The organism is Corynebacterium sp. LaCa_70 (genome assembly GCF_058182015.1).
Genome location: NZ_CP190914.1, coordinates 1,843,215 through 1,958,557, shown reverse-complemented (window position 1 = coordinate 1,958,557; position 115,343 = coordinate 1,843,215). Strand labels below are relative to the sequence as shown.

The 115,343-nt window shown below is 56.4% G+C and carries 106 protein-coding genes and 3 pseudogenes (1 of these 109 only partly in view); 63 read left to right on the top strand and 46 right to left on the bottom strand.

All coding sequences use genetic code 11. The features are described 5' to 3' along the window. The 3 genes in view from ACP8MI_RS08905 to ACP8MI_RS08895 are tightly spaced (at most 55 nt apart) and all read right to left on the bottom strand, a layout consistent with a single transcriptional unit that may run on beyond the window. On the bottom strand, positions 1–716 hold the 5' portion of the coding sequence (locus ACP8MI_RS08905) for a metal ABC transporter permease (RefSeq protein WP_049148440.1). The gene continues 157 nt to the left of window position 1, outside the view; 716 of the gene's 873 nt are visible here — the first part of the coding sequence; the start codon lies at positions 714–716; its stop codon lies beyond the left edge, outside the window. Then, positions 713–1,504, bottom strand: coding sequence for a metal ABC transporter ATP-binding protein (locus ACP8MI_RS08900; RefSeq protein WP_239212285.1), 792 nt, complete (start codon positions 1,502–1,504; stop codon positions 713–715). Before ACP8MI_RS08900 ends, ACP8MI_RS08905 begins: the two co-directional genes overlap by 4 nt. A gap of 55 nt (positions 1,505–1,559) precedes the next feature. Beyond that, positions 1,560–2,528 carry a metal ABC transporter substrate-binding protein gene (locus ACP8MI_RS08895; RefSeq protein ID WP_284589931.1) on the bottom strand — a complete coding sequence of 323 codons (969 nt, stop codon included), beginning with the start codon at positions 2,526–2,528 and terminating at the stop codon, positions 1,560–1,562. 181 nt (positions 2,529–2,709) lie between these two features. Between ACP8MI_RS08895 and ACP8MI_RS08890 the strand changes: the two genes are divergently transcribed. The 3 genes from ACP8MI_RS08890 to eccB are packed head-to-tail and all read left to right on the top strand — an operon-like array spanning position 2,710 to position 5,909. After that, positions 2,710–3,468 carry a metal-dependent transcriptional regulator gene (locus ACP8MI_RS08890; protein WP_239212287.1) on the top strand — a complete coding sequence of 253 codons (759 nt, stop codon included), beginning with the start codon at positions 2,710–2,712 and terminating at the stop codon, positions 3,466–3,468. 12 nt (positions 3,469–3,480) lie between these two features. Next, positions 3,481–4,392, top strand: coding sequence for a tRNA pseudouridine(38-40) synthase TruA (truA, locus tag ACP8MI_RS08885; protein WP_284589932.1), 912 nt, complete (start codon positions 3,481–3,483; stop codon positions 4,390–4,392). A 47-nt stretch (positions 4,393–4,439) separates the two neighbouring features. After that, entirely contained in the window at positions 4,440–5,909 is a 1,470-nt protein-coding gene (eccB, locus tag ACP8MI_RS08880; protein WP_284589933.1) for a type VII secretion protein EccB, read from the top strand. 31 nt (positions 5,910–5,940) lie between these two features. Here eccB and ACP8MI_RS08875 read toward each other — a convergent pair whose 3' ends face one another. Together ACP8MI_RS08875 and eccD are read right to left on the bottom strand one after the other, a co-directional pair. Next, positions 5,941–7,503, bottom strand: coding sequence for a S8 family serine peptidase (locus tag ACP8MI_RS08875; protein ID WP_284589934.1), 1,563 nt, complete (start codon positions 7,501–7,503; stop codon positions 5,941–5,943). Further along, positions 7,503–8,897: a type VII secretion integral membrane protein EccD gene (gene eccD, locus ACP8MI_RS08870; RefSeq protein ID WP_284589935.1), complete on the bottom strand. Its 1,395-nt coding sequence runs from the start codon at positions 8,895–8,897 to the stop codon at positions 7,503–7,505. The genes ACP8MI_RS08875 and eccD overlap by 1 nt, the downstream gene beginning before the upstream one ends. A gap of 151 nt (positions 8,898–9,048) precedes the next feature. Here eccD and eccCa point away from each other — a divergent pair, with 151 nt between their 5' ends. The 7 genes from eccCa to ACP8MI_RS08835 all read left to right on the top strand — a co-directional run bounded on the left by eccCa (position 9,049) and on the right by ACP8MI_RS08835 (position 17,115). Then, positions 9,049–13,104, top strand: a complete 4,056-nt coding sequence (gene eccCa, locus ACP8MI_RS08865) for a type VII secretion protein EccCa (protein ID WP_284812947.1) — start codon at positions 9,049–9,051, stop codon at positions 13,102–13,104. Next, positions 13,101–14,303, top strand: a complete 1,203-nt coding sequence (locus tag ACP8MI_RS08860) for a type VII secretion-associated protein (RefSeq protein ID WP_049168268.1) — start codon at positions 13,101–13,103, stop codon at positions 14,301–14,303. Before eccCa ends, ACP8MI_RS08860 begins: the two co-directional genes overlap by 4 nt. Positions 14,304–14,448: 145 nt before the next feature. Further along, positions 14,449–14,766 carry a WXG100 family type VII secretion target gene (locus tag ACP8MI_RS08855; protein ID WP_284589987.1) on the top strand — a complete coding sequence of 106 codons (318 nt, stop codon included), beginning with the start codon at positions 14,449–14,451 and terminating at the stop codon, positions 14,764–14,766. A 134-nt stretch (positions 14,767–14,900) separates the two neighbouring features. Further along, positions 14,901–15,188, top strand: coding sequence for a WXG100 family type VII secretion target (locus tag ACP8MI_RS08850; protein ID WP_284589988.1), 288 nt, complete (start codon positions 14,901–14,903; stop codon positions 15,186–15,188). A 293-nt stretch (positions 15,189–15,481) separates the two neighbouring features. Continuing rightward, positions 15,482–15,925: a 50S ribosomal protein L13 gene (gene rplM / locus ACP8MI_RS08845; RefSeq protein ID WP_018121608.1), complete on the top strand. Its 444-nt coding sequence runs from the start codon at positions 15,482–15,484 to the stop codon at positions 15,923–15,925. Next, positions 15,925–16,464 (top strand): 30S ribosomal protein S9, encoded by a 540-nt coding sequence (rpsI, locus tag ACP8MI_RS08840; protein WP_018121607.1) that lies wholly within the window; start codon positions 15,925–15,927, stop codon positions 16,462–16,464. The genes rplM and rpsI overlap by 1 nt, the downstream gene beginning before the upstream one ends. A 270-nt stretch (positions 16,465–16,734) precedes the next feature. Next, positions 16,735–17,115 (top strand): hypothetical protein, encoded by a 381-nt coding sequence (locus ACP8MI_RS08835; protein WP_018121606.1) that lies wholly within the window; start codon positions 16,735–16,737, stop codon positions 17,113–17,115. Between the two features lie 68 nt (positions 17,116–17,183). Here the strand turns inward: ACP8MI_RS08835 and ACP8MI_RS08830 are convergent. From ACP8MI_RS08830 to ACP8MI_RS08805, 6 genes and pseudogenes are all read right to left on the bottom strand, one after another. Continuing rightward, a pseudogene (locus ACP8MI_RS08830) lies at positions 17,184–17,495 on the bottom strand (integrase core domain-containing protein); the annotation flags it as partial. Positions 17,496–17,502: 7 nt separating this feature from the next. After that, on the bottom strand, positions 17,503–18,906 hold the full coding sequence (locus ACP8MI_RS08825; protein WP_490290745.1) for an IS30 family transposase: 1,404 nt from the start codon (positions 18,904–18,906) through the stop codon (positions 17,503–17,505). Positions 18,907–18,946: 40 nt separating this feature from the next. After that, positions 18,947–19,159, bottom strand: coding sequence for a hypothetical protein (locus ACP8MI_RS08820; RefSeq protein ID WP_488892900.1), 213 nt, complete (start codon positions 19,157–19,159; stop codon positions 18,947–18,949). Continuing rightward, positions 19,141–19,605, bottom strand: coding sequence for an IS3 family transposase (locus ACP8MI_RS08815; RefSeq protein WP_425654294.1), 465 nt, complete (start codon positions 19,603–19,605; stop codon positions 19,141–19,143). Before ACP8MI_RS08815 ends, ACP8MI_RS08820 begins: the two co-directional genes overlap by 19 nt. Beyond that, positions 19,586–19,944 (bottom strand): annotated as a pseudogene (locus ACP8MI_RS08810) (transposase). Before ACP8MI_RS08810 ends, ACP8MI_RS08815 begins: the two are co-directional and overlap by 20 nt. A gap of 301 nt (positions 19,945–20,245) precedes the next feature. Next, the gene (locus ACP8MI_RS08805) at positions 20,246–21,625 is read right to left on the bottom strand and encodes an MFS transporter (RefSeq protein ID WP_249606036.1); all 1,380 of its coding nucleotides are present in this window, start codon (positions 21,623–21,625) and stop codon (positions 20,246–20,248) included. Between the two features lie 111 nt (positions 21,626–21,736). Between ACP8MI_RS08805 and glmM the strand changes: the two genes are divergently transcribed. From glmM to ACP8MI_RS08785, 4 genes are all read left to right on the top strand, one after another. Next, a complete protein-coding gene (gene glmM / locus ACP8MI_RS08800; protein WP_049150089.1) occupies positions 21,737–23,080 on the top strand; it encodes a phosphoglucosamine mutase in 1,344 nt (447 codons plus the stop codon). 203 nt (positions 23,081–23,283) lie between these two features. After that, positions 23,284–23,595, top strand: a complete 312-nt coding sequence (locus ACP8MI_RS08795) for a hypothetical protein (RefSeq protein WP_249606035.1) — start codon at positions 23,284–23,286, stop codon at positions 23,593–23,595. Beyond that, the gene (locus ACP8MI_RS08790) at positions 23,595–25,286 is read left to right on the top strand and encodes a hypothetical protein (protein WP_284589564.1); all 1,692 of its coding nucleotides are present in this window, start codon (positions 23,595–23,597) and stop codon (positions 25,284–25,286) included. Before ACP8MI_RS08795 ends, ACP8MI_RS08790 begins: the two co-directional genes overlap by 1 nt. Continuing rightward, complete coding sequence (locus ACP8MI_RS08785; RefSeq protein WP_018121483.1) at positions 25,286–25,588, top strand: hypothetical protein; 303 nt, start codon at positions 25,286–25,288, stop codon at positions 25,586–25,588. Before ACP8MI_RS08790 ends, ACP8MI_RS08785 begins: the two co-directional genes overlap by 1 nt. A 47-nt stretch (positions 25,589–25,635) precedes the next feature. On the opposite strand, the gene ACP8MI_RS08780 is transcribed toward ACP8MI_RS08785, so the two are convergent. Then, entirely contained in the window at positions 25,636–26,475 is an 840-nt protein-coding gene (locus ACP8MI_RS08780) for a dienelactone hydrolase family protein (protein WP_039734291.1), read from the bottom strand. Positions 26,476–26,575: 100 nt separating this feature from the next. Between ACP8MI_RS08780 and glmS the strand changes: the two genes are divergently transcribed. The 11 genes from glmS to ACP8MI_RS08725 all read left to right on the top strand — a co-directional run bounded on the left by glmS (position 26,576) and on the right by ACP8MI_RS08725 (position 37,325). After that, positions 26,576–28,447, top strand: a complete 1,872-nt coding sequence (gene glmS, locus ACP8MI_RS08775) for a glutamine--fructose-6-phosphate transaminase (isomerizing) (RefSeq protein WP_026168070.1) — start codon at positions 26,576–26,578, stop codon at positions 28,445–28,447. A gap of 93 nt (positions 28,448–28,540) precedes the next feature. Then, positions 28,541–29,653, top strand: a complete 1,113-nt coding sequence (gene alr, locus ACP8MI_RS08770; RefSeq protein ID WP_239211512.1) for an alanine racemase — start codon at positions 28,541–28,543, stop codon at positions 29,651–29,653. Next, the gene (gene tsaE, locus ACP8MI_RS08765; protein WP_239211513.1) at positions 29,650–30,174 is read left to right on the top strand and encodes a tRNA (adenosine(37)-N6)-threonylcarbamoyltransferase complex ATPase subunit type 1 TsaE; all 525 of its coding nucleotides are present in this window, start codon (positions 29,650–29,652) and stop codon (positions 30,172–30,174) included. Before alr ends, tsaE begins: the two co-directional genes overlap by 4 nt. Positions 30,175–30,327: 153 nt before the next feature. Continuing rightward, positions 30,328–30,798 (top strand): hypothetical protein, encoded by a 471-nt coding sequence (locus ACP8MI_RS08760; RefSeq protein WP_239211515.1) that lies wholly within the window; start codon positions 30,328–30,330, stop codon positions 30,796–30,798. A gap of 2 nt (positions 30,799–30,800) precedes the next feature. Next, the gene (gene tsaB, locus ACP8MI_RS08755; RefSeq protein WP_239211517.1) at positions 30,801–31,577 is read left to right on the top strand and encodes a tRNA (adenosine(37)-N6)-threonylcarbamoyltransferase complex dimerization subunit type 1 TsaB; all 777 of its coding nucleotides are present in this window, start codon (positions 30,801–30,803) and stop codon (positions 31,575–31,577) included. Positions 31,578–31,612: 35 nt separating this feature from the next. Then, positions 31,613–32,104, top strand: coding sequence for a ribosomal protein S18-alanine N-acetyltransferase (gene rimI, locus ACP8MI_RS08750; protein ID WP_026168073.1), 492 nt, complete (start codon positions 31,613–31,615; stop codon positions 32,102–32,104). A 9-nt stretch (positions 32,105–32,113) separates the two neighbouring features. Then, positions 32,114–33,235: a tRNA (adenosine(37)-N6)-threonylcarbamoyltransferase complex transferase subunit TsaD gene (tsaD, locus tag ACP8MI_RS08745; protein WP_284589565.1), complete on the top strand. Its 1,122-nt coding sequence runs from the start codon at positions 32,114–32,116 to the stop codon at positions 33,233–33,235. A 188-nt stretch (positions 33,236–33,423) separates the two neighbouring features. Next, a complete protein-coding gene (gene groES, locus ACP8MI_RS08740; protein WP_126844147.1) occupies positions 33,424–33,723 on the top strand; it encodes a co-chaperone GroES in 300 nt (99 codons plus the stop codon). 16 nt (positions 33,724–33,739) lie between these two features. Then, a complete protein-coding gene (groL, locus tag ACP8MI_RS08735) occupies positions 33,740–35,362 on the top strand; it encodes a chaperonin GroEL (protein ID WP_018121493.1) in 1,623 nt (540 codons plus the stop codon). Between the two features lie 374 nt (positions 35,363–35,736). Then, positions 35,737–36,315, top strand: coding sequence for a sigma-70 family RNA polymerase sigma factor (locus ACP8MI_RS08730; protein ID WP_018121494.1), 579 nt, complete (start codon positions 35,737–35,739; stop codon positions 36,313–36,315). Between the two features lie 2 nt (positions 36,316–36,317). Next, entirely contained in the window at positions 36,318–37,325 is a 1,008-nt protein-coding gene (locus ACP8MI_RS08725; protein ID WP_126844041.1) for a hypothetical protein, read from the top strand. Between the two features lie 115 nt (positions 37,326–37,440). Here the strand turns inward: ACP8MI_RS08725 and ACP8MI_RS08720 are convergent, their stop codons facing one another. Continuing rightward, positions 37,441–37,851: a DUF5319 domain-containing protein gene (locus ACP8MI_RS08720; protein WP_018121497.1), complete on the bottom strand. Its 411-nt coding sequence runs from the start codon at positions 37,849–37,851 to the stop codon at positions 37,441–37,443. Between the two features lie 158 nt (positions 37,852–38,009). Between ACP8MI_RS08720 and guaB the strand changes: the two genes are divergently transcribed. After that, positions 38,010–39,527: an IMP dehydrogenase gene (gene guaB / locus ACP8MI_RS08715; protein WP_018121498.1), complete on the top strand. Its 1,518-nt coding sequence runs from the start codon at positions 38,010–38,012 to the stop codon at positions 39,525–39,527. Positions 39,528–39,581: 54 nt separating this feature from the next. Continuing rightward, positions 39,582–40,742 carry a GuaB3 family IMP dehydrogenase-related protein gene (locus ACP8MI_RS08710; RefSeq protein ID WP_147579228.1) on the top strand — a complete coding sequence of 387 codons (1,161 nt, stop codon included), beginning with the start codon at positions 39,582–39,584 and terminating at the stop codon, positions 40,740–40,742. A 38-nt stretch (positions 40,743–40,780) separates the two neighbouring features. Here ACP8MI_RS08710 and ACP8MI_RS08705 read toward each other — a convergent pair whose 3' ends face one another. Together ACP8MI_RS08705 and ACP8MI_RS08700 are read right to left on the bottom strand one after the other, a co-directional pair. Beyond that, positions 40,781–41,338 carry an EamA family transporter gene (locus tag ACP8MI_RS08705; RefSeq protein ID WP_490290660.1) on the bottom strand — a complete coding sequence of 186 codons (558 nt, stop codon included), beginning with the start codon at positions 41,336–41,338 and terminating at the stop codon, positions 40,781–40,783. After that, a complete protein-coding gene (locus tag ACP8MI_RS08700) occupies positions 41,220–41,696 on the bottom strand; it encodes an EamA family transporter (protein WP_425654307.1) in 477 nt (158 codons plus the stop codon). The genes ACP8MI_RS08705 and ACP8MI_RS08700 overlap by 119 nt, the downstream gene beginning before the upstream one ends. 151 nt (positions 41,697–41,847) lie before the next feature. Here ACP8MI_RS08700 and guaA point away from each other — a divergent pair, with 151 nt between their 5' ends. From guaA to ACP8MI_RS08685, 3 genes are all read left to right on the top strand, one after another. Beyond that, the gene (gene guaA, locus ACP8MI_RS08695) at positions 41,848–43,422 is read left to right on the top strand and encodes a glutamine-hydrolyzing GMP synthase (protein WP_018121501.1); all 1,575 of its coding nucleotides are present in this window, start codon (positions 41,848–41,850) and stop codon (positions 43,420–43,422) included. Between the two features lie 682 nt (positions 43,423–44,104). Continuing rightward, positions 44,105–44,932 carry a hypothetical protein gene (locus tag ACP8MI_RS08690; protein WP_249606028.1) on the top strand — a complete coding sequence of 276 codons (828 nt, stop codon included), beginning with the start codon at positions 44,105–44,107 and terminating at the stop codon, positions 44,930–44,932. After that, positions 44,933–46,621, top strand: coding sequence for a Y-family DNA polymerase (locus tag ACP8MI_RS08685; RefSeq protein WP_284589567.1), 1,689 nt, complete (start codon positions 44,933–44,935; stop codon positions 46,619–46,621). Positions 46,622–46,633: 12 nt separating this feature from the next. On the opposite strand, the gene ACP8MI_RS08680 is transcribed toward ACP8MI_RS08685, so the two are convergent. Next, the gene (locus tag ACP8MI_RS08680; protein WP_284589568.1) at positions 46,634–47,464 is read right to left on the bottom strand and encodes an AMIN-like domain-containing (lipo)protein; all 831 of its coding nucleotides are present in this window, start codon (positions 47,462–47,464) and stop codon (positions 46,634–46,636) included. Between the two features lie 296 nt (positions 47,465–47,760). Here ACP8MI_RS08680 and ACP8MI_RS08675 point away from each other — a divergent pair, with 296 nt between their 5' ends. After that, positions 47,761–48,651, top strand: a complete 891-nt coding sequence (locus ACP8MI_RS08675) for a sucrase ferredoxin (protein ID WP_018121506.1) — start codon at positions 47,761–47,763, stop codon at positions 48,649–48,651. A 47-nt stretch (positions 48,652–48,698) separates the two neighbouring features. Here ACP8MI_RS08675 and ACP8MI_RS08670 read toward each other — a convergent pair whose 3' ends face one another. Together ACP8MI_RS08670 and ACP8MI_RS08665 are read right to left on the bottom strand one after the other, a co-directional pair. After that, entirely contained in the window at positions 48,699–49,745 is a 1,047-nt protein-coding gene (locus ACP8MI_RS08670; RefSeq protein WP_018121507.1) for an ArsO family NAD(P)H-dependent flavin-containing monooxygenase, read from the bottom strand. A gap of 60 nt (positions 49,746–49,805) precedes the next feature. Next, positions 49,806–50,153: an ArsR/SmtB family transcription factor gene (locus tag ACP8MI_RS08665; protein WP_081604988.1), complete on the bottom strand. Its 348-nt coding sequence runs from the start codon at positions 50,151–50,153 to the stop codon at positions 49,806–49,808. A 103-nt stretch (positions 50,154–50,256) separates the two neighbouring features. On the opposite strand from ACP8MI_RS08665, the gene arsB reads away from it, so the two are divergent. Beyond that, on the top strand, positions 50,257–51,354 hold the full coding sequence (gene arsB / locus ACP8MI_RS08660; protein WP_284589569.1) for an ACR3 family arsenite efflux transporter: 1,098 nt from the start codon (positions 50,257–50,259) through the stop codon (positions 51,352–51,354). 150 nt (positions 51,355–51,504) lie between these two features. On the opposite strand, the gene ACP8MI_RS08655 is transcribed toward arsB, so the two are convergent. From ACP8MI_RS08655 to ACP8MI_RS08645, 3 genes are all read right to left on the bottom strand, one after another. Beyond that, positions 51,505–52,179, bottom strand: a complete 675-nt coding sequence (locus ACP8MI_RS08655) for a methionine ABC transporter permease (RefSeq protein WP_284589570.1) — start codon at positions 52,177–52,179, stop codon at positions 51,505–51,507. Continuing rightward, positions 52,176–53,252, bottom strand: coding sequence for a methionine ABC transporter ATP-binding protein (locus tag ACP8MI_RS08650; RefSeq protein WP_144737115.1), 1,077 nt, complete (start codon positions 53,250–53,252; stop codon positions 52,176–52,178). The genes ACP8MI_RS08655 and ACP8MI_RS08650 overlap by 4 nt, the downstream gene beginning before the upstream one ends. A 174-nt stretch (positions 53,253–53,426) precedes the next feature. After that, a complete protein-coding gene (locus tag ACP8MI_RS08645; protein ID WP_018121511.1) occupies positions 53,427–54,314 on the bottom strand; it encodes a MetQ/NlpA family ABC transporter substrate-binding protein in 888 nt (295 codons plus the stop codon). A gap of 227 nt (positions 54,315–54,541) precedes the next feature. Between ACP8MI_RS08645 and ACP8MI_RS08640 the strand changes: the two genes are divergently transcribed. Next, entirely contained in the window at positions 54,542–57,712 is a 3,171-nt protein-coding gene (locus ACP8MI_RS08640) for an error-prone DNA polymerase (RefSeq protein ID WP_284589571.1), read from the top strand. A 4-nt stretch (positions 57,713–57,716) separates the two neighbouring features. On the opposite strand, the gene ACP8MI_RS08635 is transcribed toward ACP8MI_RS08640, so the two are convergent. The 6 genes from ACP8MI_RS08635 to ACP8MI_RS08610 all read right to left on the bottom strand — a co-directional run bounded on the left by ACP8MI_RS08635 (position 57,717) and on the right by ACP8MI_RS08610 (position 63,730). Continuing rightward, positions 57,717–58,754, bottom strand: coding sequence for an ABC transporter substrate-binding protein (locus ACP8MI_RS08635; protein WP_249606024.1), 1,038 nt, complete (start codon positions 58,752–58,754; stop codon positions 57,717–57,719). A 44-nt stretch (positions 58,755–58,798) separates the two neighbouring features. Continuing rightward, positions 58,799–60,235: an aldehyde dehydrogenase gene (aldA, locus tag ACP8MI_RS08630; RefSeq protein WP_049169240.1), complete on the bottom strand. Its 1,437-nt coding sequence runs from the start codon at positions 60,233–60,235 to the stop codon at positions 58,799–58,801. A gap of 47 nt (positions 60,236–60,282) precedes the next feature. Then, positions 60,283–61,167 carry a dihydrodipicolinate synthase family protein gene (locus ACP8MI_RS08625; RefSeq protein ID WP_049168240.1) on the bottom strand — a complete coding sequence of 295 codons (885 nt, stop codon included), beginning with the start codon at positions 61,165–61,167 and terminating at the stop codon, positions 60,283–60,285. Between the two features lie 16 nt (positions 61,168–61,183). Further along, positions 61,184–61,996, bottom strand: coding sequence for an amidohydrolase family protein (locus ACP8MI_RS08620; protein WP_049168238.1), 813 nt, complete (start codon positions 61,994–61,996; stop codon positions 61,184–61,186). Positions 61,997–62,065: 69 nt separating this feature from the next. Further along, positions 62,066–62,851, bottom strand: a complete 786-nt coding sequence (locus ACP8MI_RS08615; RefSeq protein WP_249606023.1) for an SDR family oxidoreductase — start codon at positions 62,849–62,851, stop codon at positions 62,066–62,068. A gap of 105 nt (positions 62,852–62,956) precedes the next feature. Next, positions 62,957–63,730 (bottom strand): IclR family transcriptional regulator, encoded by a 774-nt coding sequence (locus tag ACP8MI_RS08610; protein WP_284812957.1) that lies wholly within the window; start codon positions 63,728–63,730, stop codon positions 62,957–62,959. 291 nt (positions 63,731–64,021) lie between these two features. Between ACP8MI_RS08610 and ACP8MI_RS08605 the strand changes: the two genes are divergently transcribed. The 5 genes from ACP8MI_RS08605 to ACP8MI_RS08585 are packed head-to-tail and all read left to right on the top strand — an operon-like array spanning position 64,022 to position 69,031. Further along, entirely contained in the window at positions 64,022–65,311 is a 1,290-nt protein-coding gene (locus ACP8MI_RS08605; protein ID WP_490290659.1) for an enolase C-terminal domain-like protein, read from the top strand. 46 nt (positions 65,312–65,357) lie between these two features. After that, positions 65,358–66,500: a DctP family TRAP transporter solute-binding subunit gene (locus ACP8MI_RS08600; RefSeq protein WP_284589574.1), complete on the top strand. Its 1,143-nt coding sequence runs from the start codon at positions 65,358–65,360 to the stop codon at positions 66,498–66,500. A gap of 5 nt (positions 66,501–66,505) precedes the next feature. Continuing rightward, a complete protein-coding gene (locus tag ACP8MI_RS08595; RefSeq protein WP_284589575.1) occupies positions 66,506–67,006 on the top strand; it encodes a TRAP transporter small permease in 501 nt (166 codons plus the stop codon). Further along, positions 67,003–68,283 carry a TRAP transporter large permease gene (locus ACP8MI_RS08590; RefSeq protein WP_284589576.1) on the top strand — a complete coding sequence of 427 codons (1,281 nt, stop codon included), beginning with the start codon at positions 67,003–67,005 and terminating at the stop codon, positions 68,281–68,283. The genes ACP8MI_RS08595 and ACP8MI_RS08590 overlap by 4 nt, the downstream gene beginning before the upstream one ends. A 55-nt stretch (positions 68,284–68,338) precedes the next feature. Beyond that, on the top strand, positions 68,339–69,031 hold the full coding sequence (locus ACP8MI_RS08585) for an SOS response-associated peptidase family protein (protein WP_284589577.1): 693 nt from the start codon (positions 68,339–68,341) through the stop codon (positions 69,029–69,031). Between the two features lie 19 nt (positions 69,032–69,050). Here the strand turns inward: ACP8MI_RS08585 and ACP8MI_RS08580 are convergent, their stop codons facing one another. After that, positions 69,051–70,304, bottom strand: coding sequence for a M20 family metallo-hydrolase (locus ACP8MI_RS08580; protein WP_284589578.1), 1,254 nt, complete (start codon positions 70,302–70,304; stop codon positions 69,051–69,053). A 147-nt stretch (positions 70,305–70,451) separates the two neighbouring features. Between ACP8MI_RS08580 and ACP8MI_RS08575 the strand changes: the two genes are divergently transcribed. Both ACP8MI_RS08575 and ACP8MI_RS08570 read left to right on the top strand, forming a co-directional pair. Then, complete coding sequence (locus ACP8MI_RS08575) at positions 70,452–71,609, top strand: helix-turn-helix domain-containing protein (protein ID WP_284589579.1); 1,158 nt, start codon at positions 70,452–70,454, stop codon at positions 71,607–71,609. Between the two features lie 108 nt (positions 71,610–71,717). After that, positions 71,718–73,079, top strand: coding sequence for an MFS transporter (locus ACP8MI_RS08570; RefSeq protein WP_049168225.1), 1,362 nt, complete (start codon positions 71,718–71,720; stop codon positions 73,077–73,079). On the opposite strand, the gene hisC is transcribed toward ACP8MI_RS08570, so the two are convergent. The 3 genes from hisC to ACP8MI_RS08555 all read right to left on the bottom strand — a co-directional run bounded on the left by hisC (position 73,076) and on the right by ACP8MI_RS08555 (position 77,366). Further along, positions 73,076–74,116: a histidinol-phosphate transaminase gene (gene hisC, locus ACP8MI_RS08565; protein ID WP_284589580.1), complete on the bottom strand. Its 1,041-nt coding sequence runs from the start codon at positions 74,114–74,116 to the stop codon at positions 73,076–73,078. The genes ACP8MI_RS08570 and hisC overlap by 4 nt on opposite strands. Before the next feature lie 98 nt (positions 74,117–74,214). Next, positions 74,215–75,534 carry an amino acid permease gene (locus ACP8MI_RS08560; RefSeq protein ID WP_284572730.1) on the bottom strand — a complete coding sequence of 440 codons (1,320 nt, stop codon included), beginning with the start codon at positions 75,532–75,534 and terminating at the stop codon, positions 74,215–74,217. A gap of 80 nt (positions 75,535–75,614) precedes the next feature. Next, on the bottom strand, positions 75,615–77,366 hold the full coding sequence (locus tag ACP8MI_RS08555; RefSeq protein ID WP_284589581.1) for a thiamine pyrophosphate-dependent enzyme: 1,752 nt from the start codon (positions 77,364–77,366) through the stop codon (positions 75,615–75,617). 116 nt (positions 77,367–77,482) lie between these two features. Between ACP8MI_RS08555 and ACP8MI_RS08550 the strand changes: the two genes are divergently transcribed. The 7 genes from ACP8MI_RS08550 to ACP8MI_RS08520 all read left to right on the top strand — a co-directional run bounded on the left by ACP8MI_RS08550 (position 77,483) and on the right by ACP8MI_RS08520 (position 84,501). Beyond that, positions 77,483–78,697, top strand: coding sequence for a glycerophosphodiester phosphodiesterase family protein (locus tag ACP8MI_RS08550; protein WP_284589582.1), 1,215 nt, complete (start codon positions 77,483–77,485; stop codon positions 78,695–78,697). Positions 78,698–78,784: 87 nt separating this feature from the next. Next, positions 78,785–79,846: a trimeric intracellular cation channel family protein gene (locus ACP8MI_RS08545; protein ID WP_284589583.1), complete on the top strand. Its 1,062-nt coding sequence runs from the start codon at positions 78,785–78,787 to the stop codon at positions 79,844–79,846. A gap of 39 nt (positions 79,847–79,885) precedes the next feature. Next, complete coding sequence (locus tag ACP8MI_RS08540; RefSeq protein ID WP_249606018.1) at positions 79,886–81,511, top strand: AMP-binding protein; 1,626 nt, start codon at positions 79,886–79,888, stop codon at positions 81,509–81,511. Positions 81,512–81,536: 25 nt separating this feature from the next. Further along, positions 81,537–83,180 (top strand): amidohydrolase, encoded by a 1,644-nt coding sequence (locus ACP8MI_RS08535; RefSeq protein ID WP_249606017.1) that lies wholly within the window; start codon positions 81,537–81,539, stop codon positions 83,178–83,180. Positions 83,181–83,308: 128 nt separating this feature from the next. Continuing rightward, complete coding sequence (locus tag ACP8MI_RS08530; protein WP_249606016.1) at positions 83,309–83,734, top strand: hypothetical protein; 426 nt, start codon at positions 83,309–83,311, stop codon at positions 83,732–83,734. A 6-nt stretch (positions 83,735–83,740) separates the two neighbouring features. Continuing rightward, positions 83,741–84,103, top strand: coding sequence for a hypothetical protein (locus ACP8MI_RS08525; RefSeq protein ID WP_249606015.1), 363 nt, complete (start codon positions 83,741–83,743; stop codon positions 84,101–84,103). Further along, entirely contained in the window at positions 84,100–84,501 is a 402-nt protein-coding gene (locus ACP8MI_RS08520; RefSeq protein ID WP_249606014.1) for a hypothetical protein, read from the top strand. Before ACP8MI_RS08525 ends, ACP8MI_RS08520 begins: the two co-directional genes overlap by 4 nt. Positions 84,502–84,658: 157 nt before the next feature. Here ACP8MI_RS08520 and gabT read toward each other — a convergent pair whose 3' ends face one another. Then, positions 84,659–85,984 (bottom strand): 4-aminobutyrate--2-oxoglutarate transaminase, encoded by a 1,326-nt coding sequence (gabT, locus tag ACP8MI_RS08515; RefSeq protein ID WP_284589649.1) that lies wholly within the window; start codon positions 85,982–85,984, stop codon positions 84,659–84,661. Between the two features lie 131 nt (positions 85,985–86,115). On the opposite strand from gabT, the gene ACP8MI_RS08510 reads away from it, so the two are divergent. Then, entirely contained in the window at positions 86,116–87,651 is a 1,536-nt protein-coding gene (locus ACP8MI_RS08510) for a PucR family transcriptional regulator ligand-binding domain-containing protein (protein ID WP_284589584.1), read from the top strand. A gap of 117 nt (positions 87,652–87,768) precedes the next feature. Here the strand turns inward: ACP8MI_RS08510 and ACP8MI_RS08505 are convergent, their stop codons facing one another. From ACP8MI_RS08505 to ACP8MI_RS08470, 8 genes are all read right to left on the bottom strand, one after another. Further along, positions 87,769–89,361, bottom strand: coding sequence for an HAD-IA family hydrolase (locus ACP8MI_RS08505; RefSeq protein WP_284589585.1), 1,593 nt, complete (start codon positions 89,359–89,361; stop codon positions 87,769–87,771). 1 nt (position 89,362) lies between these two features. Beyond that, a complete protein-coding gene (locus tag ACP8MI_RS08500) occupies positions 89,363–90,433 on the bottom strand; it encodes an ABC transporter ATP-binding protein (protein WP_018121390.1) in 1,071 nt (356 codons plus the stop codon). After that, on the bottom strand, positions 90,420–91,406 hold the full coding sequence (locus ACP8MI_RS08495) for an ABC transporter permease (protein ID WP_201810304.1): 987 nt from the start codon (positions 91,404–91,406) through the stop codon (positions 90,420–90,422). The genes ACP8MI_RS08500 and ACP8MI_RS08495 overlap by 14 nt, the downstream gene beginning before the upstream one ends. Continuing rightward, positions 91,394–92,302 carry an ABC transporter permease gene (locus tag ACP8MI_RS08490; protein ID WP_018121392.1) on the bottom strand — a complete coding sequence of 303 codons (909 nt, stop codon included), beginning with the start codon at positions 92,300–92,302 and terminating at the stop codon, positions 91,394–91,396. Before ACP8MI_RS08490 ends, ACP8MI_RS08495 begins: the two co-directional genes overlap by 13 nt. Before the next feature lie 3 nt (positions 92,303–92,305). After that, entirely contained in the window at positions 92,306–93,457 is a 1,152-nt protein-coding gene (locus tag ACP8MI_RS08485) for an extracellular solute-binding protein (protein ID WP_018121393.1), read from the bottom strand. A gap of 157 nt (positions 93,458–93,614) precedes the next feature. Further along, complete coding sequence (locus ACP8MI_RS08480) at positions 93,615–94,376, bottom strand: GntR family transcriptional regulator (protein ID WP_018121394.1); 762 nt, start codon at positions 94,374–94,376, stop codon at positions 93,615–93,617. A gap of 141 nt (positions 94,377–94,517) precedes the next feature. Then, positions 94,518–95,915: an APC family permease gene (locus ACP8MI_RS08475; RefSeq protein WP_284589586.1), complete on the bottom strand. Its 1,398-nt coding sequence runs from the start codon at positions 95,913–95,915 to the stop codon at positions 94,518–94,520. Beyond that, entirely contained in the window at positions 95,888–96,148 is a 261-nt protein-coding gene (locus tag ACP8MI_RS08470) for a hypothetical protein (protein WP_126844074.1), read from the bottom strand. Before ACP8MI_RS08470 ends, ACP8MI_RS08475 begins: the two co-directional genes overlap by 28 nt. Positions 96,149–96,552: 404 nt before the next feature. On the opposite strand from ACP8MI_RS08470, the gene ACP8MI_RS08465 reads away from it, so the two are divergent. Then, complete coding sequence (locus ACP8MI_RS08465; RefSeq protein WP_249606010.1) at positions 96,553–96,780, top strand: Abi family protein; 228 nt, start codon at positions 96,553–96,555, stop codon at positions 96,778–96,780. 11 nt (positions 96,781–96,791) lie between these two features. On the opposite strand, the gene ACP8MI_RS08460 is transcribed toward ACP8MI_RS08465, so the two are convergent. After that, positions 96,792–97,097 carry a hypothetical protein gene (locus ACP8MI_RS08460; protein WP_337891872.1) on the bottom strand — a complete coding sequence of 102 codons (306 nt, stop codon included), beginning with the start codon at positions 97,095–97,097 and terminating at the stop codon, positions 96,792–96,794. Between the two features lie 911 nt (positions 97,098–98,008). After that, a complete protein-coding gene (locus tag ACP8MI_RS08455; protein ID WP_039734263.1) occupies positions 98,009–98,269 on the bottom strand; it encodes a hypothetical protein in 261 nt (86 codons plus the stop codon). A gap of 215 nt (positions 98,270–98,484) precedes the next feature. Between ACP8MI_RS08455 and ACP8MI_RS08450 the strand changes: the two genes are divergently transcribed. From ACP8MI_RS08450 to ACP8MI_RS08440, 3 genes and pseudogenes are all read left to right on the top strand, one after another. Then, positions 98,485–101,019, top strand: a complete 2,535-nt coding sequence (locus tag ACP8MI_RS08450; protein ID WP_337891871.1) for a nitric-oxide reductase large subunit — start codon at positions 98,485–98,487, stop codon at positions 101,017–101,019. Positions 101,020–101,022: 3 nt separating this feature from the next. Beyond that, a complete protein-coding gene (locus ACP8MI_RS08445; RefSeq protein ID WP_018121401.1) occupies positions 101,023–101,796 on the top strand; it encodes a hypothetical protein in 774 nt (257 codons plus the stop codon). 45 nt (positions 101,797–101,841) lie between these two features. After that, positions 101,842–102,570 (top strand): annotated as a pseudogene (locus ACP8MI_RS08440) (SPFH domain-containing protein); the annotation flags it as partial. A gap of 404 nt (positions 102,571–102,974) precedes the next feature. Here ACP8MI_RS08440 and ACP8MI_RS08435 read toward each other — a convergent pair. Continuing rightward, entirely contained in the window at positions 102,975–103,433 is a 459-nt protein-coding gene (locus ACP8MI_RS08435) for an excalibur calcium-binding domain-containing protein (protein WP_239658412.1), read from the bottom strand. A 152-nt stretch (positions 103,434–103,585) separates the two neighbouring features. Between ACP8MI_RS08435 and ACP8MI_RS08430 the strand changes: the two genes are divergently transcribed. From ACP8MI_RS08430 to ACP8MI_RS08395, 8 genes are all read left to right on the top strand, one after another. Continuing rightward, on the top strand, positions 103,586–104,194 hold the full coding sequence (locus ACP8MI_RS08430) for a neocarzinostatin apoprotein domain-containing protein (protein ID WP_039734271.1): 609 nt from the start codon (positions 103,586–103,588) through the stop codon (positions 104,192–104,194). A 160-nt stretch (positions 104,195–104,354) separates the two neighbouring features. Then, a complete protein-coding gene (locus ACP8MI_RS08425; protein ID WP_284589589.1) occupies positions 104,355–105,362 on the top strand; it encodes an ABC transporter substrate-binding protein in 1,008 nt (335 codons plus the stop codon). Beyond that, entirely contained in the window at positions 105,311–106,372 is a 1,062-nt protein-coding gene (locus ACP8MI_RS08420; RefSeq protein WP_284595059.1) for a FecCD family ABC transporter permease, read from the top strand. The genes ACP8MI_RS08425 and ACP8MI_RS08420 overlap by 52 nt, the downstream gene beginning before the upstream one ends. A 7-nt stretch (positions 106,373–106,379) precedes the next feature. Further along, positions 106,380–107,441 carry a FecCD family ABC transporter permease gene (locus ACP8MI_RS08415; RefSeq protein ID WP_236588446.1) on the top strand — a complete coding sequence of 354 codons (1,062 nt, stop codon included), beginning with the start codon at positions 106,380–106,382 and terminating at the stop codon, positions 107,439–107,441. Further along, positions 107,438–108,229, top strand: coding sequence for an ABC transporter ATP-binding protein (locus ACP8MI_RS08410; protein WP_053084966.1), 792 nt, complete (start codon positions 107,438–107,440; stop codon positions 108,227–108,229). The genes ACP8MI_RS08415 and ACP8MI_RS08410 overlap by 4 nt, the downstream gene beginning before the upstream one ends. A gap of 45 nt (positions 108,230–108,274) precedes the next feature. Continuing rightward, positions 108,275–108,457, top strand: a complete 183-nt coding sequence (locus ACP8MI_RS08405; protein WP_239211561.1) for a hypothetical protein — start codon at positions 108,275–108,277, stop codon at positions 108,455–108,457. 65 nt (positions 108,458–108,522) lie between these two features. Continuing rightward, on the top strand, positions 108,523–108,972 hold the full coding sequence (locus ACP8MI_RS08400) for a PH domain-containing protein (RefSeq protein WP_049150194.1): 450 nt from the start codon (positions 108,523–108,525) through the stop codon (positions 108,970–108,972). Further along, a complete protein-coding gene (locus ACP8MI_RS08395) occupies positions 108,969–110,528 on the top strand; it encodes a PH domain-containing protein (RefSeq protein WP_284589591.1) in 1,560 nt (519 codons plus the stop codon). Before ACP8MI_RS08400 ends, ACP8MI_RS08395 begins: the two co-directional genes overlap by 4 nt. Here ACP8MI_RS08395 and ACP8MI_RS08390 read toward each other — a convergent pair. Continuing rightward, a complete protein-coding gene (locus tag ACP8MI_RS08390; protein WP_018121411.1) occupies positions 110,525–110,995 on the bottom strand; it encodes a tRNA (cytidine(34)-2'-O)-methyltransferase in 471 nt (156 codons plus the stop codon). The genes ACP8MI_RS08395 and ACP8MI_RS08390 overlap by 4 nt on opposite strands. Before the next feature lie 23 nt (positions 110,996–111,018). On the opposite strand from ACP8MI_RS08390, the gene ACP8MI_RS08385 reads away from it, so the two are divergent. From ACP8MI_RS08385 to ACP8MI_RS08375, 3 genes are read left to right on the top strand one after another with little or no spacing between them, the layout of a single operon-like run. Further along, positions 111,019–111,870 (top strand): bifunctional methylenetetrahydrofolate dehydrogenase/methenyltetrahydrofolate cyclohydrolase, encoded by an 852-nt coding sequence (locus tag ACP8MI_RS08385; protein ID WP_337891772.1) that lies wholly within the window; start codon positions 111,019–111,021, stop codon positions 111,868–111,870. Continuing rightward, the gene (locus ACP8MI_RS08380) at positions 111,860–112,276 is read left to right on the top strand and encodes a DUF3017 domain-containing protein (protein WP_311199486.1); all 417 of its coding nucleotides are present in this window, start codon (positions 111,860–111,862) and stop codon (positions 112,274–112,276) included. The genes ACP8MI_RS08385 and ACP8MI_RS08380 overlap by 11 nt, the downstream gene beginning before the upstream one ends. A gap of 51 nt (positions 112,277–112,327) precedes the next feature. Further along, the gene (locus ACP8MI_RS08375; RefSeq protein WP_049150198.1) at positions 112,328–113,710 is read left to right on the top strand and encodes a GntP family permease; all 1,383 of its coding nucleotides are present in this window, start codon (positions 112,328–112,330) and stop codon (positions 113,708–113,710) included. Here ACP8MI_RS08375 and ACP8MI_RS08370 read toward each other — a convergent pair. Then, positions 113,697–114,218, bottom strand: a complete 522-nt coding sequence (locus tag ACP8MI_RS08370) for a gluconokinase (protein WP_082148363.1) — start codon at positions 114,216–114,218, stop codon at positions 113,697–113,699. The genes ACP8MI_RS08375 and ACP8MI_RS08370 overlap by 14 nt on opposite strands. 10 nt (positions 114,219–114,228) lie before the next feature. Further along, positions 114,229–115,338, bottom strand: coding sequence for an SWIM zinc finger family protein (locus ACP8MI_RS08365; RefSeq protein WP_049150199.1), 1,110 nt, complete (start codon positions 115,336–115,338; stop codon positions 114,229–114,231). Positions 115,339–115,343 lie beyond the last annotated feature (5 nt).

Below are 115,343 nucleotides of genomic sequence, written 5' to 3'. Positions count from 1 at the left end.
GCAAGGACCGTGACGACGCCGAGCTGATTCGACCATTGCCGCGCGGCCACGCAGGGGGCGATGACGAACGAGACCATCAAGATCACGCCGACGACTTTGATGCCGTTGACGACCACTAATGCGAAAGCGGTCATGGCGACGACGTGTAGCAGGCGGGTGCGTACTCCGGAGGTTGCGGCGAAGGTGGGGTCGAAAAGCCAGCATTTCAGCATGGGGAACCACCAGATGAGTCCGCTGAGAATAACCAGGCTGAGTACGACGGAAATCCGTAAATCTGCGATGGTTACCGAGCTAGCATTACCCAACAGATAGTCCTGAATTCCGCCTTTGCCGGGTAGCGGCTGTTTGGTGATGATGAACAACCCCAGCATGCCTAAGGCAAAAGACACGCTAAGTGAGATGGCCATGCCGGTATCGACGGACAACGGCGTGTGATGAAATAACCAGTGGGACAGCCCGACGGCTAGCAACGCGGTCAGTAACGCACCGGTCGCTAAAAACAGCGGGTTGCGCGTCGGCAAGTTAAGGTACGCGGCGATAAGAAACGCGAAGGTGATTCCCGGCAAACTGGCGTGGGAAATCACATCGGAAATCAGTGCTTGCTTGCGGAAATACACCACGGGGGACAGTGCACCGGCTGCAACGCCGATGACCATGGTGCCGAGCACCGCCATGAGATACGTGTGGGTGGTCAGCAATTCCCATGGCGTGATCATGACACCGACCTGCGATCCCGCGTGAGGTTCGCGGAGAAGTTACCCGGCAAATTATAGGCGTCGCTGATGGCGGTATCGGTGAGAGTTTTGTGCGTTGGTCCGTTCGCGGATACCTTGCCGTTGGCGAGCAACGTCACGTGGTCGCAGTATTCGGCGACTTCCGCCAGGTTGTGATGGACCATGATGATGGTGGTCCCAGCCTGGTGTAGCTCGCGGAGGATGTCGACGATTGTTTCTTGGCTAAAGGCGTCGATGCCCTGGAAGGGCTCATCGAGGACCAGCAGCTCCGGGCTGTTGACGAGCGTGCGCGCTAATAGTGCGCGTTGCCTCTGCCCACCGGAGAGCGCGCCAATCGCAGCGCCGGAATATTTCTGCAAGCCGACGGCGGCAACGGCCTTTCGCGCGGCTTTTTTATCTGCCGAATTTGGCCACGGCCACCACGAGCGTTTGCTGGCAGTACGCCCCATCAAGGCGACGTCCAGGACAGTGGCTGGAAAATCCCAGTCCACCTGCTGGCTTTGTGGCATATAGCCGAGATCCGTCCGGATGGCGCGCAGCGGCTTGCCAAAAAACTCCACCTGTGCCTGCCCCCGGGTCGCTTTGGGTAATAAACCCAGGCAGGCCTGCAGCAACGTGGACTTGCCGCTCCCGTTTGCGCCGACGATGCCGGCGAAACTACCGCGCGGGATTTTGACGTCCAGCTCATCCAAGATGACGCCGGTGCCGTAATTGACTGTCAGGTCACGTACTGACAATGCAGTGGTGGTAGTGGGGGCGGGTGCAAGCATGGCGGTCTCCTGGAGGGTGGTCGAAACCTTGATTAACTTGGTTATTGGGGCCGGTTTACTTCAGTGCGGCAGCGATGGCTTCGAAGTTGTGGCGGAATGCGCCAAGGTAGGTATCAACTGGGGCTTCGGCTCCGAGGCTGTCGGCGAACAGTTCCTCATCAGAGATTTCGACATCCCAGCCGCGCGCGGCGATGGCTTCGCTCAGTGCATTGATGGCCTGTGGGTTGACCTGGTTGTCGTGGAAGATCGTCGGAACCTTGGCTTCTGCAATCTTTTCGGCCAACTCATCGAGTTCGCTGGCGGATTTTTCGGCCTCGGTGGAGACGAAGTCGGTGGCTTCGACGTCGAGGTCGTAGGTATCGCCGAGGTAGTTGAAAGCATCGTGACCGGTGACCAACAGGCGGGAAGACAAATCGCCGAGAGCTTCTTTGGCCTCTTTATCTAGGGCTGCGATCTCGTCGGTGTATTTGTCCGCGGCTTCGTGGTAGGCCTCGCTGCCGTCTGGGTCAATCTCGGAAATGTGATCGGCTACGATGTCGACGACTTCCTGCCACAGTTCTGGCGAGTTCCAAATGTGTGGGTCGTATTCTGGTTCGCCTTCTTCCTCTGCTTCTGGCCACGGCAGCAGCTTGGATTCGTCGAGCTGATCACCAACGGCAACTTGCTTATCGCCGAGGGCTTCTAGCTGCTTATCCATCTGGGCTTCGAGGTGCAGGCCATTCCACAGCACGACATCGGAGTTTTGCATGGTGTCGATGTCTTGCGTGGTGGGCTGGTAGGTGTGTGGGTCGCCGCCAGGGCCAACCAGGGTGATCACTTCTGCGTCAGGGGCGATCTGCTGCGCGGCGTCGGCAAGATAGCCGGTGGTGGCGAAGATGGTGAGTTTGTCGTCCCCGCCGTTGCCTGCGCCATTCGCACTTCCCGCGGCATCGGAACCGGCGTCGTTGCTGCAGGCGGCCAGGGTGATCAGGCTGATCAAGGCGGTGCCGACGGTAGCGGTGGTGCGCATGGATTTACGAGTCATAGGGTGCCTTTCTAGATGTTTCTAGGATATTGGGAGTCTATTTTCTATGAAACCGTGCCGAAAAGTTCAGCAACATGGATATTAAGAATCCTAGACAGTGGAACTCGATTCTTCAACTATATTGTTACTCTCACCTGCCCCGATGGTGACACCGCGTACAACTGCCAGCTAACATAAACCCATGCATATTGGTGAGCTGCCGCAACGAACCCAGGAATATCTGAAATTGCTGTGGGGGATCTCCGAACGCGCTGGTGAGTCCGGCGGTCAGGCGTCGGTAAGCCTGTCGGAGTTGTCTCGTCGTGCGCAGCAGAAAAACTCCACGACCTCCGAGGCCATCAAGCGCTTGCAGTCTCGTGGTTTGGTTGAGCATGAACCGTATTCTGGGGTGCGGCTCACCGAATTGGGCGCGCGGCTGGCAGTCACCATGATCCGTCGCCACCGTTTGATCGAAACCTTCCTGGTGGAAACGCTCGGCTACACGTGGGATGAGATTCATGCCGACGCCGATTTGTTGGAGCACGCAGCCACGGACCGCTTCATCGACCGCATTGATGAGCTTTTGAACTTTCCGACCCGCGACCCGCACGGTGATCCGATCCCCTCCGCCGACGGGCGTGTGGAAGATCTCGGTGTCATGAGCCTAGCCGAGTGCACTCCGGGCCTGCCGGTAATCATTGAACAAGTCAACGACGAAGACCCTGAATTGCTGCGCTATCTGGCTGCACATGGCATCGCGCCGGGTTCTAAGGTGTGTGTTACCAGTCCGTCGGTGGCGGGGTTGGTGCACGTGCAGGTGCTCACCCCGATAGTTGAAGAACCGATTGGCGACCCGGTGGCTTTGGCCATCAAGGCAGCCGCTGATGTCAAAATTAGTGTGGCCGATGATTCGCTTGCCGACGACCACGGCGCCGGTGACAACCCGGTGACAACCCGATGACGATGAGTACCGATGACCACTAGTTCTGCACAGTCCCGCGAAGAGGCCCGCGAGCTGGCCCACGAAGAAACCCGCGAACTGACCCGCCTGCGCATTGACCTGGCCTATGACGGCACGGACTTTCACGGTTGGGCCCGGCAAAAACCCCAGGATGGCGAAGAACTGCGCACCGTGCAAGGCGTTATTGAAGATGCCTTGTCCTTGGTCCTGCGTGCTCCGCTGCAGCTGACGGTGGCTGGGCGCACGGACGCGGGGGTGCATTCGGCGGGACAAGTATGTCACGTCGACGTGCCGGTGGATTCGCTGCAGCAGCGCTCGATTGATGGCCAGCCGCACAAGCTGGTGCGACGTCTGTCGCGATTGTTACCGGATGATATTCGCATTAATGCGGTGGAATGCGCGCCCGCGGGTTTCGATGCCCGGTTTTCCGCGTTGCGCCGTCACTATGAATACCGTGTGAGCGCGCACCCGGGTGGGGTGCTGCCGACGCGGGCGCGGGATACCGCGTTGTGGGGTGCGCCGGTTGACCTCGCTGCCATGCAGGATGCCGCCGACGCGTTGGTGGGGTTTCATGATTTTGCTGCTTTTTGTAAGGCGAAGCCGAATGCCACCACGGTGCGTGATCTGCAGGTGTTTCAGTGGGAAGATGTTTCTACTGCTACCGAGCCTGCGACGTATCTCGCGCGCGTGGTTGCTGATGCGTTTTGCTGGTCGATGGTGCGCAGCCTCGTCGGCACGTGTTTGCAGGTTGGGGCGGGCAAGCGTGATGTGGATTTCACCGCGGCGTTGTTGGGGCAGGATTCGCGTAGTTCGAAAATCCAGGTAGCGCCCGCGAATGGGTTGAGTTTGGTGCGGGTTGATTATCCTGCCGACGACGAGCTGGCGGCGCGTGCCGTCGAGACTAGGCAGCGGCGTGAACTGTGATGTAGCATACTAGCGTCTGTCAGATTTTCGGGGAGGGGATCTTTCTAGTGAGCTTTGGCGACGGGGAGAACCAGCAGCAGCCAGATCGTGGCGGGGCCCGTAGTTCGGGATCGGGGCCGAACACCATGCTGCCGACGACGAAAGCGCAAGTCAGTGGGCATAAGTTTTTGCGTCGCCGGGTGGAACATGGGGTGGTTACTGGCGATATCCGGATGATTCATGATCCGTTGGCGACACGTCGGCGTGCGTTGATTTTTGGCACTGTCGCCACGGTGCTCATCGGTGCTGGCGCTGGCGTGTTGGCATGGTTGTCGCCGGAACCGGACCCGGGCGATGCTGTGATTGTGCGCAGTGAGCACGGGCAGCTCTACACGCTGCTGGATGGGCGCTATCATCCGACGACGAATCTGGCTTCAGCCCGATTGCTGGCTGGCAGCCCCGAGGACCCGGTGGCGATCGGGGCGGACAACCTTGCGCAGCGCCCGCACGGCATCCCGGTGGGCATTGTGGATGCACCAAATAATTTGCCTACTGCTGATGATCTTGCCGACGCCGCAGCTAGCGGCGATACTGGTGCCTCTGCTCCCAGCCCGTGGGCAGGGTGTGTAGATTTCGCTACCGGCGCGTTGAGCGTGGTCGCTGATAACCCGGAAGAAGCATTCTTGCTGGATGCCGTCGACGACGATGCCGCCGCACTCGTCGAACACGAAGGTGCACAGTGGCTGGTCAGCGCCGATGGTCGCGTAGAAATCCCGGATGGTGCAGATGAGTTTTCGCGTGCCGTGCGGCGTGGTCTGGGACTGGGCCAAGACTCTGCGGTGTGGCAGGCGCCGTCGGAATTGCTCGCGAATTGGACAGCAAAGCCAGCTTTTTCTGTGCCACCGGCCGAAGAGCTTCCAGAGGTCTTAGAGGTAAAAGCCCCAGCCCCGGATGGCGATCAGTGGTGGGCGTTGCTTGGGGCTGGTGACACCCCACAGGAAGCCCACGGAATCATGCCGTTAAGCCAGCTAGAAGCGCAGATCTTGCAGGATATGGGTGCACAATCGCGCCGCACGGAGTCTGCTGAGGTGCACCGTTACCCGGATGCGCAACCAGCGGCTGTGAACTGGAATTTGCCTGAATTCAGCCCGGATTTGCTTGACGACGCTCACGGCCAAGTATGTGCTGGCGGCAAGGGAGAATTAGTGGTGCTGAATCATGACGCAGAGCCTGCTCCCGATGCCGAAGCCTCGGATCCGGTCCAGGTCAGCACAGTAGAAATTTCTGGTGCTGCGGCCGCGGATTATTTTGTTTCTACGCGAACCTTCAGCCATGGTGTTGCCAGCGAGCACGGCTATCACGTGTTGACGCCTTCGGGTCGGGTACATGATGTCGATGGTGCAGAAGCTATGCAGGCTGTGGGTGCACCGGTGGTGCAGGATGAGCTGCTCGTGGAAGAAGTTTCCTGGGACCTGTTGCGTCTTTTGCCAAACGGCCCGGGTCTGGACGAGCGCTCCGCGCGGCAAGCTCGGGAATAGCCTGGCCGTATTTAAACCCCTTACGCAGTGACTACGTCTGCTCGTTTCTCCGCATGCGTGCCGAAATCCCGAAGGCCAGCACGGTGACAATAAGCGCGCCGATGAGTACCACAACGGCCAGTGCCACCAGGCTTCGAGCAGTGACCAGGGTTTCATTACCCGGTGGACCGGCCATTACCATGCGCGGCTGAGCGACAGCAGCCTGGTCATGCTCGGAGGGCGCACCAGTGTTGCGAGCACCGTCAGCAGCGTCAGCACCGTCGCTACCGTCACCAGCAGGTGCTGCCAGACCCAGACCCGGGGCGGGGTGAGTGAGCACGCGCACCGGGTCGATAAAACCATGCTGTGGGTAGCTAGCAGCAGCCAAAAGCTCTCGGATTTCTGCTGCACTGGCATGCGGATAGCGTTCCCGCAACAAAGCCACGGTTCCGGTCACCACCGGGGCCGCGAAACTCGTGCCACGCAGCCCGGATGGCTGCCCATTACGAATGATCCCGGCCGCCCAGGCCTGCGAATTTGGTGATAGTCCAACGGAAACTTGGCCCGGCGCGGACAGCGCCACGTCGTTCGGTCCGCCGGCGTCGTGCGCGGCATCGCCGGCATCCTCGCTACCCCTGCTACCTGCGCCAGTCGGGTGACCAGGCTGCGGCATGGAATATTCGGCGTGCTCGTGTGGGGTGGCGAGTGCACCGACGGTAATGACGGTTTCGTTGTTTCCTGGGAATACGACTGAGCCGCGTTCGCACCCCTGCCCGGCATTGCCGGCGGCAGCGACGACGGGAACTTGCTGGTGTTCGGCGCGGGCGAGCGCGTCGTCAAGGGCTTGTGTGCGTAGATGCTCTGCGTGTTCCGGTGGCATGCAGGAAACCACCGAGGCGTTGATGACCTGCGCGTCATGGTCAAGCGCGGTATGGATGGCCTGGGCAAAACTGCTGAGAGTTCCGGTGAGCTCTGCTTCCTCGGCATCGGGTGCGTGCTGTTGGCCTGGTGTGTTGTTCGGCTGGCGGGAGCTGTAGTGCGCCGAGGATTGCCGGATGGACAGGATCTGTGAGTTCGGTGCGACGCCTGATTGATCGGCGCCGATGATGCCTGCGACGATGGTGCCGTGCCCGTCGCAGTCGAGCAGCGGGTTGTTCTCAGCTGGCGAGACCAAATCCGCGACCGGTTCTACGTGCAACTGTTCGTGGTCGAATACTCCGGTGTCGATGACTGCCACGCGTACCCCGGCTCCGGTGGCGAATTGGTGGGCGGCGCGGTAATCCGTGCCGACGGTGAGCGGTTGTTGGTGGGGTGCGGTCTCGGATCCTGGCTGTTCGGCGTGGCCGTGATGGCCCGGCGCAGAACCAGGGGAGCCGCCAAAAGCATCCTGCCAGGGTCCCGAAAATTCAGCCTCGGCTCCCGGACCCGCCCGGTTTGGTGCCGGAGCCACAATCGGGTCAACGCAGTCAACGGTGCGGCGGACCTCAACGTCGTCACGAGTCTGTGCCTGCGCGGTCGCGGAACCCGTGCTGCCTCCAACCGGGGAGAACACAATGCCATGCAGCCCGAGCACACCCGCGGTGCTGGCCGCTAGAACCTGTTGTATTTTCTGCATTAACCCAACCCCCGAATCATGGCGAATACTCCGATGACCTGCAGAGCCAGTGGTAAGCATGCGGCAACGGCAAGCGATTCTAACCGTTCCAGCCACACCATTGTGGTCGGTTCCAGGTTTCGTACTTTTGGCGCCCACACCGGGCTTGCCGACGCCGCCACCATGACCACCAGCGCCACGCCGATCGCGCCGGGCTGGTCTAGTCCGGCCCAAATGCTGCTACCAGTGGCAATAACCGCGGCTGCGACTACCAGCAGCAATGCCCACACCGCTGCACCGTGGTGGTGGCGGGCGGCATGTAAACAGACCGCACCAGCTACTGCGAGGCACAGCATCTGTGCAAAAATTTCGCCTTCCGTGCCCACTGCCAGCAGTGCGGGAACCACCGTGGCCGCATTGCCGCTGACGATTCCTGCGTGCACATCGTGGGTGCGCTGGGCTATTGCGAGGGATTTTTCTTCGGCCGACCGCGTCCGCGCACCAGCATGGTCGGTGGTGGATAACTCCTGCCCGGCGGTGGGCAAGCGCGGAATAGGAATGCCGGACAATTTCGTCGCGAGCATCGGCGCGAGTGCTAAACCGAGAACCCCGCACGCGATGAGTGCGCCTGCAAAAGCGCTGGTAATGCTTGCCGACGGCAACGACAGCGCAGCACTAGCCAGCACGAGCAATACCGCCGCGGTTGTGAGCGCGGCGACCACGCGCATGGATAAAGCGCGGTAAACGATCATGAGCACCAGCAATAATGCTGCCACCGCCACGCCGGATAATAACGCCCATGCGGTATCGGCAGCGGAAAGTTCTGCTAACAGATCCGCTGGTGCTCCGGCAGGCTGTAGCCCCCAGGCAACGAGAAAACCACCGGCCAGTCCGGCGGAGATGATCGAAGCGAGTGCCACCGCAGCACTGTCACCACCGACAGCCTTGTGCCGCATGCGCTGCTGCCACGGCACGATAACCACCCCGATAAACGCAGCCACCGCAAACGCCAGCCACCACCACGCCAACCCGGCGGTCAGAAGTGCTGCCCCGGCTTGCGCAGCAAGTACCACCGCCGACAGCTGCTGACCAGCGCGATTGCCGTGAGCGGTGGCAGCCAGCGATTCCGCAGAATCCCGCACCACCGGCGAGCGCAATTCCGCACGTGGATGCACCAGGATGGTGTCGCCGTCGGCAAGCCCAATTTCTCCCACCGGCGAGCCCATATCCAATGGTTGGCCCACCACGGTAGACGCCTGCCACGGCTTGGAAATTCGCGGTGCCTGGCACAGCTGGGTGCAGCGCGGCAATAACTCCAGAATCGACGCGTGCCGCGGGATTGCGACATCGACCTCGCGGGAAAATTCCCCGACAACAAAACACAAAGACACACGCAAACACTGCGTGATAGACATGAGATTCCCTCCCGAAAATTCCCCTCCCGAATGCGGGTACGCAGTCGTTGGGGACGTACCCGCGACCTACAGCACCCCCATGCCGCAATTGTGACCTACAATGTGGCCTGTGTCTAATGCTCGGGGGAAAGACATAATTCGGGGAGGGGTTATGAATTCTGCGCGTTTAAGCGCCACAGAAGCGAGCAATACCGCCGCTATTAACCAAGCAGCCAGCGATAACGCTGCCGCGGCTGCCGATATGCGGACGCTGAGCACAGGCCCGCAGGAGTTTACGGTGGAGCCAATCACGCAGGCGCAACGCGATCCTTTGCCGCCACTACCGCAGGGCAGCCTGAATATCGACGCGGTTCCGGCCGCACAAAAACCACAAGCAGTGCCGATGTTGCGCATCCTGCTGCCGGTGGTGATGATCGCGGTGTTGGTGTTGCTGGTCGGCGTGATGTTTTTCGGTGGTGGTTCGGTCAGTGGGGTGGGCATGTCGCCGATGCTGCTGATCTTTCCGCTGATGATGGTGATGTCGATGGCGATGCTATTCATGCCGCAGGGCCAGCAGGCCGACGCCGATGACACCCGCCGGACCTACCTGCGCCACTTGGATGTCATCCGGGATAAAGCAGAACGCAACGCCGATAAGCAGCGTGCACACCAGTTGGCCCGCCATCCGCACCCGGAAGATGTGCATGCACGGCTGAGCACCCGACGATTGTGGGAGCGCAGTGGCGATGACGACGATGTGCTGCAGGTGCGACTGGGGCTCGGCGAGGCGGAGCTGTGCACCCCGGTAGAAGTCAGCGAATCGGGTGCGCCGGAAGATCTGGACCCGGTCTGTGCGGTGAGTGTGCGTCGTACGGTTGACCAGGTCTCGCAGGTTGCGGAGCTGCCCATTGTCGTCCAGTTGCAGGCTTTTGGCTGCATCGGGTTATCGGGTATTCGGGCGCGCGCACTGGCTCGTGCGTTGCTGGCGCAGCTGGTTGTCCATCATGGCCCGGATACCGTCGGCATCAGTGTGGTGGGCAGCGGCGATTCACATAATTGGGAGTGGCTGAAGTGGCTGCCGCACACTCGCAGGCCGGAGGATGCGCAGTATCGGATTTTGCTGGTCGACGACGTACCCACCACCGGTACCGAGGAGTTTTTGGTCGACGACGAGTGGACCACCATCATCGATATCAACTCGCGGAGCACCACTGCGCTGGGCATTCGTGCCGAAATGGAAGGCCTAGTGCTGTTTGCCGACGACGAGCTGGCGGTACAAACTGAAGCTGGCTTGGAAAAACTTGGGTTAGCCGATGGGCTTGCCGACGGCCAGTTGCGCGCATTAGCCAAGGCGCTGGCGAAATATTCTCGGCCGTATGCTACCGGCGGTACGGGCGAGGCCACGCGCAATGAGATGGGTTCGCTGCTCGGGATCGACGATCTGCGGCAGTTAGATCATTCCACGATGTGGCCAGAACGCGAACGCGACGATCGCCGCCTGACCGTGCCGATCGGCCTCGGGCCGGACAAAACCCCGGTGCAGCTGGATTTGAAAGAATCCGCGCACGGCGGCATGGGCCCGCACGGTTTATGCATCGGCGCTACCGGCTCCGGAAAATCCGAGTTGTTGCGCACATTGGTCACGGCGTTGGCTGCCACCCACAGCCCGGAAGAACTCAACTTTGTGTTGGTTGATTTCAAAGGTGGCGCGACTTTCTTGGGGTTGGACTCTTTGCCGCATACCTCTGCCGTGATCACCAACTTGGAAGACGAAGCCGTGCTGGTGGACCGCATGTTTGACGCCCTGTCCGGTGAGATGAACCGGCGCCAGGAGGTGCTGCGTAAGGCTGGCAATTTCGCCAACGTCGGCGAGTATAACCAGGCGCGCCGGGGTGGCCGGGACGATCTGGAGCCTTTGCCTGCTCTGGTGATCATCGTCGATGAGTTCTCTGAGTTGTTGGGGCAGTTCCCAGATTTCGCGGACCTGTTCGTGGCCATTGGTCGCCTGGGGCGTTCGTTGCACGTGCATTTGTTGTTGGCTTCGCAGCGGTTGGAAGAAGGCCGGTTGCGTGGGTTGGATTCCCATTTGTCGTATCGCATCGGCCTAAAGACGTTTTCGGCGATGGAATCTCGTCAGGTGTTGGGCAGCTCTGATGCATATCATTTGCCTGGTCAGCCCGGTGCGGGATATGTGAAAACGGATGCGGAAGAGTTGCAGCGCTTTCAGGCGGCCTACGTTTCTGGCCCGTTGGAGGTTCCGGCACAGGTCGGCGTTGGAAGTTCCAGTCTCGGCAGCTCAGGTAGCGCCGGGGGCGGTCACACAGGGGACGGTCACTCGGCGGATAGCCACACGCAGCAGAGTGCGGCCGACAATCCGGGCCTGCAGGTCCGGGAATTTCACAGTTGGGCCGATATTGACCGTCCGCTAGCGTCGGAGCACGATCCGGCCGCGGATTTCGCGGGCGAATCGGAACTAAACGAAGCCGTGGAACCACGGGGCGAACTGGAGCCTGCCCATACGGTAGAACCAGCAGAGACGGTCTCACGTGCCGACGCCCGCGAGTCCGCAGGTACCACCATGGACGCTGTGGTCAATGCAGCGGTGGCCACAGCGCGCACCCGCGGCCAGGAAGCCCACCAGATTTGGTTACCGCCGCTGCCGAAATCCATTGAGCTGGCCAGCGTTGCGGAAAGCAGCAGTCATCTCACCGTGGGCATCGGAATTATCGACCAGCCGTATCACCAGCGCCAAGACTTGCTGGAGGTTGATTTCGCAGCTCACGGTGGCCATGTCGCTTTGTGTGGTGGCCCGCAAATGGGCAAATCAACCGCCCTGCGCACGATGGTGGCATCACTCGCTGCGACCCATTCCACCGCAGAGGCACGTTTTTATGTCATCGATCTTGGTGGTGGCCAGCTAGAAACCCTCGCACGGCTGCCGCACGTGGCCGGGGTTGCTGGGCGTCATCAGCCAGAACGCCTGCGCCGCATCGTGGATGAAGTCTCTGGTTTGCTCAGCGATAACACCCAAGCCCACAGCATGGCGAAAACCCAGCAGCAGACTTTCCTGGTTGTGGACGGGTGGCACAATATCGGCACTTCTACCGCGGAGTTCGATGACCTCGCCGAACCAATCACCCAGATTGCCGCTGATGGTCCGAGCGCTGGCATTCACCTGCTGGTTGCGACCCCGCGGTGGAACACGTTGCGCCCGGCGATCCGCGATCTCATCGGCACGCGCCTGGAGCTGAAACTTGCAGAATCCATGGATTCGCTGTGCGACCGCAAAATGCAGGACAAACTGCCCGCACTGCCGGGCCGAGGCCTCAGCGTCGACAAGAAATACTTGCTCATTGCGCAAAGCTCGAACCAAGACTTGGCACATATCGCCGCAGTCAGTGCCGAGCGTGGCGACGAACCAGTCGCTGCCCTGCGCGTGTTGCCGGAGAAGCTCGAGCGCACAGAACTTACAGCCGCTGGCAGTCTTGCCGACGCCGAGCCCTCCGGTACTGCTGCGGTGTCGGGCTTGCCGGTTGCGGTGGGTGGGCCGCGGCTGTCCACGCTGGCCTGGGATCCGTCGACAAGTGATCATTTCTTGTGCGTGGCTGCGCGCGGGATGGGCAAAACCACCACGCTGCGCACCGTCATGGCTGGCATTAGCGACTTAGGCCGCGAGCAAGCACGCATCGTAATGATCGACCACAGGCGCGCACACCTGGGCACGGTCCCGCAAGACATGCTGGCGGCCTATTCGCACTCTGCGCCGCAGACAGAAAAGGTCCTGGCCGATGCCGTGACGACGTTGCGCCAGCGCCTGCCATCGGCAGAAATCTCGCCGGAACAACTTGCCCGCCGTGATTGGTGGGACGGCCCGGAGATTTACCTGGTGATTGATGATTATGACTTGGTCGCCGATAACGTCTTGCACCCACTGATCGAATTGATTCCGCATGCCCGCGATATCGGAATGCACCTGGTGATTGCACGGAAAGCAGGTGGGTTTAACCGCGCTGCATTCGGTCCCGTGCTCTGCGCGATACGTGATTCCCAGCCGTGCGTTGTGGTGCTGGGCGCCGACAAAGACGATGGCCCATTCTTTGGTATCAAGCCCGCGCCCCACCCGTCGGGTGGCCCGCTTCCGGGGCGCGGTATGTGGCATGACGACGGTTCGACAATCGGCACCTGCCAGGTTGCTGTTCCCGGTGCTGATTTGGAGGTAGAACCATGATCCGGGCAGACTACGAACCTGAAAACCAGTCGCTGAATTCGGGTACGCAGTACTCCGTTGCGCAGGTTTCGGTGTATTTCTACGACGATGCCACGGTCTTCGGCATCGCTGGCACCGAGGAGACCATCGTGCGCTATGACTTGCCTGCGCGCGGAATCACCGAAGGCTGGACGGTATCTGCGGTAGTAGACCAAACCGAGGCGATGGCCGAGGAAAACTGGCCAGATATCTGTGTAGCGATTTTTGCGGACGATGCCGACGTCTACGACGATTTCGCTCGTGTGCTCACCCAACACGGGGCACGTGTTTTCACAGGTGATCTGGATGAATCATCAGAAGGCGCTGCAAGTACGGATGCAGAATACGACACAGAATCTGCAGATCCGGATACAGGGCCACTAGCCGCAGTTTCGACATCACAGGGAGGGGCACACGCTGCTGCGGAGCGCCGCGGAGACGATGCTTTTGCTGCTGCCCGCGCCGGGGTCAACCAGCGTGCTGCAGAAAAACAATCGGTGGGGTCGAATTTTGTGCAGCTGGTTGCGCGGAAGCCGAAACGTCACCGGCATGCGAAGGCTGGGTGGCGGCCACGTCCGTTTCAGATTCTGGTGGCTGCAGGTATTGCGGTGACTAGTCTGTCCGGTTGGTGGGTTGTGGATCGTTATAGCGGTGCCGATGAGGACGGTGGTGTCGGCGATGGCGGTGCAGTGATTACTGCCGATGCTGCTGGTGATCGTTCTGACGGCGATGCTTTTGGCGGCGATGCCACTGCAGAGATCCCACAAATGGTGCACGAACATTCTGGGTTACGCCTGGTCACACCGCGTGGTTTCGTGATTGGGGATAGTTCGCAGCCCGGGGTGTTTGCAGCGACGGGGGAGGACCCGAATCTACGTATCTACGTCACTACTGATCAGTTGCATGACGACGCCGCAGCTCAGATCGATCATGACGCGGTATTGACTGACATTATGCAGACGGTTAAAAGCAGCCCGGACTTGCAAGAAGGGCGCCGTGAACACGAACCACGCGAACAAGTGCGATATGTGGAAAACCCGGGTGATGGATCGCGTATTGCCTGGACTAGTTGGGTGGAAGGAAACCATCAACTAACCGTCGGGTGCCACAGTAGGCACACAACAACAGAGAAGCAGAAGCAGGCATGCGAGCTGGTCGTTGGCAGTTTGGAGCGAATTTAAAAATTATTTTCGCGTATCGGGAACCGAAGTTGGTTACGCACAGTCCAATGACAATGAGAGCGATGAGATGACGACGGCACAGTGCCGGGATCTCTTATCGTTCGGGCACAATTGTTCAGTTTTCTCAACCGGGGAGGGATTTTCTATGGCACAGCAATTTGCCACTGAAGCAGATGTCATGGTCGCCACCGCTGGCCGTGTCGATACCGTCAACAATGAGGTGCAGTCTGAGCTGACGCGTCTGCAAGGCACGGTTGATGGGGTCCGTGCTAATTGGCAGGGCGCGGCGCAGGTCTCGTTTGACAACCTGATGCAGCGTTATCAGCAATCCGCGAACGAGCTGCAGAATGCGCTGGCTTCTATCAGCGACAATATCCGTAATAACGCGCACCACTTTGATGACATGGAAGCGCAAAACGCGCAGGCGTTCAAGAACGTTGGTGGTGGAGGTCTGGCTCTCTAACACCAACGTCGTACAGCAACGGCGTTATCTCGCGAGTGCTACTGCGTGAGCAGTACCGCGTGAGCACTGTGTAAGAACTTTGTGAGTATTTAACAGTTCCGTGAGCAAGACGGACGAAGAGAAAGGCGAACTCAATGTCACAGATCAAATACCAATTCGGCGCCATCCAGGCTACTGCGGCAGATATTAATTCCACCTCTGCCCGTATCAATGGGCAACTCGATGACCTGAAAGCACAGCTGCAGCCGATGGTCTCGACGTGGGAGGGTGAATCAAGCATCGCTTATCAGGAGGCACAAGCCCGTTGGGACCAGGCTGCGGCCGAACTTAACCAGGTTTTGGCGACTATTTCTCGCACCGTGACCTCAGGCAATGACGCCATGAGCGATGTCAACCGCGCAGCGGCGGCCTCCTGGAGCTAACGGCTGGTCTGATTTCCACTCTCTTCTGCGTGGTGCACTCCCGTATTCGTTGCGGGAGTGTTTTTCTCTGCGGACATAGGTTGTTATAGCTGCGTGTTTCCAGTAAAGTTTGTTAGCTGTGTGCCCTGCTGGCTCATCTGCGGTGTTCCCGTGAAACACGATCAGTGCTTTGACGCGGACATTCTGTGAGGCGGCAACACTATCTGCAGGTCTCCACCGGCCGCTGCGGGGTAGTGCTGAGGCATTCGATAGATGTTGGCCGGCAGTCCAAGACAGACTTTCAAGGAGTCATTGTGTCTACATTCCACCCAAAAAGTGGTGACATTACCCGCAAGTGGTATGTCATCGACGCCACCGACGTGGTGCTGGGTAAGCTTGCTTCCACCGTCGCAGACGTCTTGCGCGGTAAGCACAAGCCACAGTTCGCACCAAACGTTGATACCGGCGACCATGTCATCATCGTCAACGCTGACAAGGTTCACATCTCCGCGAATAAGCGTGACCGCGAGATGCGTTACCGTCACTCCGGCTACCCAGGTGGTCTGAAGACCATGACCCTTGGTCAGTCCCTGGATAACCACCCGGAGCGCACCATCGAAGAAGCTATTCGTGGCATGATGCCGCACAACAAGCTTTCCGGTGAATCCATCAAGAAGCTCCACGTTTTCGCTGGTTCCGAGCACCCATACGGTGGCCAGAAGCCAGAAAAATTCGAATTTAAGCAGGTGGCACAGTAATGACTGATCAGAACTTTGAAGAAAACACCGTCGCTGACGCTTCCGATATCGCTGCCGCAACCGCAGCTACTGAGCAGTTCACCAACACCATCGGTGATTCCCTGGCTCCGGAAGCTTCCGACGAGGTAGAAACCGCTGCTCCAGAAATCCACGAGGGCCCAATCCAGACCGTCGGTCGTCGTAAGCGCGCCGTCGCTCGTGTTCGCCTGGTGGAAGGCTCCGGCCAGATTGTTGTCAATGGTCGTAGCTTCGAGGATTACTTCCCATCCAAGCTGCACCAGCAGGACATCATGACCCCACTGACTCTGCTCGAGCGCGAGAATCAGTTCGACATCAAGGTCACCCTTCACGGCGGTGGCCCAACCGGTCAGTCCGGTGCACTGCGTCTGGCTATTGCCCGTGCATTGAACGTTTACAACCCTGCTGAGCGTGACCAACTGAAGAAGGCTGGCCTGCTCACTCGTGACGCTCGTGCCGTGGAGCGTAAGAAGATTGGTCTGCACAAGGCACGTCGTGCCCCGCAGTACTCCAAGCGTTAAGTTTCTTTTACGCTTTCCAACTCTCAGTACAGCGTGTTGTTGTCTGTTGTGTTGGCTGCAAAGAACACAAGCCGCTGCTTCCATTTCGGAGGCGGCGGTTTGTTTGCTATTTAGAGCGCGGAGGCCAACGACGACAGGTCCAAAGGGTATGACGGCCTACGTGATAGCTATTAAACTGATAGGAGGCAAAGGCGGTAACCGAGAAATCGCGTTAAACATTTCGTCAAGCTAGGAAGAACCTGATGAATTCTCAGAAAGACATCTGATTTCATGACTGATGGCAACCGTGCGACTGAAAAAATTACTTTTCCGAGGGCACTATACATACTGGTTTTATTTGTTATATCCTCGCTTTTTGGTCTATTTTTATTTTTTGCCACGTATCGAAACATGATGGCAAGCTTTTTAGTGGTTATAGTCATCCTCTTATTATGGCTCGAATGGGAGAGATTGTCTCATAAAAATCTTGTGTATGCACATCAAAAGGTGAATGCACAGAAAATGCCTTTGCCGAAAAGGCTTGTAACAGTGAGCACGCCATTTCTGTTCTTCATTATTAGTCAACTTGGGCCAGAACAGAATTTATTCGCAGTGACGACGGCTGTGCTTGGAATGATAGCAGTATTTAGTATATCGCTAGTTAATAGCTAACTGCATAAGTCATACTATTAGAGCGTGTCAAGTTGTTTGTGTGGGGTGAAGTGCCCCGGGTTTTGTTCCTAGGCATTTGCCTTGATTTCTATTATTTCCTGTGGCGGGTTCTGCTTCCAAAATTCGATTTCCACCTCGACCGGGGTGCGGTATCCCAAGCCTTGATGCAGCCTTGTCTCGTTCCACCATGACACCCACTCGAACGTGGCGTTTTCCACGTCGACGACATCGGCCCAAGTTCGCCTATGAATCAGCTCATTCTTGTAGGAGCCGTTGACGTTCTCAGCCAAAGCATTGTCGTAGGAGTCGCCCAACGTCCCAGTGGACGCTGCGATACCGTGCTCGGCCAAGCGCTCGTTGTAGACAATGCTCACATATTGCTTGGATTCAATCGGTGGTTGCAACACCGGCCTGTTTCAGGGATTGTAGTGCTTCGCCGAAGACTTCAGCGGGGGTCTTCCAGCCGAGGGTCTTGCGGGGTCTGTTGTTGAGGGTGTGGGCCACCGCTTCGAGGTCGTCTGCGCTCCAGCGAGACAGGTCGGTGCCCTTGGGGAAGTACTGGCGTAGGAGTCCGTTGCTGTTCTCATTCGTGGGACGTTGCCATGGCGAGTGTGGGTCCGCGAAGAACACTTTCGTGCCCGTGGCTAGAGTGAAAGCGGCATGGTCAGCGAGCTCGGTTCCGCGGTCCCAGGTCAACGTTTGACGCAGTTGTAACGGTAGATCTTTCATCACGGTTTGTAGGGCGGTGTTCATCGCTTCAGCACCGTACCCACCCAAGGCAGGTCCGTTCTTCGTCCTTGGTTGTTCACCCCAGCCGTCCAACCGGGGCAGGTGCACCAGCAGGATCGACCGGCTGTAGCGTTCGACCACGGTCCCGATCGCTGACCTGCCGGTACCGATGATCAAGTCTCCTTCCCAATGCCCGGGCACCGCCCGATCCGAGGCTTCCGGGGGCCGGTTAGAGATGACAACATCGGCGGTGACATGACCTTCAGGCTTGCTCTTGGACCGGGCGCGGGGTTTACGCAGGGCCCGCCCAGTCCGCAGTGCGGCCACGAGTTCACGCTTCAGCGCCCCGCGCCCCTCGATATAGAGCGCCTGGTAGATCGCTTCATGGGAGATTCTCATACTCTCATCATCAGGGAAGTCGATCCTTAACCGCTGCGATATCTGCTCCGGGCTCCACGCGGTCAACCACCGTCGGTCTGCCCTGTGAGGTTTGCTCCGGCCCTTCCACGCAGGCGTATCAGGCCCCGCCATGACGACCCCGTTTTCATCTCGGACCGTCCCAGCAAGACGCTCCTGAACATAGTCCCGCAGGCGCGGATTATCCACGAGTTTTGCTTGTTTGGGACGCTTAGCGGCTTCCTGAGCTTTCCACTGGGCCACCCCTGCCCGATAAACCTGCTTGCCACCACGGGTGGCAGCATTACGCCGTAGCTCACGAGAAATCGTCGCCGGATTGCGGCCAATCCGTCGAGCGATCTCACGCACACCCGTCTGTTTCTCCCACAGGATCGCGATTTCCTCTCGTTCAGCAAACGATAGATACCGCCCCGAGGGCTCGTCCAAAGCTAACGGTCTCATTCCACCAGCATGACGGAACCACCTCGTTCCCACCGGTACGGACACCCCCACCTGAAGGGCGGCCTGCGCAGTGGTGATTCCCGTCGCGATCAGACCCCAGAACTGGCGTTGCACTGCCCGTGACGGAACCGGCCTATCCGGGGAACGCATCGCAGGCCGCAACGCCCGATCCGCACGCCACTGACGCCGCACCCCCACCGGCATATCACTGGTCTTCTTACTCCAGTCCTTGGTAGCCACCTTCTCATACCTCCATGCTCAGGGTGTTGCGACAACCAATTGAATCCACCTTGTGAGCCGTGGTCAGAATGGTGCACCAAACCTGTTGTTTCTTCAGCACACTTGGGTCGCCTGGTTGAGAGCTTGCAACGGCAGCGCCTGAAGTGCGCATCGAATCCGACAGCGCCCACCCGAGGCTCCTCCGGGAGAATACATCGGTCACCAGCGCGGTGTACACAAAGCCTTTCCGGGTTCGCACGTAGGTAATGTCCGCCACCCACAGCCGATTAGGGCCAGGGCCTTAAACTCACGATTGACCAAGTCAGGGCGAAGATCCGGGCCCTTGGGTTTGCGCGTTGTGATTGGTGCCTCACCTTTGCCCTTGCCGGACAGACCTGCACTGCGCATCAGCCGGGCTGTTTGCTCGCGTCCAATGTCAATGCCCTGGTGTTGCAGCACGCGCCACTTCTTCCGCACCCCGTAGACGCTGTAGCTTTCGGAATGAACCTCGCGGAAATGCTCTACAAGGGCAGCGTCGCGAAGAGCGCGGGAGCTTAAGCCCCTGGCCTTGGATTGGCGGTATCCACGCGAGCTAAGAAAACCGCCTTCGCGATGCGTGTTTAACGTCTGGCAGATGAACTCGATTGAGAAACGATTCCGATGCTCATCGATGAAGCGGATCATAACCGAGGTTTTGGGTCGAGTTCGGATGCGAAAAAGCCGATGCAGCCTTGAGCAATTCGTTGGTGTCTCGTAGCTCCTGATTTTCACGGCGCAGCTTGGCAACTTCAGCGACTAAGTCTTCTGGCTGGTGTTCGCGAGTAAGACCATCACGGCGAGCCTGCTGCGTCCATTGCCTAGCTGTGTGCCACGAAACGCCCAGTTTCGGTGCCACGAACTTGCACGCTTCCTGCATCGAAATATTCTCCGCCAGGATGCGATCTTCTACCACGCGGACGACTCGGTCCTTCGCTTCCTGGTCAAATTTTTTGGGCATGTTCGAAGATTTTCCCATTTACCCAAACGGAACAAAACCTGGGACACTTCAGTTTGTCGCGCCGTAGCCAATTGTAAAAGTCACTAGTCCCGCGAAACCAAGGCCTATTGCGGGCGCCATATGTCCTTGGAGGAGGTAAAACGCTGAAATCAGGTAAAAAATCGTAGCTAGGCAAAATGAACATACGCCTATTTTTGATGGTCTTTTTACCGATGGGTGCTTCGGGTTGTGTCTCCCTGCAGAATACGCGGCACTACCAGACAATATTGCTGCACTCGCTACGACTAACAGGGGGAACCACATATTATCCAAGGTAATATAATTCCATTACCGCAGTTGCTTACCTTTTTGTTCCGGTAGTTGGAATGCAGCAACGGCAGCGATCGCGAAGCTTACCCCGAACACCGCGAATAATAAGCCTTGTCCGCCGAGATTCAAAACAACCGGCACCAACAGCGGAGCTAGGATCGATGCCAGGCGGCCGAACCCAGCAGCGGCACCGGTTCCTGTGCCGCGCAGCGCCGTCGGGTAGAGTTCTGGCCCAATCGCGTATAGCGCGCCCCAGGCACCCAAGTTAAAGAAACTGAGCAAGCATCCAGCGATAATGATCGTCGCTTCGGTAGAGCTGAAACCATACAACCCAGCTGCTGCTGCAGAACCCGCTAAAAACGTCGCCAAGGTTGCCCGTCGGCCCCAGCGCTCAATCAACCACGCCGCTACCGCATATCCGGGAAGTTGTGCCAGGGTGATAATCAGTGTGAATCCGAAAGATTTCACCAGGCTAAAGCCTTGTTCATGAAGCAGTGACGGAATCCAAATAAAGGCGCCGTAATACGACAAGTTGATGCAGAACCAGATGATCCATAGGTTACGGGTACGCGATCGTAAAGATGGCGACCAAATGGATTTTCCACCCCGCACACCGGCTGTTTCTTGCACCTCGTCGGTACGCTTGGGCAAGCGTTTGGCTTGCCATTTCAGCCGTGGTGAATCTTCAAATTCCTGCACTACTTTTTCGGCCTCGCGTGTTTTCCCGCGGCTTTCCAAGTAGCGCACGGATTCTGGCAGCGCCATGCGGATTACCAGACCATAGATGGCTGGGATACATCCTAACGCCAGTGCCCAACGCCACCCGTTGTCGCCAGAAGCCACCACAAATGTGCCGATCACCGCGGCAAGAATCCAGCCCACGGCCCAGAAAGCTTCCAGGATCACCACCATGCGCCCGCGGATAGAACGCGGTGCGAATTCGGCCACGTATGTCGAGGCCACAGGCAGTTCCGCACCCAGACCGACTCCGACGATAAAACGCAAAACGATCAACACCGCCAGCGAACCAGCCAGGGCAGACGCGCCCGTCGCCAAGCCATAAAGCAACAGCGTGGCGGCAAAGACTTGCCGTCGGCCAAATTTATCCGCCAGCAATCCGCCGAGCGTAGCGCCAATGGCCATCCCCACAAACCCGATGGAGCCTAACCACGATGCTTGCCCAGGCGATAGCCCCCACTGGGCGACGAGGGCGGCCATCACAAACGAGATCAGACCAACATCCATGGCATCGAGTGCCCAACCGATACCGGTGCCCCCGAGCAATTTTCCGTGCGCGCGCGTCAAAGGCAGTTGATCAAGCCGTTGGCTTCGGGTGAGCTGCTGTGTGCCTGCCGCGGCCTGGTCAGGTCTCCCGGCGGAGCTGGAGGAGGAATTCATGGCTTATAGGCTACTCCAGCAGTACGCCCGTACTGCACAGGGATCCTGGCTGGATGCGCGCATACTGAACAACTGAACAAACGCATTAGGGAAGGGTGCATAATTGAAGGCATGACTCGTCTATTTGGAACCGATGGTGTCCGTGGCCATGCCAATGAGGTGCTCACAGCTCCGCTGGCTCTTCGTTTGGGTGCAGCAGCTGCGGAAGTACTGACTTCACAACGCGACCGGCAAGGGCGCCGTCCGACCGCCATCATTGGCCGTGACCCCCGGGTTTCCGGAGAAATGCTCGCTGCGGCGATGGCGGCAGGCATGGCTTCCCGTGGTGTGGATGTGTTGCGCGTCGGCGTGCTGCCCACACCGGCAGTGGCGTTTCTTACCGACGACTACGGCGCGGATATGGGCGTGATGATTTCTGCTTCGCACAACCCGATGCCGGATAATGGCATCAAATTTTTCTCCTCTGGTGGGCGTAAGCTGCCGGATCACGTGGAAGACGAAATTGAAGCCCGCATGAATGTGCTGGAAGAATCAGGCCCAACCGGTTCTGCCATCGGGCGTGTGGTGGAAGAATCCCCAGATGCGCATGAACGCTACCTGAAGCATTTGCAGGAAGTCTGTTCGACGGATCTTACCGGCCTGCACGTCGTCGTCGACTGCGCGAATGGTGCTGCGTCGAAGATTGCCCCGGAAGCCTATGCGGCGGCAGGTGCTCGCGTTGATGCGATCTATAACGCTCCCAATGCCTACAACATCAACGATGACTGCGGATCCACACACATTGAGAAGGCACAAGCAGCCGTGCGGGAATACGGGGCGGACCTCGCTTTGTCGCACGACGGGGATGCCGACCGCTGCCTGGCCGTTGATGCAGAAGGCAACGTCGTCGACGGTGACCAGATCATGGCAATTTTGGCCGTCGGCATGAAAAACGATTCTGATCTGCGCCACAACACGCTGGTGGCTACGGTCATGTCGAACCTTGGCCTGAGCCTGGCTATGCAAGAACAAGACATTGAGATGATTCAAACCAAAGTAGGCGACCGTTACGTCGTGGAAGCGCTGCATGACGGCGGCTTCAGCTTGGGCGGAGAGCAATCCGGCCATATCGTGCTGCCAGAACACTGCACCACAGGTGATGGCACGCTGACTGGTTTATTGCTGATGTCGCAGATGGCGAAAACCGGCAAGTCTTTACAAGAACTTGCCGGGGTTATGACCGTGCTTCCACAGGTGTTGATCAATGTTCCGGTCTCGGATAAATCCGTGATCATGGACAACGACGACGTGCGCGCGGCTATTGCCAAGGCTGAAGAGGATTTGGGCAATGGTGGGCGCGTGCTGTTGCGGCCTTCTGGCACCGAGGAATTATTCCGCGTGATGGTAGAAGCCGAACAAGAAGAAACTGCGCGGAAGGTCGCTGGTCAACTGGCCGCTGTGGTTTCTGCTGTCTAGATTCATTCTCGAACTTCTCTACAGATTCCCGGTACGGCGGATAATTTTCGCCTTAATTTTGTCTTATCGGGAACCGCACCCCTCGATCCATAGTCCAATACGGGCGAGAGAAAACGTGTGACGATTCTTCTCGTTTCCAGGAGCCGAAAACTCATGAAGATTGGCTCTGAATACGCAGTGGAGAAAAGGAGGTGCGGTTTTTCATGTCCGATGTCGATTTTGATTATGCGGCATTGCGCGAGGGATTCCGCCACGTAGTGCAAGCTGATGATGCGCACCAGCATGCGCATGCTGCCGACCGGCCGGTGTATCCAGCCCACGCTGCTGGGCAGGGGTTTAGCCATTACGGCGCGCGCATTGCCGCAGCACTAGAAGCAGTGCATTCCCAGGGCAGTGCACGGATCCAGCGACGTCAACAGACTGCACAATCGGGGATTACAGAATGCGATAGTTTCTGCGTCCGTGATGATCACAATGCGGCGTCGTTCGGCGCGCAGCAGGTTGGGCGGGTTTGATGAGTATCGCAATCAACCGCTTATTAAATGATTTTCAGCAGTGCTTGGCCGAACTCGCTGTTGTCTCCGGTGGCAGTTACCTGCCGCCAGCGGGAGTCATCGAGACCATGCGGGAAGCCGCTGGCCGTGTGGACGGGTTGGATTCTGCGCAGCTTATTGCGCAATCTTCGGCGGCTTCTGGTGCGCGACGCGATAAGGGCGATGGCTTCGGCTTTGTCCTGGATATCTTGTCGTCTGGTCCTGGGATGCAGCTTGCCGGCGGTGGGATGGAAGCAGTGCTGCGCCGTTTCCAGCGTGATCATGAAGAAGATCAAGTGGCGGGCCAAGAATTTGCTGATGGTGCCCAAGCTTGCGGTCGTGCCGTGGATGATATTCGTGATAGCTCGGAGATTGGTCTCAGCGAGATTTTGGGTTCGGCGATCCCGATCGTACAGTTGGTAACACGGTTGGTGCGTGTGCACCCGATTATGCGGTTTACTGGCATGGTGGGCACGCTGGCGAGCATGGTGATTGAACCGGCGGTGTCGAACTTCATGCGCACGGTTGGTGATCGTGACGACGCCATTTGTGGCTGTTATGAAGAATTTTTGCGTCGGTGCGAGCAACTCTGTGACAAAGAATTGGTGGATCCACCAGAGCACGTACCCGATGCTTCAGGCGATGGACAAGGTGGCGGGGACAAACCGGTTGAGTGTCCACCGGGTGTGGAAAAGCCGGTGGGTGGGCCGCTGCCTGCGAATGAGTCCGCTCACCCACAGCCACCGTCACAGCCTCAGTCTCAGCCACAGTCGCAAACACAAGCCAAGTTTGGAGAAGCTAGTTCGCAGACTACACCGGTGGCAGAAAAGCCAAATTTCACTAAGCCAGGGGCAGAAAAGCTGGTGGCGGAACCGTGTCCGCCAGGTGAAATAAACGAACCTGGGACACCACAAAAAGCTATGCCCGAACCACCATCGCCTGAAACGTCGTTGCCAGAACCAGAGCTTCCGGATATGACACCGCGAACGCAGATGGCGAGCTCGGTGCAGCTTGGTTGCGATGTAGCTAAATCGTGCGTGGGTCAAATCGCGCGGGCGGGCCTAGGCATGGCAATGGTGGGTGCGCAGTTGGTGCAGGAGACTGCAGCTGAGTGTTGGGAGCAGTTGAATTGTCAACCTCCACAACCTGAGCCAGTACCGCAGCCAGCACCGCAGCCTGCAGAGCCAGAATGTCCACCAGAGCAGCAACCGGCACCGGAACAGGAGCCAGATTGCCCACCAGAAGAAAAGTCGGTGCCAGAGCAGCAACCAGCACCGGAACCTGAACCAGATTGTCCACCGGAGGAAAAGACGGTCCCAGAGCCAGTGGAAAAACCGGCTCCCGAACCAGAACCTGAGCCAGCCCCGGAACCAGAGCCTGCACCAGTTCCAGAGGACGAGGTCATTGAAAAACCCATGCCGGAACATTCCGTGGATAAAAAGCAGTTCCACTCTGGCCCGGCACAGGTAGCACCGGAGCCGCAGCCAGAGTCTGCACCAGAACCGATGCAAGCAGCTCAGCCGGAAGCTCCGCAGCCGGAACCAGCACCTGCTCAGCCCGAGCAACCGGCTAGTCCTGAGCATGATGGTGGAGAAAACACGACTCATGAGGCCGAGACAGGGGCAGAGGCAGAGAAAGCTTCCGGAAATACACACAGGATGGGACAGTGGTAATGGAATTTGAAGAGTTCGCAGAAAAATTCCGGGAGCGCACAGCGAAGCGCCTGCTGGAATTCGAAAGCAAGTTAGAAAAAGCCCAGCAGGAATTAGAAAAACAAGCAGAGCAGCAAGCTCAAAAGCAGACAGGCCAGCGCGCTTCAGAATCAAGTCAGCAAGCCGCAGAACCACAGCAGCAGCGTGGTGCATCGGCGCGACCGGCTCATGCCCGGAGCGCCGGGGTGAGTCAATTACGAGATATTTCTCGGGCTAGTCGGCCGCGGCAAGTAAAGTCGGTGTTACGCCGTGGCCCAGATTAAAAGGCCCAGATTAAAAGCCCCGGATTAAAAGCGAGTGTGCAGTCGCCCTAGACGAATTTGCCCAGCAGGCCGGAGGGTTTTTGCTGTTCTTCCAATTCGTTGCCGGTCGCACTGCTAAAACCTTTACCCTCGGCTTCTGGATCAGAAAAATCAGCGTAGTGCTTGTCACCGTTGAGCTGGTGCAGCAAGAAACCAGTGACCAGGCCACGTGCAGTTTCAACAGCAGAAGCTTTACCCACGCCGATGCCAAGGAAGAACTTCCGCACAGTGTCTTCGCTAAACGTCGCTTGCTTCCCGTTATCAACTGCGCGGTAGCACACTGGCCCTTTCCAGTTCTGCGCCATCTGTGGTGGGTTACCGGCAGAGAAAATATCGGCATCCTCTGGGCCGATGATCAGGCCTGGTTTGTCTATATGTTTTGCCGCATCCTGCGAAGAAGGCGAAGTCTGTGCAGGGTAGAGTGCGGCGACGCACTGCACTTTTTCATTTTCCAAGGCGGCAAGCACGGCGGCACCACCACCCATGCCATGGCCGATGACACCCAATTTGTTTGGGCTGACGGTGATATTGCCTTGCCCCAGTTTCACGCCAGCGGCAATCTGCAACGAAGTCTCTAGGTCGGAAGCGAAGTCGCGGTGGTCTGGCCACAGCCCCATTTCGGTTTCAGGTGCGACCACCACGATGCCCCAGCTAGCCAAGTGCCGCAGGGTATGGCGGTAGTGCTTCAACGAAATTCGCCAGTCATGCCCAAAAGCAACGGCAGGCAGAGAGTTGCCTTCGGCCGGGGCATATACCTTGCCGGGCAAGCCGGCATAATCTAAATCACCGACCAGCACACGGTGCGGGCCGCGCTTGGACACGTTTGCTAGCTGCTTTTTAAGACTCACACAGAACAGCCTAATGTATAGCGTCCTGTATAGCGACGACGACTAAGACGACTAAGAGGCGCCCCATCACGATTTTTCTGCGTAATGTAGTATCCAGCTCATGTGTGGAATCGTTGGATATGTGGGACACCCCGGCGCTGACCGTGACTTTTATGCTCTAGACGTGGTGATGGAAGGCCTATCCCGCCTGGAATACCGCGGCTATGATTCCGCTGGTGTCGCGGTCTATGCTGATGACCAAATCGCGTGGCGCAAAAAAGCCGGCAAGGTTGCTTCGCTGAAGGAAGAATTGAACAAACGCCCACTGCCGGACTCTGTCCTGGGCATTGGCCACACCCGCTGGGCTACCCATGGTGGGCCGAGTGATGTCAACGCCCACCCGCACGTGGTCGGTAATGGCAAAGTCGCCGTCGTACACAACGGCATCGTGGAAAACTTTGCAGAGATCAAGCGCGAACTGAAAGATAAGGGCTACAACTTCGTTTCCGATACGGATACTGAGGTCGCAGGGACCCTGCTTGCCGACGTTTTCGCTACCGAATCGAACGGTGACTTGGCAGAGGCTATGCGCCGTACCGCCAGCCGTTTCGAGGGCGCTTTTACCCTGTTGGCAATCCATGCTGATCAGCCGGACCGCATCGTGGCTGCCCGTCGCGATTCGCCACTGTTGATCGGTCGTGGGGAAGGCGAGAATTTCCTGGGCTCGGATGTCTCCGGCTTCATTGATTACTCCAAAGATGCCGTGATCATTGACAATGACCAGGTCGTGACCGTCACCGCTGATGACATCGAGATCACTGATTATGACGGCAACGTCGTCGAGCCGCGCGAATTCAAGGTCGAATGGGATGCAGAATCCGCAGAAAAGGGCGGCTATGCCTCATTCATGGACAAAGAAATCCATGACCAGCCTGCCGCAGTCCGCGATACCCTGATGGGGCGTTTCGACGAAAATGGTCAGCTTAAGTTGGACGAGGTCCGGATTGATGAATCGATCCTGAAATCCGTCGACAAGATCATCGTCATTGCCTGCGGTACCGCCGCCTATGCAGGCCACGTTGCGCGTTATGCCATCGAGCACTGGTGCCGTATCCCTACCGAGGTGGAACTGGCCCATGAATTCCGCTACCGCGACCCGATTGTCAACGAAAAGACGCTGGTAGTGGCGTTGTCGCAGTCGGGAGAAACCATGGACACGCTCATGGCGGTGCGCCACGCGCGCCAACAGGGTGCCAAGGTCATCGCGATCTCGAATACCCGTGGTTCTTCGATCCCGCGAGAATCCGATGCCGCGCTCTATACCCACGCTGGCCCGGAAATCGCGGTGGCTTCCACCAAGGCCTTCCTGGCAAAGATAGCCGCGACCTACCTGTTTGGCCTGTACCTGGCGCAGCTGCGCGGCAATATGTTCTCCGACGAGGTGCACGCCGTGCTCAATGAGCTGCGTCAGATGCCGGAGAAGATCCAGCAGGTTATCGACAGCGAAGATGATGTCAAGGCCATTGCGAACAAGATGCACGACGCTCGCACCGTGCTGTTCTTGGGCCGTCACGTCGGATTCCCCGTGGCGCTCGAGGGCGCGCTGAAGCTGAAAGAGATCGCCTACTTGCACTCGGAAGGCTTTGCTGCCGGTGAGCTCAAGCATGGCCCGATCGCTTTGGTAGAAGAAGGCCAGCCGGTGTTTGTCATCGTGCCATCGCCACGCGGCCGCGACGTGCTGCACTCCAAGGTGGTCTCGAATATCCAGGAAATCCGTGCTCGTGGTGCGGTAACCATCGTGATCGCCGAAGAAGGCGATACTGCAGTTGAGGATTACGCCAACCACATCATCCGCATTCCGCAGTCGCCGACCCTGATGCAGCCGCTGCTGGCGACGGTACCGCTGCAGATTTTCGCCTGCGCGGTCGCCGAGGCCAAGGGCTACGATGTTGACCAGCCGCGGAACCTGGCAAAATCCGTCACCGTGGAGTAAATCTGGGCCGCAGTATTCTGGGCCGCATCACCCGGAGTTAAATTACCCGGAGCCAACTAACCCGCCGTCGTCGAAAAGAGCAAGGCAGAACGCATGAATATGCTGCGCACTCGCATCGATTTGGATGCCATTGCCCACAATGTCCGTGTGCTGAAGCGTGCGGCGGGGCAAGCGCAGCTGATGTGCGTCGTCAAGGCTGATGCTTATGGGCATGGTGTGGAGCGCGTGGTCCCGGTGATGGAAAAAGCTGGTGCCGATCTTTTTGGTGTGGCCACGATTGCTGAGGCCAGGCGGTTGCGCGAGCTCGGAACCGAATTGCCGATCATGGCGTGGTTGTGGGATGCAGCCAGCCCGGATGCAGCAGTCCAGGTGGCAGAAGCTCTTGCCGACGATATCCAGTTGGTGGCGTCGTCGTTGTCACATTTACGGTTGCTTGCCGACGCCAACATCCCGGCGACGATCACGCTGAAGGTAGAAACCGGGATGCACCGCAACGGCATTGAGCCAGTGGATTGGCACCAGGCTTTTGCGCTTGCAAAAACTGCGCCTCATTTGACGGTGCGCGGGTTGATGTCGCACCTGGCGTGCGCGGACGAGCCGGACAATCCCGCGAATGCCGCGCAGCTGGAGCAGTTCCGTGATGCGATTGCGCAGGCACGTGCGGCCGGGCTGGAGGTCCCGGTCAACCATATTGCTAATTCGGCGGCTACTTTGGAATTCCCTGACGCACATTGTCAGCAGGTGCGCCCGGGTATTGCCTGTTATGGTTTGGAGCCTGCCGACGGCTACGAGCATGATCTGCGCCCGGCGATGACGTGGGCAGCAAACGTGCTGAACGTGAAGCCGATCAGCATGGGGGAAGCAACGTCGTATGGGCTGACCTGGAGTGCAGAACAGGACAGCTACCTGGCGGTGGTGCCGTGCGGCTACGCTGATGGTTTGCCGCGTAGTGTGCAGGGGAACCTAGAGGTGGGAATTTCTGGCAAGCGTTACCGGCAGGTCGGCCGTGTGTGTATGGACCAGATTCTGGTAGATCTCGGCGAGAATCCATGGGGTGTGCAACCGGGCGACGAGGCCGTGTTGTTTGGCGAGCGCGGCATGTCCGCCACGGAGCTGGCGACTGCCACCGGCACCATTAATTATGAGATCGTGACTCGTCCGGGCGGGCGCACCGTGCGGGAGTATGAAGGGGGAGTGCAGTTGTGAGCGATTCCGCAACACCAGAATTTTCACAGGCAGGCAACGTATTCGAGCAGCCGGGCTCGATAGAACTCGCCACCGCCGATGCCACCCGTGAGTTTGGGGCGCAACTGGGTGCCACGCTTGCTGCCGGTGACGTGGTGATTTTGTCCGGCGGGCTCGGCGCTGGAAAAACCACGCTGACCCAAGGCATTGCGAAGGGGATGGATGTGCGCGGCCGGGTGACCAGCCCGACGTTTACGATCGCGCGTGTGCACCGGGCGCGCCGTGCCGATGCCCCCGATTTGGTGCATGTTGATGCTTATCGATTGCTCGGTGAGTCCGCAGCCGATCCTTGGGGCGAGCTGGATGCACTCGATCTTGATACTGATTTGGACACCTCCGTCGTCGTCGCGGAATGGGGTGCAGGCTTGGTGGAAGCGCTGACGCGGCGTTATTTGTTGGTGGAGTTGGACCGGGAAACTCTCGCGGCACAGGACCCGGAATCGGAAACCCGCATTATCACCTGGCGCTGGGCTGAGCATTAACGACCGCCTGAACACTGGCGACCGGCAGAACACTAGCGCTGGAACACCACCGGAAAACCTCGTTCGTGAAGTGTGACGGCCACGCGCTATCCTTGAAGCAGACTGCACGCCAGACTCCCATGTCTGTCTTTTATTTTTTTTGAAGGAGCTTGTATGCCGAAAAACGGCGGAGCCATCATCGGTACCATCGTCGCGCTGTTTTGCCTTGTCTTGGCCACAATGGTCGGGGCAGCTGCGATTGCACAGGACGATTCCGCGCCGAAGGAGTCTTTTGCTGGCACGTTGCACAAGGTGGACCAGCAGGGCCTGTCGACGACTGGTATTTCGCCAGCTGATCTCTTTGGTGAGGAATGGGTTGCCGGTACTTTCGTGTGCCCAGGTGTCACGGAGCGGGAATTGCTCGCTAGTGGCTTGAACCCTGCGGATTTCAACCTGGTCAATGAGGAGATCGACAAGCACGATAACTACCTGCTGTTGGCGAAAGAGACTGGCGAATACCACGTGGAGAAGATGTCCATCCACAACGTCAATCTCTGCACCATTCCGTTGCAGGGCCCATTCCAGACGCAAGCCATCATCCACTTGGAACAAGATGAAGAAGGCACCTGGAACTTCATTGGTTAATTATGTCTGCTAGTTTCCCCAGCCCGGTTCTCACCATTGATACCTCGACGCCCACGCTGGTGACGGGCGTAGTACACACGCTTGCCGACGGCACGGTTGCCGCTACCGAGAACACCGTGGAGAACACGCGTGCGCACAACGAGCTGCTCATGCCGACGGTCTTCGAGTTGTTGGAATCTACTGGTACCAAGCTCAGTGAGCTCGCCGCGGTGGTTGTCGGCTGCGGCCCGGGGCCGTTCAGTGGTTTGCGTGTGGGGATGGCTACGGCTTCTGGCCTGGGGCATGCTTTGGGTATTCCGGTGTATGGGGTGTGTTCGCATGACGCGATTGCTTGGCGTGCACTGCATGCCACGGACACGCTGGACACTACAGATGCGCTGAATTCCACGGACACGCTGGATGCCGCTGGTGCTACGACGGGAGAGCCTTCCGGCAACGTCTTGGTTGCTACTGACGCGCGTCGTCGGGAGACATATTGGGCCACCTACTCTGGCAACCGCCGTGTGGCAGGCCCGGATGTCGGCCCAGCGGAAACCTTGCAGCCGGATGTGGACCGGGTGGTTGCTCACCCGGCAATCGCCCAGCGTCTGCCGGAGAAATTGCAAAAGCTAGCAGCAGGCGAAGCCACTCCGGCGGTTCCCAGTGCACGTGGTCTCGTGGCAGTTGCGGATTTTGCGGCGGTACCACAACCACTCACTCCGCTGTATTTGCGCCGTCCGGATGCGAAAGAACCAGCCGCCAAGCCGGTGTCTGCGGCGTTGCGGTGGGCAGAAAACTGATGGCTTCTGTAACCAACCCGCTGGATATAGACCAGCTGCACTTGCGTGAACTTGGTGCTGCCGACGCGCATCGGTGTGCGCAATTAGAAACCGAGTTATTTGCGGATGAAGGACCGTGGTCCGAAGCAGAATTCCGCGCGGAATTTGCCGCTGCGCATACGTTTTATCTCGGGGTAGAAGCAGTGGGTAGCCCAGAGCCGGGCAAACCTGCAGCGCGCGTGTTGGTCGGTTACGCCGGGTTGGCGCAGCTAGGCCCGAAGAATGATCCGGAATTTGAAATTCATACCATTGGTGTCGATCCACGCGCGCAACGTCGTGGTGTGGCTCGGATGCTCATGGATAATTTTTGTTACGTTGCTGACCGCACCGGGGCGCCAATTTTTCTTGAAGTACGCACCGATAACGAACCTGCCATTGCGATGTATCGCGCCTATGGATTCGAGAATCTCGGGCTCCGGAAAAATTACTACCTGGGTGGCGGTGATGCCTATACGATGCGTCGGCCAGCCTTGGATACCACTCATTAAGGACGCACAATGATCATTGCTGGAATCGAATCTTCGTGTGATGAGACCGGAGTTGGCATCGTCCGCCTGCACACCGAGGAATTTGCTGCGGGTGCGGAGGCCAACAGTAACAGCGGTGCCGACGGGCAAACACACAACACCCAACCCCGGATCGAGGTGCTGGCCAATGTGGTGGCAAGTTCCATGGAGCAGCATGCGCGTTTCGGTGGCGTGGTGCCAGAGATCGCCTCGCGCGCGCACCTAGAGGCGCTGCCACAGGTGATGCAGCAAGCATTGGACGAGGCCGGAATCGACAAGCCCGATGCCGTCGCTGCCACGATAGGCCCTGGGCTGGCGGGCGCGTTGTTGGTTGGTGTCGCAGGTGCTAAAGCCTATGCCGCTGGCTGGGACGTGCCGTTTTATGGCGTGAACCACCTGGCTGGTCATGTTGCGGTAGCGAATCTAGAAGGCGAACCACTTCCGCACGCCGTGGCCTTGCTGGTATCTGGCGGTCATACCTCGTTGCTGGAGGTCGATGATGCGAACCAGCAGTACCGGGAATTGGGTGCGACGCTGGACGACGCCGCCGGTGAGGCGTATGACAAGGTCTCCCGGTTGCTTGGCTTGGGCTATCCCGGCGGGCCGTTGATCGACAAACTGGCTCGGAAAGGGCAGGTCACGGTCGATTTCCCTCGCGGGTTGTCCCGTGCAGAAGACTTGCGCGGCGAGCACCGCTTTGACTTTTCGTTTTCCGGCGTTAAGACCTCCGTCGCGCGCTTTGTCGAAAAAGCCGAGCGTAATGGCGAATCGATTAATGCGGAAGATTTATGTGCCTCGTTTCAAGAAGCCGTCTGTGATGTGCTGACGAAAAAGGCGGTCATGGCGTGTAAAGACACCGGAGCTTCCACGTTGTTGCTGGGCGGCGGCGTGGTTGCGAATTCCCGGTTGCGCGAGTTGGCGCAACGCCGTTGTGATTCTGCGGGCATCACCCTGCGCATCCCGCGGTTTGAATATTGCACGGATAACGGTTTGATGATCGCCGCTGCGGCAGCCCAGCAGATTGCGCACGGTGCAAAGCCTGCAAGTTGGGATATAGCGACGGATCCGGCTCTGGAATTGGGTACAGACTCGCCGTCGACAAGCGAGCGGTAAGTTGCTAACACTACGCTCAAGATAGTTGTCACTTAGCACCCAGGTAGGTAGAGTGCTAATAGGTTGTTTGACCCACAGTTGTTCACCCGCGACGACGGCTGTGCTGGACATCCACAACCGGCACATAACAGCTTCGCGTGCTGGTCACATAGATGATCGCACGCATCGGACCTGATTTCACGAAAGGAATCATCGTGGCAAACATCAAACCGCTCGAAGACAAAGTTCTGGTGCAGATCAAAGAAGCAGAAACCACCACGGCATCCGGCCTGGTTATTCCGGATTCTGCTAAGGAAAAGCCACAGGAAGCCACCGTCATCGCTGTTGGCCCAGGCCGCACCGACGACAAAGGTGAGCGCGTGAAGCCAGATGTCAACGAGGGTGACACCGTCATCTTCTCCAAGTTCGGCGGCACTGAGTTGAAGTACGACGGCCAGGAATACCTGCTGCTTTCGGCTCGTGACCTGCTGGCAGTCATCGAAAAGTAAGGGGGAGTAAGCCGCTATGGCAAAACTCATTGCTTTTGATCAACAGGCGCGTGAGCACCTGCAAGCAGGCGTCGACACGCTCGCCGATACCGTTAAGGTCACCCTCGGCCCGCGTGGCCGCAATGTCGTGCTGGATAAGGCTTTCGGCGGGCCACTGGTTACCAACGACGGTGTGACCATCGCCCGCGATATTGATCTGTCTGAGCCTTTCGAGAACCTCGGTGCGCAGCTGGTGAAATCCGTTGCGGTAAAAACCAACGACGTTGCAGGTGACGGCACCACCACCGCCACGCTGCTGGCACAGGCCCTGATCTTTGAGGGCCTGCGCAATGTGGCATCTGGTGCGAACCCAGTAGAGCTCAACCGCGGTATCGCTGCGGCTGCAGAAAAGACCGTGGAAGAGCTGAAGGCGCGCGCCACCCAGGTTAACTCCAGTGCTGAAATTGCCCAGGTTGCAACAGTGTCCTCGCGTGACAGCGAAGTTGGCGACATGGTCGCTGGTGCGATGGATAAGGTCGGCAAAGACGGCGTTGTCACCGTGGAAGAATCGCAGTCCATGGAATCGTCTGTTGAGGTCACCGAAGGTGTGGCGTTCGATAAGGGATTCTTGTCGCCGTATTTCGTGACGGATCAGGAAACTCAGCAGGCCGTCTTGGATGATCCATATGTGCTGCTGGTGCGCAACAAGATTTCTTCCTTGCCGGATTTCTTGCCGTTGCTGGAAAAGATCGCTGAGGCTGGCAAGCCGGTGCTGATCGTCGCCGAAGATGTCGAGGGCGAAGCCCTGCAGGCGCTGGTGGTCAACGCTATCCGCAAGACGCTGAAGGTCGCTGCCGTCAAGGCACCGTATTTTGGTGATCGTCGCAAAGCGTTCATGGATGACTTGGCAGTGGTCACCGATGCTACCGTGATTGACCCAGAAATCGGTGTTAACCTGCATGAGGCTGGCCTGGAAGTGCTGGGTTCGGCTCGTCGCGTCACCGTCGAGAAGGACGAGACCGTGCTTGTCGACGGCGCCGGTTCCGATGCTGCTTTGGAGGAGCGTCGCGAGAAGATCCGCCGTGAGATCGAATCCACCGATTCCACCTGGGACAAGGAAAAGGCCGAAGAGCGCCTGGCAAAACTGTCCGGTGGCGTGGCTGTCATCCGTATTGGCGCTGCTACCGAGACCGAGGTTAACGAGCGTAAGCTACGCGTCGAAGACGCAATCAACGCTGCCCGCGCTGCGGTTGAGGAAGGCGTGATCGCCGGCGGCGGTTCCGCGCTGGTGCAGATCGCCGAGACGTTGAAGTCTTATGCAGAACAGTTCGAGGGCGAAGCCCGCGTGGGTGTCGAATCGGTTGCGCGTGCTCTGACCAAGCCAGCGTTCTGGATTGCCCACAATGCTGGTGAGGATGGCGCCGTGGTTGTTTCCCGCATCGCGGAGATGGCCAATGGTGAAGGCTTCAATGCCGCCAACCTGGAATACGGCAACTTGATCGACAACGGTATTATCGACCCGGTCAAGGTCGCGCACTCCGCTGTGGTTAACGCCTCCTCGGTTGCCCGCATGGTGCTGACCACCGAGGCTTCGGTCGTCGACAAGCCTGCGGAATCTGACGATTCCGAGGGCGGCCACGGCCATCACCATCATCACTAAGGCGCCGCGAATCGGCCTGCTAATAACACAGCGTTCTGTGTGATGGCCGGGTAAAGGCCGGTCGTGCCGTGGCCCCTAAACAGTGCGAATGCTAAATAGCGTGAGCGCTGTTGGGTGCGTATGACGAGAAAGCCGCCGGGAGTACTAGAAAATTATCTGGTGCTTCCGGCGGTTATGTTATCTCCGCGCACTGGCCACGATTTTTTGGGGCGAACAAGTTAGCGAATTTTCCGGTCTGAATTCAACACGTGTGCTGGTGCGGTTATAAGATAGATCGGAAGAAAAACAGCAAGAAACGGCAAGAAATAGATCACGTCGACTACAGCCACTGCCGGTGTGGCGCGAATGTGACGTCAGCGTGATGCCAATGAAAGATGTGGGACGTGAGCGATTCTGATGAAGAACTCGCGCGGTTGGTTCCCCAGGCAATAGACGGGGATCGCCGCGCCATGCAGCATGTCATGCGGATTATCCACCCGCAGGTGCTGCGCTATTGTCGCGCCCGCATTGGCGGTGGGAAAACCCCAACTGCCGACGACGTTGCCCAAGAAGTCTGCCTTGCGGTGGCGAATTCGATGGACAAATTTGTCGACCGTGGTCGGCCGTTCATGGCTTTTGTCTACGGTATTGCTTTCAATAAAGTTGCCGACGCACACCGTTTTATGGGTAAGGACCGTTTACATCCGGCGGAGGAGATGCCGGAAGAGCCGGATCTGAATCCCAGCCCGGAAGATGCTGCATTAGAATCCGATGGTTGTAACACAGTTCGCGCGATGCTCGATACTTTAAATGACAAAGCTCGGGACATCATTATCATGCGTGTATTTGTGGGTATGACGGCCGAGGAAACAGCGCAAGCACTGGGAAGCACTCCTGGTGCGGTGCGGGTGGCGCAGCACCGTGCGCTTGCTCAACTTCGCAAGCGTGTGGATGAAGAGAATTCAAGGGAGTGAACGTGAACCGACGCGACTGGGAGAAGGACGATTTCTTCCTGGATCAGTTGTCGCAAGGGATTGATCCTTCGCAGGGGCAGGATCCCCTCGCGGCCGCATTATTAGGTTTGCGTACCGAAATTGAATCCGAGATTTCTGCGGCCCCTGAGCTTGCCGACGCCGACCACAACGTCGTGCCACTGCACTCTGGCGGCGGCCGTTCTCGGCATCGCCTATCGCGCGCTGATGCGCGTCGTTCGCGTCGTGCCTCCCGAACAAACGGCCACGGTTCCGGCGGTGGGCTGGGCAGTGGTTCCGGCGCTGGCCGACGATTCGGCTGGGGAAGTGCACTGGTGGGGGCGGCAGCAGCCACCGCGTTGTTTGCCGTCGGCAGTGTGAGCGTTTATCACGCCACTCCGAATTCGCCGCTGTGGGGCGTGCACCAATCGTTGTTTGATGATGAAGAAGCAGCCCGCGTGGAGCTCGCCAGCACTTTGGAGCAGCTGGAGGATAGCGCTCACCGGGGTGATGAGGATGCTACTCGTCAGTTGATTGCCGAGGCTCGCACGTTGCTGGATAATCTGCGTGAGCGCAAGGAAGCTAAGCAGAATAAAGGCGCTGCGGAGGGCGCAACCGGGAAAGACGGTTCCGCGAATACTGAGGGTAAAACCACCAAGCCGAAGGCTACGGTGACTCGTGTACGCCCGCAGCCGGAGGGCGAGTCTGAACCGCACACGGTGACAGAAACCAAAGAAGTCACCGTGACAAAGACCGTTGAACCTTCGCAACAAAACCCGCAACCTGCACCGGGCGGGAACCAGGAGCCACGCCCACGGCCATCAGCTGGTGAACAAGCCCCGCAGGCGCCACAGCCACAGCCGCAATCCCCTGGGCAGCCGCAGCCGGAATCGCAGCAGTCACAGCAGCAGGGGCAAGGGGCACATAGCCAGGGCCCGAATGACCAAGGGCAGGGTGGGCAGGAATCGCGCCCTGGAAACGACAACACCGCCCCGGCTGGTCCAGAAAGCTAGACCAACGGTGGGGCGGCGGAAGCCGAATGCCCAGGCTGAAAGTCGAGACCGAAGAACTCAGGCTGCGTGATGCGTGCTGGCTCATGCGCAAAATAGCGCGCACCAGTCCAGCGCACTAGTTCAGGTGTTTGCGGTTCAAGCCGTCGTAAAAGCCAACCGCGTATTCCCACGGGGTGTAGCGGTCAGTATTTGGCTGCGCGGACGGCTCATGCACAGGCGCTAGTTCACCGTCGAGGGTGGAACGCATATTCGCGGCCATGATGTCCCAGTCATAGTAGTGCTGTTCTTCGCAGTCTTCGCAGATGAAAAATATGCCATCGATGCCGAATTGCGGCAGGATTTTTGCCATGCCGCGTACCATGCGTAGGTCCTGTTCCAGCATGATGCGTTCTTCGTCGGAAAGCTCCGGCATGGGCTCGTCAGCGTCGAGGAACGACGCCGGATCGTTCGGATCATCGGCGAAGGGGTCGCGGGGCATATTCGAGTCAAAGTCCACATAGCACAGACTATTGTCAAAACCACTCATATTCAATTCCCCCGGCTAGCCCTTTCGCTGATAAAGCAACTACGATGTGAATACAGAGATGTGACTACAGAGTTGACACTAGATAGCTGCATTCGACGGCTAGCTATGGCTGATTACCGGTCTGACGAGCTGGAAGCAGGAAAAGGAGAATTTTGGGAATGACTGACCAACGCGTACATACTGGCGGCGATGACCCAAATAAGGTCGCACTGTACGGCCTCACATTCGACGACGTGCTGCTGCTGCCTGCGGAATCCAACGTTATTCCCTCGGAAGTTGATGTTTCTTCGCGGTTTAGCCGCAACATCAACTTGGGGCTGCCGGTTGCCTCCGCCGCGATGGATACCGTCACCGAGGCCCGCATGGCTATCGCGATGGCGCGCCAGGGCGGCATTGGTGTGTTGCACCGTAACCTGTCGATCGACGAGCAGGCACAACAGGTTGAGATCGTGAAGCGCTCAGAATCCGGCATGGTGACAGACCCGGTGACCGCCCGCCCGGATATGACAATCACCGAGGTCGATGATCTGTGCGCTCGGTTCCGGATTTCTGGCCTGCCGGTCGTTGATGCTGATGGCCATTTGGTGGGTATTTGCACTAACCGCGATATGCGCTTTGAGGCAGACCCGCACCGGCTAGTGCGCGATGTCATGACGCCAACCCCGCTCGTGGTCGCCAAGGAAGGCGTCAGCAAGCAGGAAGCACTGAGCCTGCTCAGCGAAAACAAGGTGGAAAAGCTGCCGATCGTGAACGAGGACAACAAGCTTGTTGGTCTGATCACGGTCAAGGACTTTGTGAAAACCGAGCAGTTCCCGCACGCTTCCAAAGACAAGGAAGGCCGCCTGCTGGTTGCTGCCGGTATCGGTACTGGCGATGAGTCCTTCCAGCGCGCCGGTGCTTTGGTGCAAGCCGGCGTCGACGTGCTCGTGGTGGATTCCGCGCATGCGCACAACAACCGCGTGCTGCAGATGGTCTCTGATGTGAAAAAGGCTTTCCCGCACGTCGATGTTGTGGGCGGTAACTTGGCGACGCGCGAGGCGGCTCAGGCCATGATCGATGCGGGCGCCGACGGCATCAAGGTTGGTATCGGTCCGGGCTCTATTTGCACCACCCGCGTGGTTGCTGGTGTGGGTGCACCGCAGATCACCGCCATCTTGGAGGCCGCCTCTGTCGCTGGCCCAGCCGGTATTCCGGTTATCGCCGATGGCGGTATGCAGTACTCCGGTGATATTGCCAAGGCCCTGGCTGCTGGCGCGGACTGCGTCATGCTGGGTTCCATGCTGGCCGGTACGAAGGAATCCCCGGGCGATATCGTCGTTGTGGGCGGCAAGCAGTACAAGCGCTACCGCGGCATGGGCTCGATGGGCGCGATGCAGGGACGCGGCTTGACTGGCGAGAAGCGTTCGTATTCCAAGGACCGGTACTTCCAGGCCGATGTGCGCAGCGAGGACAAGCTGGTGCCAGAAGGCGTGGAAGGCAAGGTTCCTTACCGCGGCGAGATTGACGCGATTACCCACCAGATCATCGGTGGTCTGCGCGCGTCTATGGGATATACCGGTTCTGCGTCGATCCCGGAGTTGAAGACCAAGCGCTTCGTGCAGATCACCGCGGCAGGCTTGGCGGAATCTCACCCGCACCACTTGCAGCAGACCATGGAAGCTCCGAACTACCGCTAGAGCTACCTCGAGAAGCTCACGCATAACGTTTGTCGTTATAGGAAGGTTTATTCAGTGCGCGAATATGCAGAGATAGGGATCGGCCGTGAGGCGCGCCGTACCTACGGGCTTGAGGATATTTCCATCATCCCGACCCGTCGTACCCGCTCCTCGAAGGACGTCGATACTACCTGGAGCATCGACGCTTATAACTTCGATATCCCGGTCTGCTCGCATGCTTCTGATGCGTTGGCGAGCCCGGAGTTTATCATTGAGATGGGAAAGCAAGGTGGCCTGGGCATCATCAATGCGGAAGGGTTGTGGGGGCGTGTCGACGACCTCGCTGGCGCTGTCGAGGCCGTCACCAAGGCGGACAACCCTACCGAGCATCTGCAGAAGCTGCACGCGCTGCCACTCGATGTGGAGCTGCTGGCGCGTCGTATCGCTGAGGTCCGGGAATCCGGTGTGACCGTTGCGGTGCGCGTGTCGCCGCAGCGGGCACGGGAATTGGCGCCCAAGGTGATCGCAGCCGGCACTGAGATTCTGGTGATTCAGGGAACGCTGATTTCTGCTGAGCATGTTTCTGCCGACGGCGAGCCGCTGAACTTGAAGGAGTTCATTGGCTCGTTGGAGGTCCCCGTTATTGCTGGTGGCGCGGTGGATTACACCACTGCGCTGCATTTGATGCGCACGGGCGCGGCGGGCGTGATCGTGGGTGGTGGCGTGAATACCAACGATATTTCGTTGGGCATCAATGTTCCGAAAGCCACCGCGATCGCCGATATTGCTGCCGCGCGCCGGGATTATTTGGATGAGACCGGTGGCCGTTACGTGCATATTCTTGTCGACGGCATGCTGGCGAATGCTGGCGATATTGTTAAGGCTATCGCGTGTGGTGCTGATGCTGTCGTCCTCGGCCCACTGTTGGCACAGGCCGAAGAGGCTGCCGCGGGTGGTTGGTTCTGGCCGTCGGTGGCTGGCCACCCAAGCTTCCCGCGCGGATATGTGGAAATCTATAGCGACATTGAACTAGGCGAGGGCGTTACTGGGGAAGATCAAGCTTTCGATCCCACGACGGTTGTTTCCAAAAATTCCCCGCTGGAAGTTGTGTTGCACGGCCCGTCGTCCGATCCGTTTGGGCGGCAGAATTTGGTCGGTGGTTTGCGTCGTGCGATGGCAAAGTGCGGGTACACCGATTTGAAGGCTTTCCAAAAAGTCGACTTGGCTGTGCATTAGTGGCTAGTGGCTAGTGGCCGTGCACTAGTCGCTGGACGCTACTGGCGACGTCGTGGCACAACTTTTCTGCCAACGTCCTGTAGCTTTTTCAGCTTCGACCGCGGCGCGCCATTCGCGCCAGAGCCCCCGGTTCCGACGGTTTGCACCACGGAGGCTGCGATCACCACGCCGATGGCTACTAGTTTCAGCGTGCTGATGTTTTGCGCGAGTAGTAGCCACCCGAAGAATGCGGCGAAGACGGGTTCGAGGGAAATCAGAATGGAAAAGACATTGGGCGCCAGCCCGCGCAGCGCGATCAATTCCAAGGAATACGGCACCAGCGACCCCAAGATTCCGGTGCCAATGGCAAACCACCCGGTATCGGTGGAGCTCACCAGGTTCCATGCGCCGCCAGCGCCCATCGGTAGCATCGCGACGCCGCCGACGACGAACGCCACGGCCAACCCGCCCTGGCCAGGTACCAGCGCACCGGCGTTTTTATTCGCCAGGATATAAATGGCCCAGAACAAGGCTGCCCCCAGCAAGAATGCCACGCCCAGTGGGTTGAGCGGGTTGCCGTTGAAAGCATCCAGGCCCAGTAGTGCCATGCCGGTCATAGCGAGGATGACGCAGAGACCGTGATAAAAATGCTGCCAGCAGCAGTGGTCCTAAAAATTCGATGGTCACGGCGGGGCCGAGGGGTACTAGGTCAATTCCGGCGTAGAAAAATCCGTTCATCAGGCCCAGCGATAGTCCAAGTCCGAGTACCCCGGCCCATTGTTGCCGGTTCCATTCGTGTACCCGCGGACGCGTGATGGCCAGCAATACCACTGCCGCGACGAGTAGCCGCACCGCCGAGGTACCCCAGGTGCCGCCGTCGTCAAAAAGCTTCACTGCCAGCGCAGATCCCAGTTGCAGCGAGATGCACGAGCCGATGATGCACAGCACAGAGATGGGGTTTGCCGAAGATGCCATGGCTGTGATTATTCCGTCTGCATGATTCTTGAGTCCAATAGTCCAACCCACTAGTTCGCAGCGCGCATCATCTGGGGTGCGCATCGCTCGGGTTGTGCACTGTTTGGGTTATGCGCCGCCTGGGTTGTGGCCGTGAGTTAAACTATGGGGCGTGACTGATGCAGCAACTCCACGCCCTGTCCTTGTCGTCGACTTCGGTGCGCAATACGCGCAGCTGATCGCGCGTCGTGTGCGCGAGGCACAGATGTATTCCGAGGTCATCGCCCACGATGCGCCGATTGCGCAGTTCCGGGAGAAAAACCCGGTTGCGCTGGTGCTGACCGGCGGCCCGAGCTCCGTGTATGCCGATGGTGCGCCGTCGTTGCAGCCAGAATTGCTGGAGCTGGGGGTACCGGTTTTCGGTATTTGCTACGGCTTCCAGGCGATGACGCACGCGTTGGGCGGCACTGTCGCCCAGACCGGTAAGCGCGAGTACGGCCGTACGGATTTGACGCTTGCCGACGGTTGCGGTGTGCTGCACGAGGGCTTGGCGCAGACTCACAAGGTGTGGATGTCGCATGGTGATTCCGTCTCAAAGGCTCCGGAAGGATTCGAGGTCACTGCTACTTCGGATGGTGCGCCGGTGGCTGCGTTTGAGTGCTTGGAAAAGAAGATGGCTGGCGTGCAGTACCATCCTGAGGTGTTGCACAGCCCGCATGGTCAGCAAGTGCTGGAGCGTTTTTTGACGCAGGTCGCGGGCTTGCAGCCGACGTGGACTCCGGGTGCTATTGCGGAGTCTTTGGTGGCTGATGTCCGCGCCCAGATTGGCGAGGGCCGCGCTATTTGTGGCCTGTCCGGTGGCGTGGATTCCGCGGTGGCTGCAGCGCTGGTGCAGCGCGCGATTGGCGACCGGTTGACTTGTGTATTCGTCGACCATGGTTTGCTGCGTTCCGGTGAGCGCGAGCAGGTAGAGCAGGATTTCGTTGCCGCTACCGGCGCGCGCCTGGTCACCGTCGATGAGCGTGAGGCCTTTTTGCAGAAGTTGGCTGGCGTGACCGATCCGGAGGCCAAGCGCAAGGCGATCGGCGCGGAGTTCATCCGTTCCTTCGAACGCGCGGTTGCTGGTGTCTTGGATGATGCCCCAGAAGGTGCGTCGGTGGACTTCCTGGTGCAGGGCACGCTGTATCCAGACGTCGTGGAATCCGGTGGGGGATCGGGCACGGCGAATATTAAATCGCACCACAACGTCGGTGGTTTGCCGGATGACGTGGAATTCGAGCTGGTGGAGCCGCTGCGTTTGTTGTTTAAGGACGAGGTCCGCGCTGTGGGCCGCGAGCTGGGCTTGCCGGATGAGATTGTCTCGCGTCAGCCGTTCCCGGGCCCTGGCTTGGGTATTCGCATTATTGGTGAGGTCACCGCGGATCGTCTGGAAACCCTGCGTGCTGCCGATTTGATTGCCCGCGAGGAACTCACCGCTGCGGGTATGGATGCCGAGATTTGGCAGTGCCCGGTGGTGTTGCTTGCCGACGTGCGCTCTGTCGGTGTGCAGGGCGATGGCCGTACCTACGGTCATCCGATTGTGCTGCGCCCGGTGTCGTCGGAGGATGCGATGACTGCCGACTGGACTCGCGTGCCGTATGAGGTGCTGGAGACGATTTCTACGCGCATTACCAACGAGGTTGCAGAGGTTAACCGAGTGGTCGTCGACGTGACCTCGAAGCCACCGGGAACCATCGAGTGGGAATAAGGAGTAGTTGAAAATGCTGGGCCTGAAGCTAGCTTAGATCTCAGCTTTCTTCAGGCGCTTGGCGTTTGCGCTTTCGAGTCTCAACTCCGGAGATGAAAACGATCAGTCCTAGTGTCGCTATTGCCATCGTCGCTAATGTCGAAGCTATTTCGGTAATAGTCAATATGATAGCAATTAGCGCTAGTACTATGGATACAATGTTATGAATCCGCATTTTTTTTAAAAGCAATTCTCACGAATTCCTGAAATTCCGGAAAGTTCTGCAGCAAGAGAAGCAAGCATGCCAGTTACGGTGTCTTCGTCGGCGCGTTCTTTTGCAATGTTATTAGATTTCTCATTTTTCCTCCTAGTCAGTGGGCTTGACAACCCTGTGCTTATGCAGAAACCCTCTTGAGTAAGATTATTTTATTAAACTTTGCCTAACCTTGCCAATAATTAAACTTTAGGTACGGGTGGGATGTATGGAAAATAATCTGATTTTCTGGGTCTACACATTGGAAATGTTAGATCCTTGATGGTCTCAGGGCTACTTAACGTCTTATTTTGACTGATCGCTAAGGTGTAGCGCCCGTTGTCATGTAGACCCATCGGGCTAAGATAGCTTGTCCTTTTATCTAGGTGTGATACCTCCAGATGTTCGAACATGGTTGCGCGTTTAGAAAACCTGTGTCATACTGTCGCTATGACTCAAACAGGTATTCGTGCGCGAGAGGGGCGGGAGCAGCAAGAATCTGTAGCTGTTCTTGCCGACGTGCGTGCGGAGCGTGTGGCGTCATTGCGGAATAAAATTGCTGGTTTAGAGTCCGCAGCAAACTTAACTCCTGTTCAACAAAAACCGCGTCTGCTCAGTAATGATTCTGTTTCTGAAGGAAATGAATCTTCTGTAGATCCATACCGTGTGGTGGAATTGTCTGGTCAGCTCGCTGGTGTTATTCCCATCGGTGGGTTGCCGAAAAACTCTGTGTCTCATTGTAGTGATTGCCCTGCACTCGTCTCTGAACTTATCGCACAAATTAGCGCACAGGGAAAAACAGTCGCTATTGTGAACTGGTCAGATCTTTCCTTGGCGCAGGTCGCGGAAAGCGGGGATCTCTCAAAAATCATCACGGTTCCCAACCCGGGTGGGGAATGGATAACGGTGCTCGGTGTGCTGGCAGAAGGTGTAGATGTGTTGATTTATCGCAGCCCGCGTACTCATACTTTGAGCCCTACGCAAGCACGCCCGCTGCTGGCGAAAATCCGCAAGGGTAGGGCGGCTGTTCTTACTGTTGGTGCACAAGTGCCCTCACCGGCACTGACAATTAATGCTCAGGTCACTGGTTTTTCTGGTATCGGTTGCGGTACTGGGCGCATCCGAAATGCAGAAATTGCGGTCAGCTCCTACAGCAAAACCCACCGGAATAGGCCTGTCGTGCTCACGTGTGGTGTGCGCTCGAGTGCTGTAGCTAGCAGCTCAGTACCTAGCGCCGCAGTATCTGGTAGCCCCGAACCACTACAGGCGGTGCAGTAAATGACTGCCACGGTTCCGTCTCGCATTCAGCCGGAAACAGAGCGACGCATGCAGCCTGCAGTAGAGAGACATCAGCATTCCCGCAGGGTAGACAACCGCATTGCCGTGTTGTGGTTTCCAGACTGGCCAGTGCAAGCCGCATTACTGGAAGAAACCCGCCAGGCCATGAGCGCAGAAAGCCCGGTTATCGCATTGGCCAGCAACCATCGCATCACCGCGTGCTGCGATAAAGCCCGTGGTCAAGGGGTGCGCCGTGGCATGAAACTGCGCGCATCCCAAGCATTGTGCCCATCCATGGTGGTGCGTGATACCGACCCGCAACGTGACGGCCGCCTGTTTAGCGCCATTGTCGAGGAATTGGAGGATGTCTCTGCGTCCCTCGAGGTGCTGCGCCCTGGGATGGTTGCGCTGAACCTGACCGCCGCCACGCGTTTCTACGGTAGTGAACAAGCCGCCTTAGAACATTTCATTGATGCTGCTGCACACGAGGGAATCGATGCCACCGCTGGTGCTGCCGACGAGTTACCCACTGCCATCATTGCCGCCCGACACCGCGTGCTTGGTACCGTTGTCCAGCCTGGTGAGTCCGCTGCATTCTTGCAGCAGCAACCATTGTCTGTGTTGCTCGCAGAACCCGCGCTGGGCTGTCAGAAAGATACCGTGGAAACCCTTGCCAGTTTGGGAATTTCCACCTTGGGGGAGCTTACTGAACTGCCTACCACTGCGATCAGCACTCGCTTCGGCAGCGCGGGCCTGCACTGCCACCGCATCGCAAGCGCGCAACAGCAACGCAAAGTCGCTCCCGATGCAGCAGAGCTAGATCTGTCGGCCACCATCGCACCGGAAGAGCCCATCACGCGTGTTGATGAAGCCGCTTTTATTGCGCGTATGCTCGCCGACCAGGTGCACCAGCAACTGGCCGCACAGGGACTGAATTGTGTGCGCATCAAAATTGCGGCAGAAACTGACGACGGAACGACGATTTCCAAAGTCTGGCGCACCACTACGGCTCTGACAGAACACGCCACTGCCGAACGGGTGCGATGGCAACTCGACGGATGGCTTTCCAGCGGTGGGGCCGGGGCGATCGTGGAATTATCCTTGATCCCACTGGAAACCCAAACTCCGACAACCACCGGCTCCATCATTGAGGCCGATACTGTCGTAGCAGAAGAAACCACTACTACCGTGGTCTCCCGGCTGCAGTCCATGCTTGGCTTTGATGCGGTGCAGCAACCACACGCTGCTGGTGGCCGGGGAGTTGCCGAGCGTGTGCGCTTTCTGCCCTACGGGCAAGCCCCAGAAAATAGTTCAGAACACGATAAACACACCACCAGCTGGATCGGTGCCATCCCTACGCCATTGCCGACACGGCTCGGCGGCGGGCTAGAGCACCCAGCTAGCCGGGTGCGTGTGGTCGATGAGCACGGCACCGAGGTGTTTGTCACTGCAGAAGCCGTGCTCAGCGCAGATCCCGTCGGTATGGCTTGGGGCAATAAGAGATTCCGTGTGCTTGGCTGGTCTGCGCCCTGGCCCGTGGATACCGGGTGGTGGGACGGTGAGGCGGAAGCAGACGAGCAGCGACTCGCGCGGATGCAGCTCGTCGGCAAGAACCCTGGTGATAAATACCCGAAAGCCTGGTTGCTGGTGTGGTGGCGCCGCAGTTGGCGCATCGAGGCTATGTACTAATGAGGCTATGTACTAATGCAAAATATCGATGACCAGCCTCGTCGGCCCGCGCAAAACTTGCACAGAAAACGGCTGTTTCATGTCCATCGCCAAGAAATATTGCGAACGGCCATCATGCATGCCACCGGGGATGAAATCCTTGATAACACCCAGCTCTTGCTCGGATTCACTAGCCGAATCGTTGGCCTTGTCGACGAGCTTGTCCAAATCCGGGCCGGAAAGCTTCTTGTCAATAGTCTCAGGCCGGACCGTGCCGTCGATATTGATATTCAGTGCAACGAGATGATCCATCTCTACCGGCCTGCCTGAGCCCTGGTGGAAAGGCTGCTCGGTATACGAGACATACCAGCCCGGCATCCCATTGCCCGCCATCTCAAACACGATGCGGTCGAAACCATCATGGCCAGCCATGCGAATATCGGTGATAGCAAGCTCAGCAGGGGCCTCTACACGTTCGGTTTTTGGTGCGCCGTCGGCGTTACCCAAAGCCGTCAACCCTGCGGGCGCAGAATGCTCTGGCTGCGGTGACGCCGGAGTCTGCGGCGGCTGGGTCTGGTTGGCGGATCCTGACCCAGCCCCGGATCCAGAACCTGTACCGGCTCCCTTATGAGCGTTCTTAGGATCCTGCGCGCCCGCCATGTGGGTGGCTGGATTGCGCAGGCTCAAAGCAGCAGAGTGAGAGGAATTCGGGTTTTTTGTGTCCGAAGCGACGCCGGAAGCAGCAGAATCTGCAGCATCTCCCGGGGTGTTAGCCTGGTAACCAGCCTTGTTTTCTCCGGAGGCAGTATTGCCAGCACCAGTCTCGGTGTTCGTGCACGCACCCAGCACAAGGCAAGCCACCACAGCTATGGCAAGGCTAGGCACGCGTCGCTTCCGGAAAACCATATCCAATACCGTAGTCGTCCGATACAGGTGAGCCAAAGAAAAACCAGTAAAAAGCACAAAGCGATAGGAAGACTCAACCAAATCGTTGCACAATTGTGTTCTAGGCTTAAGACATGAGTCAGCCCGAACCCCACCAGCAACCCCAGCAACCCAAACAAACTCAGCCAGAATCCCAGTTGCAGTCCACGCGGTCCACACAGCCAAGCGCACATCCAGATCACGCCCCACGTTGTTCCGATGTACAGGTAGAACCTATGCCGGGTACCGCGAAACGTGACCGCATGTATGTGGTTTTCGAATGGCCCGCAGGCTGGAGCCGGGATGTACTCGACGGCGACACTTTCGGCGTGGACCTTTCCGCCCAAATCAAAGCGCACTTGGGTGCTGGGGTCGGTTTTCAACTTATCCGTAAACCCGGCCGCGCCGGGCATCAGATGCCGCAACGCCACCGTGCATACCTGGTGTATCCGGAACAAGCCTATGCAGAACTGCTCTATCTCGACGGGCCGGAAGATATTCTGCAGTTGGACCTGACAGGACCCGGAAACAATAAGCATCTCGACGCTCGCCCAAGCCGCGAGCCTCTGGTGCTGGTCTGCACCCATGCCAAGCGGGATGTCTGTTGTGCGGTGAAAGGCCGCCCACTGGCTGCATACATGGACACCCACGCGCCTAACGATGACATGGTCTGGGAAACCTCACACACCAAAGGCCACCGCTTCGCCCCGGCAATGTTGCTGATGCCCTGGGGCTATAGTTTTGGCCGTGTGAATGAACACGCAGGCGAGCGACTGGTGCATGCTGCGCTAGAGGGCAAATATTTTTATCCTGGAAACCGCGGTCGGGGTATTTATGATGAGCCGAGCCAGGCTGCAGAAGTAGCGGTGGCTGGACAGTTGCTGGAAGCCGGTGAGCAGCTGTATTACCAGGATCTGGTTTTCGCTCAGCGGCTGGAGTCTAGCGATGCCAACGCCGACACTGATACCGAAACTTGTGCGGTGGAGGTCGGCCACCGCGATGGCCGTGTGTGGCAGGTGAGGTTGGAGAACAAGCTTTTCGACGGCGTCGTGGCTTCCTGCGGGAAAAACCCTGCGACGAAGCCAGGCTGGGTGGTTACCGGTATGACTATGTCATCTTCAGCGTGATCGTCATGATTTTTACGGGCACAGGTTCCACGGTTATTTCCTGCCGGTTATTTTACTTCTTTTCCGAATGTGGTTGCGATTTTCCGTGCGGTTTCTTTGGCGAAGGGGCCGACTCCGGTGATCGTTGCTGACCCGGGGCCAGTCCAGTCACCGTAACCGACTAAGTGTAGATCGGCATATTTTGGAGTCGTGCCATTGAGCAGATGCCTAATCGGGTTCAGCGCGGGTCGGAAACCGGTGCACCAGATCAGATGTTCGGCGCTGACTTCATCGAGAGAGTCAAACATCGGAGTTGCCTGCAACCGCCCGGAATCACGAGCCTCGCGCACTTTCGGCAGGGCGACGATGTCGCCCAGGTTGCTATCAGCCCCAGGGTCTTCGTCGCCACGTTGCAGGGCTAGGGTTCGTTTTCTATTGCGGCGAAATAACACGCGGCCATCGACATCATCAGGCATCCACCGTGGTTCATGCCGGGTGTACCAGGTGACATCGGCATGGTCGGCGAGTTCGGCGGTTATTTGTGCCGCAGAGTTTCCGGCACCTGCTACAGCGACAGAAGAATCGCCGAAGGGGTCCGGCCCGGGATAATTCGCGGAATGCCATTGGGTGCCGTCAAACGTGCCTGGGTAATGCGGAACAAAAGGGCTAGACCAGGTTCCAGTGGCAGCGACGATGTGTGTTGCGGTCCAGGACTGCTCGCCAGCAAAAACCTGGTAGCCGTCGTCATTCCGTTCTACTTGGTCAACGTATACGGGTCGGTCAACGGGAATCTGGTAGCGCTGCTCATATTCGTCCAAATAAGCAACGACGTGGTCAGCCGGAGGGAAGCCGTCGTATTCTGGCATGGGTTTGCCCGGAAGATTGGAAAAACTCGCGGTGGAAAACAACGTCATGGACGGCCATACGTGACGCCATGCCCCACCAGGGGCGTCTTGATCATCCAGAATGAGGGTGTCGACCCCAGCGCGCAGTAGATAGTAGGCGGTGGCCAGGCCTGATTGGCCGCCTCCAATAATGATGGCTTCGTGGTGGTCAATGTTGGGGTGGTCAAAGTTGGGGTTGCGTTCGTGAGCGCGTGTGCCGGTCGTATTCATAGATTTTGTCCCTTGCGCTGTCTTGCCTTCCATCGTGTCGCCGTTGCTGTTTGCTTAGTTCTATCCGATCTGCAGGACGGTACGTAGTTCTGCGAAAAGCTGTGGACGCACGCGGTGGGTGACCGTACGGCCGACTCGTACCTTGTTTAATAAGCCGACCTCGGTTAAGCGTGCTAAATGATGGGATACGGTAGGTTGGCTCAACCCTGATAATTCTGTTAACTCTGCGACGCTAACTGGTTCGCATCCCTCCGCAGCTAGCCGCGAGAGTAATCGTAGGCGGGTGGGATCGGACAGCGCTGTGAACAGAATGGAATAGCGTTCAGCTTCGCTTTTGGTCAAAAGGCCAGATCCCAGGGAACAACAGGAGGCAGGATCAGTCAGCGGGGAAGTCTCTGGGGAGGTCATAACAACTATGTTATATTGACGGCTATCGATATAATATATTGATAGCTATCGATATAAGTTTAGGATTCTGGCTTGATGCTCAGAATTGTTTTTAAGGAGTTTTATGACCGTTGCCCAACGTCCGCGTATGTCCTGGTTGAATCGATTTTTACCGGTATGGATCCTCGTCGCGATGGGTGTTGGACTACTCCTGGGGCGCACGATGCCGGGAATCGGAGAAACGCTGGCGCGGCTAGAAGTAGGCGGTATTTCTTTGCCGATTACACTCGGTTTGCTGGTGATGATGTACCCGCCTTTAGCGAAAGTTCGTTACGATAAAACCCGCAAGATCGTTGCAGATAAGCGGTTGATGACAGTATCAATCGTGCTTAATTGGCTGGTGGGGCCAGCTTTTATGTTTGCATTGGCGTGGTTTTTCTTACCTGATCAGCCGGAACTTCGTACTGGATTAATCATCGTTGGCTTGGCCAGGTGCATTGCAATGGTGCTGGTGTGGTCTGATCTATCCTGTGGTGACCGGGAAGCTACAGCTGTTTTGGTGGCTATTAACTCTGTATTTCAGGTACTTATGTTCGGGCTGCTTGGCTGGTTTTATCTGCAAGTATTACCCCAATGGTTGGGGCTGGGTGCCAGCGAAGTGGAGTTTTCCTTCTGGACCATCGTGAGTTCTGTGTTGGTGTTCCTCGGAGTGCCTCTGGTTGCTGGTGCTTTGTCCCGGGTTGTGGGAGAAAATATCAAAGGGCGGCAGTGGTATGAAACGAAATTTTTGCCAGCTATTTCACCATTGGCGCTGCTTGGGCTGTTGTACACCATCGTTTTATTGTTTTCCCTGCAGGGTGAACACATTGCAGCGCAACCGACGGCAGTAGTTCGTGTAGCCGTCCCGTTGCTGCTTTATTTTGTTGGGATGTTTGCTGTGTCGTTGGTTGTTTCAAAACTGGTGGGGATGAATTATGCGCAGTCTTCGTCGGTGTCGTTTACAGCTGCCGGAAATAATTTCGAATTGGCTATTGCCGTATCCATCGGTACTTTCGGATCGCATTCCGCACAAGCGTTAGCTGGAACAATAGGTCCGATGGTCGAGATTCCTGTGCTTGTCGGGTTGGTTTACGTCATGTTGTGGTTGGGGCCGAAGCTTTTCCCTGGCGATGCAACTGTGCCAGCTGCGAATAGAGAAGCAAGGGTTGTGCGCAACGCCTGAACTCGCACACTGTCAGAGCTTCGCACACTGTTAAATCTTGACATACTGCCTAATCAGGGCGCGGATATATGGAAAGCCCGGCGGCAGAACTAGCGTCTGCAGCCGGGCCGGGAAACAACAGGGTACTGTGCTGGCTAGCCAGCCAGTGAGTTAGCGGCGCATGATCTTCTTGGACAGCCAGTTACCGAAGAACTGCGCGGCTTGGACAATGATGATGATCGCGGCGGTAGCAATCAGTGTGACCTTGTAATCGAAGGCGCGGTGTCCGTAGACGATGGCGAAATCGCCCAAACCGCCGCCACCGATGTAGCCGGCCATCGCGGACATATCGACGATCGCGATGAAGATGAAGGTGTAGCCCAGGACCAGTGGTCCCAGTGCTTCGGGCAGGATTACGCGGGTGATAATCCGCCAGGGGCCTGCCCCCATCGCCCGGGCGGCTTCGATAATGCCCGGGTCAATCGAGACCAAGTTCTGTTCGACGATGCGCGCGACCGCGAAGGTGGCGGCGATACCCATGACAAGTGCGGCTGGTTCGCGCCCGATCGACGAGCCCAGCACGCCGATGGTGATCGGCTGCATCAGGGCCAGCAAAATAATGAACGGAATCGGGCGGACGAAGTTCACCAGAATATTCAGGATCGTGTAGACAACTTTGTTCTGCAGAATCCCGTTTTCGCGGGTGGTGAACAGGAATACGCCGACCACGAGGCCGAGGACGCCTCCGACGACCATGGCGAATGCCACCATGACCAAGGTATCGATGATGGCGTCGGAAAACATGGGGCCCAGGCGGTCCCAGTTGGTATCAGCTGCGGAAATCATCGCTTAATCTCCTCAATGTGGGTGCGCTGGGATAGTGTGCGGTAAAACTCGTCGATGGCGGAATCCTCGCCATTGAGACGCACGGTCATTTTGCCGAAGGATTGCTGCTGCAGGGTGGTCACGCCACCGTGCACGATGTTGATGGAACCACCGGAAGAGCGCAGTGTGGCAGCGGCTTCGAAGAACCCGGAGTTTTCGGTCAGCTCGATGGTAAACAGCCGCCCCTCGTGGGCCAGCAGGTCATCGGCTTCGATGGCATCGGGTTCATTGCGCAGGGCAGTGGCGACGAAGCGCTTGGCGACGTCGGTTTTCGGTGCCGAAAACACGTCGTAGATCTCGCCATATTCCACGATGGAGCCGTTTTCCATCACCGCGACTTTGTCGGCGATCGAGCGTACAACTTCCATTTCGTGGGTGATCACGACGATGGTGATGCCAAATTCCTGGTTGACTTTTCGCAGCACATCCAGGATTTCTTGCGTGGTCTCTGGGTCGAGTGCGGAGGTGGCTTCGTCGGCAAGCAACAGCGACGGGTTGGTCGCCAATGCACGGGCGATGCCGACGCGCTGCTTCTGGCCACCGGAAAGCTGCTCGGGGTAGGAGTTGCCGCGCTCGCCCAGGCCGACGAATTCGAGGAGTTCGTTGACGCGCTTGGTGCGCTCGGCTTTTGGCACCCCGGCCAGTTTCAGCGGGAATTCGATATTTGCCGCTGCGGTGCGGGAATTAAACAGGTTGAACTGTTGGAAGATCATCCCGATATTGCGACGCAGCCCGCGCATTTTTGCTTCGGACATGCCGACGATCTCTGTGCCGTCGAGTTTCAGCGAACCCGAGGTTGGGTTATCCAGACCGTTAATCAGGCGTACCAGGGTGGATTTGCCCGCGCCGGAATAACCGATGATGCCGATGACCTCGCCTGATTCGACGGTCAGGGTGACATCGTCGACGGCGGTGACCTGTGCGGCGCCTTTCTTTTTGGCGTCGAAGACCTTGTTGACGTTGGTGAATTCGATGCGGGTGCCGCGGCGTTCGCCACTTCCGCTAGCTGGGCTTGTACCCGAGTGTGTTACCACGAAAAACCATCATTTCTTCTTAGACGGAAAACGCTTAGTCGCAGCTATGTTAGCCGGGACTAAGCGTGTGTCGTTACTAGCCTGCTCGGAAAGTCCGGAGGAATACCGGAAGCGTTCCGAATGAGCTGTGCTGCAGTAGCGCCAGCAGCGACAGTAGCGCCAGCAGCTCCAGGGCTAGCCTTGCAGTTCTGCTTCCAGATCGTCGAGGATCTTCTGCAGTTCTTCACGCGGGCGCTGGACCTGCACTGTGGTTCCGCCGGATTCTTCGAATACCGCCTTGGCAACGCGCTCGTCGTGCCACAGCTCGGCCAGCTCGTTCAAGACTTCGTCGTCGACGGCGTCGGCACGAACAACCCACAGGTTGATGTATGGCTCGGCGCTTTCTGCGTTCGGATCGTCGTCGAAGATAGCTTCTTCTGGGTCAATATTGGCCTGGTCCAGGAAGTTATTGTTGATCACAGCTGGCTGGCCCAGGCGGTACTGCCGCGCGGTTTCGGAAGCATCGACCGTGGTGACAGTGACCTTGGAGGCTTCTTTATCGATGTCAGCCACGCTTGGGGTGTACTTGACGTCGCCAACCAACTCCACCAACCCGGCCTCACGCAACAGCAACAGTGCGCGACCCTGGTTGACGGTGTCGTTCGGGATGACAACTTCTTCGCCCTCGATCTTGTCGACGTCGAGCTCGTCGGCACCTTCCCAGAACAGTCCCATCTTGTAGATTTCCGTGGATACCAGTGGTGCCAGGTCATCGCCGGAATCAACGTTGTACTGTGCCAAGAACATCAGGTGCTGGAATTTGTTGATGTCGTTTTCGCCCTGGCTCAGAGCAGGGTTGGGCTGGGAGTATTCCGCGAAGTTTTCAATCTCGATGTTGAAGCCATGTTCTTCAGCGACTTCTTCGAATACTGACCATGATTCCAGCGAAGCATCGGTGGTGCCGATGGTGATGGTGTCGTCTTTGGAATATGGGGTATAAGCGGCGTTGTCGCCGGAACAGGCAACCAGAGTGGCTGCAGTCAGTGCAGCAGTGCTACCGGCAATAATGCGGCGGATGTTCATAAGGGGTGTCCTTTCATGGGGTGTGCGTCGACGGGCTTGTGCATGGTGGGCCTCCAGCATGCGTCAGTGGGCCCGGTACGCATGTCGCGCAATGACGTGGAATCTAGCAGAGTCTGTACAGCTTTGTCTATATTTTCGTTCAACCATCGCCACGTCGGGCCGTATGAAAAATACTTTGTTCGAAAATATATACGCATGTGTGAGAGTTTCTGTGTAGGGTTACTCTCATGAATTTCAACGGTGGTGCGGGCCTGTCGTGGTCGCGTTTGGAGCGGATTTTATCTGGGCGCCCGGTGCCTCATCCGGTAGCGCTGCCACCAGGGGCTGATATTGCTGCGGCGACGGAGGAAAATACAGGGTATAAGCGTGCCGACGGTCCAGCCTTCGCAGAATTGGCTGCGGTGAGTTCATATAGCTTTTTGGCTGGGGCCTCGGACCCAGAAGCGCTGGTAGAACGCGCTTGTGAATTGGGTCTAACTGCGTTGGGGATCTGCGATCATGACGGTTTTTATGGATCCATTGTGTTCGCAGAAGCCGCAGCCAAAGCTGGCTTGCCGACGGTTTTTGGCGCCCGTTTGAGTCTGGATCATGGCAGTCTTACCGTCTTGGCGCGCACCCCGGAAGGCTACCGGTTGCTGTCCCGGGTGATGGCGGCGGCGCATATGGCGAGCACAGACCGCCGCCCGCGGTATCCAAGCTTGGAATCATTTGCGGAGCAATTAGCCGGGCAATGCTATATCCTCGTGGATTATTCCTGGCTTGATATGCTCGATACCTTGATCGAATCTTTTGGAATAGACAGCTTGGTTCTGCACTATGAATCTAACTTGTTGCCGGAAGATGCCGACCGCTTTGCGGCACTGGATGCAGCTGCCGCGCAACTAATGAGTCGGCACTCTGGTCTGCGCGCGATCATCAGCGCCAGCCCGCACGCTGCTACCCGTAGCCAGACCCGACTGGCCAGTGCGAAAGCCGCGTTGGCCCAGCGGGAATCGCTGGCAGCTGCCAGCTGGCATACCCACCCGATGGGCGCGCAGTGGCTGCGAGATGGTCGCAGCATGCTGCGGCTGGCCCCAGGGCGGGAAAAGCTCCTGGAAACTACCGTGAAGATTGCCGAAGAGTGCGCGTTTAGCTGGGATATCGTGGCACCGCGTCTGCCACATTTTGCAGTACCTGATGGCGAAACCGAGATGAGTTGGCTTCGGCAGCTGACCTATCGTCGGGCCCGAAAGCGTTATCAGGCCTACCCAGAACAGACTTATCGGCGGGCACGCACCCAGATTGAACATGAACTCGGGGTTATCGAGCAGCTGGGGTTTCCCGGCTATTTCTTGATCGTGATGGATATCGTCGATTTCTGTGCTCGGCAGAATATTTTGGCCCAGGGCCGGGGATCGGCAGCGAATTCTGTGGTGTGCTTCAGCCTGGGCATTACCAACGCGGAACCGATCAGTGCGCAGCTGTTATTTGAGCGGTTTTTATCGGCGGATCGTGATGGACCGCCGGATATTGATTTAGATATTGAATCCACTCGCAGGGAAGAAGTTATCCAATACGTGTATGCCACCTACGGGCGTGACCGTGCCGCGCAAGTGGCTAACGTGATTACCTACCGTCGGAAAGGTGCGGTACGCGATGCTGCCCGTGCCCTGGGCTTTCCGCAAGGTGCCGCGGATAGTTGGGCACAAGGAAAAACTGAACCACCAGATAATGTGCTGGCATTATCGGATCAATTCCTCGGCCAGCCGCGGCATTTGGGTATTCACTCCGGTGGCATGGTGTTGTGCGATCGTCCTGTGACGGATGTGGTGCCGACGCAATGGGCGGCGATGGAAGGCCGCAGTGTCGTGCAATGGGATAAAGACAGCTGCGCGGGTGCCGGGTTAGTGAAATTCGATCTACTGGGGCTGGGCATGTTGGAAGCACTGCACCACATGATTGACCTGGTGCAACAGCAACACGGATACACCGTGAACCTCTGGGAGATCGACCTGGCAGACTCCAACGTCTACGACATGCTCTGCAACGCCGATGCCGTCGGGGTATTCCAGGTGGAATCGCGCGCGCAGCTGAACACGCTGCCGCGGCTGAAGCCACGCTGCTTTTTTGACCTGGTAGTAGAAGTCGCGCTGATCCGCCCGGGCCCGATCCAGGGTGGTTCCGTGCACCCGTACCTGCGCCGACGGGACGGGCTAGAAGAGGTGACGTATGACCACCCGGTACTGGAGAAAGCACTGGCAAAAACTTTGGGCATCCCGTTGTTCCAGGAGCAGTTGATGCATATCGCGGTTGATGCCGCAGGTTTTACTGGTGCAGAAGCTGATGATCTGCGCCGGGCGATGGGCTCGAAGCGTTCGCCAGAACGGATGGCTGCGCTTCAGGAACGTTTCTTGCGCGGTTGTTGGGAAACCAATCAGATCGAGGCAGAAACCGCCTATAAGCTGTGGTCGAAGATCGTGGCTTTCGCCGCCTATGGGTTCCCAGAATCGCATTCGCAGTCTTTTGCCTCACTGGTGTTTTTCTCGGCATGGTTTAAGCGCTACTACCCGGCAGAATTTTGCGTCGGGCTGTTGCGGGCGCAACCGATGGGGTTTTATTCTCCACAGTCGCTGATCCAGGATGCCCGCCGCCACGGGGTGCAGATCCTGCCGGTCTCGGTGTTGGATTCGCAGGTAGAAGCCAGCGTGAGCGGTGGGGCCATCCGCTTGGGGCTGGGTTCTGTGAAAGGCTTGTCGACGTCTACAGCCGAGGCCATCGTTGCTGCACAACACGCGTTGAGCCGGGAGTCTTCGGTGGCGGATGTGGTACGCCGCACCGGGGCTTTAGTGCGGGAAGTCGAAGCGCTTGCACGCGCCGGGGCGCTGGAGGTGCTGGGGCTGGATCGCAGGCAAGCACAATGGGTCGCTGGTGTGGCAGCCACTGAGCAACCCGGCATGCTGCCGGGGCTTTCGTCGATTACTGCGCCGGCGCTGCCCGGCATGAGTGGTTTTGAGATGCTGGCGGCAGATCTGGCTTCGACGGGGATGACTCCAGAGACCCAGCCGATGGAGTTATTGCGGCATGCACTAGCTACCAACAACGTGGTGCGTGCCGAGGAGTTGGCGCAGGTGCCCGATGGCAGTCGTATTCGGGTGGCTGGCATGATCACTCACCGGCAGCGGCCGAATACCGCAAGTGGGGCGACGTTTTTCGGGATGGAGGATGAAACCGGGCTGATCAACGTGATTGTGTCGCCGGGGCTGTGGAAGCGGCAGAAAAGACTAGCGCGCACCGCCAAAGCTTTGGTGGTGCGCGGGATAGTGCAAAACGCGAGTGGGGCAGCCACGGTGGTGGCCGACCGGCTGGAGCCGCTGGAGGTCAGTGAATTACTCGCGGTGCGCTCGCGGGATTTTCAATAGCTGGTTATTCTTCTGCGTCCAGCATCTCGAGCAGCTCTTCGATGATATCTACCGCGTGCATCGCGGAGTAGTAGGCGCCCTCGTGGGTTTGCTCGTCGGAGCGCACCACAGTCTCGTTCTGCACCGCCGGGATTTTCCCGAACTGCGCATTAGACTGCAGCGACTGCCAGGTTGATTTCTCATTGACCAGCGCTACCAGGCCGTCGACGTCGTCAAGTGCCTTGGCGATCTCCTCGATGTCATACTTACCGGTCACACCTTCTAAAGCCTCATTGAAAGCCGCGGAAGGTTCCGCGCCGAGATCCTGCAGCACCTGCGAGAGCAAACGCGTGCCATTGATGACGAATTCTTCGCCGTCGTAGCTGACTGGTGCGAACTTGTGATCGGCCAGTGCATCGGCGTACTTGTCCGACAACTTGCCGACGCGTTTTTCATAATCGGCGATCAGGCTGCCGCCTTGCCGCTCTGTGCCGGTGGCGGATGCAACCAGCATCAAGTTGTCTTGCCAGGTGCCGGTGGCGAAATCATCAATCGGCAGCACTGGGGCAATATCTTCTAAATCTTCGCGGATCGGGATCACATCATGCACAAAACCAATGATCAGATCCGGATCAGCCTTGTTAATCGCGGCAATGTCGGCTTCCTCGTCACCGGCGGTATATAGCGGTTTCGCACCATCTTCTTTGGCCTGCTTGATCTCTTCGGCAAGCGGCGAATCCAGGTCAAACGCATCGGGTGCCTCCGGGTAGCCAGTAACGGGCAAGCCCAGCGACAACGCTATATCCAAATCGCGGGTGCCGGTCAGTACCACCACGGATTCCACGTTGGCGGGAACTTCCACCTTGCCGAGCTCGGTATCCACGACGCGGGATTCACCGCCTTTGCCGTTCTTGCCCTCCTTGCTGTCACCGTCGGCAGCAGAGGATGCCGCGCTCGACGCCTCCGAGGCCGCGTTTTGTGCAGAATCAGCGGCCTCGTCAGCAGAAGAACACGCACTCAAGGTCAGGGCAGCAGCAATGCACAGCGGAATAATCTTTTTCATAATTATTACGCTAGCAAACAATTAAGCTGCCAAAACCCTAGGAATTACATCTTGGATTCGATGTAGGTAACGTGCGTTTCAACGTATTCCATGATGCCGTGCTTGCCGTCGGCACCGCCGATGCCGGAGTTGCGCCGGCCAGCGTGGAAGCCCTGCATCGCTTCGAAATTTTCGCGGTTGATGTAGGTTTCGCCGTAGAGCAGTTCACGGGCAGCCTTGTGGGCTTTGTGCACGTTTTCGGTGTAGACAGATGAGGTCAGGCCGTATTCCGAGCTGTTGGCAAACTCAATGGCCTCATCCAAATCCTTGACCGTCACGACAGGCAGAACTGGGCCGAAGACCTCTTCGCGGGTGATCGGGGCGCCCTTTTCGACGCCGTCCAGCAGCGTTGGCTGGTAGAAGAAGCCTTTGCCTTTATCCTCGGCAGCAGACCCACCGCAGACCACCTGCGCACCGGCGTCGACGGCGGCTTGCACCATCTCGCCGACGTTTTTCAGTCCGGCGTGGTTGATCAGTGGGCCCATATCCAGCTCGTCTTCGGTGGAGGTATCGCCGTAGCGGGTGGATTCGAATTTCTCCTTCAGCTTGGCGACGAGCTCATCATGCACGGCTTCTTCCACGAGCACGACTTCCGCACAGTTACAGACCTGGCCGGTGTTGATCACGCGCGAATTCCAGATGGCGGTGGCTGCCAGGTCCAGGTCGGCGTCGGCAAGCACGATCGCTGGTGCCTTACCGCCCAGCTCCAGGTTGACGCGAGTGAGGTTGTCCGCAGCCGCAGCCATGATCTTCTTACCGGTAGCCACCGAACCCGTCATCGAGATCATGTCGACGTCCTTGTGGCGGGTCAGTGCATCGCCAACCACGGAGCCGCGGCCGCCGACCATGTTGAACACGCCCTTGGGTAGGCCGATGCCGTCGACCAGTTTGGCGAACTCGAAAGCGTTGATCGGGGTTTCGTCCGAAGGCTTGATGACGATGGTGTTGCCGGTGAGCAGGGCCGGAGCCATTTTGCGCACGATGAGGAAGAACGGGAAGTTCCACGGCAGGATGCCACCGACAACACCAATGGGTTGGTAGGTCAGGAAAATGGATTCGTTTGGGCGATCGGAGGGGATCACTTCGCCTTCGATGCGGCGGGCGAAACCAGCCATGTAATCCAGGTAGTCGGCGGTGAAGTTGACCTCGACTGTGGCCAAGCCGCGGGCTTTACCTTGTTCGCGCACCAGGTAGTCTGCGAAGCGGTCGACGTGGTTGCGCAGTTCGGCTGCGATTTTGGTCAGGTATCCTGCACGTTCGACGGCGGGAAGCTTCGCCCAGTCCGCCTGGGCGGCTTTGGCTGCCTGGACTGCGTCATCGACTGCGGCAGCATCGGATGCTGGGGCTTGCGCGATGACCTGGCCGGTTGACGGGTTGAGCACGTCGTGGAATTCGGCTGGCTCGACGAATTCGTTGTTGATGTAGTTCTGGTAGTTGGACATGAAAACTCCTTGGTTGGGGTAACTACTGGGTTAGTTGCACTACTGCGTTAGCTGCGAGCAGCGTCAATGAGTCGAGCAATTTCTTCCTGCTGTGCTGTTGTTAGCTCGATGTAGGGCTCATGCGTGGCGGTGCTGAGATCAGCCCCGCTGGCATAGCGCACAGCATGCTTAATGGTGTGAATGAAGTGATCACCTACCTCGTAGACAGACATCAAAGCAGCGATTTTGCCTGAGTATTGCGCCGCAGCCGTGACATCGCCGGACTCATACGCACGGTGCATGGCACCGAAAATCTCGGGGACGACATTGGTGAGCCCACACAGAACACCCTGACCACCAGCGATACGGTTTGGCAAATAGTATTCATCGAAACCAGAAAGCACAGAAAAATCATCTGGGGCATCTCTGATTACGCGTCTGGTGTGGGCGGCGGAATCCACGGTATCTTTCACCCCGACGATATTCGGGTGTGCAGCAGCAATCGTGCTGATCAGCTCTGGCGATAAATCATTACCGGTGCGGTCCGGGAAGTTATAGAGCATGATGGGCAGCTCGGAAGCCCCGGCTAACTCGGTAAAATACTTCGTCGCCAATGCATCGCTGGGGCCGAAATAATATGGGCTGACGACAACCGCTGCATCCGCGCCATGTTCGTAACCGTATGCGTTGAGCTCTTTTGCTTCCGCAATTTTGGTGCTGCCTGAACCAATGAGGAATTGCATGCGCCCTTTGACAACACGACCGACAAATTCGATTGCCTGTTTCTTCTGCTCCATGCTTAACGCATAAAATTCACCGATGCTGCCGAAGATCAAGACACCGGAAATACCGCCAGAAATAAGGCGCTCGAGATGAGCCTCCCAGGCGGGAAAATCGATGCTGCCGTCGCTCTGTAGCGGAGTAATCGACGGGCAGTACACTCCTGTAAACATTTAGTTTCCTTCCAAGTTATAGAGGTAAGTTATAGACGTCACGGGCGGTATCGGAAAACACATGTGGGTCGTCGCCGAATACTTCTCGTAGCGCCGAGATGTGTGTATACAGATCGCTATAGAGGCCGATGACAGGCCAGTTCGACGCAAACATCAGCCTTTGGGGCCCAAAAATCTTTCCGAGAAATTCCAACAGCTGGTAGGCATCTGTTGGGGAGTCGTAACTGAGCCCTGAAAGTTTGCAGTACACGTTGGGGTATTCAGCTAGAGCTCTCATGTTGGCGGCAAACTCGTCATCGAGTCTTTGGGCATTGCCACAATGGTCTATGACAACGCGGACATCCGCACAGTTTTCATACGCTGCATGAAAATCCGCTAATTCCGGGGTGCGTATGCAGAGATCAAAGACCTTTGATTGGTGAGATAAGTTCCTGCAACCCGCGGTGAAACTGCTTTCTAAGCAGCGCCCACGGGGGATGTCGTCGTTATGCAAAACTTCCCGTACTCCGACAGCACCTGGGGTATCATGCATGTCTTTCTGCAGGCGTGAGTGCGTAACGAACCCTTGTAGTAACGGTTCGTGCGAGAGTAAGGCTTTGATGCGAGCATCCTCGTCGGCAGGGTCAGCGACATCTGCTTCGATGTGCACCGCGCCTGCTAGTTCTACGTCTGCCAGCCCGTTCTTACCCACATCGGCATAGGCCTGCTTGAGATCAGCGAAGCTGAAAGACCTGTGCAATACGGAGTCCACGCCGCGTAGCCAGTCGAGCCGTTGGGCTTCGAGGTCCCATACGTGAATATGGGAATCGAAAATTTTCAGGTTAGTCATCTACCGTGCCGTTTCTTGCGAATTCGCTGTTTCACTAGGCTGTGTTTTTACAGCGTTTTACAGCGTTTTTTACAGCGCCCGGTCCAAGTGCACATAGCCGCCGTCTGGATGGATCCATTGCCCGGTCGTGTGCGAAGAACGATCCGACAGCAAAAACACCGCGGTATCAGCAATCTCTTCGACCGTGGTCATGCGGTTGTGCAATGGAATCTCATCGGTAATGAGTTGGAGACGTTTTTGTTGCGCTTCCTCGTCACCAAAGGTTTTGATCCATTTCTCGTACAACGGAGTCCAGGCTTCTGCGACGACGAGTGCGTTAACGCGTACCCCATGGGGCGCCAATGCCGCTGCCCATTCACGGGTAAGTCCCAGGATGGCTCCCTTGGCGGCCGCATAGGCTGAAGTTTTCCCCTGGCCAGTAAGCGCGGTTTTCGAACCGATGTTGAGGATCGCTCCAGCAGAATCTTGCAAGTATTTTTGGGCCGCGTGGACGGTCTCGTAATAGTGGGTGAGGTTGCTGTGTAGCGATTGTTCAAATTCGCGCCAGGAAGTCTCTTCTAACGATTTGTTGTCATTGGCGCCTGCATTATTCACGATTCCATCGATATGTCCATAGCGCTGGTACGCAGCATCGATGATCTCGGCGATATCATCAGTGTCATTCAGATCGATTTCGTAGGCAGCGTAGTTTGCTGTCAATTTCTCGATTTCCGTCTTGTATTCCGCGCTCAGGGGAGTGCGGTCAAGGATTACTGGAATTGCACCCTCGCGCGCGAGTGCAAACACGATTGCCTTGCCAATGCCGCCCATGCCGCCAGTGACGACGAATACTTTTTCGTCGAGGTGAAGGTCCATTGCGCACCATCCTTCGGTTCTATGGTGTGAAACCCTGTTTCATTGTTTGTCCCATACTACCGCAAGAAAATGTGAGATGGAACCCGTAATTCGAATTTATGTGATCTAGCTTGAGTATTTTGTGGTGTGTGCACCTAGATTGTGTGAGATTTCAGCAGCGGCTTCTGTCACTAAAGGAGCAAAGCGTTCTATCTGCTTTAACGTCTTTTCCATGGCTAGCGAAGTCAGAGAGATGCCATATGTGGCTTTCCCGGAATGGTCGAAGATTGGTGCGCCGATGCAGCGGATGCCCGGAACGTTTTCTTCATCGTCGAAGCTGTAGCCGCGGGTGCGCACCACGGCAATCTCTTGATCGAGATCTTCCGGGGTGGTGATGGTGTTTGGGGTTAGGGGAGCTAGGCCGACTTGCTTGACGACGCTTTCTAGCTGGGATTTATCCATGTCTGCAAGCAGGCATTTTCCGATTGCAGTGGAGTGCAGTGGAAGCCGTTTGCCAATTGTGGAGGGAATCTCATACGGGGTAGGCCCTTGGCGTTTGGCAACATAAATTGCTTCATTGACGTTGAGTGCGCCCACGTGCACGGTGTAGCCCGTTTCCTCAGCAAGCTGCGCCAAAACTGGGTTTGCCACTTCAGAAATGTCGATGGAGTTGAATGCTCGGCTGGCGAGTCGAAGTGAAGTGACGCCGGGTGCGTAGGTTCCGTCGCTAGCAAGGTAGACGAATTCGTAGTCAAGCAGGGTTTGCAAGATTCGGTGCACCGTAGCTTTCGCGAAGCCGGTGGCGGTGACAATGTCTGAAAAACGCTCATGTTCAATGGCCGCCTGCAGCACAATTAAGGTCTTGTCGGCAGCTGTGAGGCGAGCATTTGGCGTAGTCATTATCGGGGTGCTCCTTGCGGATCGGGGATGGCATGGGGTGAAAAGTCTATGGGAGAAGTCTTTACCTGACCGGCTGGTTGGTACCTATTGTCGCACGGCCTTGTGTGTGGATTGATGTGCGTAATTCTTAGCGTAATTTGCGACGTAATTTGCATAACCCCTTGCGCGTGTTCGTGACTTGAACTACATTTCTAACTAAACAACTTGGGAACTCGGTTCTGCCATATGAAACTCCATGATTATGGGTCATGATTATGGATACGGCAGAACCATCCGGCAAGGAGGGCGCAATTGTCCAGAATCACGCAAATAAAAACCTATGATTTCAGGTTTCCGACATCACAGTCACTCTCCGGCTCTGATGCAATGAACCCGGACCCGGATTATTCCTCGGCGTATGTAGAAATTTCTACGGATGCTGACGACGGGAACACCGGTATCGGTTTTGTTTTCACTATCGGGCGCGGTAACGATGTTGCCTGTAAAGCCATCGAATCGCTGAGCCAACGGTTCATCGGCCAAGAAATCGAACCGTACCTCGACAACATGAAACGCGCGTGGGATGAGCTGGTGCATGATTCCCAATTGCGGTGGCTCGGTCCGGAAAAGGGCGTCGAACACATGGCCATTGGTGCGGTATTGAACGCATTCTGGGATCTCAAGGCTAAACGCGCAGGCGTTCCACTTTGGAGGCTGTTGGCAGAAATGGAGCCAGCCGACCTGGTGGCGACACTGGATTTCCGGTATCTCACGGATGCCTTAGCCCCAGAAGAAGCTATTGACTTCCTGAAAGATGGAAAACGCGGCCAACAAGCGCGCATCGATAATCTCCTCGCGCAGGGGTACCCGGGTTATTCAACGGCCGCGGGGTGGTTGGGTTATTCCGACGACAAGATGGTTCGTTTGGCCAAGACAGAAAGCCAAGATAAGGGTTTCCAGCTGATCAAGCTCAAGGTTGGGCAAAACCTTGACGATGATTTGCGTCGTCTGGCACTTGCCAGGGAAGCAATTGGTCCCGATGTGCGCTTGGCGGTCGATGCGAACCAAGTCTGGGATGTCCCGCAAGCGATTGAGTGGATTAAGCAATTCCATGAGTTCGATCTGGCGTTTGTGGAAGAACCAACCAGCCCCGATGACGTGCTTGGGCACGCAGCAATTGCACGGGCAGTTGATCCAATACCGATTGCGACCGGCGAACAAATGCAGTCGCGGATCCTGTATAAGCAATTCTTGCAGGCGAATGCTTTTGGAATCATGCAGGTAGATGCCACTCGGGTCGCCGGACCACAAGAACTCATCATTGAATACTTGCTGGCACACAAGTTCAATAAACCCGTTATTCCGCACGCCGGTGGCGTCGGATTGTGCGAAGCTGTGCAACATTTTGCGATGTTCGATTACTTGTCGGTGTCATGCACGTTGGACAACCGGTTGATCGAATACGTCGATAACCAGCACGAGCATTTCGTCGACCCGGTCGTGATCAAAAACGGCAATTACATGCCGCCTCTGTTGCCGGGAAACAGCTGCGAAATGACCCTGTCGAGCACAGAAAAATACGTTTATTACGACAGGGAATGATCAATAATTTACCGAATCTCTGTAATTTAATATGTTAGGAAACAGCATGGTCAATAAATTGATCTCAAAATGCAGCGAGACCAGTACGAACCCTCTAAAGAAATATCAAAAGAAAAATCTTGCGGCGGCGATTGTGGTGCCTGCGTTATTTTGCTCTGCATGTGGATTGATGGAGTCAGTTGAAGTTGCGGAGCTGCAAGATAATGGCAACGATGTTGAGTTCACAAAAACGCTCAGAATGGCAAACGTTTATGAGCCTAATCATGCTGCGAATCGTTGCGGAACTGCCACGATGAAAAAAGAACTGGCAAAAGTAGGGATTGAACTCAAAGTGTACCCCGGTAGCCAATTAGGAAATGAGATGGAAACTGTGGAACAAGTGGTCACAGGGGCGTTAGATATCGGGATGTCTACCGGAGCATTTTTTGCAAATTGGTATCCAGAAGCGGTTGTCGTTGATGTGCCATTTTTTGTTGAGGATGCAGAAACTTATGACAAAGTGATGCGAGGTAAAACTATGACTCAGTTTTACGAAGAAATGGCAGATGAAACTGGACTCGAGGTTTATAGCTCTTGGTTATATGGGACTAGGCACATTACATCGAATAAACCAATCAGAAATCCAGAGGATCTAAGAGGGGTAAAAATTCGTACTCCCGATGCTCCAATGTATTTGCAAATGATGGAAGCATTCGGTGGTACCGCCACACCTATGGCGTTAACGGAAGTTTATCTTGGGTTGCAACAAGGAACGATTGACGCTCAAGAGAACCCAATTCCGACGATTTACTCGAACAAGTTCAATGAGGTGCAGTCTACCTTGAACTTGACTGGGCATATCATCCAAGGAGTTCAAGTATTCACCTCTAGTGATCTTCTGGAATCATTGACGGAGGATGAAGCTAGCGCACTTAAAGCTGCGACAGACAAAGCGAGGGTCGCAAACTTCGAATGTATCAAATCCGGAGAAGTCGAAATTCTAGAAACCTGGAAGAAAGATGGATCGATAGAAATAGTCGATGATGTCGACCAATCAAAGTTCCAATCAGCTATTGAACAACGGTTATTACCTGATCAAGAGTGGGCTTCGATTTATGAACGGGTTCAAGACGAAATCGATAGTGGAATTACCACAGTCGTCGGTGAGGATATCAAATCCTCCCTATTGGGTGAGCAGATTGAGGGCTGATTCGTATGAACCGTTGGATTACAAATATAGAAGCTTGGGTCGCGAAGGGGTTTCTTCTTGCAGTCTTTATAGTTGTTGTACTGCAGGTTTTTACCCGGTACGTGCTTAACGCACCCTTGTCTTGGACAGAAGAAGTCGCGCGCCTCTGCTTAGTGTGGCTTACTTTTTCATCAGCGATACTTGTTGCAAACCGTGATGACCATTTAACTGTTGACCTAGTATATGATCAGCTACCCGGAAAAATATCTCGGTTAGTAGACGTCATCGGTAAGACCATCGGGGCAGCAACATCTGCAGTTATGGGGTTTGCAGGGTTCGTAATGTCCTCATTAATGGTAGATGTTCGACTGCCTGCGACTGATCTTCCGGTAATGCTGCTGTATTCAGCTTCGTGTATTGGGTTTTTCTTAATATTCATTCATTCTGCTTGGAATATCGTCTCGGTGATTCGTGGCGGCGATGACGTCCAGCACGCATCAGGAACTACGGTAAAGGAAGCCTCATGATTCTATTGGCGATGCTTGCAGCCCTTCTTATATTACTTGCGTTGAGAGTACCAGTAGCGTTTGCTCTACTAATCCCAAGTCTTATATATATCTTATTTGAACCTAACACAACAATATCGGTAGCCTCCCAACAGGCAACTTCTGGGGTATTCGATTTTGCAATATTGGCAGTACCAATGTTTATTTTATTGGGAAATTTGGCGAATATATCTGGCGCAACGGACAAAATGTACGACGCTGCTGTTGCGTTGATAGGGCATCTACGCGGATCGTTAGGTTATGTAAATATTGCCACGAGTTTTGGGTTTAGCTGGATTTCAGGTGCTGCTATTGCAGATGCTGCTGCAATGGGGCGGGTGCAAGTGCCCGCAATGGTGGAGAGGAAGTATAGTCCTGAATTTTCATTAGGAATTACAGGTGCATCCTCGCTAGTCGCTCCGATGATGCCACCTTCAATCCCTGCGATTATTTATGCCGTTACCGCTGGTGTTTCAATTAGTGCATTGTTTGCTGCTGGGATTATTCCAGCTCTAATAATTGTTCTTGGATTAGTCGTTATGGTCTGGTATTTGACAAGGGATGATGATGACCTACGAATGCCAAAAGCCTCTGCAAAAGATCGCGTCAAACTGTCTATTAAGGCGCTGCCAATGGCAGGTGCTGCAATAATTGTTCTCGGTGGAATCCTGTCTGGAATCTTTACCCCAACAGAAGCATCAGCAATAGGTGTAATCTACGTTGCAGTTTTAGCGATTGTTTATAAGAATTTTAATTTCCGAAATATTCGAGACGTTCTGGTGAATAGTGTTCAAACTACAGGAAGTATTCTTTTGATCGTCGCGTCGGCAAGTTTGTTTGGGTGGGTGCTTGCACGGGAGCAAGCACCCCAAATATTCGGACAATTAATTTTTGAAATTACAGATAAACCATTATTTTTCTTAATAATCGTAAATATCGTGTTACTCATTGTCGGCGCCGTGTTAGAACCAACGAGTGCAATTTTGGTGATGACACCAGTTTTGATACCGCTCGGTGAAGCGTATGGGTTGGATCCGGTCCATATGGGAACCATGATGATTTTCAATCTGATGATTGGTTTGCTGACACCGCCGGTTGGGTTGGTGCTTTTCGTACTATCCTCAGTTACGAAATATCCTGTCACTCAAGTAATACGTGGGACTGTGCCATTTTTCGTCCCAATGCTAATAACCCTCTTCGCTGTGGCATTTATACCGCCATTAACGCTTTGGCTTCCGCATGTACTTGGAATAATTTAATTCCTTGATGCTTGAGCTATCTTAACTACAAATTTCATGCGCTAGGCTAGCGGCCATGTGCGCAACATATGGGCTCGAGCCAACCATGGAACTGCCGAACTATGAGCCGCTGTTCCAACCAGAAAGCCAGCAGCTGCTGGAGCAATGGATGGACCAGCGCAGCGGCACCGCGAAAATTACTGGGCGCAAAGCCCGGAACCTGAACCCCCTGATCACCGCCCCGGAAGGCAAGCGCCAGCTTGACCTTGCGTGGTGGTGGTTGCATTTAGGCAATGAGCCAGCACAGTTCAGCGCATTCAATGCTCGCGATGATAAACTTCTGCACTCGCGGGTGTCGAAGAAACCGTTTGCTCAGCACCGCGGCCTGGCCCCGGCACATTGGTACATAGAAAAAGGCCAGCGCTTTGAGTTGCCCAATACCCAAGGTTTTGCCATCGCCACCATCGCGGCCACCTCACACCAGCCGGATGGGGATCTTCTCAGCTACGCGCTGGTCACCCGGGATGCGGTCGCCGAAGCTGCCACCGTGCACCCGCGCATGCCGTTGCTGTTGCCGGAAAAACTTCACGACGACTGGCTCGATCCTAACCTGCACGGCGACGAGGAGCTGTTGGCAGAAGCACTCGCTGCCTCGGAAAGCCTGAGTAGGCAGGTGCGCATCGCGGACGCTCCAGGTAACGCAAGCGCACAGCACAAACCCCGGGCTACCACCGCGAAGGCGCAACCCGGGGATGCCACATTGTTTTAGCTCGTACCGGCCCCGGCCGTTATTCGTGCAGCGCGCCGGCGACCAAACGGCTGACCACACCGGTAAACACGTCCAAACCGGCCAAGCAGTCGTCGTCAAGTGTCAGCTCGGCCTCGTTGTGTGAAATCCCGTCGACGCTCGGTACGAACAGCATCACGGTGGGCACTTCGTCTTTCATATTTGTGGAATCGTGCCCGGCGACCGTCATCACCTCCCGGTGGGAATAGCCCAGCTCTTCTGCCACCTCGCGGGCGAGTTCGCAGCCAGCAGGCGAGTAATCGTTCTGGTTCCAGCTGTGAGTGAGGGTCCGGTCGATGTCCACGCGCGCCTCGTCGGCAGCCTCGGCAATTACCGTCTCGAGGTGCTGCTCGGCCTGGTCCAGAATTTCCGCGTGTGGGCAGCGGATATCAACGTTGAAAATGACCTCGCGTGCGATGGTCACCGGCGAATTTGGCTTGACCTCCATCTGCGAAACAGAGATCTGCAGCGGTTGGCCGGGGAACTTGTCGACGATGCGCCGCGCTTGCGCGATCACGATCGAGGCGCCAAACAGCGCGTCGTGGCGATCTTCCATCAGTGTCGAACCGGTATGGCCCTGCTCACCACGGACGACGATCCGGAATTTCCGAGCGCCCCAAGTCGCAGTCACCAGGCCAATCTGTGCGCCGGCCTGCTCTAAGTTTTTGCCCTGTTCGTTGTGGATCTCCGCGTATGAGGCAATCTCTGGCAATTGGGCATCGCCAGGGTAGCCGGTCTCAGCGAAAGCATCCTCCACGGTGGTGCCGTAAAAATCGCGTGAAGCCAAAGCCTCGTCCAGCCCCAGCTTCTGCACTGCCACCGAGCTTCCCATCATGCTGGGGGCAAAACGCGAGCCCTCCTCGTTAAACCAGTTCACCACTGCCAAGTTGAATTTCGGGGTGATTTCACCGGCTTCTACCGCCGCGCGCACCCGGGCGGCAGCATACGCGCCTGCGAGCACGCCATAGGCGCCGTCGAAACGCCCCGCCAGCGGCTGGGAATCGAGGTGCGAGCCCAGCAACACGTAGGGCGCGCCGGGCACGAACTCGATGGTGGAGAACTGATTCGCGATGGCATCGAATTGTACCGGGGCACCCGTGGCGCGCTCGAACACGCGGGACATCCACTGGCGGTTTTCCTGGTCCGCCTGGGTGCAGGCCTCGCGGTCCACCCCGCCTGCTTCTGTGGCCCCGTGCGAGGACATGGTGGCGAAATCCTGCAGGAAGGAGTCGTCGGAAAAAGGGGGCGTACTCATGGTTATTAGTCCTCTTCTGTAAAGATTAGTGATACTTGTTACGAATTTCTCTAATACTGTTGCAGAATATCTTAAGACCTAAAAAATAAGTCCCAGAGTTTGATTATCTGTCATTTTGTCAGCGGTTATAGGAAAGGCATTGTGCAAATGCATTCTGCAAAATCTTCCCAATCCTTGAACACGCAGTGGCGGGGCTTCCTGGAACGTTTAAGCAATGAGAGACCACTGTTGGTGAGGGAATTTGTTCGGAGTTTGCTGGATTCGGGGGAATATCAGCAATACAGTTTACCTTTAGAAGAATTAAATAAGACCGCCTACGACATATTTACATTATTGATTGAAGAACTGTCTGATAACAAGGACGATGATTTTCGGCATGGTCTGGCACGGCAGATTGCGCACAGCCGTGTTTTACAAGGCGTCCCCCTTGAAGCGGTGATGAATGCGATTAACCTCGATTTTTCGGTGCTGTGGCGGCGGTTGAAGGGCTATGCCGGTAACGATCATCTTGAGGTTTTGGTTGAGCATGTCGAAGAATTGAGTTATGTGGTCTCGCGCTTCATTGCTGATCTTCGGGAACAATATGCGTTAGCGCAGGCACGCATCACAAGAGACCTTAGTATCATCCGAAAACAGCATTTAGCTCGACTTTTTGCCACCATGCCGCTAGAAGCACAGGACGAAGCGGCTATAGAACGAGGACTTGAGCTCGATGGAAGTGGAGCCTTTCGGGTAATGATTTCGACGATTGGTTCAGCGAATACTTTGCAGCAACAGGCTTCGGAAGCGCTCGCTGTTGGCACGCTATATGGACATCAAGTCGGTGAACGATTTGTTGTCTTCCACTCAACCAATGTGGATTTTGTACATGAGCAGCTACATGGAGTTGCTGTTTTGAGTGCTGATCAGATTCAGGGGATTCGGCAGGTTAGAGAATTTGTACTTCGGTCACAGAAATTATTGTCTCTATTATGCGACAATTTGGAACCTGGGTGCTGGAAAGCTGACGACTTGATTCTCCGTGCCTCGGGCGCATTTGTAGGTAAATTTCTACCTGAATCTAGTGTTTCACGGATACCTTCCGCGGTTGGGCAGGGAGCTGATGCTGAGCAATTATTAGAAACAGTTCGGGTTTACTTCGAAACCGGATCCATCAAAGCAGTAGCTTCTAGAGTGCATTGCCACCGAAATACCGTGGTGAACCGACTGAAAAGCTTCGAGTCGATTACGGGTTTTGATGTCACCGTCCCTTTAGAAGCTGCGAAAGTAATTACCGGATTGGCAGTGCATTTGCACAAAAAATAAGGGGAGGAAGTCGACTCTTTTACAGAATGTGACGCAGCTAGTTCGTTTAATCTAATTCATTTATTAGTGTGGCTCTAATCACTGGTTATTGATTGTGTCAGGAGAGTTATGTCTGATCCCGCGGGCCCGAAAATCGCTGGCGAAGGTGTAGAGCCAACAGGTTCAGCCTCGAATCACATTGTCGTTAACGAGAAGGATGTCCGTCGGATAGCCTTTGGCGCATTCGTAGGGACAGCGCTGGAGTGGTATGACTACTTCCTTTTCGGTTTGGCAGCGGCATTAGTATTTAACCGTTTGTTTTTCACGGATTTGAACGATGTGGCAGCAGCTATGGCTGCATTTGCCACCTTTGGCGTTGGGTTTTTAGCACGCCCATTAGGTGCCTGGCTGTTCGGACTTATGGGCGATAGGGTCGGGCGCCGCCCAGTGCTGATCATTAGCATCATTGCCATCGGTACAGCCACTGGTCTGGTTGGTCTATTGCCGGATTACGGTGCAATCGGAGTTGCAGCACCGATCGCATTGACCGTCCTCCGCTTGCTGCAGGGACTGGCTGTCGGTGGTGAGTGGGGAGGTGCCACCACGCTCGCAATCGAACATGCACCGCCAGAACGGCGTGCTCGTTATGCTTCGTGGGTCCAGTTGGGATCTCCAGTTGGTACGTTGATGTCGTCGGCCGCGTTTGCACTTGTACTCGTTATGCCGGAAGAACAGTTTGATGCTTACGGATGGCGTATTCCATTTCTTGCAGCATTTCCGTTGCTCGCGGTTGCACTCTGGATTCGTATGCGGGTGGAAGAATCGCCGGTTTTCCAACAGCTAGAAGAACAAGCTGACGCACCGAAAGTTGGGGCTTTCGACGTGTTCCGGAAAGGGGCGAAACCACTAGCGATTGCTGTTGCAGCCGCGTTCCTAGGAGTCGGTGGTTTCTACATCATGAACACCTATGTCGTCAGTTATGCGACCACGGTGCTCGGAGTTGAACGACAATTGGTTGTGAACGCCACATTGGCCGCTGCAGCGGTGCAGATCATTGTTATCGTTTTCGCGGGCAGATTCGCAGAAAAGATCGGTCCCGGAAAGCTGATGGGGTGGGGTGGAATCTTGACCGCAGCATTAGCTTGGCCACTGTGGGCTCTTATTGATACCGGAAGCATAATTGCTATTACACTGGCAATTTGCTTGGGTATTGGATCTTTGACGATCTCATATGCTGTAACTGGTGCAGTGTTGAGCGAGCTTTTCCCTGCGCAACTGCGTTATAGCGGAGTTTCCTTGGGGTACAACATCGCAGGGGCTCTGTCTGGTTTTCTGCCGTTCATTGCGACCGCTTTGACCGGACAGACCGATGAACCGAGCTCAGGCGCAGCTATCGCTCTGCTCATCGTGGTCGCTCTCATCACTGCGACAGCAGGTTTTATTGCCTCGCGTAATCGCGTTGTTGACGATATAGTCGTCAGCTCGAGTTAATCTGCCTGTTTGCTAATACCCGCGCGTTCCCATGCATTCAGGAACGCGTCGGCTTCTTTTTCACTGGTCACGGACACGCGCACGCCTTCGTCGCCGTAGCGGCGGATGATCACGCCTTCGTCGAAAATGCGTTTTTCCACGTCTTCGGCATCCGCGCGCGGCATCCACACAAAATTGCCCTGCGACGGTGCGGCACCGACGGCCTGCGCGATGCGGTCGCGCTGTCGCTTGGACTCTTCTACACGCGGGGTAAATGCTTCGCGGTTGGCGAGGGCAGCGATTGCCGCTTGCTCGGCCATCGCGGTTACCGTTAGCGGCAGTGCCACCAGGTTCAGTGCTTTGGCCAATTCTGGCTGGGCAAAGCCGTAGCCGACGCGCATACCGGCCAAACCGAAGGCCTTAGAGAAGGTGCGTGCACCGATCAGGTTGGGGTAGTCCTGGATTTCCTGCACTGCATCCGGGCGGTCGGGATCATCGTTGAATTCCCAGTACGCCTCGTCGATCAGAACCACCAGGTCATCCGGCACCATATCCATGAACTCGCGGAACTCGGCGCGGCTAAACGTCGTTCCGGTCGGGTTGTTCGGGTTGCACAGGATGACCAGTTTGGTTTTCTCCGTGATTGCCTCGGCGCAGGCGCGCAGATCGATGCTGTAGTCGTCGGCAAGCGGAACTGTCACTGGAACGGCGCCGGCCATGCGCACATACAACGGGTAGGCCTCGAAGCTGCGCCAAGGGAAAACCACCTCGTCGCCAGTGTTGCAGGTAATGCGCACCGCACGCTGCACGATGGAGGAGGCACCCGGGCCGACGCAGAGGTTGTCCTCGCTGAGCCCCAGGTATTCTGCCAGCGCCGCGGTAAGCTCCGGGCAGCCGAATTCGCCGTAGCGGTTGCCATACTGCACGGCCGCGTGGATGGCATCTTGCACGAATGATGGTGGAGCATAGTCGGCCTCATTGGATGAGAGCTTGACTTTACCCTCGGCGCTTTTGCCGGGGCGGTAATAGGGGAATTCGCTAAGATCTTTGCGCAGCATGAATCTGACCTCCTGAGAATGCGGGTTGGAGTGAGTAAGGCTCGGGTTGATGGGGTGATGCGGGATTGAGGTTACAGGTGCAACCTGAACGTTAAGTATTAGAACAGATCCCAGATGGTGATGGCCATGATGATCAGTCCCAGGATCAATACGAAGTAGTTGGCTTTGTCTTTACGTATGTGTTTGTACACGTCCAGGTTGCGGAACATATAAACCGGCAGCAGGTAGACCAAGAAAACCACGAAGACGCCGGCGACCACGGATGCCAGGGTGACGATCGATGGGTTGAACACCGCGACCAGTGTGGTGGCGGCGAACGCGAAGACGTAGATGCCGATCAGCAGGTTGCGGCGCGGGATGCGTGCAGCGGTTTTGGGTGCGACGGTTTTGAACAGGTACTCGGTGCCTTCCTCACTACCCAGCAGGTGGCCGAAGTACGACGACACGATCGCGCACACCACCACCATCGGCGCGATTGCGGCCATGATCGGGGTGCCGGTGACGTTTGCGAAGTAGGACAGCACCGGAATGTTTTGCTCGTGCGCCTCGCGCATACCGTCGGCGCCGAGTGCCAGCACGCACGACCACACGAAGACCATGGTGAATACGACCAGCAGGATCGCGGTGTAGAACTCAATCTTGGACACGCGCTTTTCCGTGTTCTTGCCATGCGCCGGCTGCATGTCGACGGATAGCTGTGAGAGCGCGGCCATGTGTGAGAACGAGAACACCATCACCGGCAGGATCAGCAAAACACCCTTGACGACGGAGAGGAAGCCGCCGCCGTCGTAGTCGAATTCCAGAAAGCTGGAGATATCCCAGCGCGGAATCAGGTAGATCGAGGTAATCGCCAGGAACAGAATCAGTGGGTAGACCAGGATCTGCGCCAGCCACAGCATTGGTTTGCGGCCGAAGGCGAACCCGGCTGTCATCAAACCAACACACAGCGTCGCCAAGATCCAGCGGTTGATTGAAGGCCCACCCAGCTGGTTGACGATGAAGCTATCGACGGCGTTGGTGATCGAGACACCGTAAATGAGCACGGTGGAAAATACGGCGATCCAGTACAAGATCGCGATGATGACACCGCCGCCGCGGCCCAGGTACTGCGTGCACAGTTCCAGGACGTCTTTGCCGTGGTCTTTTTCCGGTGCTGCAGAAACGATGCGCGCGTAGGTGCGGTGGGAATAATAGACCAGTGGGAACGCGATGATGGTGGCGAACAGCAGCGGGATGAAGCCGAAGGAACCGGCGTTAATCGGCAAAAACAGGATGCCTGCGCCGACGGCGGTACCGAACAGCGTGATCACCCACGATGAGGTGGATCCGGCTGGCTCGGCGTTTTTCTTTGCCTGTTGTTTTGTGGTGCTCGTTGCTGGGCTGGCGCCACTGGTGGCGCTGTGGTTGTTTGTGCTCATAGCGGTTGCTTTCTTGTGTGAGCTGGGTGCTGGCTGCCGGGGCGGCCAGCCGTCGGTGCCGGGGCGGTGTGTGCCCGGCGTTACTCGTCGGTGTTTTGGCGAACGGTCGGGATGGACAGTGCTTGGTCGGTAATAACGTTAATCACTGCCGGTTTGCCTTCACGCACCGCAGCCAGGGCGCGTTCGACAGCCCCGGCGGCGTCCTGGTCTGAGGTGACGGTTTCGCCGTGCGCACCGTAGGCAACGGCGGCGGCAGCGAAGTCCGGGTTGGTCAGCTGCGTGCCGGAGACCCGCTTGGGGTAGTGGTTGAGCTGGTGGGTGCGGATGGTGCCGAATTCCGCGTTGCTCATCACGATCGCCAAAAACGCCGTACCTGCCTGCACTGCGGTGGCAAGCTCTTGGCCGTTCATCAGGTATTCGCCGTCGCCAGCAATGGTGATGACGGTGCGCTCCGGGAACTGCAGCGAGGCTGCCACCGCCGAAGGAATGGAATATCCCATCGATCCGTTGCGCACGCTGAGCTGCGACGGGAACGTTTCGGTGCGTAGGTAGCGCTGCGCCCACAGGCAGTGGTTTCCGGCACCAAAGGTATACAGTGCATCTTTCGGGGCTTGTTGCTGGATGGATTCCATGATGGCTTCCATGTGCGCGGTGCCAGCGGCGGTTTCTGGCCAGTCTTCTTGCTTGCCGACGTTCGCAAAGGCCAGGTGGTTACGGTGCGCGGTGGTGAACCACTCGTGTTGGGTGGCAGAGATAGCAGCATCAGTGCCGGCATCAGTACCTGTGCTGGCGCTGCTGCTGGTGCCACTGCCAGCGGCGACCCGCTCTGCGGAGCCGATGCGTTTGGTCAGTTCCTCGGTAACCTCCGCGAAGGCCTGCGGGCTGGCCAGGATGTGGCGGGTGATGGCCGCGGAGTTCCCCAGCAGGGTGGTATCGGTGTTGATCAGGATATTTTTCGCATCCAGGCTTTGGCGCAGCGTGTAGCCGTCGGTAGGCACATCGGTGAGTACCGCGCCGATCTCAACGACGAGGTCGGCCTCGGTGAGCAGCTGGGTGGCGGCGTCGTTGCGGCCGTAGCCGAGCCAACCGGCATTCGCTGGCGAGGAAAACGCGATGCGGTCGCTGGCACGCCAGTCGTGAACCACGGGAATTTGCTGTTCTTCGGCAAATTTTTGGATTGCCGCGCAGGTATCCGAGTTCCAGTGTGCGCCGCCTGCGAAGATCAGTGGCTTCTCTGCTGCGCGCAGTTCATCGGACAGGAAGTTCAGGTCAGCGCCGCTGAATGCGCCGTGGCTGGCGGGAAGTGGCTGGCAGAGCTCAACGGTAAATTCTTGGTGCAGTACGTCTTCCGGCAGGCCGATGACGACGGGGCCGGGTCGGCCCTGAGTGGCCAGGTGGAAGGCTTCGGCGACCACGCGGCTGGCGCGGGAGGCGTCGTCAAGCACATAGACGCGTTTAGCCTGGGTGCCGAACCACGCTTTGATATCGAATTCTTGGAAAGACTCGCGGTCCCGGTCGCTGGTGGGGACCAGGCCGACGAACAGCACTAGGGGAGTAGCATCTTGCCAGGCGGTGTGGATGCCGACGAATGCATTAGCAGCGCCCGGACCGCGGGTAACCATGGCGACGCCGGGTTGTCCGGTGGCTTTGCCGTGGGCTTCTGCCATGTAGCAGGCACCGCCTTCTTGGCGGCATACGATGGTGTCAATGGAGGATTTGTACAGACCGTCGAGCACCGGAAGGAAGCTTTCGCCTGGTACTTCGAAGATCCGTGGGACGTCGTGGAGTTCAAGACTACGGGCGATTGCTGTGCCTACGTGGCCTATGCTCATGCTGTTACCTCGCGATGTAGCAGGGATACTGTTCAACGATCTTTGTCGTGATCTGAATCATACTAACATTGCGGGCAAAAAACTATGGACTTGTTAACTATTTAGAGGAGGAATTCATGACAGATAGCGCACGTGCTTTTGGTCTGTCCAGCTTGCGTAATTCGCGCTCGAGCAGGCGTGGTGGGACGAGTGGAGCGAAGGTCATCGCAGCACTCGGGGTAAGTGCTATTGCCCTGGCGGGATGTTCGCAGGCTGATGACGCCGCTGATGCAGCACACAACGCGGCCGATAACGCCAGCGAGGCAGCAGAAAGTGTCACCGAATCCACCTCGGCTGGTCAGGAAGAAAAGCTGACATTCGACAAACAGCAGGTTGCCGAGCTGGATGTGCAGGCGAACCCGGTTCCAGCAGCGGCGGCGAAATTACCAGACGGGTTTGATCTGCAATCGCACCGTTTTGGTCGGGGCGAATGGATCGAATCTTCCCGTGAGGGTTTGGAAAAGTCCCTAGAAATGGGCGTGACCACCCTGGAATTCGACATCGAGCTGTCTGCAGACGGAGTCCCCGTGGTCTGGCACGATACGGAGATCGATGCCGAGAAATGCCAGGACACCAAGCCTGTCACCGAGGATGATCCGCAGTTCCCGTACGTCGGCAAGTTGCTCCACGATCTTACTTTCGAGCAGGTTTCCACGCTGAACTGCAATAAGAACCTGGACGATTTCCCCGATGCGGCCCCGCAGGACGACAACCGCTTGCTGCAGCTTTCTGAGGTTTTCGAGATCGCCGCGGATTACCCGGATGTGCACTTCAATATCGAGACCAAGCTGGAGCCGGAACACCGTGAGCAAACGGCATCGCCACAGGAATTCGTTGATGCGATCATGGATGAGGTAGACGACGCTGATGTTGCTGATCGCACCATGATTCAGTCCTTCGATTGGGCATCGTTGCCGCTGGTGCGTGAACGCGATGCTGAGATTCCGCTGGTCTTGTTGTGGGACGAAACTACATGGAAATCGGGCTCGGCCTGGATTGGCGATGTTGATTATGATGCCGTCGATGGTGACATCGTGGAAGCCGCAAAACAGCTAGGCGTGCAGGTGCTTTCGCCGGGGCATGCGGTTCCTTATGGGCAAACCCCGCGTGACGACGACTACCACCCGGTCGCTACACCGGAGTTAATTTCGCAGGCGCACAAGGCGGGCATGGCAGTGGTGCCGTGGACCGTCAATGATGAAGACACCATGCGTGAGCAGATTGCTGCAGGTGTGGACGGCTTCATCACCGATTACCCAAGCATGGGCCAAGCGGTAGTCCGGGAGAAATAAAGTAGTAGTGCTCATAGGGTCGCTACTTCGGCGCATTTGGGTGGACTAATTTCGCGGTCTGCTTAGCTGTGGAGTTCAATATTGCTTATGCCCGAAGTAGATCCGCTCATTGAATCTCTCTACCGCTGGTCCGATGTCAGCGGCGTGTTACTGATGGGAATTATCGGTGGCACCATCGCGCGAAAAAGCGGTTACGACATCATCGGGTTTTTCTTCATCGCGATGTTCTCCTCGTTGGGCGGCGGTATGGTGCGCGATGTGCTCATCAACCAGGGCACTGTCGCGGCGATGAGCGAACCGGAGTACTTGTACCTGGCTTTTACTGGCGCGCTCATTGCGCGTTTCGTGTATTTCAAGGGCAAAACCTGGGATTATATTCAAGCGCATGGCGACGCCGTCGTCTCGGGTCTGTGGGCTGGGACCGGTGCCGTGAAAGCCATTACTTATGGCTTGCCGCTGATTCCGTGCATCATGATGGGCGTGTTTACCGCGACCGGCGGTTCCATGATCCGCGATATTTCTATGGGGCGTGAGCCGGCCGTTTTTGGCAATAATCAGCCGACGGTCATCCCGGCGATTGCGTGCGCCAGCATTGTGCTTATCGGCAATCATTTTGGCATGCTGGCCGTCGGCATGGTCGTCGGCCCGTTAGTGTCCATTTTCTTAGCGCTGTTAGGGATTTGGGCTGGGTGGCGTGTGCCTGCGCACCAAGATTGGGCGCCGATTAACGACACCGCAGCGCAGGTGAAGGTGCTGGCGAAAAAGGCAGAGAACAAAAGTCGCGCGGTGGGGCGCAAATTGGAGCCGCACCGTGTGCGGTCGTGGCGGCACCGGCAGATGGAGGCTGCGCTGCAGCGGCGGATTGAAAAAGAGGCGCGCTCTGGCAAGCGAAGGAAGATGACGGCGGAAGAAGTCAGTGAGTTCATGGATTCTTTTGATTCCGATGTCGATCAGCTCAGCGCTAGTACCGATTCTGGCGTAGCTGACGAGACCGATTTTGGCATGGACTTGAGCGGTGATTCTTATGACACCGAAGAGCCGGTATCCACGGAAGAATCGCAGCGGCTGCTTGATGCTATTTTGGCGGATGACAAGCTCACAGATGAACTCATTGAACGTCTGATGAGCCGCTATAATTCCCGCGATTAAAAGTAGCTTAGGGGTAAGAAAGCTTAAAACTTAGAAGACATGCCAATTTACAGTGCACAACCAGATCTGGAAATCCCGAATAGCACTGTCTACGACGTGTTGTTTGGCAACCTCGCCGATGAAGATCGTGACCACATCGCTATCACCGATGATGCGACCGGTTCCACAACCACCTACGCGGAACTCAAAGCGCTTGTCGACGCATTTGCTGGTGCGCTCACGCACCGGGGAATAAAACCGGGAGATGTTATCGGGCTGCACTGCCCGAATAGTCTTGCTTTTGCCGTGGCATTCCACGGAAGTTTGCGCGCCGGGGCGAGCGTAACCACGTTGGGCGCACTGTTGAACACCGCGGATATTGCGCAGCAGCTCAAAGATTCTGCTGCGAGCTACTTGTTCACCACCAGCATGCTGGGGCAAGCCGGCTTTGCCGGAGCCAAAGAGGCTGGAATCGTTGCTCAGAACATTGTGGATCTTACTGATGAGAACACCGGTGTGCAGGCTCTCGTGGCTGCAGGGTACGCCCCGCCGGATCTTGATATTGATCCTGCCACGCATGTGGCTGCGCTGCCTTATTCTTCAGGAACCACGGGGCTTCCGAAGGGCGTGCGTCTTAGCCACCGGAACTTGGTGGCGAATATTGTGCAGATGAGCGCGCGGCTACAGACTAACGGGGTGCACCGCGATTCTGTGCTTATGTGCGTGCTGCCGTTTTCGCATATATATGGCATGAATGTGTTGTTGAACGTTGGTTTGCGTTTACGTTCGCACATCGTGGCCATGCCGAAGTTTGAATTGGGAAGTTTCTTGGCCGCGCACCAAAAGTATGGGGTGACTTTTACTTTTATCGCTCCGCCGATTGCTGTGGCGTTAGCTAAGCATCCGTTGGTTGCTGATTTTGATATCAGCGCTTTAGAAACTGTGCTCTCCGGGGCGGCTTCCCTGGATGGTGAGTTAGCGCGCGCCGTTGCTGATCGCTTGGGGGTCAACGTTATTCAGGGCTTTGGTATGACCGAAACCAGCCCGGTTACGAACGTCGGTGATATCGGCGTGACCCCACTGGATTCCATCGGGGTGCCGGTAGCTAATACGGAGATCAAGGTGGTAGACGTTAGCTCTGCCGCTTTCGAGGAAATTCCACTGCCAGCGCGTGCCGGGCAGCGTTCGGCCGACGGTGAGTTGTGGGTGCGTGGCCCACAAGTGATGCTGGGGTATCTCAACAATGATGCAGCGACCCACAGGATCATGATTGACGACGGCTGGCTGCGCACCGGTGATATCGCAAATTTGGATCACCGCGGCAACGTTTACGTGGTTGATCGCTTGAAAGAATTGATCAAGTATAAGGGCTATCAGGTTGCGCCTGCGGAATTGGAGGCGCTGTTGATGACGCATGAGGCCATCGCCGATGCCGCAGTAGTCGGGCACCGGCGTGAATCTGATGGGGAAGAGCTGCCGCGCGCGTTCGTGGTGCTGCAGCAGGGGGTTGATGCTGCTGATCCAGCTGTTAGTGCCGAGGCTTTATTAGAATGGGTGGCCCAGCGCGTGACACCATACAAAAAAATCCGCATGATGGAGTTCATTGATGTGATTCCGAAATCAAGCACCGGAAAGATCCTGCGTAAGGAGCTGCAGAACCTCCCTGTGGCTGAGGCTGAACGCTGAGAAGAACTGAAAGGAAGCAACCATCATGGCCCTGCTCGACACCCTCATTACTAATGCCCGTATCTGGACTGGCGACCGCGAGAATCCGTCGGCAAGCGCAGTCGGCATTGTCGGCGACCGGTTTTTCATCCTCGATGAGGCCCAGGCCCATCAGCTGGGTGCGCGCCGTCGCTTCGATGCCAACAACGCGTTTATCGCGCCGGGCTTTAACGATGCGCACTGCCACTCGGTGTGGTTTGGCCTGACGCTGGCAGAGATTGATCTCAGTGATTGCCACAGCGCACAGGATGTGTATGACACCTTGGCCCAGGCAGAAAAGGATCGTCCAGACCAGGAGTGGCTGATTGCTTCGAATTTCCGCCCGTCGAAAATGGGTGGGGAAGAGCTGGACATCGCTGAGCTGGACCGAGCCACCGACAACCGTAAGCTGGCCATCAAGCACAATTCTGGCCACAGCATGACGGTCAACACCGCGGGCCTGCAAGCAGGCGGCATCAACATTGATGACCCGGAGCAGCCAGAAGGCGGCCAGGTGGTGCTTGATGACGACGGCAAGCCCACTGGATTGCTGGAAGAAAACGCCATGCGCGCCATTAACGATCAGCTCAGCCCGGAATCGGTCGACGAGCTCGCCTACGCGCTGCAGCTGGCGCACCGTCGTTATGTAGAAGAAGGCCTGACTTCGGTGACTGATGCCGGAATCGCCGGTGGCTGGATCGGCCACAGTCCGCGTGAAATGGCCGCGTATCAGAAAGCCGCAGCCGCCGGTGATCTGCTGGCGCGCACCCAAGCGATGATCACCAGCGACGTGTTGCATCCACTCGACGGCCATGCGGATGATCCGGCAGGCCACGGCTTGGATGCTGGCATCCGCACGGGGCTTGGCGACGAGCACCTGCAGATCGGGCCGGTGAAGCTGTTTACCGACGGCTCAATGTTGGGCACCACCGCGGCGATGACAGAAGCTTATTGTGGTTGCTCACACCGCAAGGGCTACTTGCAGGGCGACCCGGAAGATATGCGTGACCAAGCCATCAAGGCTGCTGGAAACGGTTGGTCGCTGGCACTGCACGCGATCGGTGATGCCGCGATCGACCTGGCACTCGACATCATCGAAGAAGCCACCGAAAAATACGGCGCACCGGAAATGCCGCACCGCATCGAACACGGCGGGGTAGTGCGTACCGACCAGATCGAGCGCCTAGCGAAAAACAACATCGTCGTTGCCCCGCAGCCCCGGTTCATCCCGGAATTCGGCGGGATCATGGCTGATATGCTCGGTGAAGAGCGCACGAAACTGGCTTACCCGGCCAAGCGTTTGCTGGAAGCGGGCATGATCTTGCCGGGCAGCTCGGATCGCCCGGTTGCCGATGGGGAACCACTCAAGGTTATTCAGGCATTCGTGCAACGTAAGACAGAAAACGGCGAAGAATTCGGGCCAGCAGAAATCATCACGGTCGACGACGCGCTCTACGCGTACACCGTGGGGTCTGCGGCAGCGACCGGCTGGGCTGGCCGCAAGGGGCAGATCGCGCCGGGCCAGTTGGCTGACTTGGTGGTGCTTGCCGACGATCCCCGCGAGGTGGATCCGGACGTAATCAGTGACATCGAGGTTGTGGCGACGATGGTGGGCGGCGAGTTCGTGCACGGTGGTTTACAGGAGGTTTAGCCTGGATTCTCAATCTGGAAAAGGTGAATTGTGAGCTTTTAAAGAAAAAGAGTTACACAAATCACGAAGCAGGTGTAGGCTTATCTCTGAAGCATTGATTGAACACAAAACTGAGGAGAGTGGTAACAATGCTTCAGAAGAAGAAGGGTATCACCGCGTCGATATTCGCGGTGTTAGCTGTAACATTTGGTGGTCTGTTTGCTGGCGAGGCCGAAGCTGCCGGATCAAAATGGGATATTCACACGACAATCATTGGGCCTGCAGGGGAGGACCTGCCGCTTCGTGAAGGTGAGCAAAATCTTGGCACCGACAGGGGGTTTGGCATTAAACACATCCAAGAACGTCATGGTGGTTATGTGCCAGCTGCTGGAGAAATGGAAATTGTGTTGCATAATGCCCCAAACTGTAAAAATGGGTTGAATGGAGGGGATAAAACAGTTGAATGTACCTATCCTGTTGGGGGCCGGGATATGACTGTCGCGGTTACCGAACGAATAGATGAAAGATCTGGTGATCACCGCCCGGTGGGCGTCATCACCGCCTTTTATAGGTAGGTGACCATGGATATTGTGGAAGCAAGTGATCCCCGGAAGATGGATTACCTGGCAAAAGTGCTCAAAAATTTAATTTTGAGCGATATCCAAAATGGAGATATTATTTTGCACAATTTTGGTGTGCAGGAATATCAAGGACCATATGAACAATTTAAGGGTGAGATTTGGCATTATTTCGATCTCCATTCCCCCCATCGGCATGATGGAAAGTTAGTGCGTCAATGGTATGACTTCCCCCCATTTGATGGAAGTCATGACAAAGATCATGAAACAGAGGTTCTGCTGGAGGCATCGGCCATTTTTGAAAGTTTTCTCACCTCTACCCCGGAAAAATCACCTAACATGGAATATCTGGAAGGGAAACCATGAAAAAATTAATAAGGATAGCAGCAGGAATTATTGGAATGTTTGCTTTTGGAGCAACGGCATCGACGGCTCAGGCAGAACAGTTGTCTTCTGAGCATATATATCAGCCAGGTGATCAGGTGCCGACCTATGTTGATCCGGATGGATTCTTGCCTGATACGTCAGCTCCGGGATCGGGTTTTCGTTCAGCCGCGACTTGTGTGAATGTGTCCGACAATGACGGTAAAGTCACAGTCAGTAATGATTGCGATATTGATCAGCGAGTAAAAATTCTCGTTGCCTTCGGTTCTGATTCAAGCTGCTTGACTCTGCCGCCCGGTGCCTCGCATACGCATGACATTAATGATTTTGTACCGGGGCCTTTCGTAAATGCCCGTTTTGATGGAGTCGAGAATTGCTAGTTTTCACAAGCTAGAAATCTCAATGCAGATTGAAATCTCCCTTAGCTCTGTATGGAGTTGAGGGAGATTTTCCTGGGGTTTTTGTTTACTACTGGAAACCTAGCACTTAATGCCAGAAAACATTGTTTTTACTAGCGTCAGCCTGCTCTGAGTATTGCTAAACTAACTGTTTGAAGTGGTGCACGATGGTTTGCAAGCCTTCACGCAACAAAGCCTCAGGGATTACTAGCGACGGCAAGAAGCGAATCACGTTTCCGTCCTGCCCGCAGCTCAGCGCCAGCACGCCCTCGGATTGAACCGCCTGCACGATGGCACCGGTCAGTTCTTTGTCTGGGTTGCCCTCGGCGTCAACGAACTCGACTGCCACCATGGCCCCGCGCCCACGTAATTCGGCTACGCGCGGGTGCTCGGTGATCTCGGCGAGTTCCTCGCGAACGATCTTGCCAATTTCCGTGGCACGCTCGCCGAGTTTTTCTGCTTCCATTTCTTCCAACGTCGCCAGTGCAGCGGCACACGCGACCGGGTTTCCACCATAGGTGCCACCGATACCGCCTGGTTGCGGCGCGTTCATGATTTCCGCGCGTCCAGTGACCGCAGAAATTGGCATACCGTTGCCAATGCCTTTGGCCATCGTGACCAGGTCCGGCACGATCCCTTCGTGTTCGCTGGCAAACCACGTGCCCGTGCGCATGATGCCGGCCTGGATTTCATCGGCGATAAACACCACGTCGTTGGCGCGGCACCAGTCGACGATGCGAGGCAAGAATCCCTCGGCAGGCACGATGAATCCGCCCTCGCCTTGGATTGGTTCGATGACCACGCACGCCAGGTTGTCTGCGCCGACTTTTTCTAGTTCTGCGATTGTGCGCTCGGCGGCCTCGTCGCCAGCTAAACCATCCCGCAGCGGGTACGACATTGGCACGCGGTGGACGTCACTGGCGAACGGGCCAAAACCTGCTTTATACGGGGTTTCCTTCGCGGTCATGGCCATGGTCAAGTTGGTGCGGCCGTGGAAGGCATAGTCGAACACGGCGACGCCTTTTTTCTTGGTGTAGTGGCGCGCGATTTTCACCGCGTTTTCCACGGCTTCGGCGCCGCTGTTCATCAGCACGGTGCGTTTATCGAGCTCACCGGGGGTGAGTTTGTTGAGTTTTTCTGCCAGTGCAACGTAGGACTCATACGGCGAGATCATAAACGAGGTGTGGGTGAACCGGGCGGCAGCGTCCTGGATGGCTTGGACGACGCGCGGGTTGGAGGCACCGGCGGAGGTCACGGCGATGCCGGAGGCCAGGTCTAGGAATTGGTTGCCGTCGGCGTCGACAAGAATGCCGCCGTCGCCGTCCACGACGAATCCCGGCAGCACCGATCCCACCGAGGAAGGCAGGGCCTGGTTGCGGCGGGTGAACAACTCGGTGCTTTTGGGCCCGGGGAGCTCAGTGTTGATGGAGATTTTCTGTTCGATGCGGTAGGTGAGGTCTTTCATCGTGATCACATCCTGTTCTGCGAAGTGGGTGGTGTGTGAAGTGTTGTCCACTCATTATCTGTAGTTTCGGTCACAAAATCTATGTCCAGGATGGCGAATTTTTAGCTGTCATTTCGCTACTGTGTATAGTCATGTCGGATTTGACGTTTCGGTGGTTATTTCAGCAAAGCGAGCTCGGGCTGCGCCCGTTGGTGGGAACTAATACTGAACAGCGCACCTTTACCACCGTGCACGTCAGCGAGCTGCGCAATCCGGCCGAATTCACGCTGCCGGGCGCGATCATCATGCTGGTGGGTCTCGATTTCGTCGACAAGCGCGGCGAGTTTGCCACGTATGCCCGGGTGCTTGCCGACGCCGGGGTGGCCGGGATTGGGTTCGGTACCGGGATTGCATTTGCCGACGTGCCAGAAGAGCTTGTCGACGCCGCGGCGCAGCATGACCTGGTGCTTTGTGAGGTCCCACGGCCCACCCCATTTTTGTCGGTGATGTCTGCGGTTAGCCGCGAGCAGACCCGGCGGGAGCAGGAACGGCAAACCGTCTTGCGCAAGCAACAAGAAAAACTAAGCGCTGCTGCCTGGCGCGGCGGGCTGGATGATGTGTGCCGCGTGGGTGCGCGGGAGTTGGCTGCCGCGGTGGCGGTTGTCGGGGAATCCGGTGAAGTGTGGGCGCAAGCTGGCGGTGCGATGGGGCTTCGGGGTGCCCGGATGCAGCAAAAGATCGAGTTGCCGGGCCGGGTGGCGGCCATGTTGGTGGTGGAAGCGGCCGGAAAATTTGATGCCTACGCCCGCGCGTTGATCAAGCATTTGGCTGGCCTGGCGGGGTTGTTGGTGCATCGTTCTGCGCAGGACCATGCCGGGCCTGCCGAAGCACTCGGGGCGTTGGTCTTGTCGACGCTGCTGGCGGGCGAGGTTCGTGGTGTGCGCGAGACTTCCGGTGACCGGGCAGAAGCCGGGCCTGCTGGCTCCACTGCGGTGTCTCGTCAGCGTGACCTGCTGGCGGATGCGATGGATCTGGTCGCCAGCCGCGGTGAGGTTGTCTTTGCGGGACTCGTTGCTGATCGATCGGATGAGCTGGCCGCCACGATCACGGCGTATGTGCAGGGTGCAGGCGCAGCTAGTCATCGAAGCGCGGCCCGTTCTGGGGACGGGGCCCGTTATGTGCTGCGGCTTTCTGATACCCAGGCGTTGCTGGTTTCTCATCCAGAAGATCGGTTGCCGGCCCCGCAGGAGTTGGCGCAGGATTTTCCTGCGTGCGCGACAGCTCGTCTGGCGCTCCAGCGGCGGTCGTGGCGTGGTTTTGGGCAGGCGGATTGTGATCGGTTGCTGGTGCACGCCGGTGCGCTTGCCCCGGGGAGCGTGGCGGAGTGGCGTGAGACTACGCCTGCGTGGTTGCGCGTGCCGGGGGTGGATGCTGCGTTGCGACGGCGTCGGCAAGAGTTGTTGGCTGGGGTGTATGCGCAGGGGCTTGGCGACGAGCAAGCGGAGCAGTTGATCGTGACGTTGCGGGTGTATCTGCTGAATTCCTGCAATGTGGGTGCCACCGCCGATGCGCTGGGGATTCACCGACACACGGTGCGTTCGCGGATCGCGCGGGTTAAGCAGTGTGTGGGTTTTGATCTGGAGGATCCTCTGACCCGCGCTGAGTTGGTGTTGGTGCTGGCGGGCTAGGGCATCTGAGTAAAGCTAATTTCGACGCCATTGGCAGGAAGCGTCGAAAAACGGTTGCGTGCTGGACGATCCCGAAAGAATCCGTTGAGGAAGTGGATGTCCCAGCAAACGCTAAGCTTACCGGGTGATTCGCAGCGTTAATTCCACCATCTGGTGATCGCTTGGATAAGTGTTGTCTTCCTGGTGCGGGATCAGACGCCCGTTGGAATCAAGTGATTCGAAACATCCCTGATGCGGGCTGTCGCTGCGCCGCTCAGGCGGATCATAGGCCTCTGTATCTGAAACCTTAATGCCGCGGATGACGGCAGATTCGACAGCGAGGTTTTTGATGAAAACAAAATCAATGCGGTCTCGCGGTTCGGAATCCAGTGGTTCGATAGGTGCCCACGTATCACCCCACACAGTGTTGGCGTCAGGATAGATCTCCCGGAACCCATCGCGGTATCCGCGCTGTATTGGCGCATCGGTGGGAATCCACCGATAATCCGGAAGATCGTCGCGCTGCTGCCAGTCTGTAGTCGCCGGGCTGTTGAAATCACCAGCAATAACCACAGCGGCGTCTGGATCGTAATCGGTAAGCTCATCGCTAAGATCCAGGATTTTTGCGATCTGTTCTTGTCGCTGGATTTCTTCTGGCTGTTTGTTCATCACTGCGGGGTCTTCACCCTTGAGTGCGGCATAAGGGCCGTAATCCCACGGAGCAAGGTGCACCGACCACACCAGCACTCGGGTTCCGGCGATCCATATCCACGCAGCAGTGGCATAAGGTTCGGTATTAGTCGAAATGAGCTCGATTCTGTTGTTCGAATCGTCTTGGTCCGTTGGAAAACTAGTGGAAATGGCGCAATCAAATCCCTGTTGCACATGCTGCCGGCCAGTATCTTGTGATACTTCTTTAGCGTATTCGCCAAAACATTCTTGAAAGCAGATAATTTCTGGGTTTATCTCACGGATAATATCGGATATCTTTTGCTGCCCATTGCGCACTTTTTGTCCGCCCCACCAGATATTCCAGGTTGCCAGGCGAAAGCGGGAATCAGCTGTGATTCGTAATCGTGCTGTTGCGCCATCGAATTCGACGTCCCGCACATCACGCGCCGGGTACGTACCCTCTTTTTTCAGGCTTAGCCCAATGACATTGCAGCCAGCAGCCTGTGCAGCAGAAGCTCCGACAGCGGAATCTTCAAAAACAACGGTAGATTCCGGCCTCGCCCCCAACCGCTCGCAGGCAACTTGGTAGATCTCTGGGTGCGGTTTGCCATGCTCCACATCTTCGACGGTGATGATGACGTCAAAATAATTCGCGATACCACTGCGCTGTAGCATGCCGACGACGTCTTCGCGACGTCCATTCGTTGCGACCGCGATGGGTACTACGCCATGCAAACTTCGCAGCAGCTTGTCGACGCCGGGGAGGGCAGTGGTGACATTGTGCAAAGCCTGCGTGTAACGAGCGTCGATAAGCACGTTGAGCTCGTGGACGGTGTAGTCGGTATGAGGGCTGAGTCGTTGAGCGGCCTCAAAAGCAGTGATACCGCGTACATCGCCAAACTCATCAGGTGAAAGCCCAAGCTCGGTAATCAATTCGTGTAACAGATCGAGCCAACATTGCTCCGAATCGACCAAGGTTCCGTCGCAGTCGAATACAGCCGCAGAGACCCGTATGTCTGGTAATTCGGGCACATTGGTTACGTCCGTGAAATCCGCCATGTTATTCCCCCGTTTCTGAAGCAGGCAGGCGCAGTGCTATGTCATCAATCAACGACACACTCACGCGGCTACCGACAGGAACTTCGCCAGCTTCCCGGCTGGAAACTTGGACAGTCCACGAGCCAGTGCGGGCATTGTCATGTTCCACGGTCACGCGGATGTGGTCACCTAAATACGCATGGTTAGTAACTCGAGCAGACGAGTTCTCATCCGCGACTAAACGCAGCGCTTCCGGGCGTACGAAAACGACGTCGTCTGCTTGTGCTGCAGGCAGGTTGACTGGGATATTATCTGCGGGTTGCCAGCTGGCAGGCACCGAGAACTCGTTGATGGATCCCACGAAGCGTGCCACGAATGGCGTTTCTGGCCGGGAATACAACTGCTTTGGGGCGGCGTGCTGTTCAACAACTCCACCATTTAAGACGGCCACCCGATCTGCCATAACGAGTGCTTCGGCCTGATCGTGGGTAATGAACATCGTGGTAGTGCCCATGGTTTGCTGCACGTTGCGGATTTCGTCGCGCAGCTGCGCACGTACTGTGGCGTCGAGCGCAGAAAGTGGCTCGTCGAGCAGTAACACCTGTGGCTCAATGGCAAGAGCACGTGCTAAAGCCACACGTTGCTGCTGACCACCAGAAAGCTGTTCTGGCCGACGGTCGCCATAGTCCGGAAGCCCGCACATTTCTAATAGCTCCTCGCAGCGTTTACGCGAGGCTGCTTTATCGCGTTTGCGGATGCGCAGACCGTATTCGATGTTTTCGGCGACCGACAGGTTGGGAAATAGGGAATAGGATTGAAAGACCATTCCCATATTTCTTTTCGACGCTGGCGTGGACACGATTGAGTTACCGCCGACCAACACGTCACCGGAATTCGGGTTCTCGAAACCAGCGAGGATGCGCAGGGTAGTGGTCTTTCCACAACCGGAAGGTCCCAGTACAGTCAGCAGCTCACCAGCCTCGATATCTAGGTCCAAATCACGTAAGACCAGAGGTCCACCTGCGGTATAAGATTTATTAATCCCACGAAAGCTCACGGAAAGCGGTTCCGTAGAAGTGCTAAACGATGCCACGAGAAGTTTTCTCCTTTTCATCGAGGTTGCGCGCTGAGTTGCTGATGTTGTCGGCAGTGTCTGGGCCTGGAGTAGCCGACTGAGCTTTGTCACTGCCTGGCGAATCCTGGCTGCGTGCACGACGTCGCTTGATTTTCCTGCTGGTGGATTTCTTACCTGCACGTTCGGCGTAAATCATGGCTACGGCCAAAAGACCCCAGGTAATGACGTTTGATAGCAGCGATAGAGCGATAGAGGCGCGGAAATCAGTCGAGGACAGCGTTGTCATGTATACCGGCAAGGTTCGTACTGACATCGTGGCGGCGACGGTATATTCCGAAAAACCAAGTGCAAAGGCAAAGAATGCCGAGAACAATATGGAACCCCGGATATTCGGAAGAATGATGCGCGCGAGTGTTGTCCAGGTTCCTGCACCGAGGCTGGCGGAGGCTTCAAAATACACACGCAGCGGGATGGTGCCTAGCGCCGCATTAACCGAACGATAAGTAAACGGCAGGCTGAGGACGACGTAGGTTCCGATCAGCGCTATTGGAAAATCAGAATTTTGCAGGGACGCCGAAAGTACATTGAGAGGGGAGCCACGTCCGGTGCTGGCCATGGTGCGCAGAATCTGTAGCAGTCCGGCTACTAGTGCAATTGCGGGAATGACTAGCGGCAGCGTGCACAAGATGGATAGCAAACCGGATAATTTTGGTGCCCATAAATGCACGGCAACAACTGCCGGTACCAGAACCACCACCAAGAGAACGACGGTTGCCAGCGAAATCACGAACGATAGCGTCAGTGCACTATAGAACGCGTTGTTGCCGATTAGTCCAGTAAATGCACTGACGGTGAACTCCCCGCTGGTAAACATTGCGTAGGCTACCATCGCGACTTGTGGCGCCACGATGAAAACTGTCAGAGCAATGATGGGCAACCAAGCGAGTGCGCGGCGAGAGGTACGAGAAGAGGTCGGTGTTAACCCAGCCATTTTTGGCTCCTGTTCTGTAGCCAGTTGAAAGCAATTAACGTGACAATCGCGATTGCCGTTGTGCTTAGACCCATAGCCATGGCGATGTGTTCGCCGCCGCTGGCAGCCGAGCCACTCATTTCAGTAGAAATTTGTAGAACGATCAACGGGAAGGTGCCTGTACCAATCAGAACTGCCGATGAGGCGTGCGTGGCAAAAGCAGCGCCGAACTCCAAAATCCACACACCCAAAATGGTTGGTGTGAGAATCGGTAATCCCACACGTCGCCAGAATGTCCATGCTGATCCACCGAGGGATGTGTTCGCTTCCTTCCACGATGTACGCATTGCTTGGAATGATGGCAACAGCAAAAGCACCACCATGGGGATCAGGAAGTATTGGTACATCAGGACCAGACCTTTGACGGTGTACAGCGAAAAGCTGGAGTCAATGGCCAACAGCATGGAGATGAGATAACCAGTATTCCCGGCCAACACGATGAACGAAAACGCCAGCGGGGCGCCTCCAGAGTTCGCGAGTACTGAGGAGACGACTGCTGTAATCGAATTTAAGATTTTCGAGTTCAAAAACGATATGCAGAATGCAATAAGGGTTCCTACTGCCAAGGCGATGGAAGAGGAATACAACGAGACTAATACCGAGTTCAGCAGAGCTTGCGCCCGGTTTCCTTCCGTCATTGCCTCGTAGTTTGCCCAGGTGAAATCGCCGGTGGCGCCGTCTTGGAATGATGTGATGGCCATTCCCACGATGGGAATGAGAAAGAACAGCACCAGCACTGTGCCCAAGGGAAGCAGAGTGGCTAGTGCCACACCCCGGTTTGAGACGCGTTTTGCCTTTGGGCCGGCTGCGCTGGAGTTAGTCTCCGTTATTTCTTGTTGTGAAAAATCAGCAGCCATCGTTTAGCCGACGGCCTTTCCCCAACCTGCGACGAGCACCGGGTGCTGGGAATCGCGCTGTTCCAGGCTTGCTTGTGGATAGTCTTCCAACGAGCCTTCTGGCAGTTTGTCCAGGGCATCTTGATCGACGGTGCCAGCATCAATCATGGACTGCAGGCGTACTGGCTTGACGTAGCCATCCAACAGTAGGTTTTGGCCTTCATCGGAGAACAAGAACTCGAACCAGAGACGAGCCACCGCAGGGTGCGGCGCATCGTCGTTAATGGACGCTGCGTAATACGAGGACACAGTTTCGGAAGGCAGGGAAATCTGTAGATCGACGCCCGTGCCGTCGAGGTCCTCAGCGATTGGTGCTAAGAGGTAGTCCCAGTCGATCACGATTGGGGTTTCACCGGTTTCAATCGTGCCAGCCGAAGCTTCGACCGGCAGGAGGTTTCCGGAATCTGAAAGCTCGCTGAAGAAATCGAGTCCAGGCTGAATATCGTCGAGAGAACCACCATTGGCCAGGGACGCAGCCAGGACAGTCATGAATCCTGATTCGCCGGAAGTGGGATCTCCGGAGATAGCGATCTTGTCGTGGTATTCCGGAGAGAGTAGGTCTTCCCACTCGGTAGGGCACTGTTCTACGGCAGCGGCATCGCAACCAAAGGCCATGTTGCCACCAAGGTGGTTGTACCATGTGCCGTCGCCGGATTGCTTGTCATCGTCGATGTCAGCAACGGTTTCTGGGTAGTACTCCGCCAAAAGGTTGTCGTTTTTTGCGCCCTCTGCGAAGCTCATACCAGTATCAAGGTAATCCAGCGAGGTGTCCTGGCCCTGACGGTTTTTGACCGCGTTGACGAGGTCTTGGGACGAACCCGAGGAGACGTCGTTATTGATTTCGATGTCGTACTTTTCGCCGAACACTTTGAGCAGCTCGCCGTAGTTGGCCCAATCCTCGTAGAGGCCCATGACGTTAAAGGAACCTTCAGCTTGGGCAGTTTCTATCAAAGCGTCCATACCCCCGCCATCTTCAACTGAGGTTGCTTCGCGCCATTGTGCGCTGGCTTCAGAATCGCCACCTGCTGAGCACGAGGCGAGCACAATGCTCGATGCGGCTAGGGCAGCAATGCTGACTTTTTTGCGTGAAAAAGAGTGGAACTGGTTACCAAGCATGGTAAGGGGTACTTTCTGTGTCTGACTACGGGAGCGTGTGGTCGTACAGCAAAGCTCACTGGATAAACCTCACTAGTGAACTTTTCCCAATCATTATAGACAGACGGAAATGAACTGAAAGTTAACTGGCAAATCCTGGTAGGAAGCGTAAAACTAATCAGCTGTGCAGGCGTTCTTCTTCTGTCCAACTCAAAGGATTATTCGCCTGTGTATTCGTTACGGCTAATGCAACGCTTCCTTGCAGGTATTTATCTTCCGAATGTTCTAGAACCAGCCCGAATCGGTCTCTGCTGACGCGTTTATGCAGTAACAAAGGAGAACCGGGGGAGATCTCTAGGATTCGTGATTCTTCGTCATTTGCAGTGCCGACGCTAAAAACGTGGTCGGCAGCTACGAACTCGATCGAATATTCGGTCAATAACGCGTTAGTGACCGATGGGAGATCGGGTGCCAGATTTTCTACTAGCAACCCCACCCGTTCGGGGTAGTGAGTGTGTTCCAGTAATGCTGCTTTACCATCAATAGTGCGTTTTCGAACCACGGAGAGGACGTGTGTATCTGGGGCGATGTCCATGAGCCGCAAATCTTCTGGGCTGGCGGTTACCCACTCTTGCTTGATGACCAGACCGCCTGGGGTTTTTCCTTGCCCGTATGCCCATTGCGCAAAGCTGTGGAATTCATTGAACTGTGCGGCTTGCTTTGGATTACGGATTACAGTTTTCTTTGCGCCGCGCCGAGAGCTTAGAGTTCCTTCGTCGACCAGCACGTTGAGTGCACGGCGGATCGTGCCTGGGGCTACGCGAAAGCGTTCCGTAAGTTTTGCTTCTGAGGGAAGATAGCTCCCCTGAGGAAAAACCTGTGCGTCAATATCTGCACGAAGAGCATCTGCAATTGCTATATAGCGCGGGGTGCTGGTCATTTTTCGTCCTCAGAAAATGTACGGATGGGCAGGTGGGAGAGTGCTTAGCCATAGAATATATAGTGCCGCTGGCCTATATTTTGCAGCGTCCGGCTGTTAGTGCGGATGACAGTAGGATTACCGCTGGCCGGGCCCCATCATTTAGGAAGTCCGCGCGGCGCCAGACTTCAGAGCACCAGACGGCAGGAAAAATCCCGCAAGAAAAAACCCGCTAAGCACTAATCCCCAGATGACCGCGGCAGTGGTGCCGTCGACCAAGAATGGGAAGTTCCAGAGAGAAATGCCCAGCACCAGTAGCAAACCAATCCCGCCGAGAGCCGTTGCAAGCAGAACGCCGGTGTTGGCGCGTGGCGTGGTTGTTGCGTGCGCGCGGTAATTTTTCGCGAAACCGAGAATGCCGGCGCTGGTCAGCGTCATCATGAAGATCACGCCAACAGCACCGGCACCCGAGTACCAGGTATAAATCTGCAGTACCGGATCTAGTTGTGCGAGCGCCGAAACCGCCACGATGAGCGTGGTGGTGCCACTAACCCACAGCGATGCACGCGACGGTGCGCGGTGCGTCGCATGAACTACCGCCAGGCTGCGGGGTAGAACACCGCGTTGTCCCAATGTGAAAAGATACCTGGTTACGATGTTGTGGAACGCAAGCATGCAAGCGAACATGCTGGTGACGATGAGCACCTGAACCACATCAGCCATGATCGGGGCGACGACCTCACCGGCAAGCGCGATCACGGCTGTGTCCGGGTTTTGCTGGGCAATCGCGACGGCATCGTCGACGCCCAAGCCTGAGATAACTAGCCATGAGGACACAAAGTAGAGCGCGCCGATGATGCTTACAGCCAGAAATGTCGCGCGTGGGATCGTGCGTTCTGGGTCTTTTGCCTCGTTTCGGAAAACTGCGGTGGCTTCGAAACCGAAAAACCCGAGGAATGCGAATAATAGGCCCAGCCCGGGTGCTCCGCTTATGGCTTCGGAAGGACTGAACGGCTGGGTGGCAAGTTCATTGCCGGAGAGCAGGACACCGAGGTCGATGGCCACGACGGCGACGACTTCGAATATTAATACCAAGCCAAGCACTTTTGCGGATAGTTCAATGTCGTGAAAGCCTAGGTAACCCACGATCAGCAACATTATTGCTGAGATAAGCCACCACGGGAGTTCGATTCCGGTCCATGACTCTAATAGATTGCCTGCTTGCACACCTAGGTAACAGGTCATGGAAACCGTAAGCAGTATGTAGCTCAGTAATGCCACCGCGGCGGTTCCCAGCCCGGCTCGTTTCCCGAGCCCATGGTGAACGTAGGAATAGAATGCTCCCGCATCAGGAATTCGTGGGCTCATCCACGAAAATCCAACGGAGAAGAGCAATAAGATAACAGTGGCAACTGCGATCATTAATGGCGCACCGACGGAATCAGAAACTGTAAAGATGATAGGGAAATTAGCTCCGACGACGGTGATGGGAGCTGCTGCTGCAATCACCATGAATACGATGCCGGTGACGCCTAAACGGCGTTGCAGGGTGGTTTCCATGCGGAGTCCTCTGGGTAGTTCTTGGGATGTTGACGCTTGTCACTAAAAGTAGCGTTCCCGAAATCACCCATATCCGAGGGGTAGGTTGAGGAGTGCCCAAGCGGGTCCTCGACTGGCGGGATGGTCGGATCAGGGGTGATACGGGCGCGGCGGCACCACGTTTTGACGGTGTTGGCGTTGAGTTCCAGGTGGACGGCAATCGCCGCGTAGGTGACCCCGGCTCGACGCAGCACGGTGATCTGCTTCTGCTAGGTTGATGTCACTGTCGTCACCGGTTGGCTCCCTTCCATCCGAACCACCGACTTCGGCGGTCTCATCTGTCAGGCACCAGCCGCCAGGAAACCTGACGGGCCGCGAACGCCTGCTCACCCATACGCCCCCGAGCACCAACAAATCCGGACGGGTCAGAGGGCACACTGGTGTGTGAACGTACCGATGGCTCCGTGCCCCGTGCTCTTGCTTCGGCGTCATCAACCAGGTGGCCTTGTAATCAACATGACCGGTTCCGCTGCCCACCTCGGTGGGAGTCCAGGGCCGGTCTTCGTTTTCGTATCAAACAGGGGTTCGCGTGGAGCAGGGGAAGCAGTTCAAGGCCTACGGTGAACAGGTCGAATTGCTTCGTCAGCGTGGGATGCGAGTGAATGATCCCCAGCATGCTGAGACGCTGCTGGCGCGATTGAACTACTACCGCTTGTCCGGATACTGGTACCCGATGCGCCGTTTCTCTCAAAGCGACGGCACTGCCCGAGATGAATTCGTTGAGGGAGCATCGTTTGCCCTGGTGGTAGCCCTCTATGGGTTTGACGAACAATTGCGCCACAGCGTGTTCATCGAGCTTAGTCGCGCGAAGTTGGCCTGGGGTTGATGCCCAGGCATTTAATCATTGACCTCGGATGATTGTGTTGCAGGGAACAATGGATAAATTCGGATGAAATGAGGCTCGTAACGACGCTTCGCGCGAATAAAGCTTGCGACTTTTTCGCATGGTGCCATTTCATCGAAGCAGCCATTCCAGTAGCTTTCCCACCAACGCAATTGGGCGTTGTATCGAAAAGGAAATTCACTGTCCATTGGTGGGGAATGCCGGAAATGTATGGTGGCGGCAAGCTCTTCAAAGGCCATTCCTGCTGTGCGCGCCAGAAGTTCTTGTTCATTTCGGTAAAATCCGGATACATTCGGCAATGGAAATCCATACATATACGCGTAAAAGCCTACTAGTTCTGGTTTTTGTCCTTGGGGTGTTTCTATTTCAAAATCTGGATTGAAATGGACTGGTCGGCCTAGATTCAGTGTGGGATCAATTGTGTGGGCATATTGTTTGATCCATTCCAGTAGGGAGTCGTCGTCGAATATTTCGGGTTGCAGATATATGTGGTGGTGGAGAAATGGTGTAATTTGGGTGGCGATTTGAGATATTTTTGCGTGTATGATGCACCGCTGTATTGCTGCTTGGTAGCGGGGGTCAAAAAATGCGGCTTTATAAGCATCGTGGGCTTTTTTTGAGAGCGGTCTTGCCTAGTTTTCCTGTTACCTCCTCGGAGAATTGGATATTATTGAACAAGAGTGAATGGGTTTTGAATGCAAGTTGGTCTCGCAGATGCGATGGGCCCTGGACAAAGTAGTGGCCCCATGCTCTGGAGATGAGCGTGTAAACACATATTGACCTGGCATGATTCATAGTAGGTGTCCTAAGCGTTTCCATTGGTTGACATGATCGGGGAATTTCGCCACAACGGTGCTTTGTGGCCGTTTGGTGCTTTGTAACCCATAGTCTTCCTGAATGCCAGATTACGGATTGCTATTGATCCTCCCGTGAGTATGCGTGGCAGAGTCTCCGCAGCGGTGGCTGTGACAACCACGCTGGCGGCGCAAACTTCTTCGCTGCCTGCGTGTTCGTGCAGTTCATCTACGTTTTGCGTCGCGGTTACCCTTCGTGTTGCCGCGGGGTGCGGTGCCCGGCGTTGGGCTCGGTGTGTTGCGCGCAGCGTGCGCGCCAGTGAATACTTCCGCCTGCTTGGCGTCAGAAAGAACCTCATGTGCGTCGATAAGCAATCACTTCATGCCCTAAGCCTATGGGGTAAAGAATCGCAGCACTAGGCCGACGGTGAGTCGGAAGATTCAGTTCGGTGGTTGTCGCCACTACCGCCCTGTGCTTGTTGCTTCCGTTTAGAAAACCATAGCCACAGCACCAGAATTAAAAGAAACAGCAGTACCGCGATCGCCACGAACGCCAAAGAGATCACGACGGTATTGCGTGGTTCATCGAAAAAAATCATTACTACGACCGAAGCAGCGAAGATCGCAGCAAAAAAGGTGATTAGCCAATTCTTTTTCGTGTGCTCTTTAAAGGTCATGAGCACAATTTTAGTGCGAAATGCAAGGCGAAGGCAGAGTTTTCAGGCGAAACAAATATCACACTATAATCTACGTCTTTTGTAGCACCCAAAAGGAGCCAAATTAGGGCGAACTGGCTATTCTCCGAACGTTTTATGGGGTAATGATTAGACAGTAATAGGAATTTTTTGACCGGATTGGGAAAATAATGTCAGACGCGCAGAGGGCGTCCTATATGCAGGGCGCAGAGGACCGGGCAAAACCAGTTCTCAAACTCAACAGTGCATGGGTGCAAGGCGTTGCACTGACCATGCTCTTCGGTTTTTTCGTCATGGGGTTTTTGGCTTACCGCACGTATGACGCGTCCATGCCGCAGCCGCAACAAATCGTTTCCCAGGAAACTGGCGAGGAAATCCTGACCACAGAGCAGATAACGCATGGTCAGCAACTATTTCAAGCGCGTGGTTTGCAACAATACGGCTCAGTCATGGGGCACGGTGCATACTTAGGACCCGATTTCACGGCTGAGTACCTGCGTATGGCCACAGAGCATGCGGGAGAACAGAATACTGAAAATGGCATCCCGGATTTCATTTCTCCTGAAGCCACAGAAGACGAAGCCATTGTTGAGGAATTCCGTACCAACCGCTATGACGAAGAAACCGGCGTATTGGAATGGACCCCGAACCAGATTTCCGCGTTTGAAGAAGCCCAGCGGTACTACCGTGACTACTTTGGTGCTAATTCCGGCGATCACGGTTTGCCTTCGGACTTCATCACCAATGACGAAGATATCCATGACCTAACGGCATTTTTCGCCTGGACGGCGTGGGCTTCCGCCGCAGAGCGCCCCGGGCAAGATTACTCATACACCAACAACTGGCCCGCAGAGCCGCGCGTGGACAACAAGCCGACGGCAGATCTCGTCGTCTGGTCTGTGCTTTCGCTGATTGCACTCATCGGTGGCATCGGTCTAATTTTCGCCATTTACGGGCGCTGGTCTAAACAAATCGGTTGGCACGCAGAAGAAACCCCGAACTTGGATTTCAAACAACCAGGTGAGGTCAAACTTTCTAAATCGCAGAAAGTAGTTGCCTGGTTTGTGCTGGTCACGATGCTGTTGTTCCTCATTCAGGCACTTCTAGGTGCGGCCGTGCAGCACTACCGGGTGGAAATCGAAGGTTTCTTCGGTATTCCGTTGCAAGAAATCCTGCCATACAACGTCGCGCGTACCTGGCACTTACAGCTGTCCCTTCTCTGGACTGCGGGTGGATTGCTGGCAGCCGGCATTTTCTTGGCTCCTTTCATCGCGCGCCGTGAACCCAAAAGACAAAATTGGCTCACCTGGGCATTGTTGGGTGCTATTGCCTTTGTCGTTTTCGGGTCGATGGCCTTCGAATGGTTGTCATCGTTTGGACTCGTTCCTGAGGGAAGCATCTGGTCCCAGCAATGGGAATTTTTGGACCTGCCACGCTTCTTCCAAATCTTGCTGACAGTTGGCATGTTCATATGGATTTTCATGATTTTCCGGACCTTGCATGGCCGCTTGAAAACCGAGCACAAATCAAACATGCCGTGGCTGTTCTTCTTCTCCGGTCTGACTATTCCGGGCTTCTATGCCGTCGGCATGCTGGCTGGATCATCAACGCACCTGACCGTCGCTGAATTCTGGCGCTTCTGGGTTGTTCATCTGTGGGTCGAAGACTTCCTGGAACTCTTTACGACGATCATGGTTGCCTACGTTTTCGTGCTACTGGGTGTTATCCGTGAAAAGATCGCCCTGGGCATCATCTACCTGGACATAATTCTGTATTCCATTGGTGGCGTGATCGGCACTATGCACCACCTGTATTTCTCAGGTACGCCGGTAGAACATATGGCGCTGGGATCGTTCTTTTCTGCAGCCGAAGTCGTTCCGCTAACGTTGCTGACTGTCGAAGCGTGGACGTTTATGCAGCTTGGTTCCAAGCAACGTGCATCCGGCGATCGACCATTCCCACACCGTTGGGCCGTGATGTTCCTGGTAGCCGTTGGTTTCTGGAACTTCTTGGGCGCTGGTATCTTCGGTTTCTTGGTCAACCTGCCAATCGTGTCGTATTTCCAGATCGGTACCGCGCTCACCGCAAACCATGCTCACGGCGCCATGATGGGTGTCTACGGATTCCTGGCCGTCGGCCTGGGCGTATTCGCGCTCCGCTACCTAACCCCACCGAAATACTGGTCCGATAAATCGATGCAATGGAGCTTCTGGCTGCTTAATATCGGTCTTTTATGGATGGTCTTTATCTCGCTGCTACCGCTGGGTACACTGCAGCTTTATCACTCCGTTGCAGAAGGCTATGTAGAAGCCCGCTCGTTGGGATATATTACGCAGCCGGATAACGCAATCATCGAATGGTTGCGTTTGCCAGGCGATGTCATCTTCTTAGCTGGTATCCCAGGTTTGATTTGGGGAGCGTTTAAGGCCATTCGTCATAGCGGTGAGATTCCAACGATGCAGGACGAGGAAGAATTCCCAGTCACACCATTGTTTAGCAAGATCGAATCCGAAGAAAACCTGGAACCGGCCGGAGCAGGCACCGGTGGTTCTCCAGTCGGGTTGGTTTCCGGTGGCCATGGCCGTGTCGACAACCGCAGCGGAGCTGAGCTTTCAGAATCATTGCGTAAGCACAAAGGTGCTAATTCTTCCAGCTCTACCAAGTGGGGCGGTAGCTACAGCTCAGATAACCGTGACGCTGGCGACGGCGACCAAAGAAATGACAGTGAGTAAGTAATGGCATTACCTGCGGTATTTACGATTCTTAGTGCCATTTATGGTCTGTTTCTCTTGGCAGTCGCCTGGGGTTTTGACCGAATGGCACGGTCGGCATCGAATAAAACCGGAGACCAGGCTGGTGGGTTCCGCTACATGGAATCGCACGACGCCTGGCAGTGCCCGGAAGACCAGTGGCTGTGGCCATCGAGCTTTGACCCAGAAAACCGAGTCATGCGCTACCGCGGAAACCCGACGGTATGCAACACCTGTCCGGTCAAAGACGCCTGCACCGTCAGCGCGAAAGGTCGTGAAGTCACCCGCCAATTGGATCCATGGCCGCACTCGGAAACTGGTCGCTTCCACCGCGGCGTCTCCCTTGCGGTCGCACTGATGGGCTTTATCCTTCCGATCATGTCGTTACTGGTGCATTCAGACACCGCGGACCTGATTCTGACTGGGAGCGTGCTCATCATTCTGATCGGAGGCACCATGCCACTGGCGCGCCATCTCTGGACGACGCCGTCGAACTTCCCAGAAGCATTGCCCTCGATGGACAATATCGAAGCTGAAGTGACGGCGGCGGTGACCGATAAATACGGTGTGAAGTATCGTTCGACAAAAGAAGCGATCGCCGGTGTACGCGACGATGAAGTCACCCGTTTGGCGAAGAAATATGGGTCCGAACGCATCCGCGCTACTGGGGAGAACCACGAGGAAGTTATCGCTGCGAAATATAAGCACTACTACGGTTCTGATAAGCGGGCAGCTAGCAAATCCGCAGATAAAGAGTAAGGCACAGGCGAATCTACAATGAGCGCACTAGTATTTTGGCCGATTATGGCACTACTAGCACTGGGAGTGCTGGTAGTTATCATCAGCTATTCATTCAAAGTAATTAAACAGTACGAGCGTGGTGTGGCGTTCCGTTTCGGACACTTGCGCCCGCTAATGGAACCTGGTGGGCACTGGATCATCCCGGTGATTGACAAAATGGAACGCGTCGACCAGCGTGTGGTTACGCTAACTATTCCGCCGCAGGAAATTATCACTAAAGACAATGTATCGGTGCGAGTCAACGCCGTCGTCATGTTTGAGGTTACCGATTCCATCAAGGCCGTGCTGCAGGTGGAAAACTACGCGGTGGCAACCTCGCAGATCGCGCAAACCACCCTTCGTTCCCTGCTGGGACGTGCTAGTTTGGATGATCTTTTAGCTCATCGTGATGAGCTCAACGAAGATTTGCGTCGCATTATCAACGGTCAAACACATCGTTGGGGTGTGGAGACCCGTATCGTAGAGATTAAAGACGTGGAAATTCCAGAGCTCATGCAACGCGCATTGGCACGCGAGGCCGAGGCCGAGCGTGAGCGACGCGCAAAGGTAATTTCTGCGCACGGTGAGTTGCAGTCCTCCAAGGAACTGCGTGAGGCTGCCGAGGAACTACAGAAGGCACCGGCTGCGCTTCAATTGCGGTACCTGCAGACCATCCTGGAGCTCGGGGCAGACCAAAACTCGACCGTAGTCTTTCCGTTGCCTATCGATATTTTGGGTGGCTTTATGGACAACATGGGTAAATTCCAAAAAGGCTTTGCTGACCTAAACCAAAACCTGAGTTCCTTGGTGGGCAGCGGGCCTAGTGATAAAAACGTCGGGAAAGAACGCGGTGTGGCCAGCGATGATGCTGGCGCACATGCGGCGGAAAATGCGTCGGAGCATGCCGATGCCGCTGGTATGAACGCGGGCGAGTTCACCTCGATGGATTTACGCCCGGAAGCAGCCGAGTACAAGCGTGCCGACGAGCTTGCCGCAGATGATAAGACCAGTGACGGGAACCATCGGGCCTAAACCAAACGTTGGTCTTTGCTTGGCCGTACAGTTATTTTTCCAGCCGCAGTGGTTGCGCTGCGGCTATCGCTTTCTGTAGGCCGCAGGCTCAAGCTGTAGCCCAGGCAGGATTTTTCACAGGCGGATTATTCACAGGCTACGCCGTCCTTGTCTCGGTCCAGCTGTGAGCGATAGCCCGGATCGCCTGCGTGCAGGGGAGCGGCACCGGCTGCACGAGCGGCCGCACAATTTTGGAAATACGTCTCGCCGCCGGGCGCCGCCGCTGGGGCAGCAGGAGCAGGTGCCTCGACTTGTGCCGGTGCCACCGGGTGTTCGTTCATCTCGGGATTCGTCCCCGGAGCCTCCGGTACTGGTGGCTGACCTGCTGGTGCTTCCTGAGCACGCGGGAAGCGATCGTCGTAGCGTTCCGGAAGCACCGTACCATTGCCACGCTCAGAATGTTCGTGCGCGTTGACCTCGGCTGGGTTTTCCGCTGCGTCTTCAGCACGTGCTTCTTCTATGGACGATGCTGACGCGGTTGCAGTTTCCGTGAATGTTTCCGTTGACGTTTCGGTAACCATTGCTTGGCCCGTTGAAGAATCCACATCCGTGCACGATGCTAAGAGAATGCACGTGGTAGAAAGCGTCGCTAAGAGTGTTTTGCGCAGGGAATTCACATGTGGCCATATTTCCTGATGTCTACCTCTAAAGCAACTCTTACCTTGTTCAAAAATAAGCCATGCATATAATGGCGCTTATGACTATTGCAAAGACTTCCCGTCGCCGTACGCTTCGTTCCGCAGCCCTGGGCATCACCGCTGCTTCCGCACTGGTGCTGGCTAGCTGCTCTTCTGAAGAAGCTAAAGACACCGCCGCCTCTGTCACCTCCGAGGCTGCCGACGCCGCAGAGTCTGCCACCGAAGCCGCTGGTGACGCTGCTGAATCCGCCACCGAAAAGGCGAAAGAAGCCGGTGATAAAGCAATGCAGGCCATTGACGCTGAAATGCGCGTGACCCCAGACCCAGAAGCTGGTGTGGAAGCAGACAGCGAACTGAAAATTGAACTGTCTGGTCTGAACCCAGAGCAAGGCTACTACGTCGCTATTTGTGCTGACGACGAAAACGACTCTGAAGGCCGTCCACCACTGTGCACCGGTGACCACGGCGACGAAGCTACCCAGGCATGGGTCAAGACTGAGGGCGGCACCGTCGACATGAACGAAGACGGCACCGCTACCGTCACCCTGCGCGCCACCCCAACCGGCGAAGGCGTCGACTGCACCACCCAGGACTGCAACGTGCAGTTGTTCGGTGACCACACCGAAGGCTTCAAGCGCGTCGAAGAAACTGAGATCAAGTTCGTCTAAGAGGCCAGCCTAATTCCACGGTGAGTGTCGATCCGAGCTTGCCTAAAGACGGTAAGCATAAGTAATCCCGATGTTATTCATGAAAGCCTTGCCTTTGTAAGTGAGGCTCATATAATCTGAGTAAGTTACGGCCAAGAGCTACATTACTGAAAGGATTTTTATGCTTACTAAAAATGGCACAAAGCCGAATACCGCCAGAGCGCTAGCTGTAGCCAGTGCTCTGGCATTTTTTATCAGTGCGTGCAGTGCCGAAAACGGTGCCGATACTTCTACAGATGGTTCCTCGGCCTCCGGAGATACAGATACAAATGTAGAAGGTGTTACTTTCCAGCACCCAACTATCGAAGGTCTCAACCTAGAATTCGAAAAGCAGCCAGAACACCTGGTTATGGACTGCTACGCCTATAGCGCGTTAGAACATCTGGATATTACTCCAGACGCCGTCTTTGGATACGATTGCGACAATCCCTGGGTCATGGGTGATACCGACATCAGCGAAGTTGAACAAATCGGTAAAGATGGCGAGATTGACATGGAAAAGCTCGCGCAGCTTCGCCCTGACGCCGTCATCGGACATGGTGATGCCGATGGCTGGAGCTGGTTTGATGACGATGTCAATAAGCAACTTACGAGCGTCACAACGTTTATTCCCTTGCCTGATGGTGACAGTATTGAGGAAAACTTGGACGGCACGGAAAAACTCGGGGAATTTCTGGGAGCTGATCTGAGCGATGAAAAGCTGAGCACAGCCAGAGAAGATTTTAAATCTGCTAAAGAAGATTTTTCCAAAGCAGTTGAGGGCAAAGAGCTAGATTTTATGCTTACCAGCCCGACCAAAGAAATGCTCTACACGGCTGTGGGATTTAACCACGCTAACTTCTTAGAGGAACTAGGTGCCAATATTGTTGGTGCGCAGCCACCAGCAGAAGGTAACCCGTGGGGCAAAGTGGCATGGGAAGAAGCCAGCAGCTATCCAGCTGATGTCATCTTGGTAGAAGGTTTGGATGAACAACAACCATTTTCTGCAGAACTGTGGGATAGTCTGCCTGCGGTAGAAAATGACCAGTTGGCCGGATGGTCTTCAAAAGGTGCGATGACTTATTACGCATTTGCTAAGTGGCTGCAAGGGCTTGCACAGCAGGTCAAAGAATTCGACAAGCTACATTAGGTGCGGGTTTCGTGCTGTTCCGGTTTCGTTTCACCGGGGTGTTTCTGCTGACTGTTCTCACACTGGGGGCTTTGTTATTAAGCCTCGGCGTGGGGGCGAGAGCACTTGCTCCTGATGAAGTGCTGCATTATTTGTTTCATCCAGAATCAAGTGATCCGCTGTCCCAGGTTGTGTGGCAATCACGGGTGCCGCGAACTGTACTTGTGCTTTTAGCTGGCGCTGGTTTCGGTGTCGCTGGCGGTTTGATGCAAGCGGTCACGCGCAATCCGCTAGCTGACCCGGGGATTCTAGGGGTTAATGCGGGAGCGTCCTTGGCGGTCGTGGTGGGTTTGGCCTTTTTGGGGCTTACAGATCTGCGCAACTATATGTGGTTTGCTCTGGTCGGTGCATTTGCCACTTCTGTAGTGGTCTTTGTGGTTGGTAACGCGGGGAAAAATCATGGTCATGCTGTTCGGATGACCTTGTCTGGTGTCGCGTTGGGTGCGGTGCTTAGCGGTCTCAGTTCCGCGATTCTACTGACAAATTCAGATGTGTTGCGCCGTATGCGCGGCTGGGCTGCGGGGACTACTGCTTCACAGTCGCTTGACGACGCATTGCTGGCATTACCATGGATCATTGGCGGTTTGGTTATTGCGTTGTTGAGTACCCGAGCTCTCGACGTTTTGGCGCTGGGGGAGGCAAGCGCAGTGGCAATGGGCGCACGCCCAAACAGGATTAGACTGGTTGCTTTGGTCGCAATTACTTTGTTAGCTGGTGGAGCAACTGCAGCTACTGGCCCCATTGGCTTTATCGGGTTATTGGCACCTCATCTCGCCAGGATGTTGATTGGACCTCACCAGGGCTGGATCACTGTATATTCTCTATTTTTAGGGACCATTGTGGTGGCTTTGAGTGATGTTTTAGGGCGTGTACTCACTGAAGGAGAGGTGCCCGTCGGGGTGGTGACTGCATTTATTGGTGCCCCGGTGCTGATTTGGATGGCACGGCGATTCCGTCTTAATGAATTGTAGGCTACGCGTGGAAAAACACATAGATTTTGGTCGGCGTTGTTACGAAGTGCAGGTCGTGAGGAATGCCAATGGCATTTGGCGCATTGATGCTCGGGCACTGTGGACTTGCATTGCTGTGTGGATAGCGATTTTTTGCTTAGCAGTATATGCACTCTTTACTGGCTCTGCGTCGGTGAAAATCACGGAAACTTGGAATGCGATTCTGGGAAACGGTGACGAATTCAGCACCATGATTGTCATGGAATGGCGGGCGCCTCGCATTCTTATTGCGATTTTGCTTGGTGCTTCGCTAGCAGTGAGCGGTTCAATATTTCAGACGCTGACGAACAATGCTCTTGGCTCTCCCGATGTGATTGGTTTTCAAACCGGTTCCTATACCGGTGCCTTGTTCGTCATGCTGGTGCTTGGTGGTGGCTCGGTGAAGGTCATGGTCGGTGCTCTGCTAGGCGGAATAATCACTGCGTTGTTGGTTTTTGCGTTAGCCACGCGAAATGGAACTGCGCGCGGAGTGCGGTTGATCATAGTTGGTATTGGGATAAGCGCTATGTTGGCGTCATTGAACACGTGGATGCTGTTGACTGCCACTGTTGAAGATGCGCTTATGGCTAGCCTCTGGGGCGCGGGTAACTTATCAGGTTCAACTTGGTTTGATGTACGCCTTATTCTCGTGGGTGCCGTGATATTTGGCTTCGCAGCGGTGTGCCTTTCACGGCCGATGCGCATTATGCAAATCGGCATCCCTTTTGCAACGGCTCTGGGTTTACAGGTGCATCGGGTGCAATTAATCGCGGTTGTAGTGGGGATTGGCTTGATCGCGGTCTCGACCTCGACAGTGGGCCCGATCGCGTTTATTGCCTTGGCTTCTCCACATATTGCTCGTCGGGTGGTCCGTGCCGATGGGTTGGTACTAGGTACGTCGGCTACTGTTGGAGCGTTCTTATTGTTGCTCGCCGATGTCATTGCCCAACGCATTTATTCAGAATCACCGCTTCCAGTGGGAATTGTTACTGTATCGATTGGCGGCATTTATTTCTTGTGGTTGCTGCTTCGGGAAGGAAAAACACGATGACAAGGTTGTCTGCTGTCGATGCCAGTTTGGCGTATGACTCTACGATAATCTCGCGGGCCTTGTCGGTGGAGATTCCTGATGAAAAATTCACTGTAATCGTGGGTCCAAATGCCTGTGGGAAATCCACACTTCTTAAGGCGCTAGCGCGTTTATTGCTACCCACTGAGGGGCATATCATGCTTGATGGGGACATAATCCAAAATCTTCCGACAAAAACGGTGGCCCGAGAAATTGGTTTATTGCCGCAAGGCCCAGTCGCGCCAGAGGGAGTGCGTGTGGTGGATTTAGTGAACCGTGGCCGTTATCCTCACCAGAAGCTTTTCAGCCCGTGGACGCACGAAGATGATGTAGCTGTCGCACGCGCTATGGAAGCAACTGGGGTGCATGCACTTTCGGGAAAGATGGTTGATGAATTATCGGGTGGGCAACGCCAGCGTGTGTGGATGGCAGTGGCCTTGGCACAAGAAACAGATATCTTATTGCTCGATGAGCCGACAACGTATCTCGATCTCAATCATCAAATCGAATTGCTGGAACTGTGCCGGCGATTGAATCGCGAAGAAGGCACAACGATGGTGGCCGTTTTGCATGATCTCAATCAAGCCGCGCGTTATGGTGACCACATCATTGCGATGAAGGATGGCAGTATCGTTGCTCAGGGGAGCCCGGAAAAAGTATTTACAGAGGAGTTACTTGCCACAGCATTCCGGGTGAATGCGAAAGTCATCTGCGACCCTGAGTCACAAACACCACTGGTTATTCCACGTTGGGATCATCGTGGATCCTGATTTATAGGGAATGCGGAGAGGACACTATTTAGGAGGACGGTGTCTGTGCAATTGTTCGAATCATGGTCGGTAGACCAGCTCAAAGCTGAACGTGATCGTGTCGAATCGCAAATGGCTCCATTTACGGTTGAAATTCTTCGACGGCTTCGAGAATCAGATTCTCTTGAATTCGAAGAGCAACGGTTGCTGGAGCAATACGAAACTCTGACCTGGCTTATTTACGGATAACTTACACTGACCCGAGGCGCCGTGTTCCAGGCGCATTCATTCAGCGAAAGGTAACCTGGGCTGCTATGAACCCAGTGTCGATGAAACTGATCAAAGCGCGTTATCTTTCAGGTCTGCCCTGGGCCGTATTATTTATTGGCGGCTCCATCGCAGCCGCCGTGTTCTGGAGCAGTTGGCTGTGGATCGCCACCGCCGTCATCGTCGCCTTCGTCCTTTTCCGCATCTGGCTCATTCCACGGCAGGTGAAACTGCTTGGCTGGAAAGAAACTGACGATGAACTTCTGATCACCCGCGGCAAAATCTGGCATACCTTTACCGTCGTGCCGTATGGGCGGATTCAATTCGTGGATGTTTCTGCCGGCCCCATCGATAAACTCTTTGGCTTAAAAAACGTGAAGCTGCATACGGCTTCGTCTTCGTCTGATTCCGATGTTCCTGGGCTTGCAGCTGTCGACGCCGACGCGTTGCGGCAACGCCTGTCCGAAAAGGCCCGCGAGAGGATGAGTGGCCTATGAGCGAAGCAGATAACGCACAGCCAAACGGTGCACAGAGTTCACAGCAACAGAGCTCACACCCAGCGGCCGAGGTACAAACCAACCAGCAGCAGTGGCACCGCGTCCATTTCCTCACTCCGATCCTGGAGTTCTGGTCGCTGCTCGTTGGTTTGGCCGTCGTCATTTTCGTCAACATTAATTCGACGATTATCAACACGGTCTCCAGTTGGGCAGATGGCGAACACCTGACCGACTTGCTGGTTGGCACCGCGATTCTGCTCGGCATCGCGGTACTCATCGTGGGACTGTCGTATTTCTGGTGGCGGGCCATGGGCTTCCGGCTTGACGACGAAGAAATCGCGCGGAAAAAGGGCGTGTTTTCTACCCAAGTGCGCTCGGCACGGTTCAATCGCATCCAAGCCGTCGACATCGTCGAGCCGTTCGTCGCCCGCATCTTTGGCCTCGCGAAAGTCCGCGTCGAGACGGCCGGCGGCTCGGATTCTGTAATTGAAGTCGAATATCTGCGCAAGAAAGAAGCAGAACGCCTACGCGCGGAAGTTCTGCAGCGCGTGCGTGGTGAAAAATCAACCGAGCCTGATACCGCGCACTCGGGCATCGCAGAACCCGGTGCACCGGAAGCGACGCCGGCAGAAACCCCAGCCGGTGATGCCGCGCAAACACACAAGCCTGATCTCGCCCATCCGGCTCATTCGACTGACCAGTCGAACCGCGTAATCATCCCGCCGATTCCCGACGGACGGGTGCTCGGCTCACGGGCGCTGCGTCCCAGCACCGTGATCGCGGCTTTCGTCGTACTTGCCCAGCTGTTTACCCCTCTGAATATCATTTCCAGTTTCGTCATCGTCTTTGCCGCCCTGGGCACGTTGCTTGGCCACCTCAACAACGCGTGGCAATTCACCGCCACGCTCAACGAGACCGGCGGGCCGAACAACTCTCCGTCCCTCGACATCGCGTACGGGTTAACCAGCAGGCGTCGGCAATCAGTGCCGCTGAACCGCATTCACGCCGTCGAAATCAGCCAACCCGTCCTGTGGCGGCTGACTGGCTGGTGGATCGTGCAGGTAGACGTCGCAGGTTATGGCGCGCTGTCCGGTAGCGATTCCGGCTCCACGATGATCTTGCCCGTTGGCAGCAAACAACAGGCCCAACAGATCGCCGCACTGGTCACCCCGCTTGCCGACGAGCAGCTTGCCGAGTTTGCCCGGCCAGACGGTTTCACCCGCCCCCGGTACACCTCGCCGAAACAGGCCCGTTGGTGCTCGCCGATTGATTACCAACAACAGGGCGTCACGCTTGTCGACGACGCCGTGATCATCCACCACGGGCGAATTGGGCGTAAGGTTGCCATCGTCGCTGAGCCGCACATCCAAGAGCTCTCGTTGCGCAGGGGGCCGATACAGGCGCTGCTTGGTTTGCGCAGTTTACGCCTGGACCTGGTCGGCGGGCCAGTGAGCATGGTAGGTGCGGATCTTTCCCCAGGCGATGCCGAAGAACTCCTCGAATACTTGCGCCAGCGCACGTTGCCAGAACTAGAACAGGCGGGGACTTTTCACTAGATTCCGCCACTAAAACCCAACTGCCGCCACGCCTCAAATACCGCGACGGCCGCTGAATTCGACAGGTTCATCGACCGGCGCGCCGGCAGCATGGGAATGCGCACCTGCTCGGTCACCCGCGGGTGCGCAAGTGCCTCAGCTGGCAGACCGGTGGGTTCTGTGCCAAAGAGTAAAATATCGCCGTCTTGGTAGTTGACGTCGGTGTGAAAAGTACTGGCACCAGTGCTAAAAGCAAAGAGCCGGCCGTCGGCAAGCGAATCCAAGCACGCATCCAAGTTCGGGTGGATCTGCAGATCCGCCAAATCGTGATAATCCAGCCCCGCGCGTTTCAAATGCTTATCGTCGAAATTGAAACCCAGCGGCTCCACCAAATGCAGGTGGGCGCCGGTTACCGCAGCTAAACGGATCGCGTTGCCGGTATTCGAGGGGATTACCGGATTATCAAAGACAACATGCAAATCGGCCATGGCAAGAGTCTAGAATGGTAGCCGTGACTGCATTGACATTGGATGGAAAAATCTACCGAGACGAAATCTTCGACGATCTGAAAAAGCGCGTCGACAAGCTGCGCGAAAAGGGCATTACCCCTGGTCTGGCCACTGTGTTGGTGGGCGATGATCCAGGTTCGCACAGCTACGTCAAAATGAAGCACCGCGACTGCGAAGCCCTGGGCATCAACTCGATCCGTCGCGATCTCCCTGCTGATATCAGCCAGGAAGAACTGCTCGCCGTCATCGATGAGCTCAATGAAGACCCAGCCTGCACCGGCTATATTGTGCAGTTGCCGCTGCCGAAGCACCTGAATGAAAACGAGGTGCTAGAGCGCATCGACCCGGACAAGGACGCCGACGGCCTGCACCCAGTGAACTTGGGCAAGCTTGTGCTCAATGAGGATGCACCGCTGCCGTGCACCCCGAACGGTTGCATTTCGTTGCTGCGTCGTTTCGGCGTGGAACTTAACGGCGCAAAAGTCGTGGTCATCGGGCGTGGTGTGACTGTTGGCCGCCCGATTGGTCTGATGTTGACTCGCCGCAGCGAAAACTCCACTGTCACCCTGTGCCACACCGGAACTAAGGACCTGGCGGCAGAAACCAAGGCGGCCGATGTCATCATCGCCGCTGCTGGCGTGCCGCACATGCTCACCGCAGACATGATTTCCGCGGGCGCTGCCGTGCTGGACGTGGGCGTTTCGCGTGTCGACGGCAAACTCGCCGGCGATGTGGCACCCGAGGTATGGGACAAGGCCGGCGCGGTCTCACCCAACCCCGGCGGCGTGGGCCCCCTGACCCGCGCATTCCTGGTGCACAACGTGGTGGAGCGAGCAGAATTGCATGCCGGATAAACCACACTCGCACCGGGCCAGTGGCCGCGCCGAACAACCCGTCGGTGACGGTGCTCGTCGCCTGAGCACCCACCGGAACAAGGTCGACCGCAGCGGCTTGGCCAACCCGCATGATCTGAACCTGGCGCCCTCGCGCATACCCGGGTGGTTGCAGTGGGTCGGGATGGCCGCGTTTATCGTGCTGCTGGCCGCCGCCGCCTGGTTTTTGGTGGCGGATCATTGGCGTCGTTCCACGTTTGCCCTGGGCGTGGCGATGCTTTGGCTGGCTGCGTTGCGGCTGACCTGCGATTCCGCAAAACTGGGCGTTTTTGCTGTGCGTTCGCGCAGGTTCGATGCTTCGTTCAGTGCTGTTGCAGGAGCAGCGCTGATGTTTTTGTCCGCCTCGGTGGATGCACTAGGAAGTTAGTCGTGCGCCGCACATAGCCGCACAGAGTAGAAAGTTGCACCAATGTCACCAATGGATACCTGGGAGCCCGCACTGGGCACCGCACCGCTGCTAGGCATCGCCGCGGCCGCCGTCGCAATGATTTTGCTGATGGTGATTTATTTCCGCATCCACGCATTCATCACCCTGATCACCGTCTCCGCGCTGACGGCCTTGGCCACGGGAATCCCGCTGGAAGGCGTCGTCCCGACCATGACCGATGGCTTCGGCTCCACCTTGGCATCGGTGGCCTTGCTGGTCGGCTTAGGCGCGATGCTGGGCCGATTGGTGGAGAACTCTGGTGGCGCGCAATCGCTGGCGGAACTGTTGGTGAGCAAATTCGGGGAACAACGAGCCCCGTTTGCCCTGGGCGTGGCGTCGTTGCTGATGGGCTTTCCGATCTTCTTCGATGCCGGGCTCATCGTCATGCTGCCGGTCATTTTTGCAGTCGCGCGGCGCCTGGATGGCCCGATCTTGGCTTATGGTATTCCAGCCGCCGGTGCGTTTTCTGTTACCCACGTGTTCTTGCCACCGCACCCAGGCCCGGTGGCGGCCGCTGAATTCTACAATGCGGATATCGGGCTGATCTTGCTGTTCGGCCTGCTTATTGCCTTGCCGACGTGGTATATCTCCGGCTATGTGTGGGGGCAGTTCCTGGGCCGTAAATTCCCGCTGCCGGTACCTGATTTGCTGCTGGGCGCGCGCTCCGAGGCCCCGAAGAACCCGGCGGGCGCTGGTTCCGTCGCCATGATCCTGCTGTTGCCGATGCTGCTGATCTTCGGCAATACCGGCGCGAATACCGCCGCCACCGCAGGTTGGATCGATGGCGATTCCGGGCTGGTGCAATTCCTGCGTTTCCTCGGCCAAACCCCGATCGCCTTGCTGATTACCGCCTTTGCCGCCATCGCTGTGTTGGGATTGCGTAGGGGAGTAAGCCGCGAAGCCATCGAGAAATCAATGGACGGCGCACTGGGCCCAATCTGTTCCGTCGTGTTGATCACCGGTGCCGGCGGCATGTTTGGTGGCGTGTTGCGTACCTCAGGCATTGGCGATGCGCTTGCCGAATCCATGGAAGGCATGGGCATCCCGCTGATCCTCGCCGCTTACTTGATCGCTGCCGCACTCCGCGTTGCGCAAGGCTCGGCGACCGTGGCCTTGACGACGGCCGCAGCACTCATGGCACCGGGTGTGGCCGCCGCGGACTACTCTGAAGTCGCGCTTGCACTGATCGTCTTGGCGACGGCGGCTGGTTCCGTTATTGCCTCCCACGTCAACGACTCCGGCTTCTGGCTAGTTGGCCGCCTGATGGGCATGGATACCGCCACCACGCTCAAAACCTGGACGGTGAACCAAACACTGATCTCCGTTATTGGTTTCGCCCTGGTTATGGTGATTTACGGCGTCAGCGCGCTGTAATCCAGTCTTTCATTGCCTCCGCCACCAGTGTCGGCGGGGCTGCGACATCGAAACTCGCGCCGGGCTCGTCGCCACGCAACGGTTCGAGTGTCGCCAGCTGCGAGTCCAGCAAGTGCGCCGGCATGAAATGCTTCGTGCGTTCCAGCATGCGCTGCTCCAGCAGCTCGCGTGTGCCTGTGCAGTGCACAAACACGGTGCCGGGGCATTCAGAAAGCAAGATCTCGCGGTAGCTGTGTTTCAACGCGCTGCACGCAACGATCGCGCCGTGTTCTTGTTCGGCGAGCCAATTGCCGACGCGCCGCAACCACGGCAGGCGGTCGGCGTCGTCAAGCGGGATGCCGCTGGCCATCTTGTCGATATTGGCTTGCGGGTGAAAATCATCCCCGTCCAGGTAGACCAGCCCCATCAGATTCGCCAGCTCTGTGCCGACGGTGGTCTTGCCGCTGCCAGAAACCCCCATCACGACGATGTGGTGGGGCAGCGGCGCATCCGGTGCATGTTCAGGCATGACCGTGATCCTAACACTCGCCGGGAACCTCATCGGTGGCTGCGTCGGCGTTATTCCTCGGCAGGCCTAAACTCTCTGCGTACGCTGTAATCGCACTAGCTTGCGGCGGCGCGGCGATGGCGATGACGTCGCGCAGGTACGGCCACAGCCGCGGGTGCTCTTTGCCGTAGTAGCCTTCTGCCAGGAACGCGAAATTCACGCAGTAGTCTATGCTGGTTTGCCCCAATGCTTTTTCGGCAGCGTAGACGGGCAGACGTGGCGCAATATCTTCGTTGAAAAAATAGGTCCAGGTTATCCAGCGCGCGATTTCTGCCCCAGCATGCGTATCCGGAGAGTTCACCACAGCCTTGGCCGCGGATAAATGCAGCGCAAGCGCATCGTTAAGCGTGTTCTTCGCAGCCTCAGATCCCGCCAGGCTCAGCGTACGGTTGGTGGCAAGTTGCTTAATGAATTCCTCGAGATACGGAAGCAGCAATTCTGTATGCCCGTGGTCGAGGAAATGCCGAAAAATCACCATCATTTCTTCAAATCGCGCAGTGTGCTCGCGCTTGCCGACGCCCGGTTGCGAACTTGAATGTGCACCAGTTCCGGATGGAGGGCTGTTTTCTGTCCACCGCGGCGGCAGAAAGCTGCCAATGGCTTTGCCAAGGTGATCTTCGAGAAACTCCGAAATGCTCACGGTCGTGCCAGTATGCGCCAAAACGTGTAGCTGTAGCGGGAGCTGCACCTGTGGTTCCCACTGAAAAATTTGCCGGAATGCACTAACGATTTCACTCGGGCTGGCGGTCTCCACAAAGTTTTCTAGGAAACGATCCTCGGGCGCTTGAAATAATGCGATGCTGCGTAAACCGACGGCGACGCAGTGCTTGCACCATTGGTGCTGCACAGGACAGCTGCAATAGGTGATGGGCACGCCTTCGACCAGCTTGATGTGCACCTCATAGGGGTGGATTGTCGATCCCTGCACAAAAGCTTTAATAGATTTGTCGGTTACTGTATGGCCGGAAATTGCCGCGGGATCAATAGTGGATCCTTTGTGAAAACTTCCGGGATCTGTGTGGTCGGCGATGTAGTTAGGACTAAGGAGGTTAATTAAATAAGACTGCTGTGGCAACGACATAACTT

Excerpts from the sequence above, each read along its gene's own strand:
- ACP8MI_RS08900 (WP_239212285.1), bottom strand. The coding sequence starts at position 1,504 with ATGCTTGCACCCGCCCCCACTACCACCACTGCATTGTCAGTACGTGAC.
- ACP8MI_RS08895 (WP_284589931.1), bottom strand. The coding sequence starts at position 2,528 with ATGACTCGTAAATCCATGCGCACCACCGCTACCGTCGGCACCGCCTTG.
- ACP8MI_RS08890 (WP_239212287.1), top strand. The coding sequence starts at position 2,710 with ATGCATATTGGTGAGCTGCCGCAACGAACCCAGGAATATCTGAAATTG.
- truA (WP_284589932.1), top strand. The coding sequence starts at position 3,481 with ATGACCACTAGTTCTGCACAGTCCCGCGAAGAGGCCCGCGAGCTGGCC.
- ACP8MI_RS08875 (WP_284589934.1), bottom strand. The coding sequence starts at position 7,503 with ATGCAGAAAATACAACAGGTTCTAGCGGCCAGCACCGCGGGTGTGCTC.
- eccD (WP_284589935.1), bottom strand. The coding sequence starts at position 8,897 with ATGTCTATCACGCAGTGTTTGCGTGTGTCTTTGTGTTTTGTTGTCGGG.
- eccCa (WP_284812947.1), top strand. The coding sequence starts at position 9,049 with ATGAATTCTGCGCGTTTAAGCGCCACAGAAGCGAGCAATACCGCCGCT.
- ACP8MI_RS08860 (WP_049168268.1), top strand. The coding sequence starts at position 13,101 with ATGATCCGGGCAGACTACGAACCTGAAAACCAGTCGCTGAATTCGGGT.
- ACP8MI_RS08855 (WP_284589987.1), top strand. The coding sequence starts at position 14,449 with ATGGCACAGCAATTTGCCACTGAAGCAGATGTCATGGTCGCCACCGCT.
- ACP8MI_RS08850 (WP_284589988.1), top strand. The coding sequence starts at position 14,901 with ATGTCACAGATCAAATACCAATTCGGCGCCATCCAGGCTACTGCGGCA.
- rpsI (WP_018121607.1), top strand. The coding sequence starts at position 15,925 with ATGACTGATCAGAACTTTGAAGAAAACACCGTCGCTGACGCTTCCGAT.
- ACP8MI_RS08835 (WP_018121606.1), top strand. The coding sequence starts at position 16,735 with ATGACTGATGGCAACCGTGCGACTGAAAAAATTACTTTTCCGAGGGCA.
- ACP8MI_RS08825 (WP_490290745.1), bottom strand. The coding sequence starts at position 18,906 with ATGCCGGTGGGGGTGCGGCGTCAGTGGCGTGCGGATCGGGCGTTGCGG.
- ACP8MI_RS08815 (WP_425654294.1), bottom strand. The coding sequence starts at position 19,605 with ATGATCCGCTTCATCGATGAGCATCGGAATCGTTTCTCAATCGAGTTC.
- ACP8MI_RS08805 (WP_249606036.1), bottom strand. The coding sequence starts at position 21,625 with ATGAATTCCTCCTCCAGCTCCGCCGGGAGACCTGACCAGGCCGCGGCA.
- glmM (WP_049150089.1), top strand. The coding sequence starts at position 21,737 with ATGACTCGTCTATTTGGAACCGATGGTGTCCGTGGCCATGCCAATGAG.
- ACP8MI_RS08795 (WP_249606035.1), top strand. The coding sequence starts at position 23,284 with ATGTCCGATGTCGATTTTGATTATGCGGCATTGCGCGAGGGATTCCGC.
- ACP8MI_RS08790 (WP_284589564.1), top strand. The coding sequence starts at position 23,595 with ATGAGTATCGCAATCAACCGCTTATTAAATGATTTTCAGCAGTGCTTG.
- ACP8MI_RS08785 (WP_018121483.1), top strand. The coding sequence starts at position 25,286 with ATGGAATTTGAAGAGTTCGCAGAAAAATTCCGGGAGCGCACAGCGAAG.
- glmS (WP_026168070.1), top strand. The coding sequence starts at position 26,576 with ATGTGTGGAATCGTTGGATATGTGGGACACCCCGGCGCTGACCGTGAC.
- alr (WP_239211512.1), top strand. The coding sequence starts at position 28,541 with ATGAATATGCTGCGCACTCGCATCGATTTGGATGCCATTGCCCACAAT.
- ACP8MI_RS08760 (WP_239211515.1), top strand. The coding sequence starts at position 30,328 with ATGCCGAAAAACGGCGGAGCCATCATCGGTACCATCGTCGCGCTGTTT.
- tsaB (WP_239211517.1), top strand. The coding sequence starts at position 30,801 with ATGTCTGCTAGTTTCCCCAGCCCGGTTCTCACCATTGATACCTCGACG.
- tsaD (WP_284589565.1), top strand. The coding sequence starts at position 32,114 with ATGATCATTGCTGGAATCGAATCTTCGTGTGATGAGACCGGAGTTGGC.
- groL (WP_018121493.1), top strand. The coding sequence starts at position 33,740 with ATGGCAAAACTCATTGCTTTTGATCAACAGGCGCGTGAGCACCTGCAA.
- ACP8MI_RS08730 (WP_018121494.1), top strand. The coding sequence starts at position 35,737 with ATGTGGGACGTGAGCGATTCTGATGAAGAACTCGCGCGGTTGGTTCCC.
- ACP8MI_RS08720 (WP_018121497.1), bottom strand. The coding sequence starts at position 37,851 with ATGAGTGGTTTTGACAATAGTCTGTGCTATGTGGACTTTGACTCGAAT.
- guaB (WP_018121498.1), top strand. The coding sequence starts at position 38,010 with ATGACTGACCAACGCGTACATACTGGCGGCGATGACCCAAATAAGGTC.
- ACP8MI_RS08705 (WP_490290660.1), bottom strand. The coding sequence starts at position 41,338 with ATGACCGGCATGGCACTACTGGGCCTGGATGCTTTCAACGGCAACCCG.
- ACP8MI_RS08700 (WP_425654307.1), bottom strand. The coding sequence starts at position 41,696 with ATGGCATCTTCGGCAAACCCCATCTCTGTGCTGTGCATCATCGGCTCG.
- ACP8MI_RS08690 (WP_249606028.1), top strand. The coding sequence starts at position 44,105 with ATGACTCAAACAGGTATTCGTGCGCGAGAGGGGCGGGAGCAGCAAGAA.
- ACP8MI_RS08685 (WP_284589567.1), top strand. The coding sequence starts at position 44,933 with ATGACTGCCACGGTTCCGTCTCGCATTCAGCCGGAAACAGAGCGACGC.
- ACP8MI_RS08675 (WP_018121506.1), top strand. The coding sequence starts at position 47,761 with ATGCCGGGTACCGCGAAACGTGACCGCATGTATGTGGTTTTCGAATGG.
- ACP8MI_RS08670 (WP_018121507.1), bottom strand. The coding sequence starts at position 49,745 with ATGAATACGACCGGCACACGCGCTCACGAACGCAACCCCAACTTTGAC.
- ACP8MI_RS08665 (WP_081604988.1), bottom strand. The coding sequence starts at position 50,153 with ATGACCTCCCCAGAGACTTCCCCGCTGACTGATCCTGCCTCCTGTTGT.
- arsB (WP_284589569.1), top strand. The coding sequence starts at position 50,257 with ATGACCGTTGCCCAACGTCCGCGTATGTCCTGGTTGAATCGATTTTTA.
- ACP8MI_RS08655 (WP_284589570.1), bottom strand. The coding sequence starts at position 52,179 with ATGATTTCCGCAGCTGATACCAACTGGGACCGCCTGGGCCCCATGTTT.
- ACP8MI_RS08645 (WP_018121511.1), bottom strand. The coding sequence starts at position 54,314 with ATGAACATCCGCCGCATTATTGCCGGTAGCACTGCTGCACTGACTGCA.
- ACP8MI_RS08640 (WP_284589571.1), top strand. The coding sequence starts at position 54,542 with ATGAATTTCAACGGTGGTGCGGGCCTGTCGTGGTCGCGTTTGGAGCGG.
- ACP8MI_RS08635 (WP_249606024.1), bottom strand. The coding sequence starts at position 58,754 with ATGAAAAAGATTATTCCGCTGTGCATTGCTGCTGCCCTGACCTTGAGT.
- aldA (WP_049169240.1), bottom strand. The coding sequence starts at position 60,235 with ATGTCCAACTACCAGAACTACATCAACAACGAATTCGTCGAGCCAGCC.
- ACP8MI_RS08625 (WP_049168240.1), bottom strand. The coding sequence starts at position 61,167 with ATGTTTACAGGAGTGTACTGCCCGTCGATTACTCCGCTACAGAGCGAC.
- ACP8MI_RS08620 (WP_049168238.1), bottom strand. The coding sequence starts at position 61,996 with ATGACTAACCTGAAAATTTTCGATTCCCATATTCACGTATGGGACCTC.
- ACP8MI_RS08615 (WP_249606023.1), bottom strand. The coding sequence starts at position 62,851 with ATGGACCTTCACCTCGACGAAAAAGTATTCGTCGTCACTGGCGGCATG.
- ACP8MI_RS08610 (WP_284812957.1), bottom strand. The coding sequence starts at position 63,730 with ATGACTACGCCAAATGCTCGCCTCACAGCTGCCGACAAGACCTTAATT.
- ACP8MI_RS08600 (WP_284589574.1), top strand. The coding sequence starts at position 65,358 with ATGGTCAATAAATTGATCTCAAAATGCAGCGAGACCAGTACGAACCCT.
- ACP8MI_RS08595 (WP_284589575.1), top strand. The coding sequence starts at position 66,506 with ATGAACCGTTGGATTACAAATATAGAAGCTTGGGTCGCGAAGGGGTTT.
- ACP8MI_RS08590 (WP_284589576.1), top strand. The coding sequence starts at position 67,003 with ATGATTCTATTGGCGATGCTTGCAGCCCTTCTTATATTACTTGCGTTG.
- ACP8MI_RS08585 (WP_284589577.1), top strand. The coding sequence starts at position 68,339 with ATGTGCGCAACATATGGGCTCGAGCCAACCATGGAACTGCCGAACTAT.
- ACP8MI_RS08580 (WP_284589578.1), bottom strand. The coding sequence starts at position 70,304 with ATGAGTACGCCCCCTTTTTCCGACGACTCCTTCCTGCAGGATTTCGCC.
- ACP8MI_RS08575 (WP_284589579.1), top strand. The coding sequence starts at position 70,452 with ATGCATTCTGCAAAATCTTCCCAATCCTTGAACACGCAGTGGCGGGGC.
- ACP8MI_RS08570 (WP_049168225.1), top strand. The coding sequence starts at position 71,718 with ATGTCTGATCCCGCGGGCCCGAAAATCGCTGGCGAAGGTGTAGAGCCA.
- hisC (WP_284589580.1), bottom strand. The coding sequence starts at position 74,116 with ATGCTGCGCAAAGATCTTAGCGAATTCCCCTATTACCGCCCCGGCAAA.
- ACP8MI_RS08560 (WP_284572730.1), bottom strand. The coding sequence starts at position 75,534 with ATGAGCACAAACAACCACAGCGCCACCAGTGGCGCCAGCCCAGCAACG.
- ACP8MI_RS08555 (WP_284589581.1), bottom strand. The coding sequence starts at position 77,366 with ATGAGCATAGGCCACGTAGGCACAGCAATCGCCCGTAGTCTTGAACTC.
- ACP8MI_RS08550 (WP_284589582.1), top strand. The coding sequence starts at position 77,483 with ATGACAGATAGCGCACGTGCTTTTGGTCTGTCCAGCTTGCGTAATTCG.
- ACP8MI_RS08545 (WP_284589583.1), top strand. The coding sequence starts at position 78,785 with ATGCCCGAAGTAGATCCGCTCATTGAATCTCTCTACCGCTGGTCCGAT.
- ACP8MI_RS08540 (WP_249606018.1), top strand. The coding sequence starts at position 79,886 with ATGCCAATTTACAGTGCACAACCAGATCTGGAAATCCCGAATAGCACT.
- ACP8MI_RS08535 (WP_249606017.1), top strand. The coding sequence starts at position 81,537 with ATGGCCCTGCTCGACACCCTCATTACTAATGCCCGTATCTGGACTGGC.
- ACP8MI_RS08530 (WP_249606016.1), top strand. The coding sequence starts at position 83,309 with ATGCTTCAGAAGAAGAAGGGTATCACCGCGTCGATATTCGCGGTGTTA.
- ACP8MI_RS08525 (WP_249606015.1), top strand. The coding sequence starts at position 83,741 with ATGGATATTGTGGAAGCAAGTGATCCCCGGAAGATGGATTACCTGGCA.
- ACP8MI_RS08520 (WP_249606014.1), top strand. The coding sequence starts at position 84,100 with ATGAAAAAATTAATAAGGATAGCAGCAGGAATTATTGGAATGTTTGCT.
- gabT (WP_284589649.1), bottom strand. The coding sequence starts at position 85,984 with ATGAAAGACCTCACCTACCGCATCGAACAGAAAATCTCCATCAACACT.
- ACP8MI_RS08510 (WP_284589584.1), top strand. The coding sequence starts at position 86,116 with ATGTCGGATTTGACGTTTCGGTGGTTATTTCAGCAAAGCGAGCTCGGG.
- ACP8MI_RS08505 (WP_284589585.1), bottom strand. The coding sequence starts at position 89,361 with ATGGCGGATTTCACGGACGTAACCAATGTGCCCGAATTACCAGACATA.
- ACP8MI_RS08495 (WP_201810304.1), bottom strand. The coding sequence starts at position 91,406 with ATGGCTGGGTTAACACCGACCTCTTCTCGTACCTCTCGCCGCGCACTC.
- ACP8MI_RS08490 (WP_018121392.1), bottom strand. The coding sequence starts at position 92,302 with ATGGCTGCTGATTTTTCACAACAAGAAATAACGGAGACTAACTCCAGC.
- ACP8MI_RS08485 (WP_018121393.1), bottom strand. The coding sequence starts at position 93,457 with ATGCTTGGTAACCAGTTCCACTCTTTTTCACGCAAAAAAGTCAGCATT.
- ACP8MI_RS08480 (WP_018121394.1), bottom strand. The coding sequence starts at position 94,376 with ATGACCAGCACCCCGCGCTATATAGCAATTGCAGATGCTCTTCGTGCA.
- ACP8MI_RS08475 (WP_284589586.1), bottom strand. The coding sequence starts at position 95,915 with ATGGAAACCACCCTGCAACGCCGTTTAGGCGTCACCGGCATCGTATTC.
- ACP8MI_RS08455 (WP_039734263.1), bottom strand. The coding sequence starts at position 98,269 with ATGACCTTTAAAGAGCACACGAAAAAGAATTGGCTAATCACCTTTTTT.
- ACP8MI_RS08450 (WP_337891871.1), top strand. The coding sequence starts at position 98,485 with ATGCAGGGCGCAGAGGACCGGGCAAAACCAGTTCTCAAACTCAACAGT.
- ACP8MI_RS08445 (WP_018121401.1), top strand. The coding sequence starts at position 101,023 with ATGGCATTACCTGCGGTATTTACGATTCTTAGTGCCATTTATGGTCTG.
- ACP8MI_RS08430 (WP_039734271.1), top strand. The coding sequence starts at position 103,586 with ATGACTATTGCAAAGACTTCCCGTCGCCGTACGCTTCGTTCCGCAGCC.
- ACP8MI_RS08425 (WP_284589589.1), top strand. The coding sequence starts at position 104,355 with ATGCTTACTAAAAATGGCACAAAGCCGAATACCGCCAGAGCGCTAGCT.
- ACP8MI_RS08410 (WP_053084966.1), top strand. The coding sequence starts at position 107,438 with ATGACAAGGTTGTCTGCTGTCGATGCCAGTTTGGCGTATGACTCTACG.
- ACP8MI_RS08400 (WP_049150194.1), top strand. The coding sequence starts at position 108,523 with ATGAACCCAGTGTCGATGAAACTGATCAAAGCGCGTTATCTTTCAGGT.
- ACP8MI_RS08395 (WP_284589591.1), top strand. The coding sequence starts at position 108,969 with ATGAGCGAAGCAGATAACGCACAGCCAAACGGTGCACAGAGTTCACAG.
- ACP8MI_RS08390 (WP_018121411.1), bottom strand. The coding sequence starts at position 110,995 with ATGGCCGATTTGCATGTTGTCTTTGATAATCCGGTAATCCCCTCGAAT.
- ACP8MI_RS08380 (WP_311199486.1), top strand. The coding sequence starts at position 111,860 with ATGCCGGATAAACCACACTCGCACCGGGCCAGTGGCCGCGCCGAACAA.
- ACP8MI_RS08375 (WP_049150198.1), top strand. The coding sequence starts at position 112,328 with ATGGATACCTGGGAGCCCGCACTGGGCACCGCACCGCTGCTAGGCATC.
- ACP8MI_RS08370 (WP_082148363.1), bottom strand. The coding sequence starts at position 114,218 with ATGCCTGAACATGCACCGGATGCGCCGCTGCCCCACCACATCGTCGTG.
- ACP8MI_RS08365 (WP_049150199.1), bottom strand. The coding sequence starts at position 115,338 with ATGTCGTTGCCACAGCAGTCTTATTTAATTAACCTCCTTAGTCCTAAC.